The organism is Fibrella rubiginis, from assembly GCF_017353185.1.
Classification (GTDB): Bacteria; Bacteroidota; Bacteroidia; order Cytophagales; family Spirosomataceae; genus Fibrella; species Fibrella rubiginis.
The window spans coordinates 57,672-154,996 of record NZ_JAFMYV010000015.1 but is presented as its reverse complement, the minus strand read 5'-3'; the positions used below and the strand labels follow the sequence as shown (position 1 = coordinate 154,996).

The 97,325-nt window shown below is 54.4% G+C and carries 88 protein-coding genes (1 of these 88 only partly in view); 36 read left to right on the top strand and 52 right to left on the bottom strand.

What is annotated here, in order from left to right; genetic code table 11:
- Nucleotides 1-23 precede the first annotated feature (23 nt).
- Complete coding sequence (locus J2I47_RS23845; RefSeq protein ID WP_207367137.1) at nucleotides 24-380, top strand: YraN family protein; 357 nt, start codon at nucleotides 24-26, stop codon at nucleotides 378-380.
- A gap of 47 nt (nucleotides 381-427) precedes the next feature.
- Here J2I47_RS23845 and rdgB read toward each other — a convergent pair whose 3' ends face one another.
- The 4 genes from rdgB to J2I47_RS23825 form a co-directional block, all read right to left on the bottom strand.
- Nucleotides 428-1,054: an RdgB/HAM1 family non-canonical purine NTP pyrophosphatase gene (gene rdgB / locus J2I47_RS23840; protein ID WP_207367127.1), complete on the bottom strand. Its 627-nt coding sequence runs from the start codon at nucleotides 1,052-1,054 to the stop codon at nucleotides 428-430.
- A 55-nt stretch (nucleotides 1,055-1,109) separates the two neighbouring features.
- Complete coding sequence (locus J2I47_RS23835) at nucleotides 1,110-2,045, bottom strand: FKBP-type peptidyl-prolyl cis-trans isomerase (protein WP_207367126.1); 936 nt, start codon at nucleotides 2,043-2,045, stop codon at nucleotides 1,110-1,112.
- A gap of 80 nt (nucleotides 2,046-2,125) precedes the next feature.
- Complete coding sequence (locus tag J2I47_RS23830) at nucleotides 2,126-3,085, bottom strand: FKBP-type peptidyl-prolyl cis-trans isomerase (RefSeq protein ID WP_207367125.1); 960 nt, start codon at nucleotides 3,083-3,085, stop codon at nucleotides 2,126-2,128.
- 129 nt (nucleotides 3,086-3,214) lie between these two features.
- The gene (locus J2I47_RS23825) at nucleotides 3,215-4,243 is read right to left on the bottom strand and encodes a DHH family phosphoesterase (protein WP_207367124.1); all 1,029 of its coding nucleotides are present in this window, start codon (nucleotides 4,241-4,243) and stop codon (nucleotides 3,215-3,217) included.
- Nucleotides 4,244-4,466: 223 nt separating this feature from the next.
- Between J2I47_RS23825 and J2I47_RS23820 the strand changes: the two genes are divergently transcribed.
- Nucleotides 4,467-5,570 (top strand): vWA domain-containing protein, encoded by a 1,104-nt coding sequence (locus J2I47_RS23820; RefSeq protein WP_207367123.1) that lies wholly within the window; start codon nucleotides 4,467-4,469, stop codon nucleotides 5,568-5,570.
- A gap of 95 nt (nucleotides 5,571-5,665) precedes the next feature.
- On the opposite strand, the gene J2I47_RS23815 is transcribed toward J2I47_RS23820, so the two are convergent.
- Both J2I47_RS23815 and cysM read right to left on the bottom strand, forming a co-directional pair.
- Complete coding sequence (locus J2I47_RS23815) at nucleotides 5,666-6,709, bottom strand: quinone-dependent dihydroorotate dehydrogenase (RefSeq protein WP_207367122.1); 1,044 nt, start codon at nucleotides 6,707-6,709, stop codon at nucleotides 5,666-5,668.
- A 40-nt stretch (nucleotides 6,710-6,749) separates the two neighbouring features.
- Nucleotides 6,750-7,637, bottom strand: a complete 888-nt coding sequence (gene cysM, locus J2I47_RS23810; RefSeq protein ID WP_207367121.1) for a cysteine synthase CysM — start codon at nucleotides 7,635-7,637, stop codon at nucleotides 6,750-6,752.
- Between the two features lie 174 nt (nucleotides 7,638-7,811).
- Here cysM and J2I47_RS23805 point away from each other — a divergent pair, with 174 nt between their 5' ends.
- Genes J2I47_RS23805 through J2I47_RS23790 form a run of 4 tightly spaced genes read left to right on the top strand, consistent with a single transcriptional unit; the run spans nucleotide 7,812 to nucleotide 10,592 of the window.
- The gene (locus J2I47_RS23805) at nucleotides 7,812-8,330 is read left to right on the top strand and encodes a GFO_1088 family ECF-type sigma factor (protein ID WP_207367120.1); all 519 of its coding nucleotides are present in this window, start codon (nucleotides 7,812-7,814) and stop codon (nucleotides 8,328-8,330) included.
- Nucleotides 8,314-9,084, top strand: a complete 771-nt coding sequence (locus J2I47_RS23800; RefSeq protein ID WP_207367119.1) for a HEAT repeat domain-containing protein — start codon at nucleotides 8,314-8,316, stop codon at nucleotides 9,082-9,084. Before J2I47_RS23805 ends, J2I47_RS23800 begins: the two co-directional genes overlap by 17 nt.
- Nucleotides 9,085-9,098: 14 nt before the next feature.
- Complete coding sequence (locus J2I47_RS23795; RefSeq protein WP_207367118.1) at nucleotides 9,099-9,875, top strand: DUF4097 family beta strand repeat-containing protein; 777 nt, start codon at nucleotides 9,099-9,101, stop codon at nucleotides 9,873-9,875.
- 21 nt (nucleotides 9,876-9,896) lie between these two features.
- Nucleotides 9,897-10,592 carry a DUF4097 family beta strand repeat-containing protein gene (locus tag J2I47_RS23790; RefSeq protein WP_207367117.1) on the top strand — a complete coding sequence of 232 codons (696 nt, stop codon included), beginning with the start codon at nucleotides 9,897-9,899 and terminating at the stop codon, nucleotides 10,590-10,592.
- A gap of 261 nt (nucleotides 10,593-10,853) precedes the next feature.
- On the opposite strand, the gene J2I47_RS23785 is transcribed toward J2I47_RS23790, so the two are convergent.
- The 9 genes from J2I47_RS23785 to J2I47_RS23745 form a co-directional block, all read right to left on the bottom strand.
- On the bottom strand, nucleotides 10,854-11,666 hold the full coding sequence (locus J2I47_RS23785) for an inositol monophosphatase family protein (RefSeq protein ID WP_207367116.1): 813 nt from the start codon (nucleotides 11,664-11,666) through the stop codon (nucleotides 10,854-10,856).
- A 79-nt stretch (nucleotides 11,667-11,745) separates the two neighbouring features.
- Nucleotides 11,746-12,933 carry a lipoprotein N-acyltransferase Lnb domain-containing protein gene (locus tag J2I47_RS23780; RefSeq protein ID WP_229374908.1) on the bottom strand — a complete coding sequence of 396 codons (1,188 nt, stop codon included), beginning with the start codon at nucleotides 12,931-12,933 and terminating at the stop codon, nucleotides 11,746-11,748.
- A gap of 82 nt (nucleotides 12,934-13,015) precedes the next feature.
- Nucleotides 13,016-13,771, bottom strand: a complete 756-nt coding sequence (rsmI, locus tag J2I47_RS23775) for a 16S rRNA (cytidine(1402)-2'-O)-methyltransferase (RefSeq protein ID WP_207367115.1) — start codon at nucleotides 13,769-13,771, stop codon at nucleotides 13,016-13,018.
- Nucleotides 13,772-13,893: 122 nt separating this feature from the next.
- Nucleotides 13,894-14,130, bottom strand: coding sequence for a 4a-hydroxytetrahydrobiopterin dehydratase (locus tag J2I47_RS23770; protein WP_207367114.1), 237 nt, complete (start codon nucleotides 14,128-14,130; stop codon nucleotides 13,894-13,896).
- Between the two features lie 119 nt (nucleotides 14,131-14,249).
- A complete protein-coding gene (locus tag J2I47_RS23765; RefSeq protein WP_207367113.1) occupies nucleotides 14,250-15,575 on the bottom strand; it encodes an ABC transporter permease in 1,326 nt (441 codons plus the stop codon).
- 3 nt (nucleotides 15,576-15,578) lie between these two features.
- A complete protein-coding gene (locus J2I47_RS23760; RefSeq protein ID WP_207367112.1) occupies nucleotides 15,579-16,490 on the bottom strand; it encodes an ABC transporter ATP-binding protein in 912 nt (303 codons plus the stop codon).
- Nucleotides 16,491-16,648: 158 nt separating this feature from the next.
- Complete coding sequence (locus J2I47_RS23755) at nucleotides 16,649-17,077, bottom strand: hypothetical protein (RefSeq protein ID WP_207367111.1); 429 nt, start codon at nucleotides 17,075-17,077, stop codon at nucleotides 16,649-16,651.
- A gap of 107 nt (nucleotides 17,078-17,184) precedes the next feature.
- Nucleotides 17,185-17,598 (bottom strand): RDD family protein, encoded by a 414-nt coding sequence (locus J2I47_RS23750; RefSeq protein ID WP_207367110.1) that lies wholly within the window; start codon nucleotides 17,596-17,598, stop codon nucleotides 17,185-17,187.
- An 88-nt stretch (nucleotides 17,599-17,686) separates the two neighbouring features.
- The gene (locus J2I47_RS23745; RefSeq protein WP_207367109.1) at nucleotides 17,687-18,130 is read right to left on the bottom strand and encodes an SRPBCC family protein; all 444 of its coding nucleotides are present in this window, start codon (nucleotides 18,128-18,130) and stop codon (nucleotides 17,687-17,689) included.
- Between the two features lie 115 nt (nucleotides 18,131-18,245).
- Between J2I47_RS23745 and J2I47_RS23740 the strand changes: the two genes are divergently transcribed.
- Both J2I47_RS23740 and J2I47_RS23735 read left to right on the top strand, forming a co-directional pair.
- The gene (locus J2I47_RS23740) at nucleotides 18,246-18,707 is read left to right on the top strand and encodes a DUF2147 domain-containing protein (protein WP_207367108.1); all 462 of its coding nucleotides are present in this window, start codon (nucleotides 18,246-18,248) and stop codon (nucleotides 18,705-18,707) included.
- Between the two features lie 70 nt (nucleotides 18,708-18,777).
- Nucleotides 18,778-19,899 (top strand): flavin-containing monooxygenase, encoded by a 1,122-nt coding sequence (locus tag J2I47_RS23735; RefSeq protein WP_207367107.1) that lies wholly within the window; start codon nucleotides 18,778-18,780, stop codon nucleotides 19,897-19,899.
- A 98-nt stretch (nucleotides 19,900-19,997) separates the two neighbouring features.
- On the opposite strand, the gene J2I47_RS23730 is transcribed toward J2I47_RS23735, so the two are convergent.
- Entirely contained in the window at nucleotides 19,998-21,014 is a 1,017-nt protein-coding gene (locus tag J2I47_RS23730; protein ID WP_207367106.1) for a glycosyltransferase family 9 protein, read from the bottom strand.
- A gap of 62 nt (nucleotides 21,015-21,076) precedes the next feature.
- Here J2I47_RS23730 and J2I47_RS23725 point away from each other — a divergent pair, with 62 nt between their 5' ends.
- Both J2I47_RS23725 and J2I47_RS23720 read left to right on the top strand, forming a co-directional pair.
- On the top strand, nucleotides 21,077-22,312 hold the full coding sequence (locus tag J2I47_RS23725; protein WP_207367105.1) for a M16 family metallopeptidase: 1,236 nt from the start codon (nucleotides 21,077-21,079) through the stop codon (nucleotides 22,310-22,312).
- Nucleotides 22,313-22,456: 144 nt separating this feature from the next.
- Nucleotides 22,457-22,783 carry a nucleotide pyrophosphohydrolase gene (locus J2I47_RS23720; protein WP_207367104.1) on the top strand — a complete coding sequence of 109 codons (327 nt, stop codon included), beginning with the start codon at nucleotides 22,457-22,459 and terminating at the stop codon, nucleotides 22,781-22,783.
- 167 nt (nucleotides 22,784-22,950) lie between these two features.
- Here the strand turns inward: J2I47_RS23720 and J2I47_RS23715 are convergent, their stop codons facing one another.
- From J2I47_RS23715 to J2I47_RS23690, 6 genes are all read right to left on the bottom strand, one after another.
- Complete coding sequence (locus tag J2I47_RS23715; protein ID WP_207367103.1) at nucleotides 22,951-23,454, bottom strand: hypothetical protein; 504 nt, start codon at nucleotides 23,452-23,454, stop codon at nucleotides 22,951-22,953.
- Nucleotides 23,455-23,644: 190 nt separating this feature from the next.
- Nucleotides 23,645-24,064 carry a hypothetical protein gene (locus J2I47_RS23710; RefSeq protein ID WP_207367102.1) on the bottom strand — a complete coding sequence of 140 codons (420 nt, stop codon included), beginning with the start codon at nucleotides 24,062-24,064 and terminating at the stop codon, nucleotides 23,645-23,647.
- The gene (locus J2I47_RS23705; RefSeq protein WP_207367101.1) at nucleotides 24,061-24,390 is read right to left on the bottom strand and encodes a hypothetical protein; all 330 of its coding nucleotides are present in this window, start codon (nucleotides 24,388-24,390) and stop codon (nucleotides 24,061-24,063) included. The genes J2I47_RS23710 and J2I47_RS23705 overlap by 4 nt, the downstream gene beginning before the upstream one ends.
- Before the next feature lie 185 nt (nucleotides 24,391-24,575).
- A complete protein-coding gene (locus tag J2I47_RS23700) occupies nucleotides 24,576-25,997 on the bottom strand; it encodes an APC family permease (protein ID WP_207367100.1) in 1,422 nt (473 codons plus the stop codon).
- Between the two features lie 186 nt (nucleotides 25,998-26,183).
- Complete coding sequence (locus J2I47_RS23695; protein WP_207367099.1) at nucleotides 26,184-27,212, bottom strand: SDR family NAD(P)-dependent oxidoreductase; 1,029 nt, start codon at nucleotides 27,210-27,212, stop codon at nucleotides 26,184-26,186.
- Nucleotides 27,213-27,276: 64 nt separating this feature from the next.
- On the bottom strand, nucleotides 27,277-28,089 hold the full coding sequence (locus tag J2I47_RS23690) for a FecR domain-containing protein (RefSeq protein ID WP_207367098.1): 813 nt from the start codon (nucleotides 28,087-28,089) through the stop codon (nucleotides 27,277-27,279).
- Nucleotides 28,090-28,332: 243 nt separating this feature from the next.
- On the opposite strand from J2I47_RS23690, the gene J2I47_RS23685 reads away from it, so the two are divergent.
- Nucleotides 28,333-29,361: a S66 peptidase family protein gene (locus tag J2I47_RS23685; protein ID WP_207367097.1), complete on the top strand. Its 1,029-nt coding sequence runs from the start codon at nucleotides 28,333-28,335 to the stop codon at nucleotides 29,359-29,361.
- Nucleotides 29,362-29,466: 105 nt separating this feature from the next.
- Nucleotides 29,467-30,324 carry a KPN_02809 family neutral zinc metallopeptidase gene (gene ypfJ, locus J2I47_RS23680; protein WP_207367096.1) on the top strand — a complete coding sequence of 286 codons (858 nt, stop codon included), beginning with the start codon at nucleotides 29,467-29,469 and terminating at the stop codon, nucleotides 30,322-30,324.
- 177 nt (nucleotides 30,325-30,501) lie between these two features.
- Here the strand turns inward: ypfJ and J2I47_RS23675 are convergent, their stop codons facing one another.
- Entirely contained in the window at nucleotides 30,502-30,813 is a 312-nt protein-coding gene (locus J2I47_RS23675; protein ID WP_207367095.1) for a hypothetical protein, read from the bottom strand.
- A gap of 494 nt (nucleotides 30,814-31,307) precedes the next feature.
- On the opposite strand from J2I47_RS23675, the gene J2I47_RS23670 reads away from it, so the two are divergent.
- Complete coding sequence (locus tag J2I47_RS23670; RefSeq protein WP_207367094.1) at nucleotides 31,308-32,414, top strand: zinc-binding dehydrogenase; 1,107 nt, start codon at nucleotides 31,308-31,310, stop codon at nucleotides 32,412-32,414.
- Nucleotides 32,415-32,422: 8 nt separating this feature from the next.
- Complete coding sequence (locus tag J2I47_RS23665) at nucleotides 32,423-33,226, top strand: alpha/beta hydrolase (RefSeq protein WP_207367093.1); 804 nt, start codon at nucleotides 32,423-32,425, stop codon at nucleotides 33,224-33,226.
- A gap of 85 nt (nucleotides 33,227-33,311) precedes the next feature.
- Here J2I47_RS23665 and J2I47_RS23660 read toward each other — a convergent pair whose 3' ends face one another.
- The 8 genes from J2I47_RS23660 to J2I47_RS23625 form a co-directional block, all read right to left on the bottom strand.
- Entirely contained in the window at nucleotides 33,312-33,731 is a 420-nt protein-coding gene (locus J2I47_RS23660; protein ID WP_207367092.1) for a putative toxin-antitoxin system toxin component, PIN family, read from the bottom strand.
- Complete coding sequence (locus tag J2I47_RS23655; RefSeq protein WP_207367091.1) at nucleotides 33,728-33,952, bottom strand: DUF8507 family protein; 225 nt, start codon at nucleotides 33,950-33,952, stop codon at nucleotides 33,728-33,730. The genes J2I47_RS23660 and J2I47_RS23655 overlap by 4 nt, the downstream gene beginning before the upstream one ends.
- A 188-nt stretch (nucleotides 33,953-34,140) precedes the next feature.
- The gene (locus tag J2I47_RS23650; RefSeq protein ID WP_207367090.1) at nucleotides 34,141-34,398 is read right to left on the bottom strand and encodes a type II toxin-antitoxin system RelE family toxin; all 258 of its coding nucleotides are present in this window, start codon (nucleotides 34,396-34,398) and stop codon (nucleotides 34,141-34,143) included.
- Entirely contained in the window at nucleotides 34,399-34,608 is a 210-nt protein-coding gene (locus J2I47_RS23645) for a RelB antitoxin-like protein (RefSeq protein WP_207367089.1), read from the bottom strand. It abuts the gene before it with no gap.
- Nucleotides 34,609-34,697: 89 nt separating this feature from the next.
- A complete protein-coding gene (gene clpB, locus J2I47_RS23640; protein WP_207367088.1) occupies nucleotides 34,698-37,328 on the bottom strand; it encodes an ATP-dependent chaperone ClpB in 2,631 nt (876 codons plus the stop codon).
- A 149-nt stretch (nucleotides 37,329-37,477) separates the two neighbouring features.
- A complete protein-coding gene (locus J2I47_RS26710) occupies nucleotides 37,478-37,897 on the bottom strand; it encodes a peptidylprolyl isomerase (RefSeq protein WP_207367087.1) in 420 nt (139 codons plus the stop codon).
- A 94-nt stretch (nucleotides 37,898-37,991) separates the two neighbouring features.
- Nucleotides 37,992-39,029, bottom strand: coding sequence for a methionine synthase (locus tag J2I47_RS23630; RefSeq protein WP_207367086.1), 1,038 nt, complete (start codon nucleotides 39,027-39,029; stop codon nucleotides 37,992-37,994).
- 189 nt (nucleotides 39,030-39,218) lie between these two features.
- Nucleotides 39,219-39,686: a DinB family protein gene (locus J2I47_RS23625; protein ID WP_207367085.1), complete on the bottom strand. Its 468-nt coding sequence runs from the start codon at nucleotides 39,684-39,686 to the stop codon at nucleotides 39,219-39,221.
- Nucleotides 39,687-39,870: 184 nt separating this feature from the next.
- On the opposite strand from J2I47_RS23625, the gene J2I47_RS23620 reads away from it, so the two are divergent.
- On the top strand, nucleotides 39,871-40,422 hold the full coding sequence (locus tag J2I47_RS23620; protein WP_207367084.1) for an acyl-CoA thioesterase: 552 nt from the start codon (nucleotides 39,871-39,873) through the stop codon (nucleotides 40,420-40,422).
- A gap of 133 nt (nucleotides 40,423-40,555) precedes the next feature.
- Here J2I47_RS23620 and J2I47_RS23615 read toward each other — a convergent pair whose 3' ends face one another.
- On the bottom strand, nucleotides 40,556-42,133 hold the full coding sequence (locus J2I47_RS23615; protein WP_207367083.1) for a S53 family peptidase: 1,578 nt from the start codon (nucleotides 42,131-42,133) through the stop codon (nucleotides 40,556-40,558).
- A 116-nt stretch (nucleotides 42,134-42,249) separates the two neighbouring features.
- Here J2I47_RS23615 and J2I47_RS23610 point away from each other — a divergent pair, with 116 nt between their 5' ends.
- From J2I47_RS23610 to J2I47_RS23600, 3 genes are all read left to right on the top strand, one after another.
- Nucleotides 42,250-43,086 (top strand): ThuA domain-containing protein, encoded by an 837-nt coding sequence (locus J2I47_RS23610; RefSeq protein ID WP_207367082.1) that lies wholly within the window; start codon nucleotides 42,250-42,252, stop codon nucleotides 43,084-43,086.
- Between the two features lie 125 nt (nucleotides 43,087-43,211).
- Nucleotides 43,212-43,451, top strand: coding sequence for a hypothetical protein (locus J2I47_RS23605; protein ID WP_207367081.1), 240 nt, complete (start codon nucleotides 43,212-43,214; stop codon nucleotides 43,449-43,451).
- Nucleotides 43,452-43,469: 18 nt separating this feature from the next.
- Nucleotides 43,470-44,501, top strand: a complete 1,032-nt coding sequence (locus J2I47_RS23600; protein ID WP_207367080.1) for an NADP-dependent oxidoreductase — start codon at nucleotides 43,470-43,472, stop codon at nucleotides 44,499-44,501.
- A gap of 299 nt (nucleotides 44,502-44,800) precedes the next feature.
- On the opposite strand, the gene J2I47_RS23595 is transcribed toward J2I47_RS23600, so the two are convergent.
- The gene (locus J2I47_RS23595; protein WP_207367079.1) at nucleotides 44,801-46,153 is read right to left on the bottom strand and encodes an MATE family efflux transporter; all 1,353 of its coding nucleotides are present in this window, start codon (nucleotides 46,151-46,153) and stop codon (nucleotides 44,801-44,803) included.
- 167 nt (nucleotides 46,154-46,320) lie between these two features.
- Between J2I47_RS23595 and J2I47_RS23590 the strand changes: the two genes are divergently transcribed.
- Nucleotides 46,321-47,076 carry a DUF4290 domain-containing protein gene (locus J2I47_RS23590; protein ID WP_207367078.1) on the top strand — a complete coding sequence of 252 codons (756 nt, stop codon included), beginning with the start codon at nucleotides 46,321-46,323 and terminating at the stop codon, nucleotides 47,074-47,076.
- A 106-nt stretch (nucleotides 47,077-47,182) separates the two neighbouring features.
- On the top strand, nucleotides 47,183-48,481 hold the full coding sequence (murA, locus tag J2I47_RS23585) for a UDP-N-acetylglucosamine 1-carboxyvinyltransferase (protein ID WP_207367077.1): 1,299 nt from the start codon (nucleotides 47,183-47,185) through the stop codon (nucleotides 48,479-48,481).
- A 17-nt stretch (nucleotides 48,482-48,498) separates the two neighbouring features.
- Here murA and J2I47_RS23580 read toward each other — a convergent pair whose 3' ends face one another.
- The 5 genes from J2I47_RS23580 to J2I47_RS23560 all read right to left on the bottom strand — a co-directional run bounded on the left by J2I47_RS23580 (nucleotide 48,499) and on the right by J2I47_RS23560 (nucleotide 60,391).
- A complete protein-coding gene (locus J2I47_RS23580; protein ID WP_310587727.1) occupies nucleotides 48,499-50,301 on the bottom strand; it encodes a CRTAC1 family protein in 1,803 nt (600 codons plus the stop codon).
- A 165-nt stretch (nucleotides 50,302-50,466) separates the two neighbouring features.
- A complete protein-coding gene (locus J2I47_RS23575; protein ID WP_207367076.1) occupies nucleotides 50,467-51,798 on the bottom strand; it encodes a vanadium-dependent haloperoxidase in 1,332 nt (443 codons plus the stop codon).
- A gap of 6 nt (nucleotides 51,799-51,804) precedes the next feature.
- The gene (locus J2I47_RS23570) at nucleotides 51,805-55,200 is read right to left on the bottom strand and encodes a VCBS repeat-containing protein (protein WP_207367075.1); all 3,396 of its coding nucleotides are present in this window, start codon (nucleotides 55,198-55,200) and stop codon (nucleotides 51,805-51,807) included.
- A gap of 132 nt (nucleotides 55,201-55,332) precedes the next feature.
- Nucleotides 55,333-57,210 (bottom strand): RagB/SusD family nutrient uptake outer membrane protein, encoded by a 1,878-nt coding sequence (locus tag J2I47_RS23565; protein WP_207367074.1) that lies wholly within the window; start codon nucleotides 57,208-57,210, stop codon nucleotides 55,333-55,335.
- Nucleotides 57,211-57,223: 13 nt separating this feature from the next.
- Nucleotides 57,224-60,391 (bottom strand): SusC/RagA family TonB-linked outer membrane protein, encoded by a 3,168-nt coding sequence (locus J2I47_RS23560; protein WP_310587726.1) that lies wholly within the window; start codon nucleotides 60,389-60,391, stop codon nucleotides 57,224-57,226.
- 380 nt (nucleotides 60,392-60,771) lie between these two features.
- On the opposite strand from J2I47_RS23560, the gene J2I47_RS23555 reads away from it, so the two are divergent.
- Complete coding sequence (locus J2I47_RS23555; protein WP_207367072.1) at nucleotides 60,772-64,581, top strand: T9SS type A sorting domain-containing protein; 3,810 nt, start codon at nucleotides 60,772-60,774, stop codon at nucleotides 64,579-64,581.
- A gap of 100 nt (nucleotides 64,582-64,681) precedes the next feature.
- Here J2I47_RS23555 and J2I47_RS23550 read toward each other — a convergent pair whose 3' ends face one another.
- The 3 genes from J2I47_RS23550 to aat all read right to left on the bottom strand — a co-directional run bounded on the left by J2I47_RS23550 (nucleotide 64,682) and on the right by aat (nucleotide 67,770).
- Nucleotides 64,682-65,941, bottom strand: coding sequence for a glutamate-5-semialdehyde dehydrogenase (locus tag J2I47_RS23550; protein WP_207367071.1), 1,260 nt, complete (start codon nucleotides 65,939-65,941; stop codon nucleotides 64,682-64,684).
- A gap of 2 nt (nucleotides 65,942-65,943) precedes the next feature.
- Nucleotides 65,944-66,978 (bottom strand): glutamate 5-kinase, encoded by a 1,035-nt coding sequence (gene proB / locus J2I47_RS23545; RefSeq protein WP_207367070.1) that lies wholly within the window; start codon nucleotides 66,976-66,978, stop codon nucleotides 65,944-65,946.
- Between the two features lie 162 nt (nucleotides 66,979-67,140).
- Entirely contained in the window at nucleotides 67,141-67,770 is a 630-nt protein-coding gene (gene aat / locus J2I47_RS23540) for a leucyl/phenylalanyl-tRNA--protein transferase (protein ID WP_207367069.1), read from the bottom strand.
- A 465-nt stretch (nucleotides 67,771-68,235) separates the two neighbouring features.
- On the opposite strand from aat, the gene J2I47_RS23535 reads away from it, so the two are divergent.
- The 4 genes from J2I47_RS23535 (at nucleotide 68,236) to argC (ending at nucleotide 72,649) form a co-directional block, all read left to right on the top strand.
- Nucleotides 68,236-68,940 carry a GNAT family N-acetyltransferase gene (locus J2I47_RS23535; protein ID WP_207367068.1) on the top strand — a complete coding sequence of 235 codons (705 nt, stop codon included), beginning with the start codon at nucleotides 68,236-68,238 and terminating at the stop codon, nucleotides 68,938-68,940.
- Nucleotides 68,941-69,128: 188 nt separating this feature from the next.
- Entirely contained in the window at nucleotides 69,129-70,343 is a 1,215-nt protein-coding gene (locus tag J2I47_RS23530) for an argininosuccinate synthase (RefSeq protein ID WP_207367067.1), read from the top strand.
- 132 nt (nucleotides 70,344-70,475) lie between these two features.
- A complete protein-coding gene (locus J2I47_RS23525; protein WP_207367066.1) occupies nucleotides 70,476-71,678 on the top strand; it encodes a glycosyltransferase family 9 protein in 1,203 nt (400 codons plus the stop codon).
- Nucleotides 71,675-72,649, top strand: coding sequence for an N-acetyl-gamma-glutamyl-phosphate reductase (gene argC, locus J2I47_RS23520; RefSeq protein WP_207367065.1), 975 nt, complete (start codon nucleotides 71,675-71,677; stop codon nucleotides 72,647-72,649). Before J2I47_RS23525 ends, argC begins: the two co-directional genes overlap by 4 nt.
- 16 nt (nucleotides 72,650-72,665) lie before the next feature.
- Here the strand turns inward: argC and J2I47_RS23515 are convergent, their stop codons facing one another.
- The 6 genes from J2I47_RS23515 to galE form a co-directional block, all read right to left on the bottom strand.
- Nucleotides 72,666-73,436, bottom strand: a complete 771-nt coding sequence (locus J2I47_RS23515) for a hypothetical protein (RefSeq protein ID WP_207367064.1) — start codon at nucleotides 73,434-73,436, stop codon at nucleotides 72,666-72,668.
- Entirely contained in the window at nucleotides 73,357-73,755 is a 399-nt protein-coding gene (locus J2I47_RS23510; RefSeq protein WP_207367063.1) for a hypothetical protein, read from the bottom strand. The genes J2I47_RS23515 and J2I47_RS23510 overlap by 80 nt, the downstream gene beginning before the upstream one ends.
- A 369-nt stretch (nucleotides 73,756-74,124) precedes the next feature.
- On the bottom strand, nucleotides 74,125-74,982 hold the full coding sequence (rfbA, locus tag J2I47_RS23505; protein ID WP_207367062.1) for a glucose-1-phosphate thymidylyltransferase RfbA: 858 nt from the start codon (nucleotides 74,980-74,982) through the stop codon (nucleotides 74,125-74,127).
- An 11-nt stretch (nucleotides 74,983-74,993) separates the two neighbouring features.
- Nucleotides 74,994-75,437 carry a four helix bundle protein gene (locus J2I47_RS23500; protein WP_207367061.1) on the bottom strand — a complete coding sequence of 148 codons (444 nt, stop codon included), beginning with the start codon at nucleotides 75,435-75,437 and terminating at the stop codon, nucleotides 74,994-74,996.
- Between the two features lie 128 nt (nucleotides 75,438-75,565).
- Nucleotides 75,566-76,630, bottom strand: coding sequence for a dTDP-glucose 4,6-dehydratase (rfbB, locus tag J2I47_RS23495; RefSeq protein ID WP_207367060.1), 1,065 nt, complete (start codon nucleotides 76,628-76,630; stop codon nucleotides 75,566-75,568).
- 79 nt (nucleotides 76,631-76,709) lie between these two features.
- Nucleotides 76,710-77,759, bottom strand: a complete 1,050-nt coding sequence (gene galE / locus J2I47_RS23490) for a UDP-glucose 4-epimerase GalE (protein WP_229374907.1) — start codon at nucleotides 77,757-77,759, stop codon at nucleotides 76,710-76,712.
- Between the two features lie 130 nt (nucleotides 77,760-77,889).
- Between galE and J2I47_RS23485 the strand changes: the two genes are divergently transcribed.
- Both J2I47_RS23485 and J2I47_RS23480 read left to right on the top strand, forming a co-directional pair.
- Nucleotides 77,890-78,765, top strand: coding sequence for a transglutaminase-like domain-containing protein (locus J2I47_RS23485; protein ID WP_207367059.1), 876 nt, complete (start codon nucleotides 77,890-77,892; stop codon nucleotides 78,763-78,765).
- A 50-nt stretch (nucleotides 78,766-78,815) separates the two neighbouring features.
- The gene (locus tag J2I47_RS23480) at nucleotides 78,816-79,394 is read left to right on the top strand and encodes a Uma2 family endonuclease (protein ID WP_207367058.1); all 579 of its coding nucleotides are present in this window, start codon (nucleotides 78,816-78,818) and stop codon (nucleotides 79,392-79,394) included.
- Nucleotides 79,395-79,398: 4 nt separating this feature from the next.
- Here J2I47_RS23480 and dprA read toward each other — a convergent pair whose 3' ends face one another.
- Nucleotides 79,399-80,517 (bottom strand): DNA-processing protein DprA, encoded by a 1,119-nt coding sequence (gene dprA, locus J2I47_RS23475; protein WP_310587725.1) that lies wholly within the window; start codon nucleotides 80,515-80,517, stop codon nucleotides 79,399-79,401.
- 244 nt (nucleotides 80,518-80,761) lie between these two features.
- Here dprA and J2I47_RS23470 point away from each other — a divergent pair, with 244 nt between their 5' ends.
- The 5 genes from J2I47_RS23470 to J2I47_RS26705 all read left to right on the top strand — a co-directional run bounded on the left by J2I47_RS23470 (nucleotide 80,762) and on the right by J2I47_RS26705 (nucleotide 88,290).
- Nucleotides 80,762-81,316 carry a fasciclin domain-containing protein gene (locus tag J2I47_RS23470; protein WP_207367057.1) on the top strand — a complete coding sequence of 185 codons (555 nt, stop codon included), beginning with the start codon at nucleotides 80,762-80,764 and terminating at the stop codon, nucleotides 81,314-81,316.
- Nucleotides 81,317-81,483: 167 nt separating this feature from the next.
- Complete coding sequence (locus J2I47_RS23465; protein ID WP_207367056.1) at nucleotides 81,484-84,759, top strand: S41 family peptidase; 3,276 nt, start codon at nucleotides 81,484-81,486, stop codon at nucleotides 84,757-84,759.
- Between the two features lie 148 nt (nucleotides 84,760-84,907).
- Nucleotides 84,908-86,395 carry a hypothetical protein gene (locus tag J2I47_RS23460; RefSeq protein WP_229374906.1) on the top strand — a complete coding sequence of 496 codons (1,488 nt, stop codon included), beginning with the start codon at nucleotides 84,908-84,910 and terminating at the stop codon, nucleotides 86,393-86,395.
- Nucleotides 86,396-86,435: 40 nt separating this feature from the next.
- Nucleotides 86,436-88,010, top strand: a complete 1,575-nt coding sequence (locus tag J2I47_RS23455; protein WP_229374905.1) for a cytochrome-c peroxidase — start codon at nucleotides 86,436-86,438, stop codon at nucleotides 88,008-88,010.
- A gap of 10 nt (nucleotides 88,011-88,020) precedes the next feature.
- Nucleotides 88,021-88,290, top strand: a complete 270-nt coding sequence (locus J2I47_RS26705) for a hypothetical protein (protein ID WP_229374904.1) — start codon at nucleotides 88,021-88,023, stop codon at nucleotides 88,288-88,290.
- A 10-nt stretch (nucleotides 88,291-88,300) separates the two neighbouring features.
- Here J2I47_RS26705 and J2I47_RS23450 read toward each other — a convergent pair whose 3' ends face one another.
- Nucleotides 88,301-88,828 carry a hypothetical protein gene (locus tag J2I47_RS23450; protein ID WP_207367055.1) on the bottom strand — a complete coding sequence of 176 codons (528 nt, stop codon included), beginning with the start codon at nucleotides 88,826-88,828 and terminating at the stop codon, nucleotides 88,301-88,303.
- A 202-nt stretch (nucleotides 88,829-89,030) separates the two neighbouring features.
- Here J2I47_RS23450 and J2I47_RS23445 point away from each other — a divergent pair, with 202 nt between their 5' ends.
- Entirely contained in the window at nucleotides 89,031-89,636 is a 606-nt protein-coding gene (locus J2I47_RS23445; protein WP_207367054.1) for a fasciclin domain-containing protein, read from the top strand.
- Between the two features lie 5 nt (nucleotides 89,637-89,641).
- On the opposite strand, the gene J2I47_RS23440 is transcribed toward J2I47_RS23445, so the two are convergent.
- Nucleotides 89,642-90,694, bottom strand: coding sequence for an SO2930 family diheme c-type cytochrome (locus tag J2I47_RS23440; RefSeq protein ID WP_207367053.1), 1,053 nt, complete (start codon nucleotides 90,692-90,694; stop codon nucleotides 89,642-89,644).
- Between the two features lie 61 nt (nucleotides 90,695-90,755).
- Nucleotides 90,756-91,952 (bottom strand): parallel beta-helix domain-containing protein, encoded by a 1,197-nt coding sequence (locus J2I47_RS23435; RefSeq protein ID WP_229374903.1) that lies wholly within the window; start codon nucleotides 91,950-91,952, stop codon nucleotides 90,756-90,758.
- A gap of 187 nt (nucleotides 91,953-92,139) precedes the next feature.
- On the opposite strand from J2I47_RS23435, the gene J2I47_RS23430 reads away from it, so the two are divergent.
- Nucleotides 92,140-92,421 (top strand): GlsB/YeaQ/YmgE family stress response membrane protein, encoded by a 282-nt coding sequence (locus J2I47_RS23430; RefSeq protein WP_229374902.1) that lies wholly within the window; start codon nucleotides 92,140-92,142, stop codon nucleotides 92,419-92,421.
- Between the two features lie 82 nt (nucleotides 92,422-92,503).
- Here J2I47_RS23430 and J2I47_RS23425 read toward each other — a convergent pair whose 3' ends face one another.
- A complete protein-coding gene (locus tag J2I47_RS23425; protein ID WP_207367052.1) occupies nucleotides 92,504-92,875 on the bottom strand; it encodes a MerR family transcriptional regulator in 372 nt (123 codons plus the stop codon).
- A gap of 235 nt (nucleotides 92,876-93,110) precedes the next feature.
- Here J2I47_RS23425 and alaS point away from each other — a divergent pair, with 235 nt between their 5' ends.
- Both alaS and J2I47_RS23415 read left to right on the top strand, forming a co-directional pair.
- Complete coding sequence (gene alaS, locus J2I47_RS23420) at nucleotides 93,111-95,768, top strand: alanine--tRNA ligase (RefSeq protein WP_207367051.1); 2,658 nt, start codon at nucleotides 93,111-93,113, stop codon at nucleotides 95,766-95,768.
- Nucleotides 95,769-96,286: 518 nt separating this feature from the next.
- Nucleotides 96,287-97,325: the start of a SusC/RagA family TonB-linked outer membrane protein gene (locus J2I47_RS23415; RefSeq protein WP_207367050.1), read on the top strand. The gene runs 2,198 nt beyond the window's last position; the window shows 1,039 of its 3,237 coding nt (coding positions 1-1,039); the start codon lies at nucleotides 96,287-96,289; its stop codon lies beyond the right edge, outside the window.

Here is a 97,325-nt window from a genome sequence, read left to right as displayed (position 1 = left end):
CATCAAATCTTGAACTAACTTTTATGGCCCAACATAACGACACCGGCAAACAGGGCGAAGCGGCTGCAATGCAGTATTTACAGACGCAGGGCTACCAGATTCTGGAGGCCAATTACCGGCATCAACACGCCGAGATTGACCTGATTGTGCAGAAAGGCAAGATGATCATTTTCATCGAGGTGAAAACGCGTTCGAACGTCAGCTTCGGTGAGCCCGAAACATTTGTAACCTACACCAAAGCCAACCTGGTTATGCGCGCCGCCGACCACTACATCTATGCCCGCGACTGGCAGCATGACATTCGTTTCGACGTGGTAGCCGTGACTATCCGGCCTGATGGCGAGGTTAAGATCAGGCACATCGAAGATGCGTTTTGTTAAAAAAGAAAGGGTTGTATAAATCTGTGCGTCCTCTGTGCAGCTCTGGGTCACAACCCTTTCTTTTTTAACTTTCTTAAATACCCCACCAGCCCAGTCAGTGCCTTGGCTCGGTGGCTGATTTTGCTTTTCTCGGCAAGGGACATTTGGGCAAAAGTCTGGGTGTAGCCGTCGGGCATAAAAACCGGGTCGTAGCCGAATCCTCCGGTGCCGTGTGGTTCGGTCAGGATAGTGCCGGCAACAATGCCTTCAAACTGATGTTCAACAGGCGCGCCCGTGTCGTCAGCTTCTACCAGTGTAATTACAGTACGGAATCGAGCCCGACGGTTTAGGGTATCACCCATGTTTTTCAGCAACAGAGCTATATTGGCGGCGTGGCTGCGGATTTCGCCGGGCTTGTTGCCACCGGCATAAAAGGCCGAATCCACACCGGGTTCGCCATTGAGGGCATCTACTTCTAAACCAGAGTCATCGGCGAAGCACGCCACGCCGAAGTGATCGAATACGTAGCGTGCTTTCTGGGCCGAATTGCCAGGGATAGTACCGGTGGTTTCGGGCAGTTCATCCGTGCAGCCAATATCGGCAAGGGTCTGGATAGTGAATGAGTCGCCCAGCACATCGGCTACTTCTTCCAGCTTGTGGGCGTTGTTGGAGGCAAAACAGAGCGTCTTCTTCATAAAAAAAGCCGCTCAGGTACATACCCGAACGGCTTTACGAAGATACTACTTATCGTTATTTCACCCGGAGAACGGCCATTTCAAAAGCCAGGGGCTTAAACGGGGTAATGATCGTGCCGCTACCTGTTGTGCCGTATCCCAGTGCAGACGGGAAGATGAGAAAAAATCTTTCGCCACGCCGTACCTGCTGAATACCAAGATCCCAGCCCTGCACAACCTGCGAACGGCCCACCTCGAAACCAAACGTAGTGTCGGCCTTGGCTCTACTGTTATCAAATACAGTCCCATCGGTAAGACGTCCCGTGTAAGCCACCGTTACCGATTGGCCGGGGGTAATTAGCGCCGAATCAGGTTTAGCCAGTGTGGTAGCAATGCGAATACCGTTGTCCAGTTTCTTGGTCACGTTGATTTTATTGGCGGCAATGTAGTCCTCGATCTGCTGATCTTCCGTACGGATGGACTTAACGCGGAGATCGTAGCGGATGGGTGAGTACTGCGGCAAAGTCAGTGACCCTGAACGGCCATCATCGAGATAGGAAGGGACAAGCAGGGTCAGGTTTTCGCCCTTGCGCGCTACCGATAAGCCCAAAAACATACCGTTGGTGATGTTTTTGTACAAGAACGAGTTGTTAATCAGCGTATTAACACGCTGTGGCGACGTGCCGTAGGTATAAAAAATTGGGTTCTTACCATCGGTGCTGTCCAACACAGTACCATCGAGACGGCGCGAAACAGCGAAAAACTGTACTTCATCACCAACGTTGGCTGTCTGGTTGGCCGGAGCCGATACGTTTTTGATGTAGTACAGCCCCGTAGTGCCCAGTTGGGTGGCCTGTAGCTTGTTGGCAGTCAGGTACTGTTGAATCTCCTGCTCATTCTCCCGCCGTTTCCGGTCGGTGAGGGCTTCACCATCCTGTTGACAGCCCGTTAGCCAGAGACCAGCAAGCAGGGTTAGGAGGGGCAAGAAGGCCCGAATTAGTATGCTACGCATGACAAAGTGTTGTCGGTTCATCTGGTATACAACGAAGCCGGGCGACAAAAAATGCCGCCCGGCTTCGCGTTTAACTAATCTTAACGGCCAGCGCCGCCTGGTGCCGCACCGCCTGGAACGCTACCCGGAGCACCAGGCATCATGGGTGCCTGTTTGGGTGCTGGGCCAAAGCCAACCACGTCAACGTCGAACATCAATACAGCATTGGGCGGAATGGTAGGCGGACCACCCTGCTGCCCGTAGGCCAGGCTCGAGGGAATCAGGATGGTTGCTTTTGTGCCTTTGGGGAACAGAATGATCGACTCGTCCCAGCCCGGAATGATCGTACCCGTACCGATCTGGAATTTCAGCGGCTGGCCACCACCCTGTGGGTTGTTGAGTGAGCTGTCAAATACCTTTCCGTCGAGGAGCTTACCCGTATAATGCACCTGCACTTCATCGCCCTTCTTGGGTGTAGGGCCTACGCCTGCCTGCTTGATGATGTAATACACGCCGTTGGTGGTACGCTGTGCACCCGTCATGTTGTTTTTGGCCAGGTAAGCCGTGATAACTTTCTCGTCGATAGCCTTTTGCTTATCGCGGAATTCGATCTGAGCTTTCTGAAATTCCTGCTCGTTCTGTACGTTCAGCAGTTTTACGATAAACTCGATGTCGCCGCCTTTGGCAAAACCGGGAGGGGCCGACTGACCGGCCCGTGTGAAGAGCGAATCGGATTTCACGAAAAACGTGGCACTGTCGCCTTTGCCCATCATGGCCAGTCCCTCTTCAAATGATCCTTTGAAGGTGGGCACCTGCAACATAAACTGCGGAGCGGTTGGCTCCTTGTGGGTGTCGCGCAGGGTTGAGTCTTTTCCGTTGACTTTGGCTTTCAGGATCAGTTGAACGGTGACCATCTCGCCCACCTTGGGTTTGCGTGCGCCTTCGTTTTGTTGGTGCATCTGGTAGCGCAGGCCGCTTTCGGAAACCTGAACGCGATTTTGGTTGCAGGCAGCCAGTCCGGCTACGGTGAGAGCAACTACGCCGAGCGTTTTAATGTACATGTTGGAGAGTATTCGGTTATGAAAAAAAATACGTTTAAAGTCTACCGTTCAAGGTCAACGTTGCTGACGCGAAAGCAATGTTGAACCTTGAGCGTTAAGCTTTGAATAAGAGACGTTGGACGTTGAACATTAAACTTTAGACATGATACCTTGAACTAATTCTTCCTGGTAATGAGGCAATAAGGCCAGCAATTTGGCTTCAACTTCGGCCAGTGGCAACTTCGAGCGGCCACCCGCCGCATTTTTGTGCCCCCCTCCGTTGAAATGAGCACTCACCAGATCACGCACCGAAAATGACCCCACCGACCGGAATGACAGCCGGATTTCGTCGCCCCGGTCAATCAGGATGGCCGCCGCCCGGACGCCCTCTACCGATAACGCATAGTTGACAAGTCCTTCCGTATCACCCGTTTTCGAGCGGTACTGACGTAGCTCATCCGCACTGAGTGTGATGTAGGCAAACTGGTATTCGGGCAACACACGCAGCTTTTCGTTTAGCACATAGCCCAGCAGGCGCAGTTTGTCAATCGATACGCCATCAAAAATGGCACGGTGAATAGCGCTTACGTCGATACCCCGCTCCAGGAGTCCGGCGGCAATGCGGTGCACGTCGGGGGTGGTATTTGAATGCCGAAATGAGCCAGTGTCGGTCATCAAACCCGCATACAGGCATGAGGCCACATCGGCGTTGATAAGATCACCTTCGTGCAGGGCTACGATTAACTGGTAAATCAGTTGCGTGGTTGAAGCAGCTGTGTGGTCCCAATAGGCCAGATCAGCAAAGGCTTCGGGTTCCAGGTGGTGGTCAATCAGAACCTTTCGGCCCGGTGCCTGCCGTACCATGGGAGCCATGTCGCGAATGCGGTCGAGGGCCGAAAAATCGAGGCAAAAAATAGTGTCGGCTTCGTTAACAAACTGCTCTACCTGCACCCGATTTTTTTCGTCAAAGGCAATCACATCGTCGTTGCCGGGCATCCAGTAGAGGTTATGTGGGTAGGCGGTTGGGGTGATTACCTGCACCGAATGCCCTTTTTGCCGCAAGTACCCCGCCAGCCCCAGCGACGACCCCATGGCGTCGGCATCGGGGTTCTGATGCGTGGTAATAATGATTCGGTGGGGGTGCCGCAGCAATTCGCCGATGGCCTCAATATCTTGCATATACCTAACGGAGCAACGCGCCGTTAACGGAGAAAACAGAGTGCTACCCCTGTGGAACGGTCAAAAACGAACGGCGAAATTACGAAGAAAATAGCAAACATGCGGAGGCGAACAAATGGCATAGCGTTTAATGTTCAATGTCTAAAGTTTAAAGTTGCTCCGCACGATAGCGGGAGGCGGAGCAACTTTAAACTTTAGACATTGAACATTAAACGCTCACCCTATGAAAGGCTTCAACTTCGCCGAATTCGTGCCACCCGAACAAAACGGAGGCAGCAAATTCGATCAGTTGCTGAATATTTTCCAGCAACTGTTACTCATTACCTCCGGCGACGTTGAGCAGGCGATGGCCTGGATGAATCAGCTCGACCGGCAGCACGGCCTTACCGATGATAAATATGGCATGGGCAATTTCTTCGACGAGTTGAAGGAACGCGGCTACCTGACGGAAGAAAACCAGGAGGGTAAGATCTCGATTACACCCAAAACCGAGCAGACTATCCGCAAATCGGCACTGGAAGAAATTTTTGGTAAGTTAAAACGGTCAAAATCAGGCGGTAATCATAACACGCCCTACACCGGCTCTGGCGACGAGCTAAGCAGCGACCTGCGTACCTATCAGTTTGGTGACACGCTGGAGCAGATCTCGATGACCGAATCCATCAAGAACGCGCAGATCAACAGCGGTGTGGAGGAGTTTACGCTCATGGAGCGCGACTTGGAGGTGACCGAAAAAGAACAAAAAACACAGACGAGCACAGTGCTGATGATCGACATCAGTCACTCGATGATTCTGTATGGCGAAGACCGGATTACACCCGCTAAAAAAGTAGCCCTGGCGCTGGTGGAGCTGATCAAGCAGAAATACCCCAAAGACACACTCGACATTGTGGTATTTGGCAACGACGCCTGGCAAATTCAGGCCAAAGACCTTCCTTATCTGGAAGTGGGCCCCTACCACACTAACACGGTGGCCGGTCTGGAGTTGGCCATGGATTTGTTACGCCGCCGCAAAAACAAGAACAAGCAGATTTTCATGATCACCGACGGCAAGCCCACCTGTTTGAAAGAAGGCATTCGGTACTATAAAAACTCGTTTGGCCTTGACCGTAAGGTAGTTAGCAAGACACTGACCCTCGCCGCGCAAGCCCGCCGCCTCGATATTCCGATCACGACGTTCATGATTGCTACGGATTCGTACCTGAAGCAATTTGTACAGGAATTCACCAAAGTCAACAACGGACGGGCCTATTACAGCGGCCTGCAGGGCCTCGGTAACATGATGTTTGAAGACTTCCAGCGGAATAGACGGAAGAATATAAAGTAAGTGATGAGTGCTAAACGATGAGTGGTAAGTTTGCTTATGCCAGTATAACTACGTTGGCGTAAGCAAACTTACCACTCATCGTTTAGCACTCATCACTAGTCGACCAGCCCCCGGCAAATGTTACTCGCCAAAGCGGGGCCTTCGTAGATGAAGCCGGTGTAGATCTGGACGAGGCTGGCTCCGGCGTCGAGTTTTTCTTTCGCGTCAGCGGCGGTTTGGATACCACCCACGCCAATGATAGGAAATGCGCCGTTCGAGCGGGTGTGCAGGTAGCGGATTACTTCAGTTGAGCGGCCCTGCAGGGGTTTACCACTGACACCGCCCGCCCCCATCTGCGCTACTGTTTCGGGGGGTGTTTGCAGGCCGTCGCGGCTGATGGTGGTGTTGGTGGCAATAACTCCCGCAATGCCCGTTTCGGCTACAATGGCAATAATATCATCGAGTTGACTATCCGTAAGATCGGGGGCTATTTTCAGCAAAACAGGCTTAGGCTTGTTTTTGAGGCTATTTTCACCCTGTAATCGGCCCAGCAAGGCGGTGAGCGGCGCACGTTCCTGCAACTCTCGGAGGCCGGGCGTATTAGGCGACGACACATTGACCACGAAATAATCGACGCTCTCAAACAGGTCGCGGAAGCAGCGCAGGTAATCGTCGGTAGCCTGTTCGTTAGGGGTGTCTTTGTTCTTGCCGATATTACCACCGATGAGCACGTTCGGCCCGCGGTGGTTAGCCCTGAAAAATTGCAGCCGACCCGCCGCCGGGCCAGCCCCTTTGTTGTTAAATCCCAGCCGGTTGATGAGTCCGCGATCAGCTTTGAGGCGGAAGAGACGGGGCTTGTCGTTGCCGGGTTGCGGACGGGGCGTAACGGTACCGATCTCGATAAAGCCAAAGCCCAGGTTGCTCAGTTCTTCCACCCATTCGCCGTTCTTGTCGAATCCTGCCGCCAGCCCGACCGGGTTAGGAAAGCGCAGGCCGAAAACGGTGCGTTCGAGGCTGGGGTGCCGGTAGGTGAAAAGCCACCGTAATAAGGCCGCCATTCCCGGAATTTTGTGGGCAATCTGCAGAGCGCTGGTAGCGAAATAATGGACTTTTTCGGCGTCAAACCGGAAAAGTATGGGCAACAGAATACGCTTATACATGGCCACAAAGGTACAACCGCTTGCTGCTCACCTCTTCTCTCTAAGCAAACAACCCCGACGATAGATACCGGTCGCCGCGGTCGCAGATGATGCAGACGATGGTGGCTGACTCAACGCCCTGTTCGGCCAGTTCGTCGATGAGGCGGAGGGCGGCATGGACACCGCCGCCGCTACTCATGCCCGCAAAAACACCCTCGACACGGGCCAACTCACGGGTCATGTGGGTGGCCTGCTCCTGCGATACCTCCATGACGCGGTCTACCCGGCTGGGATCGAAGATTTGGGGCAGGTATTCCACCGGCCATTTGCGGATACCGGGTATAGACGACCCGTCAGTGGGCTGACAACCAATGATTTGCACGTCGGGGTTCTGCTCTTTCAAATACCGCGACGTACCCATAATGGTGCCGGTGGTACCCATCGACGACACAAAGTGCGTAACCTGCCCCGCGGTGTCGCGCCATATTTCGGGGCCGGTAGTGCGGTAGTGGGCCAGGTAATTGTCGGGGTTGGCAAACTGGTTCACCAGCAAAAATTCACCGGTGGCGGCCTTCGCTTCCACATAGTCGCGGCCCGCTTCGATGGTTTCGGTCAGGGTTACTTTCGCACCGAAGGCCTCCATGGTCTGTACCCGTTCTTTGGTGGAGTTAGCGGGCAGTGCCAGCTCAATTTCGATCCCAAATAAACTGGCGATCATAGCCAGGGCAATGCCTGTGTTACCGCTTGTGGCTTCGATCAGTTTCATACCGGGCTTCCACTCACCCCGGTCAATGTAGCCGCGAATCATGCTGTAGGCGGCACGGTCTTTCACGCTCCCGCCGGGGTTGTTACCCTCTAGCTTACCGTAGAGCTTATATTGACTGTGCGCGTTGAGACGGTTAAGTTCAACCAGCGGCGTGTTACCAACGAGTTCAAGGAGGGTTGCCATGTTTAGAGGATATTGGATACTAGATAGTGGACAGTAGGCAATGGGTCGTTTTTGTTGCTTTTGTGGTCCGTGTCCAATGTCCAACAGCCAAAGGCCAATATCCATTCTACATTTTACATTAATTCCACTATCACCTTGTAATGTTTCGCCGGCGTTGTCGTCTTTGCTACTGAAATGGATCTACAAGCCTTCAAGCAACGCATTCTTCCGGTTCAGGGACGGCTCTTTCGGCTGGCTCAGCTGTTTCTGCGCAATCGCGAAGAAGCCGAAGATGCTTTGCAGGACGTACTGATGAGGCTGTGGTCGAATCGGCAGCAACTGGATGCCTACCATAGTGTGGAAGCGCTTGCTGTGCAGATGACCAAAAATCTGTGTCTGGATCGGCTAAAGGCTCATCGCCGACAACCCGTAACAGCCACCGACGATTACCAGAACGTACTGGCCACCGACGATTCGCCCTACCGGCAAGTAGAGCTACTGGATAGTGCCAGCCAAATGCAACGCCTGATTGATGCCCTGCCTGATCAGCAAAAACTGCTTATCCATCTGCGTGAGGTGGAAGACTATTCTTTTGACGAAATAGAACAAATAACGGGTCTGACCACCAACAATATCCGGGTGATTTTATCCCGCACCCGTCAACGGCTGCGCGACGACTATTTAAAGGTAAACAACAATGAAACAGGCTATTGATGAACTGCTGGAACGCTATTACGAAGGTGAGACTACGCTGGCTGAAGAAAAGCGGCTACGGGAATTCTTCCAGCAGGAAACCATCCCACCCCATCTGCAATCGCACGCCGAACAGTTCCGCTATTTTGCGGCCACACGAGAGCAGCAGCCCTCCGCAGCCTTCACTCAACAGCTGGCAACGAAACTGACCAGGCCCGAACCAACCCGCCTACTTGGCCTGACGCCCTGGACCCTCCGGCTGGCTGCCAGCGTGGCGCTGTTACTGCTGGGCTTTGTGGGAGGAATCTTCTACAATCAGCATCAGAATCCTGTTGCCGACGCGCCCCTCCCCTCGGCGGTTTCTCCTGCCGCCGAGATGAAAAAAGTACTGGCGTTTTCGTCGCTGTCCGAAACGTCGGCCAGCGAACGGATTCAGGCTGTGAACCAGAGTTTCGAGATGACTCAGGCTGACCAGGCCACCACACAGTTGCTCATCAACACGCTCAATTTCGACGCCAACGTAAACGTGCGACAAGCTGCCTGTCAGGCACTTACACACTTTGAGCACGAGCCTGGTGTTCGTGAAGCCCTGATCCAGTCGCTTTCTATTCAGACGGACCCAAACGTGCAGATTACGCTGATTGAAATGCTGGTGGCCATTAAAGAGAAACGTGCCGTGCAGGAAATGCAGCGGCTGGCTAAACGTCCGCAGGTAATGGATGTGGTGCGCCAGAAAGCCCAGGAAGGCATCAACAGCTTAGCTCAATTATCTTAAAGTCAGTTCTTCCCATGAAAAATCACCTGATAGTATGCGCCTGTTTACTGGGCTGCCTGTCCAGCGCCTATGCGCAGGAATTCAAAGCCAGTCTGGCTAATTCCAGAGACCACAAAGTGACCATCGACATGGACGGTGGCAATGTTAGACTGGAAGGCCATAACGGCGATGGGGTGATCATATCAGCCACGTCGGGCTATGAGGCACCGCCCGAACGTGCCAGAGGGCTGAAGCCATTGTATAACTCGGCTGTCGACAATACAGGCATTGGGTTGAACGTGACGGCAGCCAACGGCGGGTTAACGATCGAAAAAGCAACGCGTAAATCAATTGCCTACGTTATTCGGCTACCTAAAAATGTCGCCGTTTTATACCAGCAGATGAACTGGCAGGGGGCCAAGGTTACTATCAGCAACATGGACGGCGATCTGGAAGTGCGCACCAACAACGCCAACATTGACCTTAACCGGGTGACGGGGCCGGTGGTGGCAAATACCATCAGTGGTGAGGTCAACGTGGTGTATTCGGGACTTAGCCAGGAAAAACCCACGGCCATTTCCACCATCAGTGGCGTGATTGATATTACGTTGCCCCCCACCGCCAAGTCGAACCTGAAACTGCGGACCATCAGTGGCGAGGTCTACACCGATTTTGATCTGGGCGTGAAACACAAAGACGGTATGGCTAAAGTGGGTGGTAGCAGTAATGTGGACGGCACAACTAATGGCGGTGGGGTCGAGATGCAGCTCAAAACCATCAGCAGCAATATCTACATCCGGAAACAGAAGTAATCATCATTCGTCAAGATCACTATGAAAACGCTTTTACTTCCCCTGCTGCTGCTTGTAGTGGCTCCGGCTTTTAGTCAGAAAATCATCCAGAAAACGCTCCCCTACACCTCGGGTCAACTGGTAGACCTAAACCTTCGGTACGGCGATAGTATCCAGGTGCGCTACTGGGATAAGCCCGACGTGTCGATCCGTGTTTCGGTACTGATCAACAACGGCAAACTCAACGATGCTCTGCTGGTGGAGACCAGCAGCACCGATCAGGCGCTGAAAGTCAGCACAGACTTCGATCAGAAACTTCTGAAACAAGCCAACGACGACGATTGCCCATATCAGTCTGGCGTTGCACAGAACCGATACAATGGCAACCATAACTCAGTGTGTCTGGACATTGATTATCAAGTGATTTTGCCAAGAAATGCCCGACTCAAGATCGAAACCATCAGTGGCAACATCGACATAAAGGGCGCGTCGGAAGCGGTATCGGCAAAGACAATCAGCGGTTATGTTGATATGAGCTGGCCAACAGCCAAGGGCGTAAATCTGGCCATGAAAACGATTACGGGTGAAGTGTATTCAGACCTTGACATTGATTTTAAGGGCAAAAAACAGAAGAACCCCATTGTGGGCTACCTACTGGAAGGTGCCGCCAACGGGGGCGGGCCAACCGTGCGCCTCGAATCGATCAGTAACAACATTTATTTGCGGAAAGCAAAATAAGAAAAGCGGGAATCAGGGCCTATTCCCGTCTATAGAATGGAAGCGTAATGCGCTATGGCCGCAACCTTGCTGACGCGTTGAAACATCTGCCCGCTAACACCACCAAAGCTGTAGATGTACTTATTAGTCCTATCCTGGATTCTTAAGCGCTTGGTGCTGTTTTACCTTAATAACTACACTGGTTATCAAGGCGTTCGTCAACGACGGCTCTCTTCCTCACCCATACCATTTGCGTTGAATCTGACTTTGCCGGTTGGTATACTATTCAGGCCAGTAATCGCCAATCAGAGACAGTAGTTCGGGTTGGAGGGCGCAACCGGCAATAATGTCGCCGCCGAAAAGCATGGTGTCTTGTCCCTGGAAATCGGTGACGATACCCCCGGCTTCGCGCACGAGGCAGATGCCCGCCGCCATATCCCACGACTTGAGGTTATATTCGTAAAACGCCTCGAACCGCCCTGCCGCTACGTATGCCAGGTCAATGGCCGCCGACCCCATCCGCCGCAGTCCGTGGCTCCGCTGCATGAGTTGCTCCAGGATGTGGAGATACGGCTGCATCTGCTCGAACCGATAATACGGGAAACCCGTAGCAATTAGCCCGTCGGCAAGGCGTTGGGCAGGGCTTACGTGCATGGGCTGCTCGGTGGCCCCGCCCACACTTAGCCAGGCACCCTGACCCTCAGCGGCCGAGAAACATTCGTCACGGTTGGGGTCATACACTACCCCCGCAATGGGCCTGTTGCCCTGTGCCAGCCCAATGCTAACCGCATAGACAGGCAGACCGTGGATGAAGTTAGTGGTTCCATCCAGCGGGTCAATAATCCAGTTAATTCCTTGTCGGTCAGCCTGTTCGGTAGTACCTTCTTCGGTGATGAATCCAGCTTCGGGCAGTAGCGCGTGGAGCTTGGGTACAATTAGTTTCTCGCACTCCTTATCCACGTAAGAAACAAGGTCGTTAAGACCCTTGTATTCAACGGCGTCGCGGCTGAATTTCTGCCGTTCGGCCAGTAAAAAGGCCCCGGCATCGCGGGCAATGGCGTTAAGATCGGCGCGGAAAGTTGGTGGGAAAATCATGGAGGCGATTGATAAAATACGGACGACTAGCCGGTGAAGCATCGTCGGGATGACAAAGCACCGCCGGGAGAACAAAAAATCACACTTCTTCCTGCCGCGCCACCAGTTGTGTGCTGGCGGTTCTTACCCACGACCGGTACAACGCCCGGACTAGCAGGGTGCCGATAAACAGTTCGTCGGCGAAGCCGGGGGCAGGAGAAAGAAAGAGCGAAACGAACAAGAGCACGGCAGTGATACGAAAATACATGCCTGCCTGGTAGGGGTGCCGGTTGGTTGAAGTGGCCCAGAAAACGCCGGGGATATGCAGGGGCATTAGCCAGAGCAGGGTAGAGTTCCAGGTGGTCACGCCGTGGTCGGTGGCGAACCAGAGCAGAAATAAAAACCAGCCCCAGATGCCCGCAAAACCAAACAACAGCCGGTCGAGCCAGCGGCCTTTGCTTACCAGCCCAAGCCGATTACTGTTCCACTGCTGCCATGTCAGAAACGCAACAAGCGCAAACAGCACCAGAAACACAAAGTCGGGATAGACCACAATGGGCAGGGTGTCTTTGAAAACAGATTGCCCCTCAAACAGGGTTTGCGTCTGCGTCACCACCGGTAAAAGTTTACCGTTGGCGGTGCGCACCTGTGCCCGCGTGAGTTCATTGAAGACGTTATTGGGCAGGTACATAGCCTCCCAACCCGTCGTGATTTTATCGGCCGGGCGACCGATGGCCAGGTTCATACCCAGCCGTTCCCAGGGTTTGGCACCCAGGTAGTCGTTCATCCAGGCCCGGTACGACTTAGTGGGCTGCTTTACGGTCGGTGCCCAAACCAGGCTGTCACCCATTGCGGCGGAGATCATGTCGCGGGGGCGGGTTGAGCAGTTATCGTAGTAGAATTTGTAGCGGTATTCGCGGTTTTGGGGCAGCAGGTTGGTTTCCAGCGCCTCATAAAGCCGCTGCTTCTGTGGCCCCGACAGGCTCAATGTCTGCTCCCTGATGCTGCGGTTGTTTTGCTGATAATACCACGCCACCTGCCCAATCTGATGCGACGAAATGCGGTACGGCAACGTGCCCCGCAGGAATTTCAGCACAAATGAATCCGCGTTGTAGTCGAATCCGCCGTAGCTATAATCACGGTCGAGGCCCATCATGGGATCAACAATGCGTATCTCAGTATGCCCAAATACCGACGAAATATCATCCTGTCCGGGGCCATAGGTAATCAGGCTTACACGGGCAGCGGGAGAGAGTACTTGCGCTTCGCTGGAATGAAAAATGAACAATGAAAGATGAAAAATGAGGAATAACACCCCACCCGGACGCCGAACCGCACATAGCTGGTCAGCATTTGCAAATGCTGACCAGCTACTCCTCATCATCCGCTTCATCATCTGCAACCCGCTGTTTATAATAGTCTTCACCTTTTTTATTTCGTTTCTCACGCTCTTCTGGTTCTGGTTTCCCTCCTACGCAGACCACAATTTCGCCCTTGATGGGCTTATCGGCAAAATACGCATGCACGTCGGCTAGGGTTCCGCGGGCGGTTTCTTCAAAGAGCTTGGTCAATTCGCGCGAAACACTCACAGGGCGTTCAGGGCCAAGCACCTCGATCAGTTGCTCCAGAAACTTCAGCAGCCGGTGTGGCGATTCGTAGAAAATCATCGTTCGCGTTTCGTCAGCAAGGGCCTGCAGGCGTGTTTGGCGTCCTTTTTTGTGGGGTAAAAATCCCTCGAACGTGAAGCGATCATTCGGCAAACCGGAATTTACCAGCGCCGGCACGAAGGCCGTGGCACCAGGCAGACATTCCACTGCAATGCCCGCTTCGATGCAGGCACGTACCAATAAAAAACCGGGATCGGAGATGGCGGGCGTACCGGCGTCAGACACCAGGGCCAGCGTTTTCCCCGTTTTCAACTGGGCTATTACCTTCTGAATGGTACCGTGTTCGTTGAAGATGTGGTAGCTGTGCAGGGGCTTACTAATGCCGAGGTGCTTGAGCAAAAACCCCGACGTACGGGTGTCTTCGGCCAGAATCCCATCTACGCTTTGCAGCACCTTCACCGCCCGCAACGTGATGTCATCCAGATTACCAATCGGTGTGGGGACGAGGAAGAGTTTCATGTTAAGAGAATGAGTGAATGAGCGAATGAGTGATTGAGTGAATGGTTGGAAGCCGGTTCGCGGAAGTATTTATAAATGCTCCGCGAAGCGGCTTCCAACCATTCACTCAATCACTCATTCGCTCATTCACTCATTAAAGAATCTATCGCCTTTGCCAGCTTCCGGTCTTTTTCCGTTACAATGTCGCCGGCGTCGTGGGTGTTGAGTTCGATGGTCACTTTGTTATAGACATTAGTCCAGAACGGGTGGTGATCCATTTTTTCGGCTAGCAGGGCCACGCGGGTCATGAAGGCAAATGCCTCCGAGAAATCGGCAAACGTAAACTGCCGGGTGAGCTTGTTATCTTTTTCTTGCCACATAAGAAAGGAGAAAAGGTAGGAACGGAGGAAAGGTAGGAACGGGAAGCTGACGCGTCAGCGTTGCGGGCGAAAACAATTTCTTTCCTCCCTTTCCTTCGTTCTTACCTTTCCTCCTTTTTTTACGCTTTATAAAAAATCCATTTTGACAACTCTCTGTACGTTGGCTTCTTGCCATACATCAGAATGCCCACGCGATAGATGCGGGCGGCAAGCCAGGTGGTGCCGATGAACCCCAGTACCAGCAGAGCCATAGAAAGGGCTATCTCCCAGGCTGGTACACCAAAAGGAATCCGCACCATCATAATGATGGGCGACGTAAACGGAATCATCGACATCCAGAATGCTAGCGGGCCGTCGGGGTCACGGATGATAAACTGAGCCAGCGTAGCACACGCAATGATGGGTAGGGTAACCGGCAGCATAAACTGTTGGGTATCCGTCTCGCTATCCACCGCCGCGCCAATGGCTCCGTAAAGCGAACTATAGAGCAGGTAACCGCCCAGGAAATAGAACAGAAAGCAGGTGATGATCAGTGTCAGGTTCAGAGTCTTCAGGGCCGCCGAGAACTCAGTCATCATACCGGGGTCTTCCGACGCTTTGGCAATTGCCTTGGCTTTCTCGGCACTCATGGTAGTCGACATACGGGCGGTGGCGGCATCGCGAGCCATCTTAGCCCCAAAAATGGCCGATCCACCCCAGATCAGGCTGGTAGTGAGCATGATCCAGAGCATAAATTGGGTCAGTCCCACCAGCCCCACACCTACAATTTTGCCCATCATAAGCTGAAACGGCTTTACCGACGAAATAATGACTTCAATGATGCGGCTCGTTTTCTCTTCCAGCACCCCGCGCATCACCTGCGTACCGTAGAGCAACACCGAGATGTAGATCAGAAATGCACACAATCCGCCAATGATGCTGGTCATAACGGTGCTGGTTTTCTTTTCGCCCTGGTCGCTAAGGCTGATTGTTTCGGCGTCAACATTCACCTTGGCGTCTTCAATAATCTGCTGCGTAATGCCCGACCGGCTCAGTTTGATCACTTCAATCTGCTTGGAAACTGCCCGCTCGATGTTGTTTTTAAGCGAACCACCCACGCTTTTTTCGGCGTATATCTGCACCGTCTTGGGTTGCTCGATGACCGCCTTCGGAATCACCACGAGGGCATCGTAGCCGTCTTCCACAAAGTGTGTTTTGGCCTGCGTGGGTGCCGTGGTCAGGTACGTGTATTTGGTTTCTTCATCGGGTTTGAATTTGCCCGTAAACTGCCCGTTCTGATCAATGACGGCCACGTTTTTTTGTGAAATAGAGCCTATAGCCGCCCAGCCAATGAGGCCATAAAACGCCGTCATCAACAACGGCCCCAGCAGCGTCATCACAACAAATGACTTCTTGCGTACGCGCACCAGGTACTCACGCTTGATAATGGTCAGAATAATGCTCATAACTCAATCGTTGGCCTTGCCAACGGCTTTAATAAAGATGTCGTTCATACTGGGAATGTTCTCGCCGAAAGACCGGATAGACACGCGGTCGAGCAGGAGGCGGATAAGGTCATTGACGGCGGCGTCGGGCGGAATGTTGATGTCCATGCGGTCGAAGCCATCGTCGGTAACGCCCACCGCCGTCGTGGCAAAAGCAGCGGGTAACTCACCCATATTACCCTGGTATTCGACCCGATACGTATGTGTTTTAAACTGCTCCTTAATGGCCCGCTTCGACCCGTCGAGTACTTTGTGCGACTGGTGGATGAGCGCAATATGGTCGCAGAGTTCTTCTACGGTTTCCATGCGGTGGGTCGAGAAGATAATGGTTGTGCCTTGCTGGCGTAGCTCCAGGATCTCGTCGCGGATGAGGTTGGCGTTGATGGGGTCGAAGCCCGAAAAAGGCTCATCCAGAATCAGCAGGGCGGGTTGGTGAAGCACCGTAGCCACAAACTGAATCTTCTGTTGCATGCCTTTGGAGAGGTCCTCCACGTTTTTAGACCACCAGGTCTTGATGTCGAATTTCTCAAACCAGATCTTCAGCTTGTCCATGGCCTGCCGTTCGTTCAGCCCTTTTAGCTGCGCCAGATACAGCAGTTGTTCACCCACTTTCATTTTCTTGTACAGCCCCCGCTCTTCGGGCAGGTAGCCGATGTGGCGGATGTGTTCGGGGCCCAGCGGCTTACCATCGAACAGCACCTCGCCTGAATCAGGACCCGTAATCTGGTTGATGATGCGGATGAGCGAGGTTTTGCCTGCGCCATTTGGACCCAGCAACCCAAAAATCTGACCTGTTGGCACCGACAGGCTCACGTCATCTAAGGCCCGGTGCTGGGCATACTGTTTTATAATGTGTCGGGTTTCAAGAATAGCCATGCGAACAGAAAAGAGTGATGCCCTAAAAGTAGCAACGGGCGGGCAACCAGGGCCAAAATTAGGACTAACAGCCCCCCAGCCCGACAAACGGCAAAAAAAAGAGCCACCCTCGGCACCGGGGTGACTCACGACCGGCCCTCGGAAACAGCCAGCCGTATTTAGTTGACGTATTTGGGCCGAATCTGGAACAGCAGAAACAGCCCGACAGCCAGCGAAAAAAGACCCGATATAAACCCGCTGATGGTGAGCGTGACGAGGCTGGCCAGCACAAACAGCAACTGCGCCTGATACATTTTTACCCAGCTCTCGCGCGTGCGTTTAAATGACCCCGGCAGGGCCAGCATGCCAATGATGGCTCCCGCCAAACTAATAAGGGCTGAGATACTGTAGAGCAGATTGGCCGAAAACGCCGCCAGAATAACCGAGCCGCCACCCAGCATACTTAGCACAAAAAACACGATCTGAACGATGATCAGGTACGGGATAATTTTAACGATGATCTCCCGGATGTCGTCGGGGAGCTGGAAAGGAGCTTTTTCGGTGAACACCGGGGCAAGTTCCTGTTCAAGAAAGGTGGGTTTTTCCATTGGAGAGCGGTTTTGACGTGAGCTATTGCCGGTGTAAGCTAGACAAAAAATGCCTGTCGGCTAGCCGACAGGCATTTTCGTATGCATGAACGAACGGCGCTTAGCTGTTAGGCTTTCACCACAATAGTTTTGGCCCATTCATCACCGAAGCGCTTCGAGTTATCCCGGAAGATAACCAGGGCATCCACCAGGTTTAGGAGCGGAATCACCTGCGGTATAGCCCGTACTACGCCCGTTCCATAGTCGCCCATAATACCCGCACCGGTATCTTCCTTAATCACTTTAATCCCCATGAGCTTTTTGCCAATGCTTTGTCCGTTCAGAAAAGGCAAGCTGTCGCGGGTGAGCATATAGCCCAGGCTGATCAGGTACCCTAGTGTGGCTAGTTTGTACGAAATGATGCCCAGCAGAAGCATAGGCACATAGCCCGCAATCCCGTCGATAAACAGGGCAACAAAGCGGATAATCGGACTGGCTTTTTCGCGGGTAACAGGACTGGGCGTGTACTGCGTCGGTTCCATAAAGAGAAGGTGCTGTTTAGAGTAAAGGACTGGCTTTCAGGAAACAAGGTAATCGTAGCAGCGTATGAAGGCAATTGTGGGCAACTATTTATTTTAAACGGCCAAATACTGCTCTATAGATAGGTTTCCTATAGACAAACTGCGCCCACATCAACGGATAGAACAGGTAATCGAGCAGTCGGTTAGGCGTTTGAAACGTGATCTCGTCGGCGATGATGGTGCCGGATCCTTCCCGGATAAGCCGGTGTTTGTGGTGCCACGCTCGCAGGAAAAAAGGCAGTTTTGTGCCCTGATCAATGAAATAGATTTCATTGCTGGTGGTTTGCTGATCAATGATATCGCTGTTCCAGACTTGCTTGAACAGGATAAAATTCAACTCGAGCGAAACCACGTCGCCTTTCAGGCAGCCATCAAAGCGGAGTACGTTTACCGGGGGGAATGGCGGGCTGAGTCGGTCGAATAGTTGCCGGTCGAAACCAGCCCAAACGGCCTCAAGCGGCGACTGCACGAGGGTGCGGATCGTGATTTTCATTCGGGTAAGTTAAACGTTGACAACCAGAATGGCTCTAATAGATTAAAAAGGTAGGGTGATCGCTTATCTTTGCCATCTGTCTTAATTCATAATTTAACTCCCTTTAACACAACCTATGGCTGTTTCACGCTTTATGCTGCCCCTGTTGCTGCTGGCTTTCCTGTCTTCATCATTCACTACACTCACTAAATCAGCCGAAAACCCCGACGCGGTAGTAGGCACCTGGCTCAACGGCACCAAAAAAGGCCACATCCAGATTTATAAGCAGGGATCCAAATACTTCGGTAAACTGGTTTTCCTGACCGAACCCAACGATCCGGCCACCGGCAAACCAAAAGTCGACAGCAAAAACCCGGATGCTAAGCTCCGCAGCCGCGCCCTGCTGAACCTGAACCTGATGAACGACTTCGTTTTCGACGGCGATAGTCAGTGGGAAGATGGCAAAATATACAACCCCGAAGACGGCAAAACGTATAGCTGCTACATGAAGCTAAACAACCCCAACACGCTCACTGTCAGAGGATACGTAGGCATTAAGATGCTGGGTAAATCACAAACCTGGACGCGGATAAAGTAGAGATTGAAAAGTGGGTAATAGATAATGCACAATGTACATTATCTATTACCCATTGTTCATTTTTCATCTCATGCGAACAATCATCATCGGAGCGGGGCCGGCAGGGTTGGCGATGGCGGGGCGGCTGACAAAGCTGGGGCAACCCTTTACGCTGCTCGAGGCGGCCCCCAACGTAGGCGCGGCCTGGCGCAATCACTACGACCGGCTGCACCTGCACACCATTAAGTCGGAGTCATACCTGCCCCACCTGCCCTACCCCGCCCATTACCCTACCTACGTCTCACGCGATGAATTTGTAGCCTATCTGGAGCAGTATGTGGCTCACTTCGGCATAAAACCAGTATTCAACGAACTGGTGACGGGGGTTCGTCGGGCCGACAAAGGGCACTGGCTGGTGCGCACCAACACCGATACGTTCATTGCCGAAAACGTGGTGATCTGTACTGGTTATAATCGTGTTCCCCACCAGCCCAACCTGCCAGGGCTGGACTCCTTCACGGGCACGGTGCTCCACAGCCGGGCCTACCGTAGCGGCGCGGCTTTTGCCGGGCAGCGGGTACTGGTAATCGGCATGGGCAACACAGGGGCCGAAATTGCGCTCGATTTGCAGGAGCACGGAGCCAAACCCACCATTTCGGTGCGTGGACCGGTCAGCATTGTGAAGCGGGAGGTATTTGGCCGTCCGGCGCAGCCGCTGGCCATTTTTCTGAATAAATTCCCGAACTGGTTCTACGATTATATGGCCGGGCTGTCGCAGAAAATGAACACGGACAACCTCTCGGCCTACGGGATCGAAACGCCGAAACATCCCCCTTCCTACCAGATTCGGGTGCTGGGCAAGATCCCGGTTATTGACCAGGGCACGGTGGCACAGATAAAAGCGGGTACCATTGCCGTGCGCCCCGGCATCGACCAGATTCATGAGTTGGGTGTCACCTTCACCGACGGTCGACACGACGTGTTCGACGCCATCGTATTGGCCACTGGCTACCGCAGCGGGCTGTCTGACATTCTTGGTGATACCCTCAGCCGCAAAATTCTGAATGAGAAAGGACATCCCCGTGGCCTCTGGGATACCAATCCTGCCCTGAAAGGTCTTTACTTCCTCGGCTTCGCCACCCCCCTCACCGGCATCCTCCGCGGTATCCGGCTTGATTCAGAGCGAGTGGTGAGAGAAATTAATGGACAATGAACAAGGCATAATGTACAATGAACAATGGCTTCGCATGAGAAGGTTTGAGCGCGAAGCCATTGTTCATTGTACATTATGCATTGTACATTATACCTTGTTCATTGTCCATTAATCACCTCTTCAATTTCTATTCCATACGCGCAGCGGAAGTGGCCTAGCGGGCAGGCGGGGCGACCGTGGAGGTTGCACGGTTTGCAGGTGAGTAGCTCGCGGGCTTCCACAACCCGTGAATTGTCGGCGAGAGGGCCGAAACCAAAGGCGGGCGTCGTAGAGCAGAAAATAGCCGTGGTGGGTGCGTTCATGGCCGAACACAGATGCAGTGGGGCCGAGTCGTTGACATAGTTCATCAGCGCCCCCTGCATCAGCGCCGCCGACTGTAACAGGCTCAGTTTGCCCGCCAGATTTATTACCCGTTCACCGTCCGACTGCTGCCGGATCGCTTCGCAGGCATCGGAATCAGCTGGTGCTCCGAGCAGATAAACTGGGCCGGCATGGTTCAACTGGGCAATAACCTTTACCCAGCCTTTGGCCGGAAACTGCTTTGTATACCACACCGACGTAGGGGCTATGCACACGTAAGGAGCCCCTTGAAAGGGCTTCACGGCGGCATAATCGGCGGGACCTGGATAGAGCTTTGGGCGGGGCTGGCGGGTACCGAAGTTACCAAGCGGTCTTAGCAAAGCAGCATTTCGGTCTACCTCGTGGCGGTTTATACCATTATTATCGTCAGGATTGCCGCCAATCTGATGCGGTACGCGGTGGGTAAACCAGGCCGAAAATGGATTTTTGTCGAAGCCTATCGTAGTGCCTGCCCCAGACAAAGCAGTGAGCAAACCGGTGGCTCCAAAGCGTTGCAGGTTAATGACCACGTCGTAACGGGCAGCCCTGATTTGTTCGCTCAACTTCCATAAACTTCGGTACTTTTGCTTCTTTTTTTGCCAGATAAGCACCTGATTCAGAAAGGGATGGCCTGTGAACAGCGATTCGTTACCCTGCCGCACCAGCAGGTCAAGCGTGGCGCTGGGATAGTGGTCGTGCAATTGTTCGAGCAGGGCACTAGCCAGGATAACGTCGCCGATAAAAGCGGTTTGAATGATGAGGAACCGGCCCGGCATGGATAAGGTTATTTTAACAAGTTACACGCGCAAAGTTAGTTGCGTACTCATACCATTTGCCTTTGGACGATTATCAATTGCATACGCTGCCCAATGGCATCCGTATTGCTCATAAGCAGGTTCCTCATACTCAGATAGCTCACGTCGGTCTGATGCTCGACATGGGTAGCCGCGACGAACTGCCCCACCAGCAGGGTCTTGCCCATTTTTGGGAACACATGGCGTTTAAAGGAACCGAGCACCGGCAGGCTCACCACATCATCAACCGCCTCGAAAATGTGGGCGGTGAACTGAACGCCTATACCACCAAAGAAAAGATCTGTTTCCACGCCTCGCTCCTGGGCGTTCATGTCGAAAAAGCAATTGAACTGCTGGCCGACATCACCTTTCATTCCACGTTTCCCGAACGGCAGATCGAGCGGGAACGAGGCGTGATTCTGGAGGAAATGGCGATGTATTACGATTCGCCCGAAGACGCCATCCAGGACGATTTCGACCGACTTGTGTTCCCCAACCACCCTTTGGGCTATAACATCCTCGGCACCGCCGACACCGTCAACTCCTTTACCAAAGACAGCCTCCGTCAATTCATCAACGAAAACATAGATACCGAGCGGATTGTGTTTGCGTCGGTGAGCAATATGCCATTTCAGAAAGTAGTGAAGCTGACGGAGAAGTACCTCCGCGACATCCCCGCCAAACGGTCGGGACGGGTGCGGCAGGTTCCTACGGGCTACGTCCCGCTGACCGAACAGATGAAGCGGCCTATTACCCAGGCCCAGTGCGCCTTTGGCCGTACAGCCTACGCCCTCACCGATCCAAAACGGCTACCGTTTTTCATGCTCGTAAACCTGTTGGGTGGTCCCGGTATGAACTCGCGGCTGAACATGAACCTGCGCGAACGTTACGGCCTTGTTTACTCTATCGATGCCAGTTACACACCTTTTCTGGATACCGGCTATCTCGGCATCTACTTTGGTACCGACTCTAAACAGATTGACCGGAGCCTGACGCTTATTCAGCGGGAGTTCAAGTTGCTGCGCGAAAAACCATTGACAACCAGCCAGTTGCATAACACCAAAGAACAATTGATGGGTCAACTGGCTATGGCCGAAGAAGGCAACAATAGCTTTATGCTGATGATGGCCAAGAGCCTGCTCGACATCAACCGCGTGGAACCTCTTACCGACATTTTCAACGAAATCAAGGCCGTCACGGCCACCGAGTTGCAGGACCTTGCCGTGGAAATGCTCAACGAGCAGGACTTCAGCACCCTGCTGTTTATGCCTGAAAACTAAGTTTAAGGTTTAACGTCTAAGGTCTAAAGTTGCGGTTCCGGTCCGCCATCCGCCGAATTAGTGCGGCAAAAACAGACTCGCGTAAGCCTAAACCGGAACCGCAACTTTAGACCTTAGACATTGGACCTGCAACTCCCCTAAAAAATGACGCTTCGCAACGCACAAGACACGGTCGATGAATGGATTAAGACCGTTGGCGTTCGCTACTTCGGCGAGCTGACCAACATGGCGATCCTGACCGAAGAAGTAGGCGAACTGGCCCGGATTATAGCGCGCCGCTACGGCGAACAATCTGAAAAGGAATCGGACAAAAACCGCGATCTCGGCGACGAAATGGCCGATGTGCTGTGGGTGCTGATCTGCCTGGCTAACCAAACGGGCATCGACCTCACCGAAGCTTTCGCCAAGAACCTGGACAAGAAAAACACCCGCGACGCCACCCGGCATCTGGATAATGAGAAGCTGCGGTGAGAAGCAAGACATGAGAGACAAGAGGTGAGAGATGAGAAGCAAGAAGCAGGAGACAAGAAATAAGAGACAAGAAGTGAGATCGTAACACCCGGCTTCTCGTTTCTCATTTCTTGTCTCCTGCTTCTTGCCTCTCATTTCTTGTTTCTCATTTCTTACCTCTCACCTCACTATTGCGAAACCGTAAACTTGGTACCTGATTTGGTGAGGGTCACGTTGTTGCCCCGCGTAGAACCAAAGAAGTTGGCACCCGTGGCAGTAGCAAGACTGGCAGCGAAGGAGCCAGTTATGGTATATACCTTTTTATCACTAATTCCTTTAAACGTCAGCGTATACGGCTTGGCGATTGTACCCGTTTTGTATGCCACCACCACGGTATAATCTTCGTCGGGTGCCGAAGCCATGATGTCTGTTGCCACTGTACCATTGTCATTAGGCCCAATGGTGGCCCCTTGTGGATTGGAGGCAGCGCTGTAGGTGTTCTTCCGATAGATATACAGGTCGAGGTCGGTGGTGGTGGGGGTTTTATCGTACGTCACCGTCAGGTTGATTCCCCCTGCGTCGGTGATCACATTGTCGGGAACGGCGGGGTCTGTTGTCTTTTTACAACCCAGAAAAAGCATAGCCGGTAAAGCAACCACGAGCAAGGTGTGCGATGTATTGTTGCGCAGCATAATAAGCAATGATTTTGTGTGAAACATCTGACTATCCAATTCCCACATATGTCGGGGCATTGAAGTCAGGTGCAACCTATTCATTGCTCCATCAAACCAGCCAAGTCACTTACCTATCGGTTACTGCCTACGACATAAACTACTGAGCGGTAGGTAACATAGACGAGGCAAGGCCATTATGGCGAAACCATTACGCTGCCTGTTCATAATTAAAGTAGGTTACCTGTGGGCAGGCGTGACAGGCCATAGGCCCTTCCTGCATAAACCACCGGCAAGACGGGCGAATACCGCAAGTGGGTAGAATAGCTTCCTGTGCAGCCGTTTCTATCCGGGCTATTGCTCCCGCTACCACGCTACACCCCCCCGCGCCCCATTTGGCACACCCTTTTTCTACACACTTGTTTACAAACCGGAATCGTTCTTCGGCTGGTCCGTGAGCGGTGGCGGTTTCCACAAATTCGGGCGTGACAGGAATCGGTTGGGCCAACAGACTAATACCTCCCCCTTGCTTAACTATCCCCAAGAGCTGCGACCCCTCATAGAGCGGGGCCGACGGGCATAACGGCCGTGCATCAGCCGTCAGAGGCCCGTTTTGCGGCCGCGTGCTCATCCGACCAGTCGTTGCTGATGACTGAGCGTTTCGATGCCTGCGCTTAACACGTTCACGTTTTCCAGGTTTTTCTGAAACACGTTGCCAAAATCGCGGCGGTTAAGTAATCGCATGATTTCACCACCGTCGATACGGATGATCCGACCAAAAATGTTGCCGCCGGGGGCTTCATGAACGGCTGCTCCGGCAGCATGGCCCGCTAAATCAACTTCACCCAGCTTGCGCATGAGCGTGGCATTGAGGGCTAAACTGATGTCTTCCCGAACGCTATCGGGCAACGTAAGGCCTTTCACTTCAAGGGTGAAGGTGGCTGGTTTCATATCCATGATGGTTGTGGTTGAGGATATGGGTCCTACTCGCTTATAGGATTTTCGGAACGTCCTTGTCAGTCGACTACAAAGGCCACCGACGCCACAAACGTACCGGCTTCATCAGCCCCGTTTTAGCGTAAAACAACGCGCTCGTGTAAGCGGTATTCCCGCGTAGTTTATGAAGCAGGAGGGACGCGTATTTATCCCCGGCCCTCTATCTTCCGCTTGCTCCAGTAAAAATAGAATGGCACACCCGTGGCCATAAGCAACAGGCCGATGCCTGCTTCGTAGGGGCGGTTGATGAGCGTGTTGACGATCAGGTAGGCGCAGAAAAGGAGGAACAGGCCGGGCACCACGGGGTAACCGATGACCTTGTAGGGGCGGGGGGCGTCGGGCATACGGCGGCGGAGCAGAAAGACACCTACGGTGGTAGCGCCGTAGAAAATGAACGACGCAAAAATGAGCATGTCGGTGAGCGCATCGAAGGAGCCGGATACGACCAGGAGCGTGGTCCAGGCACCCTGTAGCCGGAGCGACCGCGACGGTGTGTTAAACGTGGGGTGCAGGTGGTTGACGCGGTTGAAAAACATGCCGTCTTTCGCCATCGCATAAAACAGCCGCGACGACATCAGCAAACTGCTGCTGCAACAGTTGAACGTAGAGACCAGCAACAAGCCCGAAATTACCAGCGCCCCTACCCTGCCGGCCATCGTGCCCGCCACCTCAATAGCGGCAATGCTGTTGGGCTTCTGGGTCAGCGCGGCCAGATCGCCCACGGGCATCACGTAGAGGTAAGCCACGTTCATAAGCAGATACAGCGCCATGATAATCAGCGTGCCAACGGCTAGTGCCAGGGGCAGGTTGCGCGAGGGCTTTTCTATCTCGCCGCCAATGTAGCCCAGGTTGCTCCACCCTTCATACGACCAGAATGCACTTAGGCAAGCCAACGCCAGTGCACTCGCCAGCGCATTACCCGACAGCCCCGTTTCCACTGGTTTTAGGTGGTCAACACTGCCCGCCGACGAGAAAAAGGCGGTGAACATAAACAGCAACATGACCACAACCAGCACTACTACCAGAAACCGGCTGATCGCCTCACCCGTTCGTAAACCTCTGATATTGAACAGGGTAAGTGACCAGACCAGCACAATAGCCAGCAATTTCACGCTCAGATTGTCGAGTGGATGCAGCCCCAGCAATGAGATGTTGGCCAGGGAAGCGGGTGTGGCAGGCAGCGGTATCAGGCTATTGACCGACTGCGCAAAGACGTAGGCAATGGACGCAATAGACGACGTGCGCACTACGGCGAAGTTGGTCCAGCCGAAGAGGAACGCGAAAAAACGGTTGTAGATGGTGCGGAAGTAAGCGTACTCTCCACCGTCGCTGGCAAGCATACTGGCTACTTCGGCGTTGCTGAGCGTACCGGCCAGACTCACCAGCCCCGCCAGCAACCAGGCCGCCAGCACCAGCGTGGGCGATCCCAGCTCAGCCGACATGGGCACCACTTTCTTAAAAACACCCGTACCAATAACGGCACTAATAACAAAAATGATGGCCGAAACCAGACCAATCTTAGGCCGGTCTGCCACGGCATTGGCATTCGTTGAGGTAGCTGGGGTCATACGTGGGGGCGACCCATCGTGGCCGCCCGTCTGGCGTCAGCAATACGCTAACGAACAAATATAGCCAGCCTATTACTGACGTTAGACGGGGCTTATTAATTCAGGCACTATTGCTACTGCCAAACAGGCGACCATGATGGTGCCCGAAAGCGGGCGGCCACGACCGCTTCGGGCCGCCCCTATCCGTTAATTCACCGCGTTTAACACCGACTCTTTCAATTCTTCGATGCCGTCTATGGCGCGCGATTTCAGGCGGTTGGCTTTGTACCGGAGTTTACCTTCTTCGTAAGTGCTTTCTACTGGGTTACGCTTACTCCAGGCAGAGAGCACAACCAAACCCGCCACGGCCAATGCCGCAATACCAAGGCTCAGGGCTATACTGTGCGACTCTTCTTCGGCGTCAACTTCGTTTCTGTCGCGCATGTCTTTGTGGGCATTACTGGCCACGGTGCTGTCGGGCAGGAAATGGGCCATGGCTACAGCGGCTTTGTTGCCTGCTCCGTGAATCACTTTGTCTTTGCCACTCATCAGAGCATCATAACCGGTCTTGGCCACGTCGGCGGCGGGTGTCTCGCGGGCTTTCTCCTGGGCTTTGGTGTTCATGGCCCCAGCTTTGTTGAAGAAATCGGTGTCAGTAGCCCCCGGCATCAGCACAGTCAGGGTAACGTTGGTATCCTTGATCTCGTCGCGGAGGGCTTCTGAGAAAGAGTAGATAAACGACTTTGTAGCCCCGTAAACGGCCATCAGCGGGTTTGGGATCACCGAGGCTACTGATCCCAGCATCAGTATTTTGCCTTCGTTACGGGCCACCATGTCTTTTAAAAATAACTTGGTCAGGCTCACCAAAGACACCACATTGATCTGGATAATGTCCTGCTCTTTTTGCAAGTCGGTCTCAGTAGCAAACTTGCCGTATTCGCCCCGACCCGCGTTGTTCACCAGCACGTCGATCTGCAGACCGCGGCTTTTCACTTCATCATAAATCTCCTGAGCCGCGCTGGCCTGCGCCAGGTCTTTATTGATGGGCGTCACGCTAACGCCAAACTGATGTTCGTAGGCATCGGCCACACGGATAAGGTCCTCGTCGCTCCGGGCAATAAGCACGAGATTGTAGCCGTCTTTAGCGAAAAGGTTAGCGAGTTCACGGCCAATGCCGCTGGTAGCACCCGTTACGAGGGCAGTTTTCCCCAAATTGGGACTGGTCTTAGTTTCCATAGTTGAGCTTGTTTTGTTACTCAACTAAAACAACAGACTAAACAGGCAATGGTTTACCCGGCTGTCAATCCGGCCCAATGTCGCCACCAGCCACCAGTACCGTTTCGCCGGGATTCAAATGGCGAAGCTGGCGATGGCCCAACAGCAGATTCAGCGTACCGTCGAGCAAGGTCACGCGCGTTTGTCCATTCTGGCTGTCTACCGAAAATTGGGTGCCCGTGGCTTCAGCAGTAAGGTTGTCGGTATGCACCCGAAAGGCGTTGGCGGCCCCGTGACCAGTGGGGTTCACAATGCGGAACTCAGCCGCACCATCAAGCCAGACAGCGCGGGTCAGTTCGGTATGTGTGTCACCGTCGGCGGCGCTTTCGCGGGCAAAACCACGCGGCGTGTAGCGCAGACTGCTGTGGGGCAGCAGCTTCACCGACGACCCATCGGGCAGTTCAATTTGGCGGGCGGCCGTTGTGGTCGTGATCAGTCGCGACGTTTCGGAGGTGTACTGTTTAAAAACAGTCCAGCCCACCAGCAGGATCATGCCCAGGCTGGCGGCAATGGCCCGTCCAAAATACCACCACCCCACCACCGACCGTACGGCGGGTTGCAGGGGGCGCACATCGTCGAGATCCTGCAATGACCCTCTGATACGGCCCCACACGCTGTGCACTTCGTCGGTGTGCAGAGCAGGCAGAGTAGCGGGCGGCAGGCTAATCTGTTGCACCAGTTGCCGGGCTTCGTCAACCAGGGTCTCGCATTGGGGCTGGTGCTCCAGAAAACCTTCCCAGTGGGCAGACAATTCGTCGTCGTCGGGCGTTTGTACCCACCGCACGAACATATCGTCCATGGCTAGCTCAATCGCCGAATAATGTGCGTAGGGCTTCATGCGGGGGATACTGGCTAATAGACGCTGGTTATCAGATGCTGGACATTAAATCTTGGCTACTGGAAAACCCGGTTTCTTTAGCCTTCAGGATCCGACGTCCAGCGTTCAACGTCTTATCCTGCAAAGGCCTTGCCAACTGGCTTCTACTGGAACGATTAATAAAGTGAAAACACCTTTTCCGGTCAACTAAAAAACGCGTACTTAGGCCATTACCCCGTCTATTTTTTTATTCATCAGGTACTTATGCTCTCTCGTCGCAGTCTGCTTAAAACGGCCCTGCTGGCCCCTATTGTTCCCCAAACTGGCTTTACCGAAGTTCCGGCATTAGTGAAACCACCCCGCCTGAAAACTGGCGATACGGTGGGTCTGTTTTGCCCCGCCGCCCCCGCCTACAGCCGGGAGGCAGTACAAATAACCATCGAATCGCTACAGGCACTGGGCCTGAAAACAAAGCTGTCGACGCACTTCTACGACCGCTACGGCTACTTGGGGGGCCGCGACGAAGACCGCGCTGCCGACCTCAACGCCCTTTTCGCCGACAGGTCGGTGCAGGCAGTAATGGCTATGCACGGCGGTTGGGGCTGCGCTCGTATCCTGCCTCTGCTGGATTATGAACAGATGCGGCGCACACCCAAAATCATCATCGGCTACAGCGACATCACAGCCCTGCTGCTGGGTATCAACGCCAAAACGGGCTTGGTCACCATGCACGGGCCTGAAGGTGCCGCTACCTGGAATTCGTTTACCGTCAACTGGTTAAAGCGCGTACTGATGGATGGCGAAGCCGTTACGCTGCAAAACCCGACTACCAAAGGTGACACCCTGGCCCAAACCACCGACCGTATCACCACATTGCAACCCGGTACTGCCCGCGGCCGGTTGGTAGGCGGCAACCTCACTGTGCTGAGCCATTTGGTAGGCACCCCCTATCTGCCTGATTTCAGAGGAGCTATCCTGTTTCTGGAAGATGTGCACGAAGACGTATACCGCATGGACCGGATGTTGGCCCAGCTCAAGCTGGCGGGCCTGTTAAGCCAGATTTCAGGATTTGTTTTCGGCAAATGCACCCGTTGCGAACCCGATAGCGGCGGTTACGGGTCGCTGACACTGGAAGAAATTCTGGATACCTATATCAAGCCTCTGAACGTACCTGCCTATTCGGGGGCGATGATTGGCCACATTGTCGACAAGTTCACGGTGCCGGTAGGCCTCCCCGCCGAAATCGACGCCAGCCGGGGCACGCTCCGGCTGCTGGAGCCGGCCGTGCGCTAACCGCAATGCCCTGGACGGGCACCTGGCCCGATGGGTAGGGTGTCGTTGCATCTTTGGGGGCATATGGCGTTCTTTCGGACCTAAAAAGTTAAATCAGACAAGACCATGCGTTGGTTAGGAGGACGAGAAAGTGATAATGTAGACGACCGTCGCGGAAGTGGCGGGGGTATGATCGTGGGCGGGGGTATTGGCACCCTTGTGATTGCCCTGGTCGTGTACTTACTGGGCGGCGACCCCTCGCAGGTGCTGCAAAACACCCCCGATCAGCAACAAACCACGGCTTCGGCACCCGACGGACCACAACCCGACGATGCGGCGGCCAGTTTTACCCGGAAAGTGCTGGCGAGTACAGAAGATGTCTGGACCAAGATTTTCGCTGAACAGAACGCACAGTACCCTACTCCCACGCTGGTTATGTTTCGGCAGCAAACGTCGTCGGGATGCGGGGGTGCGTCGGCGGCGTCAGGCCCGTTCTATTGCCCCGCCGACCAGAAAGTGTACATCGATTTATCTTTTTACGATGAAATGGCCCAACGCTTTAAAGCACCCGGCGACTTTGCGATGGCCTACGTGATTGCCCACGAAATTGGGCATCATATCCAAAAGCAAATGGGCACCATGGACAAGATAGACGCCGCCCGGCAACGCCTCGGCGAGGTGCAAAACAACCGCCTGTCGGTCCGGCTCGAACTCCAGGCCGATTTTCTGGCCGGCGTGTGGGCTCACCACGCACAGGGGCAAAGCATTGCGCTGGATGAAAGCGACGTAGAAGCTGCACTCCGGGCTGCCAACGCTATTGGTGATGACCGAATTCAGCAGGAAACCCAGGGGCAGGTGGTACCAGACGCCTTCACGCACGGTACCTCAGCCCAACGGGTATACTGGTTTAAAAAAGGGCTGAAAACCGGCGATATCAGCCAGGGTGATACCTTCAACAGCCGCGAAGACGCCAACCTGCAGTAAGGTTTTTGAGCGCAGCACCACACAAAAAATGCTCTTACTGGATCAGTAAGAGCATTTTTTGTGTGGTGCTGTGTGCGGGGCCAATGCCAATACCTTGACTAGTACTCCACAAAAAAAGCAGGCTTGCGGCCTGCTTTCACTTGATGTATGACGGTGGGAACGGACTACTGTATACGGTTAATGTTGTGCTGAAATGGGCCGATGCATCACTGGAGCAGGAGCCATACCTCCGTAGATCAACGCCTTAAGACGGTCGAACACGTGACTCATACGGCGGGGTTGTTCAAAGAGGCTGTCTGGCGTAAGATTGCCCGCTTTGAAGAAGATGATCTGCTCATCGGACACCTGAATGATAGACAATGAATCGCTGGCCAGTATGTTATTGTTTGTCAGTAGATCAGCGGCATAGGCACGAGCTTCAGCAACGGTGTCTGCGTAAGCAAAATGCGTTTGCTGGCCATAATTGTAGGTGATCAAGTACGGTTTCATCTGCGTTTCTCTTTAGGTAAGGCAATAGTACGGGACCGCCTCGAGAAAACAAATTACATCATAAGAAAAAAGGAATTAAATCTATGAATTAACTGTGAAAATAAGTATATATACTTGGAATTTCTTTCCCCAAACGTGGAAATAGTACCCACTGCACAAGCCTGATGCCAAAAGTTAAGCCAGCCGTTTCTATTTGATATACCATAACGCCTATTTACTAAACGTAGCTGTTTATTCCTCGCCAAACCCGCCCTGAATCTCCTGTGCAGAACACCGCCACTGGGCTGAGTACGGTGCCGCCTTCTGCCTATGCTGACCCTGGATGGCGACGTAGACCAATGAGTAAGCCGAACCAGCGTAACCCTGACATTTGATCTTTTTGATGGCTCCAGCGGCGTAAAAAATGGCGCTGATCTACTTCTGTTAACATATCCCACCACGCCTTCTTACCAGCTCCATTTATTTTGCAACACTTTCGCCCATCAACGGCAATTATGCAAGTACAAGCCGCCATTGCCACCGGAGACGGAACATTCGTTATCGACACGCTCAACGTGAGCGAACCACAGGGCGATGAGGTTCTGGTTGACATGAAGGCGGCCGGCATCTGCCATACCGATTTCGACTCGTTGTCGTGGGGAAAATCCATTGTTATGGGCCACGAAGGCGCAGGCGTGGTGCGGGCCGTGGGGCCATTGGTCGGCAGCGTACAGCCCGGCGACGCGGTTATTCTGAACTGGGCCATCCCCTGCGGGTACTGTTTTCAGTGTCTGGAAGGCAATCAGCACATTTGCGAAATTAATTCGCCGGTGACGGCGGGCAACCGGGTTAGCGGTGGGCACGCCGCGCTGGAACGCACTACCTACCAGGGTAATCCCATCGAACGCTCATTTAGCCTGGGGACTCTTTCAGAAGCTACCGTGGTGCGTGAAGCCGCCGTAGTGAAGACTACCGTGCCCATTTCATTTCCGGCAGCGGCCATTGTGGGGTGCGGCGTCATGACGGGCGTGGGGTCGGTGATCAACGCGGCGCAGGTGAAAGCAGGGCGGTCGGTGGTCGTGGTGGGCACGGGGGGTGTGGGGCTGAACGTGATTCAGGGCGCGCGCATTGCCGGAGCCGGAATGGTTATTGCCGTCGATGTGAACCCCAACCGGCTGGCGATGGCTACCCATTACGGAGCTACCCACACAATCCTGGCCGACCGCGCCGACCATCTGCTGCAACAGGCCGTGACGCAGGTAAAGGGCCTTACTGGTGGTCGTGGAGCCGATTATGCCTTCGAGTGCACCGCCATTCCCGAACTGGGGGCCGTGCCGCTGGCAATGGTCCGTAACGCGGGCGTGGCCTGCCAGGTGAGCGGCATCGAACAGGAAATCACCATCGATATGCGGCTATTTGAGTGGGACAAAGTTTACATCAACCCCCTCTACGGCAAATGCCGCCCCAACGTCGACATCCCCATCTTGCTGAACCTGTACCAAAAAGGCGACCTTCTTCTCGACGACCTTATCACCCGCACCTATGCCCTTTCGCAACTCGGCGAAGCCTTCGACGACATGCTCAACGGCCGCAATGCAAAGGGAGTCGTGCTGATGAACTGACCAACAACATGCCCTTTCGAACCATCGAACTGTCTGACCCTCGTTTTGAGCACGACGGGTTACGCCACATCACCGTCAAAACGCCAAATCTGGCAGGACGAGGCGATATAACCGTTTGGTTACCAGGTAATTTTGATCAGAAAAAGCCGCTGCCGATGGTATTGCTTCTGCATGGCGTGTATGGCAGCCATTGGGCGTGGGCACACAAAGGCGGTGCTCACCTAACGGCGGCGCGACTGATTCAGGAGGGACGAATACGGCCCCTGGCGCTGGTTATGCCGTCGGATGGATTGTGGGGCGATGGCAGCGGCTACCTGCCCCATCACCAACGCCGGTTCGACCGCTGGATCACCGACGATGTGCCTCAGGCCGTGTCCGAAGCCCTGGGCAGCGACGTCCGGTTTTCGCCCGATCTGTTCATTGCCGGGCTGTCGATGGGCGGCTTTGGGGCGTTGCGGCTGGCGGCGCGTTATTCGCAGCGGTTTCGGGCAGCGTATGGCCTGTCGTCGATTACACACCTGGATCAACTGCCACTCTTTGTGGAAGAACCCCGTAGCGACTATGCTCAGGTCGACCCCACAGACGAGTCGGTATTGGCGCTGATGATGAAAAACCGCGATCACCTCCCACCCTTCTGCTTCGATTGCGGGACCGACGATTTACTGATTGAGCACAACCGGTTGTTACATCAGGAACTCGTCAAGGCTCAGATTCCACATGGCTACGCCGAACACCCGGGTGGTCACGAATGGCCGTATTGGGAAGAACACCTCACCGATGTACTACTTTTTTTCGACCAACACCGAAGCTGACAGCAACAACAAAAAGCCCTGACCGCTTTGCTGCGGTCAGGGCTTGGTCTATAATCTCGAAACTGATCAAGTGTTAACTGGTGAGCTAGCTATTTTCTTCCAGCAAGACCAGAAATTCATCGGCGTTAACAACGCCAATACGAGGGAAGGCGTTTTCTTTAACTACATTAAAGTCGGTGTCGTACGTAATAATGTAATCGGCTCCAGCAATCAATCCTGCATCAACAAATTTGTTGTCATCAAAATCTTCAGTAATAAGACCCCAAGTGAATGGCGTTCCTACACGAATCACGTGAGGCATCTTGGTTAGGAATTCCAGAAAATTAGTAGCGACATGGCTGTTCGTTTTCTGAGTTAAGATTTCCTGATATTCCAACAGAATGGCCGTACTAACCACCAATTCAATGCGTCCAGTAGCTATAGCGTTAACAATTGGCCTATAACGCGATAGTTTAGGCAAAGCTGCCAGCAATACGTTTGTATCAACCAAAACCCGCATGGTCATGGTTTGTACACTGTGCGTTCATGGCCTTTCGCCCAGGCATCGAATGTAGACTGATCCCAACCGTTTTCGTTAACGAGACGGTCCATTTCTGCATCTGTCTTATCCAGAAAGTATTGCGCCAACAGTGTACGAATCTCAACTAACTGCTCATCGGGCAATGAATAAGCAAACGTTTGTAACAACTCCAGTTGCAGGTTAGTCAGTTTAGTTGGGGCGACCATAACATCGGGTGTTAGCAAGAAATGATGTACTAAACAAAGATAACAAAAAGCCCCGACCGCTTTGCTGCGGTCGGGGCTTGGTTTATAAGCTCGAAACTGATCAAATCTCGATCTCGCCATCCACGTTTTCAAACGTCACTCCACCATCGGCGTCAACGTCCATTAATACGATGCCGTCTTCGGTGAGATCAACGTTTTTTATAAACTTCTTTTCGGTCAGCGACTTCCACTACCGAAATAGTCAGCACACTATCGTTAATCTCATAGATCACCCTATAATTACCAACTCGAATACGATAGGCTTCAACGTTGGTTAATTTGATGTGATTGTGCGGGCGGGGTTCGTACATTAGATCGGCAATAGCTTCCTTAATTTTCGTAACCACTTGAGGACTAAGCTTTTTTAACTGACGAATGGCGTATTCTGTGATGACAACCGTATACATTCAGAACATCTGTTTATCATGATGCGCTTCTACCTCGGCAAAAGCTTCAGCAAACGGAACGGCCTTACCGGGGTTCTTTTTCGCCCTTTTGTAAGCGGCAATGTCGGCAAGCTCTTCGGCATCGGCCAACAATTTCTCGTATTCCTTAATGGGTACTTGCACATACAGCGGCTTGCCATTGGTGTCGGTAACGTATTGTACGTGTGGCATAAATTGGCTTAGTTAATGCACGCAAATTTAACAAAAAGCCCCAACCGCTCTAGCAGCAGCCGGGGCTTGATTGATGAAGTTGGTGTCAATCAAATCTCGATCTCGCCACCCACGTTTTCGAAGGTTACTTCACCATCAGAGTCAACGTCCATCAGCACAATGCTGTCTTTCTTAACATGACCCGATAAAATCTCTTTCGAGAGCGCATTCAGAACGCGGCGTTGCAAGACGCGCTTCAGCGGACGGGCACCAAACGTGGGGTCGAAACCTTCCTCGCCCAATTTGTCCAAGGCCTCATCGGTGGCGTCGAGTTGAATACCGCTCTCAGCCAGGCGTTGCTGGATCTGCTTAAACTGGATGCTCACAATCTGCCGGATGTTGGCTTTCGTCAGCGGTTCGAACAGCACGATCTCGTCAATCCGGTTCAGGAATTCGGGGCGGATGGTTTGCTTCAGCAGGTCCATCACCTCGTTTTTGGCTTCCTCTACCACCAGCGTGTGATTCCAGCCTTCATCTTCGGCAAACTTAGCCTGAATAATGTGGCTCCCCAGGTTCGAGGTCATGATGATGATCGTGTTCTTGAAGTTTGCTGTGCGGCCTTTGTTATCCGTCAACCGACCTTCGTCAAGCACCTGCAACAGAATGTTCCAGACGTCGGGGTGGGCCTTTTCGATCTCGTCGAGCAGGATCACGCTGTAGGGTTTGCGGCGTACGGCCTCGGTTAGCTGACCACCTTCATCGTAGCCCACATAGCCCGGAGGCGCACCAATCAATCGGCTCACAGCGTGGCGTTCCTGATACTCACTCATGTCGATCCGCACCATGGCGGTTTCGTCGTTAAACAGGTATTCGGCAAGGGTGCGCGCCACTTCGGTCTTACCTACACCGGTGGTACCCAAGAAAATAAACGAGCCGATGGGCCGCTTGGGGTCCTGCATACCGGCCCGGCTGCGGCGTACGGCGTCGGCTACCACTTCGATGGCTTCGGCCTGACCAGCCACGCGCTTACCGAGTTCTTTTTCTAGGTTCAGCAGCTTATCGCGGTCACTCTGCAGCATTTTCTGCATCGGAATACCCGTCCACTTGGCCACCACCTCAGCAATGTCTTCGGCGGTAACTTCTTCCTGCAGCATACGGTCGGTAGTGGGTTCGTCGGTTTCGGCGGTGGCGAGGTTGTTGAGTTTGCCTTCCAGTTCGGGAATGCGTCCGTAACGAATTTCGGCTACTTTACCGTAGTCGCCGGCGCGTTCGGCCTGTTCGGCTTCAAACCGCAGTTGGTCGAGTTGCTCTTTCAGCGTCCGGCCTTCGTTCACCGATTCTTTTTCGGTTTCCCATTTGGCTTTCAGCTCGTTACGTTGTTCGCTCAGGTCGGCAATGATCCGGTTTAGCGACGATTCTTTCTCTTTGTCGTTTTCCCGACGAATGGCTTCGCGCTCAATTTCGAGCTGCATGATGCGCCGGTTCAGTTCGTCGAGTTCTTCGGGTACCGAGTCCATTTCGAGGCGTAGTTTGGCGGCGGCTTCGTCCATCAGGTCGATGGCTTTGTCGGGCAAAAAACGGTCGGAAATGTAGCGGTTCGACAGCTCCACGGCGGCAATGACGGCATCGTCTTTGATGCGCACCCCGTGGTGAAGTTCATATTTTTCCTTGATGCCCCGCAGGATCGAAATAGCATCGGGAACGCTGGGTTCATCGACCATAACGGCCTGGAAACGACGTTCCAGTGCCTTGTCTTTCTCGATGTACTTCTGGTATTCTTTCAGCGTGGTAGCCCCGATGGTGTGGAGTTCACCCCGCGAAAGGGCCGGCTTCAGCAGGTTGGCAGCATCCATGGCCCCTTCACCATTGCCTCCCGCGCCAATCAGCGTGTGGATTTCGTCGATGAACAACACGATCTGGCCTTCCGAATCAGTCACTTCTTTGATGACCGCTTTGAGGCGTTCTTCAAACTCACCTTTATACTTGGCCCCGGCAATGAGCAGACCCATATCGAGCGACACGATGGTCTTCGATTTCAGGTTCTCAGGCACGTCGCCCGACACAATGCGCTGGGCTAGACCTTCCACAATGGCGGTTTTACCCACGCCCGGTTCGCCGAGCAAAATGGGGTTGTTTTTGGTGCGGCGGCTCAAAATTTGCAGCACGCGCCGAATTTCTTCATCGCGACCAATGACCGGGTCAATTTTACCGGTCCGGGCCCGTTCGTTCAGGTTAATAGAGTAGCGTTCCAGCGACTGATACGTCGCTTCGGCGTTCGGGTTTTTCACGGCGTTGTTTTTGCCCCGAAGGGTCTTGATAGCGTCTTTGAGGTTCTTTTCGGTAAAGCCCACGTCTTTCAACAGGGTGGCTACGGCGTCCTTTCCACCCAGCAAACCCAGCAACAATAGCTCCACACTTACGTATTCGTCGCCAAAGTCTTTGAGCGCGTTGGTAGCTCGCTGCATAGCCGCGTTAAGGTCGTTGCTGAGGTAGATACCTTGCTGATCTCCACTGACGACCACTTTGGGATAGCCCTTCACGATGGCGTCCAGCGCCAGGTTGATGCGGCTGGCATCGGTACCTATGGCTTTGGCCAGAAAGCCGGTGGCATTGGGGTCTTCTTCTAAAATGGCTTTCAACACATGGCCGGTTTCAACGGTTTGCTGCTGGTTGCCCTGCGCCAGTTGGGCGGCATACTGTACCACCTCCTGCGCCTTTACGGTATATTGGTTGAGATTCATGGTTCAGGTTGTGTGTCCGGTGTTTGGTACACAACCCTATCTAAACAAATCTCGATCCGTAGCTGTTTTCAGGCCAAAATGGCAGTTTTTTGGCGTTTTGAGTTATTTTTTGAGCCAAAATGGCAAGATCATTACTAAGTATAAGTTCGCTAATCTACCCGTAATAAAATATGTCGTGCAGTATATAAGCCCTCCTTTACGCCAACTAACTGGACAATATGGTAACCAAAATCTGTCTTGAACGGCCTCGATATGCCGTCTTTCGTTAAAGCTAAAACGGCACTCCTGAATTCAGGAACATAGTCATCCGTTGTAGATGGTTTTAATGTACCACCACTTTTATAAGAACCGGGGTCTTGTGAATACTTTACGGCAAGATCATGAAAATTATAGCCGTTTTTTAACATCCTGTAAAGCGATTGAATTTCTAGTATAGCGGTCGAATCGGTGTAGACTACATTATTATTTGTTACCCGGCTGTACATGAGCACAAGCGTAGCATTTCCGCCAACATCAATGATGGTTTCGCTTGAGTCGATTTCATGAATCGTCCCGTCAGGGAGGTACACGACCGATCCCTGATGGGACGATACATGGACCTCAACTCTTTATCTATTGATGGAAGATTCCTACCAGAGCTTGCATGGATTTTAGCTCATTATCTCACACCAATCCCAATTCCTGCCGGATGATTTTGGCACCTGCCACCATATTCGTGAGCTTTTGTTTGGTGGCCCAGCGGGCAGTCTGGCTCATGCCGCAGTCGGGGGCCACAGCGAGTTTATTAGCAGGTACGTAGGGCAGGCATTTACGAATTCGCTCGGCTACATCGTCGGGGGTTTCGATGTAATAACTTTTCACGTCGATGACGCCCACCGCCACATCGAATTTTTCGGCGAAGCGTTCCAATAAATGCACTTCCGAAAAATTAAGAATCGTCATTTCCGAATGCAGTTCATCGACGGTCATATCCAGAAAATCGGGCAGCATGGGCGCGATACTTTTTCTTCCCACCGACCGGCCTTTGTAATTCCCAAAACAGAGGTGCATGGATAGCCGCGTTTTGCCCACGCCGGGCGCCACCGTGCGGTTGAAAATATCGACAAACCGTTTGGTGTCTTCGCGGTAGGCGTAACAACTCATGGATGGCTCATCGACGCAGATTTCTTCCACACCCAAGGCGACCAGGTCTTCTATCTCTTTGCGCACCATCGGCAACAGTGCCTCGGTTACCTCCCAGCGGTCTTTGTAGAACTCACCTGGCAATAATCGTCCACTAAGGGTGTAGGGACCGGGGATCGACATTTTCAGGTGTTGATCGGCCGGGGCCAGCCGTTTTAGACGTTGATATTCCTCTACTACGCCCAGCCCGCGCGGAGCCGTGAGGGGCTGTGTGATGGTATGCTTGCCGCGCTGATCGTGAGCAGGCGGACCAAATTTGCGCAGTTCGGTGTCGTTGTTTTCGATGCCCTTGATGTAGCCATAGAACGACAGATTGAAATCGAACCGGGTTTGTTCACCGTCGGTGATCACGTCGAGACCCGCCGTGGTTTGGTCATGGATGGCCGTTATGACAGCGTCTTCGATCATCTCGTTGACGTCGGCGGGGCCAAACTGATCGAGGTGTTGGGTGGCGTGTTCGAGCCAGCCGGGAAAAGGCATCGAGCCAACAACGGTGGTTTTAATAGGTACGGGCTGCACAGGGATTAGGTTTTGGCTTAATGTTTAGATAAGATTTTTTGGACAGGATTAGCAGGATTTCAAGACGAACAGGATTTTTCTTTGCTCTACTGATTGTATCCAGCGTAAAAAGGAAATCCTGTTCATCTTGAAATCCTGCTAATCCTGTCCAAAAAACCATTAATCTATCAAACGACGTTATAGCCAAATTTACCCGTGCCGCGCCGAAGCTGCCAGTCGCATGATACTCAGAAAATGATGGGCTTCGTGGAGGAGAAAGAACTCGGTCCATCCCTCAATGTCCATCGCGCCAAACGTAGGGTGAGTGCCCGTCCGGCGCAACTGCCCACCGGTCAGGGCAGCCAGTTTGTTGTTGATCTCGGCCCGATCCTGTTGCAGTTGGGTTAGTAGCTCGTCGGGCAAACGGGTCAGCCAGGGGGCAAAGTCGGGATCATCATCAGCCATGTACCGGTCGAAATGGGGTTGGTCGGTTTGGCAGATGAGGTCGATGCGCTGCCGAAACACAACCTGATAACGGGCCAGGTGCGCTAGCTGCTCAGCAATCGACCATTTGCCCGGCTGAACTCGCCGTTGCCACTGTGCCACCGATAAGCCGGCCAGCAGATCAGACAGGGCATCGGGTTGGCTCTGAAGTCGGACAAGGCGGGACTGGTTCATGACGGATTGGTAGTGAAAAAATTAGCTCAACGATGAACCCGCCAAGACAGGCTACATCAAAGTTGCGTTGCTGAATTACGCAAAAAGTTTAGGATCCAGTGGTTAATTAGTGTGGTTAATGAGGTTGTGGGCTGGCGTAGCTGCGCCAACCCACAACTTCATCAACCACTATCGCCCCTTTCTTATGCCTACCTCTCCCCGCTCCGTCCGCCATTCGCAGACTACATTGACTGAACTGATGATTCCGGCTTATGCCAACTTTGGCGGCAAGATTCACGGCGGCACGCTGCTATCACTCATGGACAAGGTAGCTTATGCCTGTGCCGCCAAACACGCGGGCGAATACTGCGTGACGGTATCGGTAGACGGAGTCAATTTCCGGCAACCGGTTGAGGTTGGCGAACTGGTGTCGCTGATGGGGTCGGTCAACTACGTGGGGCGAACGTCGCTGGTGGTGGGTATCAAGGTTATTGCCGAAAACGTGAAGACGGGCGTGGTGAAGCACACCAATACGTCTTACTTCACGATGGTGGCCAAAAACGAAGCCGGCGAACCAACCGAAGTGCCGCCCCTCCTGCTGGAAACCCCCGACGATGCCCGTCGTTTTCTGGAAGCCATGAAACGCAAAGAACTCCGCGCTGCCTACAGCGAACATTTCGACAACGCCCGCACAGCCATGCTCTTACAGGAAAACATGGCCGCACTGGCCGGTGAGCGGTGTGTGGTGGGGTTTTAGATTTACGATGTACGATTTACGAATTACGATTTGTTGCTGACGCATGCCTTGCGGAGTATTGCCGGGCGGCGTTCCGCTCTGCTGGACAGGGGCGTCAGCAACAAATCGTAATTCGTAAATCGTACATCGTAAATCAGATCGCTTTCGCCAGTTTCTGCCCGTCGACCACGCCGAGGCCGGTGGCGGCGTCCCAGCCGGGTTGGGCTTTATAGCCTTTGTTGCCCGCCACGGTGATGTTGTCGCCCTGCGTGATGTCGCGGCAAACGGCGGGGTTGGCATAAAGCACAGGGTTCAGGAAGCCCACTGGCTTGGCGCGCTGCTGATTGAGCAACGCCACCAACCCCGCCATCAACGGCGATACTGCGCTCGTACCGCCGATAACCAGGTTCTGCCCATCCACCCGGACGTTATACCCCGTTGATGGGTCAGCCACGGCCGATACGTCGGGCAGGCCCCGGCCAATGCGTTTGCCGTCGTTGACGGAGGGCGGTACCCCGGCTTTTTGCTGATAATCGGGTAGGTCGAATACGTCGCTAATGCCGCCGCCGGTGGCGCTGTCGTTGCTCACGTGCCATACCGTCTCAGAAGTGATCATGTTGCCGTTGGTTTTCAAATTCGTGCCCCCGCAGGCCAGCACAAAGGGACTCGACGCCGGGAAATCGACATGGGCTTTACCGTCGCCTACGCCGTCACCGGAGCCGGTATCGCCCGCGGCAGCGCAAACGGTAATGCCCAGCGCAGCCGCTCCCTGAAACGCTTGGTTGAACGTGGTCAGTGACTGCGGTGTCCAGTTCTTCTCGGCGGCACCCCAGCTAATGGAAATTACCGATGGCTTGTTGACCGTGTCGTGCAGGGCGGTAGTGATGGCATCCAGAAACCCTTTATCAGTGTTGGGCGCGAAATAGACAATCAGCTGAGCACCAGGCGCTACGGCCCCGGCTACTTCAATATCAAGCATCACCTCCCCATCGGCGCTATTAGCATTACTGGGGCTGTTGACCCCACCATCAACCGATACCGCTTTGACCACGGGAGCTTTCAGACCAAGGCTTTTGAAATAGGCTGTAATGTCGGCCTGCCGGAACCCGCCACCCAGTTCAATAATGGCAATGCGCTGCCCTTTGCCCGTTACGCCGGTGGGGTAGTTGTAGATTTTGGCCAGCTGATTCGGATTGAACGACGTAGTCACGGCGCGGGGATCAGCAATGCCGCCCGACCCTTTCCGCAACACCTGAAAATGAGCCGTCGCGATTGGCCGGTCATCAAGACCAAAAACACCTTCGATCAAATCGACCAGTTCGGCGGGCACCTGAATTGGGCCGCTACGCCCCCGAAAAACCGTGCCATCGGGCGCTTTGTAGTTGGCTAAGGATACGCCAAAGGCCGTGCTAAACTGGTCAACCGTTCCCCGCACAATTACACTGCGCCGGGGGGCACTGATGAGCACCGTGCTCAACCCCTGCGAATGCAGGTAGTCTTCAACCGTTCGCAACGTGGCTGGATCGCCACCAAACTGGGTGGTGTATTGGTTCTGCGTGAGCGGCTGCGCCACTGGCGCCTCCGTAGTAACGAGTGATTCAATGGGTTGGCGGCGGTTTACGCGCACCGTCACCTCAAATACGTCGGTGGATTTTAAGGTCTTGAGTTGGGTGCCTTCCGGAGCAGACTTTTCGCTGCCGGGCAGGGGCACCAGGGTGTCGTAACGGGCCATGTGTACAGTTGTTTTACTACTAATGTTGGCCCATCAAGATGCAACGATTTGGGCAAAAATGGGCGTATGTTTGGTAGAATTAATGAAGTTTAATAATCAACCCACCCTCCTCTTTTATGGTCCGTAAACTACTCCGCTTCGTTCTTTTTACTGCCCTGGCACTGGCCTTGCTCATGGGTGGCTTTGTCCTCTTTGCCATGTACTCAATCCGGAAATTGCCGTGGCAGCACCCCGTTTTCGACACCACGCGCCCCGCTGACCCCGGCCCCGTTGGCGACAAGGGTGTGCTGGTTTTTTCCAAGACAAACGGCTTCCGGCACGAGAGCATCGAGCCCGGTGTGGTGGCCTTGAAAACGCTGGGTGCCCAACGCGGCTGGACGGTGGTCGGCACCGAAAACGGCGCATTTTTCAACGACGATTATCTCCAGAAATTCAAGGTAGTAGTCTGGCTGTCAACCACCGGCGATGTGCTTACCCCCGACCAGCAGGCCGCGTTTGAGCGGTTTATTGAGCGCGGCGGTGGCTACGTAGGTATTCATGCCGCCTGCGACACCGAATACGACTGGCTTTGGTACGACCAATTGCTGGGTACGCACTTCCGCGACCATAGCCTTTTCCCGCACACGCCCGAAGCCACGCTGACCATAGAAGACAAAACTCACCCCAGCACCACCGGCCTGCCCGCCACGTGGCGCCATGCCGACGAATGGTACAATTTCAGGAAGAACCCCCGCACTGTGCCGAACATCCATGTGCTGCTAAACGTCGATGAAAAAACGTATGACGTGGGCGAAACCAAAGGCATGGGTGGCGATCACCCCATTTCGTGGACGCACAACGTTGGTCAGGGTCGTATGTTCTACACCGCCCTGGGCCATACGGCAGAGACGTTTACGGAGAAAAATGCCCTGCAACACATCGAAGGCGGCATTGTTTGGGCGGGAGGATTTTGACATCTGTCAGTTATTAATGTACAATGCATAATGTACAATGAACAATGGCTTCGCGCATCGAATGTAGAGCGCGAAGCCATTGTTCATTGTACATTATGCATTGTACATTAATAACTGCTTCTAACATGTGGTATTTTATCCTGAAACAAGACGACCTGCGGCCTGAGCCGTACCGGGCGTTGCAAAAACAGGCCAGTCTTACTGAGGTTGAGCCGTTTAACGAACCCTTCGACAACCTCGTTGTCTTTACCGTCGAAAATTACGCCACCTTCGTGGACACACTGGACCTTGAAGGCCTGCGCTACGACGTAGTCAATGACCGCCCCACCCGCGACGATCTTCTTGACCAACTACGGTCGGCTTAATTGACCAAAATCAAACCTATGACTTATTCAAACACCCGCGTAAAACTGGCATCGCGGCCAGTAGGCATGCCCCAGCCAGCCAATCTAACCATCGAAACCGCTGAGATACCAGCACTGGAAGACGGGCAGATTTTGGTAAAAAACCTGTTCATTTCTCTTGACCCCGCTATGCGCGGCTGGATGAACGAAGGTAAATCCTACATCCCCCCCATCGGCATCGGCGACGTGTTTCGGGCGGGAGCAGCCGGGCAGATTGTGGAGTCGAAGCACCCCGCCTTTGCCGTGGGCGACTATGTAACGGGTGGGCTAAACGTGCAGCAATACGCCCTTCGCGATGGTGCTGCCGCCAGTGACCCCGCCAACCCGGCGTACCTGCTGAAAGTAGACACGAAGCTAGCTCCACTGGAAACGTACCTGGCTACACTGGGCATGCCCGGCATGACGGCCTATTTCGGATTAATCAACTCTGGCCAGCCCAAAGCGGGCGAAACCGTGGTGGTATCGGGGGCAGCCGGGGCGGTAGGTAGCGTGGTGGGACAAATTGCCAAAATCAAAGGATGCCGCGTGGTCGGTATCGCTGGTGATGAGGAAAAGTGCAACTACTGCGTCAATGAGCTCGGCTTCGACGCCTGCATCAATTACAAAACGCAAAACGTACGCGCCGCCCTCCGTGAAGCTTGTCCCAAAGGTATCGACGTGTATTTCGACAATGTAGGCGGCGATATTCTGGACGATGTGCTGACCCAAATCCGGCTCCGGGCGCGAATCGTTATCTGCGGTGCCATTTCCCAATACAATAACACGGCACCCATAAAAGGCCCGTCGAACTACCTGGCGCTGCTGGTAAACCGAGCCCGCATGGAGGGCATCGTGGTATTCGACAATGCGCCCCACTATGGCATTGCCGCGCAGGAAATGGCCGGCTGGCTACAGGAAGGCAAGCTGAAAACGCCAAAGGTGCATGTAGAGCACGGCATCGAAAACTTCCTTCCCACGCTGCTAAAGCTGTTTTCAGGCGAAAATTTCGGCAAGCTGGTATTAGTGCCGTAGCTAATGATAAGTGGTAAACGAGCGAAAGGGTGGCTGGGTGCTCTCGGCTTGCCGTTATCGTCGTTATTGTCGTTATCTCGTTATCGCTTGGCTCCAGCCGAGTGATGGTTATTTGAGGGCCTCCGGCCCGTAGTGCGACCTTGAATCATGTTGGCCTAACAGTTCTAAAGTCAACCTACGGGCCAGAGGCCCTCAGATACCCGTCACTCGGCTGGAGCCAAGCGACAACGATGACAACGACAATAACGACGATAACGGCAAGCCGAGAGCACTCAGCCACTCTTTCGCGCTTTCACCACTCACTCTTTCACCCTTTCTGCCAACTGGAAAAACCGCACTGTTAGTAATACTGCCGCCACGCTGAGGCCCACCAGGAGACCGAGCCATACCCCCACGGCGTCGTAGCCAAAGGTAAAACCAAGCAGATAGCTGGTAGGCAGGGCCACGAGCCAATAAGAAAACAGGGTAATTAGCGTGGGTACGTTCACGTCGGAAAGGCCGCGCAGGGTGCCAATGCCTACTGCCTGAATGCCGTCGGAGAGTTGGAAAAAGCCCGCCAGAAAGACCAGCGTAGCCGCAATACGGATCACGTCGGCGGTCCCGCGTCCGGGTGCATCGCTGATATAAAGATTAACCAGCGTAGTGTTGAACAAGATAAACACCAGTCCGGCTGTACCCATCAGCATAGCCGACAATAGAAACGCTGCCAGCCCAGCCCGCCGAACCCCATCGCGGTCGCCGCGGCCCAACGCCGCCCCCACCCGGATAGCTGCCGCCGACGAAATGCCCGTAGCCATCATATAGGTGCTCGAGGCCATGTTAATGGCAATTTGGTGCGCCGCCAGCCGGTCGGCACCGAGCCAGCCGATGATGACCATGGCGGCGGTGAAGAGGGCTATTTCGAAGAAAAACGTCAGCCCGCTGGGTAATCCCAGACGCAGAATATCGCGCACGAACTCCCTGACGGGTAACGCCGAAAAGGCTGGCTGCACATACTCCCGAAACAGACCCGACCGGTGAATATAGGTCAGCATCGCCACCGCCATAAACACGCGAGACAGCAGCGTAGCCACCGCCGACCCCTGCACGCCGAGCTTCGGAAATGGACCGATCCCCAAAATAAAGAGGTAGTTGAACAGGGCATTGAGTGCCAGCGCGGCAATGGTGATGGTCATGGACACCCGCGGAAAACGCAGGCCGTCGCCCAGTTGGCGGGCGGCAATAAACACAAACAACGGCACGTTGGAGGCGCTGAGAATCAGCATAAACGGCCGGGCAATGGCGTTGACCTCAGCGGTTTGACCTAGCCAGTCGAAGTTCAGCGCTACCACAGCGACCACCAGCCCCAGGGCCAGACTCAGCAGCAGTGCCACCCGTAACCCCGCCCGGTACAACTGGTTGATTTTGGCGGCATTGTTTCGCCCGCCCGCCTGCGCCACCAGCGCCGCCACCACCGGCAGCCCGCCAATGCCAATGCTCGACAGCAGGAACGACATGGAGTTGGCCAGCCCCGCCGCGCCCAGTGGCACCGCCCCCAGCAGCCGCCCCACGAAGAGATTATCCGTCAACCCCATCAGCGTGGTGCTGAGTTGGGCAATCACGATGGGTATACTCAATCGAAGGGTATCAGTCAGGTTGGCGCGGAGGGTCATGAAGAAAGCAGGAAAGGAAGAATGGAGAAAAGGAGGAGGGGGAAGGGTACCGGGCTGCAAAGGTAGACAGTCCCTTTCCTCCCCTTCTTCCCCCTCCTCCTTTTCTCCATTCTTCCTTTCCTCCCTTTTTCCCTACCTTTGTTTTTTACAGTTAAGCCACTCATCGCTTGAAAGAATACGGCAGTAGTATCCAGAAGATGGTTAATTACCTGTTGACCATCGAAGACCGGACCACGCGCACCCGTCAGGCGCACATCCTGGTCGAACTGATGCGGCAACTTCATCCAGCCATGAAAGACGGGCAGGACTACTATAATAAACTCTGGGATGACCTCTACATCATGTCCGGGTTTAAGCTCGACGTAGACAGCCCTTATCCGCCACCTTCACCCGATGTGCTGGGGAAGAAACCTCAAAAGGTTGGCTATCAATACCATAACCTGAAATATAAGCACTTCGGGCAGAACATTAATCTGCTTATCGACCGGGCGTTCAACACCGAAGATGCCGACGAACGGCGTGGGTTTGTGTCGTACCTGGTTCGGCTAATGCGCACCTTCTACACGGCCTGGAATAAGGAAAATGTAGAAGACGAAACCATCTACCAAAGCATACTCGACATATCGAAAGGCAAGCTGGCCCCGGATATTGCCCTTATCCGTAGTGAGGGACTGGTAGAGAGTTCGCCTATTGAACGCGCCGATGAACAGCCGCAACGCATCACGGCGCAGAAAAACAACCGGTTTAGCAACAACTACGGCCAACAGCGCAACCGGCAGGACCGCAACAACGGCGGCGGCAATAACAACCGTTCCCAGTTCCGGGGTGGCAACAATGCCAATAACAACAACCGCAACCCATTCCGGGGCGGCGGAAACAACCCCGGCAACGGCGGCGGTAACAACCGGCGGCGGGGACGTTGAAAAGTAATGTACAATGTATAATGAACAATGTACAATGCCTTCGCCGGGCTAATTCATTGTCGCTGAGCATTGTACATTGTTCATTATACATTGTACATTCAAAAAAATGGCTTCTTTTAAAATAACGGGTGGTCGGCGGCTGTCGGGCGAATTAGTGCCGCAGGGGGCCAAAAACGAGGCATTGCAGATTCTGTGTGCCGTTTTGCTGACCAAAGAACCCGTCACCATTCACAACATCCCGAATATCCGCGACGTCAACCAACTCATCGACCTGCTGGGCGACATGGGCGTTTGGGTCACCAAAATCGGTGAAGGGTCATACCGGTTTGTAGCGTCGGATGTGAACCTGGACTACCTCGACACGCCCGCCTACAAGAGTAAAGCGGCGGCCCTGCGGGGTTCGGTGATGCTGCTGGGACCGATGCTGGCGCGGTATAAAAAAGGCCGCATTCCACGCCCCGGTGGCGACAAAATCGGCCGTCGCCGACTGGATACGCACTTTCTGGGTTTCGAAAAGCTCGGTGCTACATTCCATTACGACGGTGATTTTTACCGCGTTGAAGGCGACCAGCTTAAGGGTGCCTATATGCTGCTGGACGAAGCATCGGTGACGGGTACGGCCAACGTGCTTATGGCTGCGGTTATGGCCGAAGGCACCACCACGATCTACAACGCCGCCTGCGAACCGTACCTTCAGCAACTGAGCAAGATGCTCAACCGCATGGGGGCCAAAATTTCGGGCGTCGGCTCGAACATGCTCATTATTGAGGGCGTATCGGAACTGCACGGAACGGACCACACCATGCTGCCCGACATGATCGAGATCGGCTCGTTTATTGGCCTGGCAGCCATGACACAGTCGGAAGTGACGATCAAAAACTGCCGCATTCCGGAGCTGGGCATCATTCCCGACGTGTTCAAACGGCTGGGTATCCAGATGGAATTCCGGGGCGATGATATTCACATCCCCTCGCAGGAATTGTACCAGATCGAAACGTTTCTGGATGGCGGCATGATGACCGTAGCTGATTCTCCCTGGCCCGGTTTCACCCCCGATTTGCTCAGCATCGTGCTCGTCACGGCCATTCAGGCCAGCGGTACGGTACTCATTCACCAGAAAATGTTTGAAAGCCGCCTGTTCTTTGTGGATAAACTTATCGAAATGGGCGCGCAGATCATCCTGTGCGATCCCCACCGCGCCACAGTGGTTGGGTTGGGTCGGCACATGCAACTACGCGGCATCCGCATGTCATCACCCGACATCCGGGCGGGGGTATCATTGCTCATCGCGGCACTGTCGGCCAACGGCACCAGCATCATCGACAACATTGAACAGATCGACCGCGGTTACCAACACATCGACACCCGCCTGAATGCCATCGGCGCCGAGATTGTGCGGTTGTAGGGTTTACGGATAAAATTTTACGGGCGCGGCTGAGCAATCGGTCGCGCCCGTTTTTGTAGTAGCAAGACGATGAGGCCGGTTGTTGCCAGGCCTAACAGAAACCAGATCCAGGGTGATGTATGGGCTTTGGGCACTTCGGTAATCGTGAGCAATGCATTGATTTTCTGGTTGGTCAGCACCTGCCGGTTGCCGCCCGTCCAGGTCACAATGATCGAATCGACAACGGTGGCCGCGCCCAGACCGAAATGGGCAATGGTAGAGCTTTGCGAGATGTGGCTCGACGCGCCGCCGTCTATTTCGCGGATCATATGCCGACCACCCGCCACCACCTCAATGCGTGAGCCAATGCCGTGCATTTCGGCCTCCAGGCCGTGTAGGGTCACTTTCAGCCAGTTACCATGGGCGGCATCGTTGCGATACAGGTGCGTGACAGAAGCCGTTGGGTACGACAGCACGGGTTTCTGATTCACCACCAGCAAATCCAGATCACCGTCATTGTCGTAATCAAACACCACCGACCCTCGGCCAATGCCGTAGTCGTTCAGGCCCATCGCGCGGGCATTGTCGGTGAAGTGGCCGCTGTTGTTGTCGAAATAGAAGTCGGCCATGGGTACGCAGTTAGGGTTCAGATCGCCGTTGGCAACAAACAGGTCCAGGTCGCCGTCATGGTCAAAATCGGCAAAGTTGGCACCCCAGCTAATGGCAAAATTCATCAGCCCTGCCTGCTGTGTCTGGTTGGCAAACGGCTTACCTGCCCCCCCGTTGACCATGAACTGGTTGAACCGGATGTTGGTGAAATAGTAGTCCATCCAGCCATCGTTGTTGTAGTCACCCACGGCGGTACCCATCGAGTTAATGCCCAGGTCCATCTTCCGGGCTTCGGCCACGTCCACGAATTTTTTCGACGAATACTGATTCTCCAGCAGCAGGTTTGGCGTGCGTTTATACCCAAAATCGTGGTTGATGATCAGGTCCTGATCACCGTCGTTGTCCATATCGGTAAAGACGCCGCCGAAACCAAACCCCTTGTATGTCAGGCCATAATCGTCGTAAGCGTCTACAAACGACTTGCCTTTTTGATTAATCAGCAAATATCCCTTGGCAATCTGGTTGGCCCCCACTACGGTGGCGTCGTTGATTACGCTCAGTTCGCCCCGAAACTCCTGGAAGTAATTGCCCACGTACAGGTCGGGATAACCATCGGCGTTGACGTCGCCGAAACTGGCGCCGGTACTGAAAGATTGTAGTTGGTCCAACCCGTACTCCCTGGTGGCGTCGCGAAAGATCGGTCCGCCGTTGCGGCTGTTGCCGTTGTTCAGGTACAGCAGGTTCATGGCGCGGGGAATGGACGGTCCGCCGCGCGGCTGCCGTTTGTTTTTGGTGGTAATGGTGGTGATAAACAAATCCACCCAGCCATCGCGGTTCACGTCGGCGGCGGTGACTCCCTGCGTGACGAAATTGCGGGTACCGGTCAGGCCCGATTTGGCGTAGACGTTGGTAAACGTTGTTTTCCTGCCAGTACCGTTACGGTTGTTGTGGTAGAGTATGTCATCATTCATGCCGCCGGTTAGGAAGACGTCCTCGTAACCGTCATTATCGAAGTCGAGCACGCAGGCACCACCACCAAACATCCCCTCAAACACCCGAAACTGATGGTTGATGCCCGCCGCCTGCGTCACGTCGATAAATGGGGTTTGCGCTTTGGTAAGGGTCGTGAAAAGGCACAGGATTGTGAGTAATCGTTTCAGGTGCATATACGGTGGGGGGTGCAGGAAGTGAGGTGGCTGGTGCGCTGGTGTGTTGAAAACTAGAGTAGCCACGCGTTGGTCGGCTACGCGAGTCGTGCCCTTCGACAGGCTCAGGGTGACACAGAACTTGAATCAAGCTCACTGAGCTGCTTTAGATAGGCTGTCACCCTGAGCCTGTCGAAGGGCATGACTCGCGTAGCCGACCAACGCGTAGCCAAACTCATCAACAACACGCTATTACTTTTTCCAATTCAACGCATTGACAGCCAATCCAATAGCATCACCTTTTGCCAAGCCCGCCTGGTTATCCTGCGGGGTGTGGATGCCCCCGTAAAACCGCGAATCGGCGATTTCCTGGGCGGCCTCGCGGAACGAATGAAACTGTCGGGGTTTGAAGTCGGTATGGCGCAGGCGGTCGGGTTTGCGGCCTGCGTGGGCACTATCGGTAAAGGCAAACGCGGGGCCGTACAGGTCGGTGAGCACGGTGGCGGCGGCACCGGCCTGTATGGCGTGGCCCGACGGAAAAGCGGGGAAAGGTGGGTCGGGCCAAAACGATTCCCACTGCTGGTCAATGTGTTGCGGCACAAAGGTGTTGGGGCGTTCGGTGAAAAACTGAAACTTCCATTTCCAGCAATTGATAAACGCATCGGCCACGGCCATGCCTACGCGGGCGTAGGTTTCGGCACAACGAATTAGGCTTGGTTTCGCTTGTCTGACCGCCAGCGTAGCCAGGTAGTATGAGTGGCCGGGCGGCGTGAAGGTCTCGTCGGGGTCGTCGCTCCACCAGATGGCAATTTCCTTTTCGGTCTGGGTAAGCGTTTGCTGTTTGTGGTAAACCTGCAAAAACTGCTTGAAATAGGGTGATCCTTTGTCAGTGCTGTAGGGAATGAGCGTCGGCGGGGCCAACTGGGCATCCTGCGCTAAAAAAGGTCGGTTTTGGCCCCAGTGCGGATGCAGCGGATAATGGCTGAATGATTGCGCGTAGAGTGGTGGTTTCCAGCAGCCAAGGTGCGCCGGGTACGTCATTGTCTTGTCGAAATTCCGCAGGTAACCCCGGTGCCCACCATCCGTTTTCGACCAGTCGAAGATGCGTTCGGCCACCGCCCGACCATAGGCAACAGACCGATTAACCACCTCACTATCAACAGTATCTGCCATTTGATGCGCAACCAGTTGCTCCAGTGAATCAACGCGCTGTTTGTTGGCGTCGGACGTTTGGTTATAGAGTCGTTTCAGGATGCGGGCCTGCCCGGCATTCAGTGCCAGTAGCCAGTGATAGGTTTTCCCCGGTTCAGGCTGAGGCAGGCTCTTGAGGCCATTCAGTTGCCCCGCCAGCGACCGATAATCGGGATATCCTGGCACAACAGACTCATACATGGTGAGGCCGATGTAGCCCAGACACCGCGAGGCGTAAGTAGGCGTGTTGGCGGGGGTAGTTTTCGTAAGCCAGAGGGTCATGTCGGCCCAGGCCGTTGCCACCCCAACGTCGGACAGGGGTGGCCTATCAGACTGACAGCCAACAGCCAGCAACAGTCCCAGCAAGAGCAACAAACCCGATAATGGCTTCATGGTCAGCTACTTTTTGAGTTTATAAGCTACCATTTTTCGCTCATTAATGCCAAACAGCAGCAGGTCATTCAGTTGTGTCACACTGCGCACATCGCCGGTCAGGCCAAAGCCCGACTGCGGCTGCTCCACATAGCTAAACCCACCCCGACCGTCGCCGCGAAGCAGCACACCGTAGTTGGCATCCATCTTACCCAGCCTGATTTTAACGTGGCTATCGTTGCCGCAAAGAAGCACGTCCTGCCGCCCGTCGTGGTCAGCGTCAAGGAGCGTGATCGTATGAACGGGGGCATACTGCGCCTGCACCGGCAACGTACCCAACGTGTACCGGCCCGACGGGTTGCTTAAAAAACAAGTAGTTTGCAGGTGGTTTGCTTTCAGATGACCCGCCGCCGACAGGGTTTCGCTGTCAAATACCTGCTTCACCGTCGCGTCGGCGTAGCTCGCGTAGGTGGGGTAGCGGGTGCGGTAGCCGCCAATCTGGTTCAGCAGTTCGTCGCGGGTGAGGAACAAATGACTTTTGCCCTGTATATAGCAGCACAGAATGGGTTCGACAGTGCCGTTTTTGTCGAAATCAGCAAAATAAAGGTCAGTCGGCTGACTGGGGCTGGCCCGCACCTGCGAGTTCTCGCCCCAGTTACCCACCAGCAGGTCGGGTTTCTTGTCGCCGTTGACATCACCAACGGTAATCTTATTCCACCAGCCCACGTAGGCTTTACCCAAAAGGGCGTTGGTTTTGTTGACGAACCGCCCGCCCGCCTGACCAAAAATTGATACTGGCATCCATTCACCCGCCACCACCAGTTCGGCTTTTCCATTGCCGTCCATATCTACCCATGCGGCATCGGTAACCATGCCTACTCGCTGTAAATCAGGCGCTAACTGAGCTGTTTGATCGGTGAATTTTCCCTTTCCATCGTTAACAAGCAGGTAGCTCGCGGGCGTTTCTGGATAACTACCCGGCACCACGCGGCCACCCACAAACAAATCGGGATGACCGTCGGCATTTGCATCACCCACCGCCACGCAGCCCTTGCTGGTGGGCATGGGGGGCAGCGCGTCGGGGCTTTTGGAGAAATGGCCTTTGCCGTCGTTGAGGTACAACCGGTCCTGTAGCCGGGGATCGGTAGCGGCCAGGTTGTGGTAGCCGCCACTGGCCACGTAGAGGTCCGTAGAGCCGTCGCCGTTGGCATCGAAAAAGGCCGCAGCGGCATCGTGCGCGGCCTTATCGGCGTCAAACGCGGGTACAGATTGGCGGGCAAACCGGCCACCTTTCTGTTGCAGGTACAGCCCCGCCGACTGGCCCATGGCGCCCCCCACAAACAGGTCGGGCAGGCCGTCGGCGTTTACATCACCCACGGCCTGACAGGGACCGTTGTGCGACAGTTCACGGGTGAGCAGGGGCTGCCGGTCGAAGTCATTAATCGCCTGAACCGGGTCAGCATAGTCGACGGGCGAGGGTACCTGCGTGAAAAAAGCGGCTGGCGTTGCTGGTCGGGTTCGCCCATCGGTAGCCTGCTTTTCGTTCACGTCAATCACCTGGTTAGCCTTCACCTGGCGCAGGGTTTGCCGCTTGCCCGCCGCCCAGGTCACCACCACCGAGTCGACAGTGGCCGCGCTGCCCAAACCGAACTGCATCACCGGCGATACCGACGATAGATACCCTCGCGTCAGGGTCTGCATCTGGCTCTGTTGCAGCCCGTTGGCAAACACGTTTACCCTGGTGCCGATGCCCTGCGTATTGCCCGCTGCCCCTGTCAACCGGACCTGTAGAAAGTGCCGTTGCGAACTTTTTTCGGCGTCGTTGCGGTACACAAACGCGGGCTGATTAATGTTGTTGACCAGCAGATCCAGGTCACCGTCGTTGTCCAGGTCGGCATAGGCAGCCCCGTTACTGTTCGAAGGTGTGTTTATGCCCCACGACTGCGTCCGGTTCGCGAACGAGGCCCCTTTCTGGTTCTGAAACACATAGTTGACCACGTTCGAGGCGGGCATGTGGCCAATGATCTCCAATACGTCTTCGCGCTGCAGCCGACCTTTGCGCTGGGCATAGTCGTCCATGTATTTGATAAAATCCAGGTTGGTGTAATCGCGGAAATAGCCATTCGTCACGAAAAGGTCTTTCCAGCCGTCGTTGTCAAAATCGGCTAGTAGTGCCGCCCAACTCCAGTCGGTATTGGACACGCCCGCCAACTGGCCCACTTCGGAAAACAGAGGGATTGACGTGCCCTCCCCTGTCTTTCCTGCGTTCAGTTGCAGCATGTTCCGCATGTACTGGTAATAGAACCCACTCCGCACGTTGAGGTCGAACTTGGCGAAATTGTCGGGGGCTAACAGCAATTTCTGCCGGTGGTTGTCTTCGGGCAGCATGTCGAGCGTGAAGATATCGGCCCGCCCGTCGTTGTTCACGTCGGCCACGTCGTTGCCCATCGAAAACTGGCTGGTGTGCCCCAGGCTGCGTTGTACCTCATTGCGAAACGTGCCGTTCTGCTGGTTGATGTAGAGGTAGTCGGGCACGGCATAGTCGTTGGAGACGTAGAAATCGAGCCAGCCATCGTCGTTCACATCGGCAATCCCCAACCCCAGGCCGTAGCTCAGCGCCGACCCGTTTACGCCTGCCTGCTGGGTCACGTCGGCAAAGTGCCCGGCAGTTTGTTTCAGCACGCGTAACCCCCGTTCAGGATCATCAAGCCGTAGCATCTCTGCCGTGCTGGCTTCGTTCAGGATGGGCAGGTTTTTGGGGTTATGGTTCAGCAGCAGCATGTCCAGGTCACCGTCACGGTCATAATCCAGGAAATAAGCCTGATTACTAAAACCGGGGTGGTCCAGACCGTAGGTGGCCGCCTGATCCACAAAATGAGGTACGCCGCCAGTGTCATTACCCTGGTTGACAAAGAGTTGGTTGGTGCGTTTTTCGGGAGGCAACGCGCCCGAATAACACACGTAGAGGTCCAGCTTACCATCGGCATTGATGTCGACAGTGGTTACGCCAGTTTTCCAGGGTCCGGATCGTCCGCCTGCGCCCGACGCCTCGGTCACGTCCTGAAACTGGATGGATTCGCCTGACTTGTGGCCCTTGTTGAGATACAGTTTATTGTCGCTCAGGTTGGCGGTGAAGTAGGCATCGATCCAGCCATCGCCGTTGAAATCGCCGGTAGCTACCCCGCCGCCATTGTAGAAATATTCGTACAGCAGAATGTTGGTGTTCAACCCTTCGGTAAGGGTGTTCTGAAAACCAATACCCGTTTGTTCGGCAGATAATGCGGTGAAGAGAGGCGGTCCATCGGGCAATGAACTGCCGGGTAAGGTATCATCGCCGGTTTCGGGTTTGTCCTGGCAGGCTAGCAAGCTTGCCAACACGCAAAGCGTCGAAACCAGACGCATTAATTTAAACGGGAAGGGCATAGTACAAGAAAAAAAGACGCTACCCCCCAATATCGGGAAATAGCGTCTTCTAAAGAAAAAGAGTTTTCTGTTTTCCGTTGCTTCGCGACGGATCACTAAACGAGCGAAACAACAGAAAACAGTAAACTTCCTTTAATATCCCGGATTTTGAATCAGCTTGGTATTGCGCTTCATCTCATCACGGCTGATGGGGCGGTAGTACATCTTGTCTTTCCACACACGGGTTTCGTTTTCAGTATTGTTCACGACCGTGTAGGTGTACGTGTACTTCGACTTGTCATACTTATAAGGCTTGTTTGCCGTAGCCCCCGCCTTCAGCTTCGCATCAACGTTGATGGCTTTAATACCCCGGCCCACCGTTTTTTCGGGAATGAGCCAGCGCCGGGCGTCGTGGTAACGGTGCTCTTCGTAGGCAAGCTCAATCCGCCGTTCGTTTTGGTAACGGGCTTTCAATGCGGCACCGGCGTCAGCAACGGCGGGCATCCCCGCCCGGAACCGAATTTTGTTCAGCCACTGCTTGGCCGACGCTTCGTCGCCGGTTTCGATAGCTGCCTCAACGTAGTTCAGCACAACCTCGGTGTAGCGAATAAACGGCCACGGCACCACCTGCGCGCTCGACTGGTTGTCGGCCACACCAGGGTCAGCGTCAATAAACTTACGGGTGTAGTAGTGCGTACGGCTACCGTTCCAGTTTTCTACTGCCGACTCGCGGGTGTCAATACCATTGATCTTACCACCGCTGCCATCGTCGTAATAACCCGTTTGTACCTGGTTGACCGGATCGAGCGTTGCCACGTCCGACGGGCGGGGCTTCCAGGTGGCTCCGTCATACAAAACCGTTGAGTAGAAGCGCGGGTCACGGTTGGCATAGGGGTCGGCTTTGTGTTCGGCTTTTGTCCAGTCAAACTTCGACCCGTCCATCATCTCGTAATCATCCACCAGGTTCTGGATCGGCGTATTACCCGCCCAGTTGTGGTAGCCGTTCGGGCCGTTGTTAATGCCGTAGTGGATACCACCGAGCGGCCAGTTGTCCTCCTGCGTATACAAGGCGGTGTGCGTCCGTTGCAGAATCAGTTCAACTGCCGCGCTGGGGTCGGCCGCCGCACTCTTACCGCCCATGGCAATAGCGTTGTAATTTGCTCTACCTTCAGCCGCCGACACAGGTGCGGCCAGGTTCAGCTTGTAGCCCGCACCAGCGTCCAGTACGGCCTTTGCCGCTGTTTTGGCCGCCTGCCAGCGGGCAGCCCGGTCGCCAGATGGGTAGGCAATCAGGTCCAGGTTGGCATAACTGCCCAGATCGCCCCCTTTGGCCTTGACCGTTGGGCCGTCGTGCGAATCGCTGGCGGCGTAGAGTAACACACGTGATTTCAGGGCCAGGGCAGCCAGTTTCGATACGCGTCCATCGGCTATTTTTTTGCCATCGAGCAACGTAGCGGCTTTATCCAGATCGGCCACAATAAACTTAATGCAGTCGTCGAACGTGCTCCGGGCCACACTATAATCTTCGTTCAGGCCGTAGGGCTTGCTGATGAGCGGCACCCCGCCATAGAACCGTACTAGCTGATGGTAATAATAAGCCCTCAGAAAATACGATTCGCCCAGTAGCTGATCTTTCAGCACTTTGTCTGTAAAGGTGGCTGTGGGCAGTTTCTCCAGGGCTACGTTCGCTTCACGAATGGCCAGATACATGCGGCCCCACTCATAGGTAGGGCTGATCCAGGCCATGGTGCCGGGCGTTTCGGCTCCTTCGGTAAAGGAGTTGATGTTGCGGCCCGCGTGGGTAAACATGGCCTCGTCGGTGTAGGCCGCCAGCGCCTGCTCTTCAAAACCGCCATACCCCAAAAAGGAATACACGTTAAACACAAACGCTTCAGACAGCGGTCCATCGGACCAGACGGCATCGCTCGAAATTTTGTCCAGTGGTTTGGTGTTCAGGAACTCATCCTTGCAGGACAGCCCCAGTGCCATGCTCAGCGACAGCACACCAATTGACAGAAGAATACGTTTCATATCTGTATGTTGTTTAAAATGAGAGACTTACACCTGTGTTAATCACGCGTGACTGTGGGTAGAAAACCCCACCCTGTGCGGTGGCTTCCGGATCGTAAACCTTCATTTTGTCGATGGTGAACAGGTTCAGGCCATTCACGTATACCCGCACGTTGCTCAGGCCCGTGCGCTGAACCAGACGCGCAGGAATGGTGTAGCCCAGTTCCAGATTTTTCAGGCGGATATAGTCTTTGCTGAACAGGTAATACGTGTTGTTGCCGAAGTTGCCACCCGTGAAATATGTGTCGCCGCGACTGGCCAGGCGGGGGTCTACGCTGCTGGGGTTGTCGATAGACCAGCGGTGGTCGTAGCTGTATTTCAGGAAGTTGCCAATATCACCCGATTCGGTCTGAATGCGCAGGGCGGCACCGGTAGCCCCCTGAAAGAGGATGTTCAGGTCAAAACCCCGGAAACGCAAATCCAGCGTTGCGCCGAAGTTGAGGGTTGGCGTAAGGCTCTTGTCCAGCCGAACAGCATCGTCAGCGGTAATCTTTCCATCACCGTTTACGTCCTCAAACTTCATGTCGCCAGGAATCAACTTCGACGTTACGCCGCTGTAGTCTACCTTGTTGGCATCGATCTCGGCGGCATCACGGAACACCCCGGCGGATTTGTAGGCGAGGTAGGCACCAATGGGTTTACCCTCCTGCAACTGATAGTCGGGGGCACCGGGCACTTCGTCCATAAACACAACCTTGTTCTGCGCATAGCCACCGTTGATGCCCGCCCGGAATTGCAGCGGACCAGCCGCCTTGCCGTTGTACATCAGCGTGAACTCGAAGCCCCGGTTATCAACCCGCCCGGCGTTGACGGGTGGTAACAGCGAGTTAATTCCTGATGAAGCCGGCGTTGACCCCGTCTTCTGAATCAGGATCTGATCGCGCTTATTGTAGAAATATTCCAGCGTCAGGTCCAGCCGGTTGTTGAACAAACCAGCGTCGACACCGAAGTTGAAGTTGTTGGCCCGCTCCCAGGTGAAGTTGGGATTTGCCAGCACCGTCTCGTTCAGCGTAGTCACCACGGCACTGTTGATGGGGTACTGCCCAAACCCGAACGTTTGCAGGTAAGCGTACTCCTGCAACTGGTTGTTGTAGAACACCTGGTCGTTGCCCATCTGCCCGTACGAGGCCCGGAGCTTCATGTAGTTGACCGCCGGGAGCTTGAAGAAACTCTCGTTCGAGATGTTCCAGCCCAGCAGCAGACCGGGGAAGAACCCGAACCGTTTGGCCTGCGGGAAGATGTAGGAGCCATCGTAGCGGAACAGCACTTCGGCCAGGTACTTCTCTTTGAAGTTGTATTGCACCCGGCCATAATAGCCCAAGCGCGCCCGCTCATAGGCACTACCACCCGTATTTTGCTGTAGCGAACCACCCGCAAACAACTGGTCGACCGCCGACGAGATATAGTTGCGGCGGAAAGCGAGGAAGTTGTCGCCCTGGAAGTTTTCTTTCGTCACGCCTCCCATCAGGTTCAGGGAGTGACCGCCCGGCAGTTGTTTGTCGTAGTTCAGAATGGCCGTCAGGTTCGTGTTCAGAATTGACCCATACGTCTGCGTCAGACGCGGGTCTTTGAAGTTCGACCGGATGGCCCCTTCCAGCTTGGGCGTCACGCCGTCGGCTTCAAAGGTTTTCTTGTCCCAGTAATACAGCGACCAGGGCGTTTGCCAGGTTTTGGTGGTGGTGCTGGTTCTGTCAACGGCACCCGACAGCGTCAACCTCAGCCCTTTCACCCACGGGTTCGTGATGTCGATGCTGGCGTTCGTTTGTAGGTAATCCGTTGGGTTGTCCGTGTAGCCCGTGGCGTTGGTGGTGATCACGTACGGGTTCTGTCCGTTTTCAATATCGGGGCCGGGCAGGCCATTGGGCCATACTTCCGGCTCGGTAGGCCGCCCGCGCATCAGCATCCGGAAAATAGCACCGGCACTTTCGGTGGGGTAACGCCGCGTTTCACGCCGGGCCATAATACCCAGATTGGCACTGATGTAGGGCGTGATTTTGGCGTCCAGATTCATCCGAAAATTGTACTGCTGGTAACTGGTTGCCGAGTTCTTGTAATAGCCATCCTGGTTCACGTAGCCCAGCGAGGCCATGTACTTGACGTTGTCGGTTCCGCCCAGCAGTTGCAGATTATGGCGCGACTGGGGCGACCACGTTTTAAACGCATCGCCAAACCAGTCGGTGTTTGGGTAGCGCCAGGGGTCTGAACCGTCGGCAAACTTTTTAACGGCTTCCGGGCTGTAGTTGGCACTCAGCGGACTAACACCCGGCGTGGGCGACGTGTAGGCACCAGTGGTTTGAATGCTCTTCCAGGCCGCTGCCCACTCGCCCGACGGAATGGTTTTATAGATCGGCAGTTCATTCATGATGTTGGCATACTCAAACGCATTGGCCATTTGGGGCACCCGCGTTGGCTGCGCAAAACCCTGATTGAAGTCGTAGGAAATGGTGGGCTTGCCGGTCTTGCCCCGTTTGGTCGTAATCAGGATGGCCCCGTTGGCTGCCCGCGCCCCATAAATGGCCGCCGAGGCGTCTTTCAGCACCGAAATGCTCTCGATGTCGCGCGGCGACAAACGCCCTAACCCGCCATCGCGATCCGGAATACCGTCGATCACCACCAGCGGGCTGCTGTTGCCCAGCGTATTGGTACCCCGAATGCGGAGCAAGGCACCGTCATTGCCCGGTTCGCCGCTCTGCTGAATCACCACCAAACCCGGCAGGCGGCCCGCCAGCGAATTGGTCATGTCTACGGCGGGCGATTTAATCAGCTTGTCGCCTTGCACCGCCGCTACGGCTCCCGTCAACGTCGCTTTTTTCTGCGTGCCATACGCCACCACAATCACTTCGTCGAGCGTGGCGGTGCCGGGTTGCAGCGACACATTGAGGGTTGTTTCGGTGCCCACAGTCACCTCCTGTGCTTTGTAGCCAACGAACGAAAATACCAGTATTGATCTGGTACTCCGCACGTTGATCGTAAACTGCCCGTCGCCATTGGTGTTGGCACCGTTGGTTGTGCCCTTTTCCACCACGCTGACACCAGGCAGTGTAGCCCCCGATTCATCCGTTACTCTGCCTTTGATGGTGATATCAACCGGCCTTGCCGATAGCGGCAGTGTACATACGACAGCAAAAACCAGAAGTGCCAACCAATGAAGCAGAGGTCGTCCTCTCCCATTGATTGACAATCCACAGCAAGTAGTAACTTGAGGTAGATTTTTCATAGGTGCATTAGAGTTTTATAGTTAAGTATTAACCGAGCATAAGCCCGACTATTTACATAAAATAACTAAGAAAAGTACTGTAAATTTTATTTTTCACTAAAAACCGGGCGATACATCTGCTGTCTTGTCTGCATAATTTATGTTTACTTTATGAACTATTTCGTATATATGGGCGTGTACTCCGGCAGTTGCGCATACAGTGGATGATTGCTGTCAGCGCCCATTACGGTTAATCAATTTGATTTAGTTGCCAACTAAAATGGGTTACATTGCCTGCCCACACCCTGACCTCTCCCATCAACCCTATGAAGAATCGTATACTGTTTTGGCTGCTGATCAGCATGGCCTGTGCGGCGAATGCACAGGCCCAGAAAAGGCCCTATCAACTCTTGATGACCGACCCCAACGTGCGGTACGTCGACGTTAAAAAAGCGTTCGAGAAAGAGCATGCGGCAGAAGAAAAAGCCCAGGAAAAAGCTATTCGTAGAGCATTACGCAAAGGACTGCCCGAACCAGAATTTGAGGAGAATGAAGACGAGGCCAAGTTCTATCGCTGGGAGCAGTGGATGCTCCGACATCTGGGTCCCGACGGTCGTTTCGACCCCGCCCGCGAACCGCAGGAACTGGCTCGTTTTGCTAAAAGTCAGCCGGTAGCACAGGCCGTACAACCGGCTAATGCCCGGCGTGCCAACCCCCGCTGGAAAGAGCTAGGGCCATTTTTGACCCAAACCACGGCCACCGGCAACAACAGCAACTACCTCTACGGCTATAACGTGGGGCGGCTGGGGGCCGTGGCCTTCCACCCCACCGACGCCAACACGATCTACACCATTGCCACAGGCCGGGGCGGCAGCAATGCCGGGGGAATCTGGCGCACCACTGACGCGGGGCAGACCTGGACGCCCCTCTTCGACGAGGGCAAAAACATGGTGTTGACCGACATAGCCGTTTCGTCCAAAAACCCACAGACGATCTACGCGACGGGCAACTACTTCGGCACTTCGACCAACGATGTTGGGGCCAGTGGCTACGGCGTGTTTAAATCGACCAATGGTGGGGCGAACTGGGCATTTACGTCGTTCAAACTACAATACGAAACCAACGCCACGGGCAGCAAAGCGGGCGTACCCCGTGCCACCAACATCATCATTGATCCCGTCGATGACCAGCACCTGATTGCCCTCTGCTCACGCGCCATCATGTACTCGACCGATGGCGGGCAGGTGTGGCAAAAATCCGTTAGCTCCACCGTTGACAGGCTGGCCGACTACTGGGACGTGGAGTTCAAACCCAACGACCCTTCGGTAGTCTACGTAGGCGGTTCGGGGAAAGATCAGGTTTTGCGCTCGACCGATGGCGGCAGGACATTTACGCAACTCGTTCTGCCCGATGCCGTTGAGGTGGGCACGGTGGGTCGCGTAGAACTGGCCGTGTCGGCGGCGGCACCCGATTTTCTGTACCTGCTCACCACCATGGGTACCGAGCGCCACGGGGGGCTGTACCGCCTCAACACCGCCACCAACGACCTGCGCGTGATGGTAGCCAGGGGTAAAAACTTCGCCACCAGCCAGCAAACCCGCGACGACACTCAGTTATACTATTGCCTCACGATGAATGTGTCGCCCGCCGACACCAACGAAATTCACGTCGGTATGGTCCCGCTTATGTCAAGCCACGACGGGGGCAAAAGCTGGGAATACCGCCATGGCTGGGCCACCAACCGGACGGGCGACGTGCACTCCGACGTGAGCAGTATTGAGTTTCAGCCTGGCACCAACCGCCTGTTTGTCACCTCCGACGGGGGGCTGAGTGGAGCCACGGGCAAGAAAGGGGCGGCCTTTCGATTCTACAACAACATCGCTGTATCGCAGATTTATTTCGTAGCGCAATCGGCGAGCATGTCAGACCGGATGGTGATTGGCTTGCAGGATAACGGCACCAAACTGTTTAACGGCACTGAATGGCAGCAGGTGGGCGGCGGTGATGGCATCAGCTGCCTTATCGACGATACCAACCCAAACGTGTTCTACGTAACGTCGCAAAATGGTTACCTGCTCCGTACCGCCAATGGCTTGCAGAACTACATTACCCCCAGCGGCGTCACAGCGGACAACACCAGTTTCTTCAGCCCGCTTGACTACCATCAGGCCACAAAAACGCTGTTTCTAGGCTCGAATAGCCTTTGGCGGAAAGATGAAAGCAGCTACTCGTCTACTTGGGAAAAGGTTTACACTTTCGACGATAAGGAAATTATTCAGGATGTTTGGGTGGCACCGTCCGACGTAAAAACGATGTACGTGCGGACCTATCAGTTCAAAAATTCGGTCAATAACTACCGGGTGTATGCCTCAACAGATGGCGGTGCTAACTGGGAGAAACTGCTCGGCGACGGCTTCGACGGTTATGTAACGGCCCTGGTCATCCACCCCGCCGACGCCAAAACGCTGTGGGCCTGCCGCTACGACGTGACTGATTTTTATTACTACATCATGAAGTCGGCCGATGGTGGGCATACCTGGACCAAAGTAAATGCCAACCTCCCCCGCCTTGCCAGCAACGCAATGGCCTATCAGGAAGGCACCGACGACGGGCTGTATGTAGCACTGGATCAAGGAGTTTACTACAAAGACAACGGTATGTCGCAGTGGATTCGGCACGGCACGGCTTTGCCCAACGCCCCCGTTTATGACCTGCGCCTCGACTATACCGGGGGCAAAGTGAAAGCCGCCACGCAGGGCCGGGGCGTGTGGGAGGCCGACCTCGCCGTGCCTGTGGGTCAGGTGTCAGCGCTGGCTACCAACCGGACTGAGGTATGCGCCGGGGCAACAGTAGGCATTAGTTTTCAGATCTCGAAAGGCACCAGTGGCGCTAATAATTACAGCGTTCAACTCTCCGATGCCGTCGGGTCATTCGCGGCTCCGCAGACCCTCACCACCGTCACGGCAACGGCGGCATCAGTAACCATTCCGGCTAGTCAGTCGGCGGGGAAGGGCTATCTGATTCGGGTGTTGCGCAACAACAACATCGCCACCGCCGACACCTCCGCCGCGTTTTCGGTGCTGACCTTACCCGTCGCTCAGCTTAATGGCCCTGCCGAGGTTGTTTTTGGTCAGCCCGCCAGCCTGACTATTGCGTTTGGTGGTTCCGGTCCGTGGGCGTATAGCCTCAATGGCGACAGCCTGCGCACCGCGACAACCAGCCCCGTTGTGCGGTCGGTGGCACTTACTAAGGGGACTTCCTATTCGCTTACCAGCCTCAGCAACGTGTGTGGCAACGGCACCGCCACAGGTAGTGTGCGGGTAGTGGTCATTCCTACCCTGGCTATTTCGGGTTTTACCACATCGGCTGTTTGTGCCGGGCAAACGGGGTCGCTGTCTGCTGTGCAGGGTGGTTCGTTCAACGGGTCAACGGGCTATGTGGTGCAGCTCTCCGATGCCACGGGCAACTTTTCGGCCCCGCTGACGGTAGGAACGGGTAGCCAGAGTCCCCTCTCGTTTTCCATTGCCGAAACCCAGAGCGCGGGCAGTGGCTACCGGCTGCGGCTGGTGGGCAACACCGCCGAACGGGTAGAGACCACGCCCGGATCAGCCTTCGCCATCAACGTAAAACCCACGGCTACCCTGGCGGCGGTGGGCGATTCGAGCATTCTGCAAACCAGCACAGCCCGCCTTCGGCTCACCTTCACGGGCACAGCTCCGTTTCAATACACACTTACCAACGGCACGTCGGGCACGGCCAGCGCCACTACCGACGAGTTGACCGTGAAACCGGACCAAACTACCACCTACGCCATAGCGACAGTAGCCAACGGATGTGGCATTGGCACGGTGTCGGGAAAGCAAACCATCACGGTCATTCCCCTGCTGGCCGTTGACCCCAGCAAAGGCCCGGTTGTAACGCTGTTGCCCAATCCGGCGAGCGAAACCGTGCGGGTAGAAACCAGCCTGACCGGCCCCCACGACGTGATTTTGTATGATGTACTTGGCCGCGAACGCCTCCGCCGCCCCTTCCAGCAACAGGCCGACGTAAGCCTGCAATCGCTAACCAAAGGCCTCTACGTCTACCGCATCATCACCCCCAAAGGCGCGGTGGAAGGGCGGTTGTTAGTGGAGTGATTTACGAATTACGAGGTACGAATTACGATTGTTGCTTTCGCCAGAGCGATCCTACTTTGGCGTCAGCAACAATCGTAATTCGTACCTCGTAATTCGTAAATCACCTCACTTGCCCATTCCCTTCCACTACCCATTTTTCCGTGACCAGTTTTTCGAGCGCAAACGGGCCGCGGGCGTGGAGTTTTTGGGTGGAAATACCGATTTCAGCACCCAACCCAAAACAGCCGCCGTCGGTGAAGCGAGTCGAGGCATTGGCATAGACGGCAGCGGCATCAACCTCGTTCAAAAACTGCCCGATCAACGCAGGGTTGGCCGAAACGATGGCTTCGGAATGTTTCGACGAATAGGCCTGAATATGCGACAGGGCTTCGTCAAGGCCATTTACGACCTTAACGGCACATTTGTAATCCAGAAATTCGCGCCCAAAATCGGCGGGTTCAGCGGGAAACAGACGGGCGTATCCGGCTCGCTGCAAAACACCGAACGCCGTTTCGTCGGCATACACCTCAACGTTCCACTGAGTGAAGTCGGGGATTAATTTGGGCAGGAAATCGTCCGCTACAGCCGCATCCACCAGTACACAATCGAGTGAATTACAAACCGCTGGGCGCGACACTTTGGCGTTGACCACAATCCGAGCGGCCATGTCCAGGTCTGCCGAGCTTTCCACGTACGTATGGCAAACACCCGCGCCGGTTTCGATGGTTGGAATCAGCGAATGAGTGCGCACGTACTGAATTAAGGACTCCGACCCGCGCGGAATCAGTATATCAACGTAGCGGGTGGCCGTCAGGAGTTCATTCACTACAGCGCGGTCGGGTGGCAGCAACATCACCGCCTGCTTGGGCACGTCAAATTCGGCCAGCACCTGCTGAATCAGGCCTACTAATGCCCTGTTCGAGTGGTCAGCTTCTTTACCGCCTTTAAGCACACACGCATTTCCCGACCGCAAACAGAGCGCGGCCACATCGACCGTAACGTTGGGTCTCGATTCGTAGATTACCCCTACCACGCCCAGTGGCACAGCCAGTTTTTTCAGCGTCAGGCCCGGCTCGATCTCACGTTGTAACAGCAACACCCCCGCCGGGTCGGGCAGCACCGCCACTTGCCGCAGGCTGTTGGCCAGGTCAGCCACGCGGGCAGGCGTCAGGCGCAACCGGTCCTTTTTCGGGTCGACATGGCCCGAATCGGCAGGTATCTGATCCAGGTCCATTTGGTTCGCCGCCAGCACCGCGTCGCTTCCTGCCGAAAGTAAATCAGCGAGGCGATTCAGCAGGGCCGTTTTCTGGTCGTTATTCAGTCGGCGAACGGCGGCGGCAGCTTGTTTGGTAGCTTGCAGGAGGGGCGTAATGGGCGTCATACTCACAAAAGTACAATATCGTTGGCGTTGGCGACCTCCACGTTTTGTCGACTGCTCAGTGCGCTCAGATCAAACGACGACAGTTTAGCCCGCGCCACCGCCACCGCTATGTCGGTTTCGTCGACAATCTCGAAGACCTCGCCCGCCGAAAATTCGCCTAAGATTTCGGCCACCCCTACGGCCAGCAGGCTACTCCGTCGCAACAGGGCCGCTGCTGCGCCCGCATCCACCCGCACACGCCCCACCACCAGACTACCACTGCCCAGCCACCGGCTTCGCGCCGACATCGTGATGGGCTGCGGTTCAATCTGCGTACCCACCTCACCATCAAGGGCTTTGCGAATACTATCTGGTTCGGCAAGGCCGAAAATGACTACCCGGATACCCATACGGGTAGCCAGTTTGGCGAAGGTCAGTTTAGACGCCATCCCCCCTAACCCCATCGACGATTTGTCGGTGCGGACTACGGCAAAAACGGCCTCGGTCAGGCGGGGTACGTAGCGGATCAGGTTGCCGTCGGGGTCGAGCAGGCCACCAACAGACGTGCAGAGCATGAGCACCTCGGCCCCAAAACCCACCGCCAGCAGCGTGGCCAGCTCGTCATTGTCCGAAAACTTCAGTTCGCGGTTACTCACCACGTCGTTTTCATTCACAATAGGGATGATGCCGTTGGCCCAAAGCTCTTCGTAGGTGTCTTTCAGTTGCAGAAACTGGTCGCGGTTGGCAAAGTGATGGCGTTCGCACAGGCTCTGCGCGATGGTGACGCCATACACGCCAAAAAAACGGCTATACACATTGAGTAACAGCAGATTACCCACCGCCGCCGCCGCTTTTCGCTGACTGATTTCGCCCCGATAATCGCGGATGGTGCCCCGCCCCGCCCCCACCGCTCCCGATGAGACAAGCACCACGTTATACCGGTCACGCAGGGCCGCCACCTGCCGGGCAATGTCAACCAGCACTGGTTCGTGAAGTTCACCAGTAGGCTTGGTAATAGAGGCAGTACCAAATTTGAGCACAAGAACAGGGCGGGCCATGAATGGGGAAGGTTAATTCAGGTCCAAAAATAGGTTCAATGTTTAAAGTCTAAGGTGTAAAGTTGCTTCGCCGGTCCACCGGTGCGGTCCGACACAGATAGTACAACACCGGCGGACTGGCGAAGCAACTTTACACCTTAGACTTTAAACATTGAACCTATTTCAGTCGCCCGCGTGACTACGGAACAGGTGCTCTACGGCGGCTTCGGTGAAGCGAGCCTTCTGTTTGAGTGCCCGTTTAAGCTGGTCGGCGTATTCACGTTTGCTAATTTCAATAGCCCCGAATCGCTTCACATTGTCATTAATAAACTGGGTATCAAGCAGAGAAAATTGCTGCTCACGGAGAATCATGATGAGGTGATGAAAGGCCACTTTCGACGCGTTAGACACGTGGTGAAACATTGATTCACCAAAAAATGCCCCGCCAATGGCTACACCGTATAGCCCGCCAACCAACCGGTTATCTATATACGTCTCCACGCTGTGGGCCAGGCCCATTTGGTGCAAATCGGTGTAGGCATCAATAATTTCGGCGGATATCCAGGTACTGTCATCAATAGACCGGGGGGTGGCACAACAGCGCATCACCTGCTCAAAATCGGCGTTTATACGAATATCAAATTGTTGTTTATTTAACGTTGGCCGCAGTGATCTCGATGGTTTGTAGCCGGCAATTGGAATTACGGCGCGGGGATCTGGCGAGTACCAGTATAGCGTACCGTCTGCGTCAGCCATCGGGAAGATGCCATTGATATATCCGTAGATTAAATCGTCGGCGGTCAACTTATTCATGGTTATCCGAAAGGGATGCGTTGAAACACAAATATATAGAAAACAACTACCGGACAGGCAAGCGTCTGTTAACGAATTGATAAGGTTAAAAGCTACCTATCAGCCTGGGAGCGCAACAACGGTGGCTACCATTTGTTCTATCTGCCAAACAGGCTTTCTGCCCGTTAACACCTTCAGTTTGCTGAACGATTCCGATTTTATTCTGTTAATTGATTGCACAGACGGGGCAATTTGTCGAATATTGCCCGCGTTAATTTCAGCATATGAACCAGTTCGTCTACATACAGGCAATGTGCCACACGACGCCCTTCCGGTTCAGGTCCGTGAGGACCCTATAACGCTGTCCTGCCCTCGTAGCAGGCCCCTCTCGACACCCCTCTCATAGCTCATCTTTTTTTTCACCGGATAAAAAACGTCTCCGTTTGAGGCCGCTACCGACCGTTGTCGGGCGTTCAATAAATGACGATGATCACGCACGAAGTAGTCAACGACGAATACATTGTTCAGGTAGCCAATAAAGACCACATTGGCCTGGCCGACACCATCTGCAAGCAAATGGCCGAAAGTGCCAAAGCCCGCGGTACGGGTATTGCCAAACGATCGCCACTGTACCTGATCGAAAAAATGCTGGAAGGAAAAGCCATCATTGCCCAAACCCTGGCCGGTGAGTGGGTTGGTTTTTGCTACATCGAAACCTGGAGCCACGGCAAATTTGTAGCCAACTCCGGGCTGATCGTTCATCCCGATTACCGCCAGAGTGGCATTGCCACACGCATCAAGGCTAAGGCTTTCGAACTGTCGCGCACGAAATACCCCGACGCCAAAATCATTGGCCTGACCACCAGCCTCGCCGTGATGAAGATCAACAGTGACCTGGGCTACCAACCCGTGACCCTCAACCAGTTACCTGGCGACGAGGCTTTCTGGAAAGGGTGTCAAACCTGCGTTAACTACGACATACTGACCCGCACTGAGCGCAAACATTGCCTGTGTACGGGCATGCTCTACGACCCCGACGAGCAGAAAAAGCCGGAGAAAAAGCCGCACTGGAATTTCCTGAAAGAATCGAAGCTGTACGAACGCTGGCAGCGACTGAAAGAGCGTGTTCTGCTCCGCTTTTCAGACCGACCAGCCCCAAAAAAGAGCAATCGCGAACTGGAAGCGGCGTAACCAAACCGACTGTTGTACAGGAAACCCCGCCTCCGTTTAATGCCGGATGCGGGGTTTTTCATACTGTCGGTTCCATGATTCGCTGGCCCATTACGCACGAATGCCTACCCTGTAAACCCAATTTACCCCAATAAACCCGATATTTGCAGCCGATTTGGGCTTGCTGACTTGGCCCCCTATGTTGACAAATGGCGGATAAACAAAAAGTTGTACTGGCGTTTAGTGGAGGTCTTGATACCTCGTTTTGTGTTAAATACCTCACCGAAGACCGGGGCATGGATGTTTATTCTGTGCTGGTTGATACAGGCGGCTTCTCAGCCGAAGACCTGGCTGCCATCGAAGCACGGGCCTATTCGCTGGGGGTTGTATCGCACGCAGTGGTGACCAAAACGGATGATTATTACCAGGAGTGCCTCAAATTTCTGGTCTTTGGCAACGTCCTGAAAAACAATACATACCCACTCTGCGTCTCGGCTGAGCGGATATTCCAGGCCATTGCCGCCGCTGAGTATGCCCGGCAGATTGGCGCGTCGGCCATTGCGCACGGCAGCACCGGCGCGGGCAATGATCAGGTGCGGTTCGACATGGCGTTTCGGATTATCATGCCCGAAGCCGAGATCATTACCCCCATCCGCGACATGCGCCTTTCGCGCGAGGCTGAAATCGAATACCTGAAAAATAAAGGTGTGGATCAGGAATGGCATAAAGCGGCCTATTCCATCAACAAAGGCCTGTGGGGTACGTCGGTGGGTGGCAAAGAAACGCTCACGTCCAGCCAGTACCTGCCTGAATCGGCCTGGCCAACACCCGTGACCAAGTCAGGTGAGGAAACAATTACGCTGACCTTTACGCATGGCGAACTGAAAGGGATTAAAAGTGCTGCCTACGGTGACGAAGCATTCAAGAATCCAGTAGCCGCTATCCAACGCCTGACCGAGCTGGCGGGTCCATACGGTATCGGGCGCGACATCCACGTGGGCGATACCATCATTGGTATTAAGGGCCGCGTGGGCTTCGAAGCACCGGCACCGTTGATCATTATAAAGGCTCACCACACGTTGGAAAAGCACGTTTTGACCAAAAACCAGCTGGCCTGGAAAGACCAACTGGCCAACTTCTACGGCACCACCCTGCACGAAGGTCAGTTTATGGACCCCGTCATGCGCAACATCGAAACGTTTCTGGCCGATACGCAGGCCCACGTAACGGGCGAGGTGCACGTGCAACTGGCTCCCTACCGGTTCACGGTGCTGGGTATCGAGTCACCCTACGACCTGATGTCGGCGAAATTCGGTTCGTATGGCGAAATGAATAACGCCTGGACCGGCGACGACGTGCGGGGCTTTTCGAAGGTGGCGTCGAATCAGGTAATGATCTACGAACGGGTAAAAGCCGGTCAGTAGGAATAAATTGGGCTGATTGACTATCAACCCAATTTTCCCTGCTTGTTCTTATCTTGTCAGGACAGGCAATAAATACAGTTGGTTGCCCCCTTATCATCCACCCGATCCTGCGTCTGACGTAACGAGTAGTCAATGTCAAGAAAGTATTGTGCGCCCCGGCGAGTAGCTTATCCACTTCGTCTGCTCGACTGGTTTGTCGATGCACTCGCTCAACCGACACGTCGGGTGAACGAAGCACCGTCTGCACAGCAGCCGCGTATCCTGATGATGTCGTCGGGGCATCTGGGCGACACACTCATTCTGACGTTTCTGTTTCCGCTTATTATTAAGCGCTACCCCCAGGCCAAAATTGATGTGCTGGCGGGCGACTGGTGTGACCCTGTGCTGGTCCATAATCCGTTTGTACGTCGGATCATTCACTGGAATCACATTGGCACTAATCGCCGCAAGGTGAGTGGCTTACAGAAGGTGGCCGAACACGTTGGAGGCCTGCGACGGGCTATTGCGGCACTGTCTGGTGAGGTCTATGATTATTCCGTCGACGTTCGGTTTTCCGACTCGCCCATGCATCAGATTCTGCCGTTTATCCGGGTAAAGCATAGTATTGGCTTTGGCACGCGGGGTCTGGGGGGGTTATTGGACGATGAACTGTTTTTACCCGATGGTGAATTTCATCACCTCGAACTGATACTCAACCTGCTGAGCCGGATGGATGTACACGCGACCCTGCGCGACATTCGCCCGTATTTTCCGCATGGCAGCACGGCCAAGAGCACGCTGGCTCAGAAACTGCCGCAGCTTCAGGCATCTCGCCAGCCCATCATCGCCATTTTCCCCGAAAGTGGAGCCGATAGCCGTTTCCTGCCCGATGCCTTTTGGCAACAGTTGCTGGGCGAACTACTGAACCAGACCGAGGCCATTATGGTGGGTTGTGGTCAACGCCCCGGCACCACCCAGCTGATGCACAAAGTAATTGCCGACAACCCTTCCCAGGGCCATCGCGTGCTGGATGCCACCGGTCAACTAACCATTGACGAACTGGCCGAACTGTCGGCACAGGCCTCGCTGGCGTTTACGCTCGAATCATTTCCAGCGCATTTGTGCGGCATCTTCTGTCCGCTTATCGCCTATTATGTCAACGGCACAGGGCTCCAATTTTTTCCCATCGCCAACTTCGATACGCTGCTGTTTCATAACCACCAAAACAGCCGTGATTTAACGCTGGACCGCCCCCATTACCAAAGCCTGTTTGTCGATACCTTCGATTCGGCCGTGGTGCAGCAGTCGGTGCAGAAAGCAACGGAGTTAGTCAATCGCGTAACGCTACGACCATGACCATTCACGCAGGTATTATTGGTGGAGCGGGCTACACCGGGGGCGAACTGCTCCGTATTCTGCTCAACCACCCCTTTGTTTCTATTGCCTTTATTCATAGCCAAAGCCAGGCCGGTAAACCCGTCTGGACTACCCACACCGACCTGCTGGGCGACACCGATCTGACGTTTGCGGGGGGGGGCGTACAACCGCTTCTGAACGGCGAACTCGACGTGCTGTTTCTCTGCGCTGGCCACGGACAGTCGGCGGCGTTTCTGGCCGAAAACGAGGTACCTGATGGGGTTGCGATCATTGACCTCAGTGCCGATTTCCGCGATGAGCAAAATGATTTCATCTACGGCCTGCCCGAACTCCAGCGTGAGCGTATCCAACAGGCCGAACGTATAGCTAATCCCGGCTGCTTTGCCACCGCTATTCAATTGGCCCTGTTACCCCTGGCCAATGCCGGGCGGCTGATTGATGCAGTGCATGTGAGCGCCGTAACGGGCAGCACGGGTGCCGGGCAGGCGCTGGTGCCCACTACGGGCTTCACCTGGCGCAACAATAATTTGTCTATTTACAAGGCGTTTACCCATCAGCACCTCGCCGAAATCCGACAGAGCCTGAGCAGTTTACAGCCCTTCGGCGAAGCCATCAACTTCGTGCCTTACCGGGGCGATTTTACGCGGGGCATCATGGCCAATGTGTATACCCCTTTTTCCGGTGCGCTGGAGGAGGCCAAACAACTCTACCGCGATTACTACGCCACCCACCCGTTCACGCACGTTAGCGATACGCCGGTGGACCTGAAGCAGGTTGTGAACACCAACAAATGCCTGCTGAGCCTGGAACACCATGATGGCCAGCTGCTCATCAGCAGCGTTATCGACAACCTCACCAAAGGAGCGTCGGGGCAGGCGGTGCAGAATATGAACCTTGTTTTCGGCCTGCCCGAAGAGTCCGGCCTTCGCCTAAAAGCAGCAGCATTTTGATAAAATAACGGGCTGACTATCGCTGATTTATATAATTTTTCTGATCGAATTTACTGACCCACATACCTGTGGCAACGAGCACACACTGAATAATGCCAAGTAGCTCAGCCATTGTTAAAAATAGACCATATGTTTGATCAGACGTTTTGGTCGCATCCAATAAATAATCGGTAAATAACGATGTCATGAATGTACCCATACCATAAATTAAAAAGCCTGAGCTAATCCAAAACATAGGGTGATAGATCGTTCTGAGAACGCGGTTTTCAGATAATATTTTATTGAAATAAGTAAGAGAAAAGACAATTAGCAGCAACCTGAACAACGTTGCTCCGATAAAAGCAAAGGAATTATATTGAAAATCGATCAGTAAGACTATGCCTATCAATAAGCACGTTATCAAGCCAATGCGACGCAGTTTAACACTATTTCTGTATGATATATAAAACAACCGGGCAATAATGATTGTATAGAATATTAAAAATCCTTTTTGTACACCAATGGTTTTTTTATCATAAATGACATAATAAAGCAGCAGACACTGTTCAATAAAATGTATCGCAAAATAAATAACAACGAAAACGAGCACGCTATTGAGGTACTCCCGCCTGAGTATACCAAATACAACAGGCAGGAGTAGCATAATATGACCCAGGGTTACCACTGGATATTTAGCTAAAAGCGAAATTAATTGGTCAAACATAGTATCATGGCTGACACATTCTTGGGCAACTCCAGCCATCGCCGAGCGCATCGCCGTCGCCGCTGTCTTTGAGGCCCGTGGCATCGTCGAAAATATCGGAGCCATCAGCCCGGACGCCCACGATCACCATACGCGATTTGAGTTCGCCCTCGCCCTCGCCAACGGGGTTTTCGTCGGCGTCTTCGTGGCGTTTGCCGTAGTAAATTCGAATACCTACGCAGTCTTTACGGCCCAGCAAGTGATTGATGCGATTGCTGCCAAAAAACTCGGCTTGGGTGAAGCTACCGGGTTTGTAGCCTTGTTCCTCTTTTCTCTTCTTGAAGCGGGTAGTGCGGGCACGGGCATCATGGCTTGTAATAAAGCTGCCCACATCGCCGTGGAACCTGTCTTTTCTGTCTGTCATTGGTAGGCAATTGAATGATTTAGGCGGCAAGCTACCTAAACACACTCAATCCCAATAATGACCATTCGATGGATTGACTATTCGGTCAGATTATTGCCCGTTAACTAACCGGTTACGTAGAACTACGTGTTCGACTACGGGTAAACCCGCATTATTTACAATTGTAGAAAAATGGGTAATAATGCGCTGCCGCTGCCCGCCTGGGCTACTTACCTTTGCTTCACAATCAGCGGATACTTAATCCGGCTGCATCTACACCAACAATAGTTTCCTCTACGCGTACAAGTTTTCTCATCTCATAGGTTAGGTAGCTTATCCCCTGCTAACGTTCTGATTGGCAGGGGATAGTTGTTTCCAGACGGTTCCGTTTCAGGCAATACCGAGCAGATATTGCCCATAACCGCTTTTCACCAGCGGTTGAGCAATGTCATGAAGTTGTTCTCTGGTAATGAACTTCATCCGGTACGCAATCTCTTCAATGCACCCAATCTTCAGCCCCTGCCGTTCTTCGATAACCTGCACAAACTGCCCCGCCTGCATTAGCGACGCAAACGTACCCGTATCGAGCCAGGCTGTGCCCCGGTCCAGTACGCCTACTTTCAGCTTGCCGCGCTCCAGATAAACCCGGTTTACATCGGTGATTTCGTATTCGCCGCGTGGTGATGGGGCAATGTTCCGAGCAATCTCAACTACGTCGTTATCATAGAAATACAGCCCCGGCACGGCATAGTGCGACTTGGGTTTCTCTGGTTTCTCTTCCACCGACAACACGTTGAAATCGGCGTCGAACTCAACTACACCGTACCGCTCGGGGTCCTGTACCTGATAAGCGTAGACCACGCCACCGTCGGGGTCATTATTAGCCTGCAACAATTTCGACAGGCCCGACCCGTAGAAAATATTGTCGCCCAGCACCAGCGCTACTTTGTCAGTGCCAATAAAATCGGCCCCGATCACGAACGCCTGCGCCAGTCCGTTGGGCTCGGGCTGCACGGCGTAGGTGAACGTACACCCAATTCGCGACCCATCGCCGAGGAGCTTCTCGAAATGCGGCAGGTCGTGGGGGGTCGAGATAATGAGGATGTCTTTAATGCCCGCCAGCATCAGAATCGAGAGCGGGTAGTAGATCATCGGTTTATCGTAAACCGGCATCAGCTGCTTCGATACAGCCAATGTAAGCGGATGGAGACGGGTTCCGGATCCCCCGGCGAGTATGATTCCTTTCATGAGAAGGCTGTTTAATTGTATGTCTGTTCGTCTGTTTGTTTGTTAGGACCGGACGAATTGGACAACTTCTGATACTTTACACCCTTTATGTCCGAGGATTTTAGATGATTCATGAGTTTAGTAAGCTGGTTTCTGATCTGAACCGCATCTTGGTATACTTCCTGAAAATCCTGTTCTGAGCTATACCCCCGGTCCAAGGCACGATAACCCTGCGAGCGCACTTCACCAGCCGAGCCTTTGGCTATGCTTAGGAATTGGATAAATTCTTTATTTCCTTCCCGGTCAAACCCTTCCGCGATGTTATCCATTACAGAACCACTCGCGCCTAGCCACTGACCAATCAGCCGGAAATCGCGCTTCATTACCTCCTGTTGAGTCAATCGGAATATTTTCTGATCGAGTAGGCGAGCATTCTGCCAAACACGTAGGTCTTCAAATCGCTGAATGGTGGGCATGAATTGTTTGGTTGTATACTTGTTTGTCGGTTAGTTTCGGTCCGGCGTCCCGGTTGCTGACTGTGACTAGCAGAGCAACCGGGACGCCGGACCGAAACTAACCGACAAACAAGTATACAACCAAACACCTACCTGTTTGCGTACATGCCTTCGTAATACCCCTGATACGCCCCTGAGGTGACGTTGTTGAGCCACTCCTGGTTGGCCAGAAACCAGTCGACGGTTTTGGCGAGTCCCTCTTCAAACTGGAGCGAAGGCTGCCAGCCGAGTTCGTTCATAATCTTGTGCGCGTCGATGGCGTAACGCAGGTCGTGGCCGGCGCGGTCGGTGACATAGGTGATCAGTTGAGCCGAGGTGCCTTCGGGCCGACCAAGCTTCTGGTCCATAATGCGGCACAACAGGTGCACAAGGTCGATGTTTTTCCACTCGTTGAAGCCACCAATATTATACGTCTCACCCAGCCGGCCGTTATGGAAAATGACGTCGATGGCGCGGGCGTGATCCACTACATACAGCCAGTCGCGGACGTTCTCGCCTTTGCCGTAAACGGGCAGGGGCTTGTTGGTCTGGATGTTGTGAATCATAAGCGGAATCAGCTTTTCGGGAAAGTGATTCGGGCCGTAGTTGTTCGAGCAGTTGCTCAGCACCACCGGCAGTTTGTAGGTGTTGCCATAAGCCCGCACGAAGTGATCTGACGCTGCTTTCGACGCCGAGTACGGCGACTGTGGGTCGTAGGCAGTCTCTTCCGTGAAGAACTCGTTGTCGTTATGCAGCGAACCATACACCTCATCCGTTGAGACATGGTAGAACCGCTTTCCCTCGAAACCGCCAGCGTTGGCCTGCCAGCAGGCTTTAGCGGCATTGAGCAGGTTGACGGTACCCACCACGTTGGTCATCACAAACGACATGGGGTCGGTGATAGACCGGTCTACGTGGCTCTCGGCAGCCAGGTGAATAACCCCGTCAGGCTGGTATTGAGCAAACAAATCGGTCAAAAAAGCCGCATCGGTGATGTCGCCGCGCACAAACATATAGTTGGGCGCATTCTCGATGTCGCTCAGGTTGGCCAGGTTACCCGCGTAGGTGAGCGCGTCAAGGTTGACGATACGGTAGTCGGGGTACTTATTCACAAACAGCCGCACCACATGCGACCCAATAAACCCGGCCCCGCCGGTTATGATGATTGTTTTCATAGCTTGCTGTTCAACGTCTGAAGTCTAAGGTTAAAGGTTGCTTCGCGCCCTACTGTAACGCACGAAGCAACCTTTAACCTTAGACTTTAGACGTTGAACTGATTTTTTGCTGCCAGCGCCAGGCGTCGGTGAGGGCTTCGGCGAGGGTACGTTTGGTGGTGAAACCTAGTCCGGTAGCTGCTTTGGCAACATCAGCATAGATCTGCTCAATGTCGCCCGCCCGGCGTGGACCGAGGGTATACGGCAGGTTTATGCCCGTCACGGATTCAAAGGTGTTGATCAGTTCCAGCACCGACGCACCCCGGCCCGTGCCAATGTTGAAAATGTCATAAACCGACGATTCGGTACGGCGACCCAGCAGTTGCAGGGCACTGACGTGGGCTTCGGCCAGGTCCATCACGTGGATATAGTCGCGGATGGCCGTACCGTCGGGCGTGTTGTAGTCGTTGCCGTGGATGGTAAGGCTAGCGCGTTGCCCGGCGGCTACCTGAAGCAGGTAAGGCACCAAATTGGCGGGCACACCCCGCGGCAGTTCACCAATAAGCGCCGACGGGTGTGCGCCAATGGGGTTGAAATACCGTAGGGCAATGGCCTTAACGGGCATTTTCGCCGTAACCGCATCCCGGATTATATCTTCGCCAATAGCTTTTGTATTGCCGTAGGGCGACATAGCAGGCAGGCGGGGCGTTTGTTCCGTCACGGGCAGTTTTTCGGGTTGACCGTACACCGTGCATGACGACGAAAACACCAGGCTGGGTACGTTGTACTGCGGCATCAACTCCAGCAGTAACATCAATGTATCGAGGTTATTGCGGTAATACATCAGCGGCTTTTCAACCGATTCACCCACGGCTTTGGAGGCCGCAAAGTGGATAACGCCCGCTACCTGCTGCTGCTCGAACACCTGCGTCATAGCCGCACGGTCGTTGCAATCAATTTGGTAGGTAGTCAGTTCGCGACCCACAATGGTTTTCAGTCCGTTGAGTACCGATTGCTCGGAGTTGGAAAAATTATCGACGATAATCGGCTCAAAACCGGCTTCGACAAGGGCCACCGCAGTGTGTGACCCGATGAATCCGGCTCCGCCGGTTACGATAATTTTAGGGATGGTAGTGGCTTGGGAATCCAAATCGTTTTTGTAATTTTCTGTTGTTACTTGCAACGGGCAGGCCTCGAAAAGTGGGGCAAAACTAACCAAAACGCAACGATTGGAAAACCTTAATTTCGTGTAAGGCCTTCTCACCTTGTGCGCAATACGAATGAACGACAACGAAATAAAAGCCCTCGTCTCACTGCTCGACGATGACGATCAGGAAGTGACCCAACATGTGGAAGGCCGTATTCGCCAGCTTGGCAACTCGGCTATTCCGTTTCTGGAAACCGAGTGGGAAACTAATTTTAATCCCTTTTTGCAAAAGCGTATTGAAGAACTGATTCACGACCTGCAATACACCACCGTACTGGAACGGCTGCTGACCTGGAAAGAAACCGGCGGTATGGATCTGCTGGAAGGTCTTTGGATCGTGGCCACTTACCAATACCCTGATTTGTCGCTCGATAAACTTCGGCAAAGCCTGGAGCAGCTTTATTATGATGCCTGGCTCGTGGTACGCACCGATGTGCATCCGGCCGATCAGGTGAAGGGGCTGAACAACGTGTTTTATAACGAAATGAAGTTTTCGCCCAACACCAAAAACTTCCATTCGCCGGCCAACTCGATGATCAATCAGGTGCTGGAAACGCGGAAAGGCAACACCATTTCGCTCTGCCTGATCTACATGATGATTGCTCAGAAACTGGGTCTGCCCATCTATGGGGTCAACCTGCCCAACCTGTTTGTGCTGACCTACAAGGCCCCCACGGGTGTACAGTTTTATATCAATGTGTTTAACAGGGGCCTGGTGTTTTCAACCAAAGACATCGACCATTACATTGCCCAGCTGAACCTGAAACCGGCTCCTATCTTCTACCAGCCCTGTTCCAACGTCGACATCATCCGCCGTACCCTGCGCAACCTGATGCTCTCATTTGACCGCAACGGCGACAAAGTGCGCATGCAGGAAGTAGAACGCATGCTCGACGCCCTCAACGAAGACGCCGATTCTATGCCTTTGTCGGATTATACGCAGCGGTAAGGTAGTCTGGAAAGTCCTCTGCATGCTGCTGACGCAAACGAAAAAATAAGATGATAGCCATTCCGAAAAAGAAATACACGTTTGATGAATATCTCGCACTGGAACGCGCAGAAGGTATTCGCTATGAATTTTGGAATGGTGACGTTGTCGCCATGGCCGGGGCCACCAAACGCCATAATGTATTAGTGCAAAATACCACGTTTAGTCTTCGTGCATTCACCCGCAAAAATGGCTGTCAAGTCTTTTCCGAGAACGTACGAATGAGGCTACCTGCCAGCGAGAAGTATGTTTACCCCGACGTGGTTTACACCTGCGAACCGGACGATTTGAAAGATGATCAGGGCATTTACGTGACAAGCCCCTGCCTCCTAATCGAAGTATTATCAGATTCGACGGGGGCCGACGATGATCATAAAAAGCGGTTGCACTACTTTAAAATTCCTTCCCTTCAATACTACCTGCTGGTTCATCAGGATGCATACAAAGTGGAAGTCTACGAACGCTCAGCCGACTTCTGGGCGTACCGGCTTTACGAAGGGATAAACACGCAGATCCCGTTGAACAACATTAACGTAACGCTTTCGATGATAGCCATTTACGAGGGGATCGAGGTAGAGGAAGAGTTGTAAACCCCTACACATACACCACCTCATACCGCTTGCCCGGCAGGGTGCGGACATAACCGCGGAATTCGAGGCTGAGAAGTAGCGAGGCCAGTTGCCCCATCGGAATCTGCGATTGCCAGCTTAGCTCGTCGACGTGGATAGCGGGGTTTTGGCGAAGCAACGACACCACCTGTGTTTCCTGGGTTGTGAAATCAAGCGGTAGGGGCGCAGAGGCCGACGATTTAGCAGCAACCTGCTTGGCGGGGTCCACATCCCAGTTTAGGGTTTCGATCAGGTCGGCTGGGCTGGTATAGATCTGGGCTTTGTTTTCGCGGAGGAGCTTGTTGCAGCCCGCCGAAAACTGCTGCGTCACCTGCCCCGGTACGGCAAACACCTCCCGATTATAATTGTTGGCGTATTCGGCGGTGATTAGTGCGCCCCCTTTGGCGGCGGCTTCAACAATCACCACGGCGTCACTGAGGCCCGCGATGATGCGGTTGCGGGCGGGGAAAAAGCGCGGGTCGGGTTTCACACCGGGCAGGTGTTCGGTGAGCAGCGCGCCCAGTTCCTGCATGTCGTGGGCGGTGCGGGCGTGAGCAGACGGGTAGATGATGTCGATGCCACTGGCCATGACTCCTACCGTAGGCAAGCCCGCTGCGAGGCTCGCGCGGTGAGCAGCAATGTCGATGCCATAGGCCAGGCCGCTGATGATGGAGACGCCGTAGGGCTGCATCGTCTGCACAATCTCTTCCGTAATCCGTCGGCCATAGTCGGTGGCCTGCCGGGTACCCACCAGGGCCAGGGTGCGCGTGGCGTTCAGGTCGGCGTTACCCAATTTATAGAGCAGGGCCGGGGCGTCGTAAAGCGTTTTGAGGCGGGTAGGGTAGTTTGCGTCGGTATAGAACAGGACCGACGTACCCGTTTTTTCGAGCAGCCGAACGGCCTTCTCTGCGTCGGGGAGCAGGTTTGGCTGACGGATGGCGCGGGCCGTGACTTCGCCGATGCCGGGAATTTTCATCAGCCGGGCCGGAGGCATGGCCAATATGGCTTCGGCTGAGCCGCCGTAACTAATGAGTTGCCGGATGAGTACGCCGCCCACGCCGGGTACCAGCGAGAGCGCAATCTGATGAACGTTATAGGTAGGCACGAGTGATGTTACGGTGGAAAATCCTGAGCCACAATCATATGCATTTCCACCCTGAATTGCTAAAAGAATTGGACGCTGGATACTGGACACTGGATGTTGGACACTGGACCAGATCACCAATGTCCAGCATCCAATATCCGGCATCCAGCGTCCAGCCTCCACTTATTTAGCGGTATACTTTAAAAGCGGGAAGGCTGTTTTTAGGATAAGACGATATTGTTGATAGGATTAAACTACTTCTCCGATGAAAAAGAAACTAAAGCCTATTCTCCTGCTGGCTTTTCTGGCGGTGGCAGGTGGCGCCCATGCCCAAACAGACACCATCAGGCAATCAGCAGGTGCTGCTAGTAAGTCGTTGAGCGCCAAGGCGACGAACAAAGACCTGGCGGGTAGCCTGGCCGGTGCCACTGATTTTTCAACGCTGCAATCGGCGCTAACAGCCTCTGGATTAGCCGACAAGGCCAAGGAACAGGGCCCTTACACGGTATTTGCCCCGTCGAACGACGCGTTTGCCAAACTACCCACCGGTACGCTGGAAACACTGACGGCACCAGCCAGCAAAGACAAACTCGCCGCTATTCTGGCAAACCATGTGGTGTCGGGCAGTTTTTCGGCGGCCGATTTAAAGGATGGTCAAACGCTGAAAACCGTGGGCGGTGGTACGCTGACGGTACGCAAACAGGGTAACTCCGTCATGCTGACCGACGCCAAAGGCGGTTCGGCGATGGTTACTACCGCCGATATCCAGGCTACCAACGGTATGGTTCATGCCGTAGACAGTGTGTTAATGCCCAAGTGAGTCCCGATTCTGTACCCCGACCCGTAACGCCACCGCCTGCTTTTCTGCCCAGTCAGAAAGCGGCGGTGGTTTTTTTGTGGGCAAAAGTAACCTGATACAAACCGATCCTTTGTCTGCCAACAACGTCAAGCAATAAACCGACGTCAACCGGCATCGATTCTATACGTATGAAAACACTATACACACGATTTTTCCTTGCGCTGATTGCCTGTTCTGTAAGCAACTACAAACCAGCATCAGCTCAGGCAACAACCCCCACGCCCCGGTACGCGTTTGCCGAACCGGCCCTGTCGCCCGACGGGGGTGAGATAGCGTTTGTGGCCGGGGGCGATATCTGGACCGTGTCCGCCGCCGGGGGTGAAGCCCGGTTGCTGGTGGCCCATGCCGACAACGAATCGCGTCCGCTGTACTCGCCCGACGGCAAATACCTGGCGTTTGGCTCAACCCGTTCCGGCAACGGCGACATCTACCTGCTCACCCTCGCCACGGGCGACCTGCGTCGCCTGACGTTCGATGATGGATCAGAGAGCCTGACGGGCTGGTCGCACGATGGGAAGATGGTGTATTTTCAACTGACCAGCCGCGACATCTCCGGCATGAATGATATTTATCGCGTAGCCATGGGTGGCGGCACACCCATGCCCGTCACCGCCGACCGGTATGCCAGCGAGTTCTTCGGTACGCCCTCCCCCGACGGCAGCACGCTGGCATTTTCGGCACGGGGTATTGCGGCCGCGCAATGGTGGCGCAAAGGCAGCAGCCACCTCGACCAAACCGAAATCTGGACCTGCGCCATTGGCACTAAAAAGAGCGACAAGCCTGCTTATGAGCGACTTACCGAAGGTGGCGCCAAAGAACTCTGGCCGCTTTGGAGTGCCGATGGCAAGACGCTCTACTACATGTCGGACCGGAACGGCAACCAGAACCTCTGGTCGAAACCGCTTAAGGGTCAACCCGTTATGCTGACCAACTTCACCAACGGCCGGGTGCTGTGGCCGTCGATGAGTGCGAACGGGAAAGCCATTGTGTTCGAGCGGGATTTTGGAATCTGGATGTATGACATGGCAGGCAAACAGGCCGCGCCGGTAGCCATCCGGTTGCGAGGCGCGGCGGCGGGCCTGGCCGTTGACCACCAGAAACTGACAACCCAGTTTCGAGATCTGGTGGTATCACCCGATGGCAAAAAAGTGGCGTTTACGGCTCATGGAGAGGTATTTGCGGCCTCGGCCAAAGATGGCGGCGATGCCATTCGGGTGAGCAACAGCCCGGCGGTGGAGTCGCAGGTGGCGTGGACCCCCAACAGTCGCAGCCTGATTTATTCCAGTACCCGCCACGGCATGGCCAACCTGTTTCAGTACGACTTTTCGACCCACGCCGAAACCCGCCTCACCGACTCGCCCCTCGATGACAGCTCACCGGTGGTATCGCCCGACGGGCTTTCGGTGGCGTACATGCGCAACGGGCAGGAACTGCGGGTGATGGAACTGAGCACGAAAAAAGACCGGCTGCTCTACAAAGGCTATCTGGGTCGGCCACCGTTTGTGGGTTCGGGCACGGTAACGTGGTCGCCCGATGGCAAGTGGCTGGCGTTTCTGGCTTATGGAACCAAAACGTTCCGTAACGTATGGGTGGTGCCTGCTGCCGGGGGTGACAGCAAACCGGTAAGCTTTTTGGCCAATACCTTTGGCGGCAACGTAAACTGGAGCCCGGACGGCAAGTACATCCTGTTTGGCACCAACCAGCGAACCGAAACAGCGCAGATTGCCCGCGTAGACCTGGTGCTCAAGGCGCCGAAATTCCGGGAAGACCAGTTTCGGGACTTGTTCAACGAAGAGGTGCCCAAGAATTTAAAGCCCACCACAACCCCTGCAACACCCGAAAAACAGGCCCCACGCGACACAGCAGCGGTTTCTTCGCCTAAATCAAAATCAGCCACAACCATTGCCTTCGACGGTATCCGGCAGCGGTTGAGTATGTTGCCGGTGGGTGTTGATGTTGATCAGCAGTCGATCAGCAAAGACGGAAAAACGCTGTTACTGGTGGCTACCGTGGCGGGTCGGCAGAATTTGTACACGTATTCGCTCGACGAAACCAGCGCCGAACGCCCTGTGGCCCGGCAACTGACTACCACGCCCGGACAAAAAAGCAACGCCCAGTTTACGGCCGACGGCAAGGATGTTTTCTACCTGGAGCAGGGCAAGATTCAGTCTGTTTCTCTCGAAAAACGGGAGCCAAAACTCCTGGCCGTCACGGCTGAACTTGACGTTGATTTCGCCGCTGAAAAACTCCAGATGTTCGCTCAGGCGTGGGATGTGCAGAACAAAGGCTTCTACGACCCCGCCTTCCACGGTGCCGACTGGAACGCCATACGCACGCAGTATGAGCCACTGGCGGCCGGTGCCCGCACGCCCGACGAGCTTCGTCGACTGCTGAACCTGATGGTGGGCGAACTAAACGCGTCGCACTCCGGTGTGGCGGCACCGGCCGGTACCGCCGACGTAACAACCGGGCGGCTGGGCCTGCGTTTCGACCGGATCACGTATGAAAACACCGGCAAATTGCTCATTACCGAAGTAGTTACACTGGGTCCGGCGGCGCTGCCCGGCACGATCAAACCCGGCGATTATCTGCTGGGCGTAGACGGCACCACCATCGACGGTACGATCAATCTGGAGCAGTTGCTGAACAACAAAATCAACCGCCAAACGACCCTGATGGTGGCAGCGGGCCCTTCGGCACCCCCGCGCGAGGTAAGCGTGATGCCCGTAAATCTGGTTACCGAAAAAGGCTTGCTCTACAAACAGTGGGTAGAACAGCAGCGGGCGTACGTCGAAAAAGCCAGCGGCGGCCGACTCGGCTACGTGCACATGTTCGACATGTCGGCGGAGTCGCTGAATCAGCTTTACATTGATCTGGATGCCGACAACCATGCCCGCGATGGCGTCGTGGTCGACGTGCGCAACAACAACGGCGGTTTTGTGAACCCCTACGCCATCGACGTGTTTGCCCGGAAAGGTTACCTCACCATGACCTCGCGGGGGTTGCCCTCGGCCCCGGCCCGGTCGCAGCTGGGTCAGCGCGCGCTGGAAACACCCACGATTCTGGTAACGAATCAGCACTCACTGTCCGACGCCGAAGATTTCACGGAAGGCTACCGGACCCTGAAGCTGGGCAAGGTAGTGGGCGAACCCACGGCGGGCTGGATCATCTTCACCTCGGCGGCACAACTCATCGACGGCTCGTCGATCCGGCTGCCGTTCTCCAAAATCACCGACAACACCGGTAAGGACATGGAACTGGCCCCGCGCCCCGTAGACATACCCGTATCGCGCCCTATCGGTGAAAGCTACACCGACCAGAATACGCAATTGGGCGTGGCCGTAAAGGAACTCATCAAACAGTTGGACGATGCCAAACCGGGCAAACTAAGTAGTGGTAAATGACAGATAATTTGTTGGTTAACGGCGTTTTACAGCAACATAAACTGTACATTATCCTGGCGTCATTAACTTGACAATCTGGTAACCTGGCATTAAAATCCGGTTAACACGTAGGGGCGTACTTTGGGCGCAAAACTCATACGCCCCCTACATGAACAACCGCCACATCTCCCTTTACGGAGTCACTGCCACTGCGCTCCTGCTCTCGCTGCAAGGCTGCGATCACCTCGATAAACCCCAGACACCTAACCTGGATATCAAGCTGGTCAATCAGTCGGTGAACCCAGTGCTAGCCCAGACAATGCCCGGTTTTGAATCGGCGAACGTGTACTCGCTCATCAGCAGCGACGATAAGCTACCCCAGTCGCCAAACTTCGTCTTCGGTGGATCAGCCGACGGATCGGGCTTACTGAAAAATGCCGACGGCACGTTTACGATGTTGGTGAACCACGAAGACAATTTCTCCGTGTCGCGCCTCACGTTCGACAAAACGCTGAAGCCCGTCAAAGGTGACTATATCCTGAATTCGGATGGAGGTCAATGGCGGCTTTGCTCAGCCACGATGGCCACCCCCGCCGAACACGGTTTTGGTCCGCTTTACCTCACCTGCGGTGAAAGTGGGCAGGAATCACGTACCCACGCGGTGAACCCCTACGGCGACGCCAGCCAGAACGCCATCAGCCGGGAACTGGAAGGGCTGGGCCGATGGAGTGCCGAAAACGCCGTTCCGCTGAACAAAAATGCCTTCCCTGGCAAAACAGCTATCCTGATCGGCGACGATGACAGCGGCACAAACGGCGGCCAATTGGCCTTGTACCTAACCAACACGGTAGGTGATTTGCAAAATGGATCGCTCTATATGCTACGGCGCAGAGACGGCAACGCCCGCGAGATGGACATGAAAACGGGGGCCAAGTTCGACGTTGAGTTTGTGCAGATAGCCAACCACAAAACACTCACGGGTGCCCAGATCAACGCGGCCGTCAACGACCTTAAAGGCCTTAAGTTTGGCCGGGTGGAAGATATCGATTACCGGAAAGGGAGCGCCGCCAACAATCGGCAGGTATTTTTCAACGTAACGGGGCAGGCCAACACGGGTGTAAACGCTGATTATTCACGCTCAAAATATGGCCGTACCTATCGCCTCACGATGGATGCCAACGACCCACTGAAGGGTTCGCTGGAGGTAATTCTGGATGGCGACGACCGCAATGGTATTGCCAAAACGTTTCAGAACGTCGATAATATCTACGTTGGCACCAACTACCTCTACGTGCAGGAAGACCCCAACAGCTATGGCGATGAAACCCACGATTCATACATCTACCAGTATAATCTGGCTACAGGTGCGTTGAAACCCGCCCTAATTCTGGATCACCGCCGCACCGCCACCGATGCCGCCAAATACAACGTAGGAGGGTTGTCGAAGTTTGGTACTTGGGAATACGGGGCCATGATCGACGTGTCGGAGACAATCGGCATACCCGACGCCTTTATTATTTCGCTTCAGCCCCACACCTGGATCGGCGATCAATACCTGGGTCCAGACGGCGGTAAGTTGCGCTCGGTCAAAAGCACCAGCGATGTATCGAATCAGCAAGCCAGCCAATTGATTCTGGTACGCGGTCTGCCCCGCTAAACAGGCCAGTCAGCTCACTAACAAGCTTTTCCAGCAAGTTATGGCACAAACGTTTCCGCTGATGGAGGCGAGACGGATTCAGCGCACCCAGTCATGGTGGTTTCGGGTTAGTTTACTCGTGGCCGCTGTGGCTGGGTTATACCGCTACACGAATCCAACCCTCACCCCACTTCAGCAAGTACGGCAGCAGTATATAGCCGACATTGTTGCCCTCGATTCGGCCACGACGCGGCTGCACCACCTGCTGGCTACCAACCAATCAGCCCCTGCGTTACAACGGTCTTTCAGGCAAACCCGGCTGGCCTGGAAACGGGTCGAATGGCTGGCCGAGTTGTATAACCCCGAAACATCAAAGGCCATCAACGGACCAGCCCTGGCTGAAGTGGAGGAAGACGACGCCCTGCAAAACGAGATACAAGGCAATGGCTTACAGGCACTTGAAGAAGTCCTTTTTCCCTACGATCCGGCAAATCGGGCCGGGTTGGTGCAGCAGGCGGGCGTACTGCAATCGGCGGTGCGGCGGCTGCACAAGGTGTCGGTGAGCAACCCCATGACGGATAGTCACGTGTTCGATGCACTGCGGCTGGAGGTTTTCCGGCTTATTACGCTGGGTATCACGGGCTTCGACGCACCCATTGCCAACACGTCGCTGCCCGAAACCGCCGAAGCACTGGCCAGTATGCAGCGACACCTGTCGTTCTACCCCCTACCCGACCATGCCAGTGTGCTGGCTCGCCAACTCGATGAGGCCTTTGCCGGGGCCATCCATTACCTGAACCAATCAGGCTCATTTGCCAATTTTGACCGGCTGACGTTTATCCAGCAACACGCCAACATACTGAGCAGCAACCTATTGGATGCTCAGAAAGCCCTGTCTATCCCCGTATTTCAGGAAAGCAGGCTCTTATCTCCGGCAGCCCGCACCCTCAACGAACCCGACGCGTTTGACCCCAGCTATTTTGTTGATGCCACGGCCCACCGCGCCACCCCCAGCCGGATTTACCTGGGCAGGCAGTTATTCTACGATCCGATTTTGTCGGGTGCCCCGAACCGTAGTTGTGCCACCTGCCACCAGCCCGATAACGCGTTTACCGATGGGGAAACCAAAAACAGGGCCGTAGGTGGTTCGGCGGTTGGTCGAAGGGTACGGCGCAACACGCCAACGGTGCTCAACGCGGCGTTTCAGGCCGCTCAGTTTGCCGACTCGCGGGTGGCATTTCTGGAAGATCAGGCCAGCGATGTGATCCAGAATAAAGATGAAATGCACGGTTCGTTGCCCAACGCCGTGACCGCGCTGAGTAGCAACGCCGCCTACCGGGCTGCCTTTATGCGGGCCTACCCCGATGGCGTAACGGAGCGAAACCTGAAAAATGCCGTTGCCAGCTATATCCGGTCGCTTGTCAGCCTCGACACCCGCCTTGACCGGGCCATGCGCACCACCGACAAAGACGAACAGGAAACGTTGCTGTCGGCAGAGGAACGGCTTGGTTTTAACCTGTTTATGGGTAAAGCCAAATGTGCCACCTGCCACTTCTACCCGCTGTTTAACGGCACGGCCCCCCCCCACGTTTCAGAAAACGGAAAGCGAAGTGCTGGGCACACCCGCCACGGCTAACAAGAAGGCCTTGGATACTGATTTGGGGAAATTCAACACCACCCGCATCAACCTGCACCGGCATTCGTTCAAAACACCAACCGTGCGATTCAGTGCCAAAACAGCCCCCTACATGCACAATGGTGTGTTTGCAACGCTGGCCGAAGTAGTCGATTTTTATGACCGGGGTGGAGGGTCAGGGCTTGGTTTCGACCTACCCAACCAGACGTTACCCGCCGATGCCCTGCACCTGACCGTGGCCGAAAAAAAGGCGCTCATTGCCTTTCTCAAGGCATTATAAATAGAATCACCTACCGCCGCTTCATCGTGACGGTGTAGGTGGTTTTCACGGCCTGTCCGCTTAGATCCTGGTCGTTCACAAATTGAAGCGATATTAATTGATCCGTACCTGATTTAGTGACGGGTATCGACGTGGTTTTATTCTGGCTGTACAGAACAGCCGTGGTGTTGGTTTCGGTGAATGTTCGTCCGTCACCGAAGAGATAATCCAGAATAACCTTCGATTCAGGGACATTGCCGCAGGCGGGCAGGCTTGCCGAATTGGTGGTGTATGCCCCCGTTGCCGTAAAGGAAATTGTCAGGTCGGTCAGGCAGGTTTGGCCTTTCGCAGCCAGATAAGGAATGTAATCAGGGATGGGGGTAGCGCCGGTATACTGCACCCAGCCTGGGCTAAACGTAATCGCCGTGATACCCCAGTTGCCTACCAACGTAGGCGTAATGGTGGTGGTTATTACCGGATCGTCTTTCTTCTTACAGCCTGCCAACATAATGGCGTAGAATATTCCCAAAAACAGCCATGATCTAACGTGTGAGCGCATACAAAATTCTTGTTTGTATATAGAATTAGTTGTAGCCAAAGGTAAACGAAACAGGATACACATCCGGGACTATTGATTCAACGACGTGTTTAGCTAGGCCACAACAAACCTGCCGCCTGAAAAAAGATGGCAAACATTCTTCTAAATGAGCGAGTTGTATTTGTAGTATTTAAAATCAATAGAATTAATAGATAACCATCTCATGAAAAAGCACCTGAAGATTGTAGCCCTCTCGGCTATCACGTTTGTGGCAGGATCGGCCTACGCCCAGACCAACACCAACACCATGAACCGCCCAACGCCGGTGGGCTCTGCTCCATCGACAACCATGTCTGATTCGGCGAACAGGCCAACGCAGTCGGGTGTGGGATCGAAAGCAACGGGCACTGACCTGGCGGGTAGCCTGGCCAGCGCAACCGATTTTTCAACGCTGCAGACCGCCCTGGTAGCTGCTGGTTTGGCCGATAAGGCTAAAGAAGCCGGCCCCTTTACCGTTTTTGCTCCATCGAACGCCGCTTTTGATAAGTTGCCCGCCGGCACGCTTCAGAGCCTGACGCAGCCCGCCAGCAAAACGAAATTGCAGGGTATCTTGGCCTACCACGTGGTGCCGGGTAACGTAATGGCCGCCGATTTGAAAGACGGTCAGAAGATCAAGACGGTATCGGGTGGCACATTGACCGTGCGCAAAAAAGGCTCGGCTGTTATGCTGGTCGACGCCAAAGGTGGTTCGGCGATGGTTACCACCGCCGACATTCAGGCTACCAACGGCACCGTACACGCTATTGACAGTGTGCTGATGCCCAAGTAGTTGGTTCAGTTCAACGATTGAATCCACGCCCGGATCAGGGCAACACCTTCGCGGTGGGTCACCTTGCGCGACACCTCAGGCATCATGATGCCGGGATCGGTCGATTCGAGGCGGTAGAGCAAAATAGATTGGTCGGGTTGGCCGGGCACAATGTCGTAACGACGATTGCCCGACCCACGCCCCGCCGCCACGGGTGTCTTCAGGAGACCCAGGGCGGCGGGGCTTTTTTCATGTATAGACAGGTTCAATCCGCTGGTGCCGGCCGGGCCTTCGGGGCGGTGACAGTGTGCACAATTGATGTCGAGCCAGATGCGGGCGCGGTCATTGAGCGACCCCGTAGCGGGATCATTCCAGACGGGGGCTTTGGGCACGGTGTTTATATCGGGCACATCGGTTAACATGCCTTGTTTCTGCCAGGCTACTAACTGATTTGCAGCCCCCTGACCATAATCCAGTAGCCCATTTAGTTGCCGTGCCGAGGGGCCAATGGGCGTCATTACCTCGTTGCGGTTGTGGCAGCTTTTGCACTGATTCAGGTTGGGCATTACGTATTCCTGCTCGTGTTTCCGGCCCTCAGCGTCTACATACGCTACCATCTTGCGGTCGCCCGCCACTTCCAGAATGGCATCTGTCTGGTCCTCATTCCAGACGTATTCCAACGCTTTCCAACCCGACGTTTCCCGCAGCAGTAACCGCGTTTCCATGAGCTTTCGACCTTTGGCAGCATCACGGAAATCGACGGGAAAATAAAACGTCTTGATCAGCGTGGTGCCCACCGGAAAATCCATGACCTCGGCGGCATTATACTGCGCGGCCTGCCCGGCGGGAAGTTTGACGAAGCGCAGCTTTTCGGCATAGTCTGAAAACAACGGCGTGTTGAGTCGGTAGGGCATTACCCCTTCGGCGGGCTTCTGTTCGGCGATGTTACCCGCAAAAAAACCGTAAGCCGACAGCCGTTCGGGTACCGCTGTTGGCACCGATTTGTAAGTGGCGGAGAGCAGGCCAACAAGTGCGAAAAGGCCTAGAGAAACTAGAAATAGGTTTTTTTTGGTTGGCATTAGTTCATGTGTAGTTGGTGGCTTCGCGCTCTGTGGCTACGCGAAGCCTGCACACCCCCTGTCATTTCCCCACCGCTGCCACGGGGGGCAGATCACAGGTGTAGGGCGTGGCATCGCGCGAGATGGCTTTGAAATTATTGCCCGCGTCGATGTTGGCGAAGGTGGCGTTTTTGTTGTTTTTCAAACAGATTGTGCGCTGACTGGCCGGGGCCTTATCATTGGTGACGCCATCCCAGATAATGTCGGGCACATTTTTACCAAAACGCAATTTGAACCGGAACATCAGCCCCATGCGCCCCTTGCGGGTGGGGTAGCCCGGCAATCGGCTGTAGGTATTGTCGTGAATGGCAATGTTCGTGGGGTACGGATTGTAGAGGCTGTCGCGGATGGGTTCTTCGGTCATGAAATAACTGATGACACCCGTCCCCAGCGATTTATTGTCGATGATCCGGTTGTTGAAAATCTCAACGTCGTTGGTAGCCAGAATCATCATGCCTGTTCCGGCCGGGACCCTGGCTACAATGTTACCTTTCGGCGCAAAATTGTCGAGGTTGTTGTGCTCAATCAGGTTGTTGAATACCCGCACCTGCCCGCCTTTCTTCTGCACCAGATCGGGCAGGTCGAATACCAGAATGCCTCCTGTGTTGGCATAGGCGTGGTTTTCGGACACGTCGGCCCCAACGGAATTTTCAATTTCAATGCCCGCCACGTTATGGTAGGCCGTGCAGTTGCGCACCACAATCTGCCGCGACTGCCCCACGTAGATACCCGCGTCGGAAGCCCCTACGGCGGTGCAGCTGAGAATCTGTACGTTCTGGCACTGTACCGGATACAGGCCGTAGGAGCCGTTGGTCGCTTTAGGGTCGCCGGTCCATTCCACCAGCAGGTTGCGGAAGGTGATGCCATCTACGTTCATGGTCTTGATGCAGTCGCCTTTAGAGTCCTGCAACGTCATGTTTTCGATGGTAATGTTGGTGCCGTTAGTCACGCGCAAGCCCTCGGCGCCTTCGGTTTGCCCCCGAAACGACAATACGGTTTTGCCCACGCCCGCGCCCCTAATCGTTACGTTCTTTTTGTCCTGCAAGGATAAGCTGCCAGCCAGCGAAAACGTCCCGGCGGGCAATTGAACGGTAGTACCATCTTCGGCCAGAATCAGGTCGGTCTGAATTTTCTTTTGCACGTCGGGTTGAGCAACAGCCGTTGTGGTGACCAGCAAGCTCATCAGCCACCAGAGATATAGATGCAGATATGATTTCATAACAAGGTAAAGAATTGGTTATCAGGCCAAAAAGAGTGAAGGGCGTGTACTATTGCTGTTTTGCAAGTTAGTGAAATTCAAGGCAAGAGCGCCTCGCTTCCTGCGGTTTCAGACCTGGCTTAACTGGTCTGCCCACCCCGGCCACTCACTCATTTTTCAGGATACTGCCCAACATTTCACGTTATTCATGCACCAAAACGTTTTGGTATCCTTCACTAAACCTTATTATATCATGGGCTTCTTGTATTCGATTATCATTGGCGGCATCGCCGGTTACTTGGCCAGCCGCTTCATGGGCAGCCACAATTCAGCGCTGGTTAACATCATTCTTGGCATTGTGGGCGGCCTGGTAGGTGGCTTTATTGCCAGACGCCTGGGCAACGACCCAGACAACGATGGGCTGTTGATGAATCTGCTCATTGCCTTTGGTGGTGCGGTCGTGCTCATTTTTATTGGAAGACTATTCTAACCTCCGGCTATCCTATCAGATAGCTCCATTTAACACAAAAATGCCCCAGACATGTGTCTGGGGCATTTTTATTGGCTATACCCTACTGTTTACTGTTTGCTTTTACCTCCTGCCCGTTGCCACCCTCACTACCCAGACCATCGCGCAGGGTAGTCATAAACTGTTTGATTTCCCTGAGCTTATCGAGCACGGCGGCTGTCTCGTTGAGGGTGCCTTGTTTCTTGTTCAGGTACTCGCGGGCGCCCTGGAGTTTGAAGCCCCGGTTTTCGACCAGATCGAGGATTTCGCGCAGGTGGTCTATGTCTGTTTTGGTGTAAACGCGGTCGCCGGAGCGGTTTTTTTTGGGGCTGAGTGTCGGAAATTCTTTTTCATAATACCGCAACCGCGAAATGTTCACGTCGAACATGTCGGCCACTTCCCGGATGCTGTAATACCGCTTATCGCCCGATTCCATACCTGCGTTACGTTGTGATTTGACCGCCCCACGGCCTGTAGATGCCAATCTGAAGACGAAAATAGCGTAATTTTGTGGTACCCCACCCCCAGCCCTTCCCCTTAAACAGAGGGGAGGGGAGCCGCTCTACAAGAGCTTCGCGCTGTCGACTCTTTGCTCAGAATACTAGGGTAGTACGGCTCCCCTCCCCTTGTTTTAAGGGGAAGGGCTGGGGGTGGGGTCACTTTCTTCGCACATGACTTCTTCTGAAATACGCCGTCAGTTTCTCGATTTCTTTCGCTCGAAACAACACCTCATTGTCCCTTCGGCCCCGCTTGTAGCTAAAAACGACCCCACTCTGATGTTCAATAACTCAGGGATGGCGCAGTTTAAAGACTTCTTTCTAGGCAACGGTACCCCCCCGGCCAAACGCGTGGCCGACACCCAGAAATGCCTTCGCGTGAGTGGCAAACACAATGACCTGGAAGACGTTGGCTTTGACACCTATCACCACACCATGTTCGAGATGCTGGGCAACTGGTCGTTTGGTGATTACTTCAAAAAAGAAGCCCTGGAGTGGTCGTGGGAGCTGCTGACGGAAGTATTCAAACTCCCGAAAGACCGCATCTACGTATCTGTGTTCAAAGGTGATGAGGCCGACGGTGTGCCTTTTGATCAGGAGTCCTGGAACATTTGGAAAGGCATCGTTGGAGATGAGAGCCGGATCATTCTGGGCAACAAAAAAGATAACTTCTGGGAGATGGGCGCCACCGGTCCCTGCGGTCCCTGCTCGGAAATACACATCGACCTGCGTTCTGCGGAGGAAGTCGCCAAACAGTCGGGCCGTGACCTGGTGAATGCCGATCATCCGCAGGTGGTGGAGATCTGGAACAACGTGTTTATGCAGTTCAACCGCAAGGCCGATGGCTCGCTGGAAGAGCTGCCCGCCCGCCACGTCGATACGGGCATGGGCTTCGAGCGGCTGTGCATGGCCATTCAGGGCAAGCAGAGCAACTACGATACCGACGTGTTTTCGGGCACGATAGGCCTGATTGAAGAACTGTCGGGCCGTACGTATACGGGCCAAATGGAAAAATCCGACGTGGCCATGCGCGTCATTGCCGACCACATCCGGGCGGTGAGCTTTGCCATCGGCGACGGGCTGGTGCCGAGCAACGCCAAAGCCGGCTACGTGATTCGCCGGATTCTGCGCCGCGCCATCCGCTACGGCTATTCGTACCTGGGTTTTACCGAGCCGTTTATGTGTAAGCTGGTGCCTCACCTGGCTAACCAATTTGCTGACGTATTCCCCGAATTGACAGCGCAGCAGGAGTTTGTGGCTACGGTCATCCGTGAAGAAGAAATCGCGTTCCTGCGCACGCTGGGTACGGGTCTGACGCGATTGGACCAGATCATAGAACAGCTTGGCACCGACAAAACGATACCTGGCGAAACGGTTTTCGAACTGAACGACACCTTCGGTTTTCCTGCCGACCTGACCGCGCTGATTGCCCGCGAGAAAGGCCTTCAAATTGACGAAGCGAGCTTCGAAACAGCCTTGCAGGCTCAAAAACAGCGTTCCCGCAAAGATGCCTCTTATTCAGCAGGTGACTGGATTGAGCTTCAGGATGTGGATAAAGTGGAATTTGTAGGCTACGATAACACGGAGACATACGCCCAGGTGGTGAAGTATCGGCGTGTGCAGAACAAACAGGGAACGCAGGTGCAGATTGTGCTGGACCGTACGCCCTTCTACGCCGAATCGGGTGGTCAGATTGGCGACACCGGTACGCTGGAATTGATGCACCATAACGTACCGAAGGCCACGCTGACCGTACTCGATACCCGCAAGGAAAATGACCTCACAATCCACCTCGTAGCCGACCGTCCCGACATGGACGAACTGCTTGAATCGGCTGATCTCGTTTTTGCCAAAATCGACACGCACCGTCGCGAACTGACGGAAGACAACCACTCGGCTACGCACCTGATGCACTCGGCCCTGCGCGAGGTACTCGGTACGCACGTGGCGCAAAAAGGCTCCTATGTGGGTCCCGATGCCCTCCGGTTCGACTTTAGCCACTTCGGCAAAATGACCGACGACGAAATTGGGCGCGTGGAAACGATTGTCAACGAACGCATCCGGCAGAATATCCCGCTGGACGAAAAGCGCAACGTGCCCATCGAGCAAGCCCGCGCCATGGGTGCTACGGCCCTGTTCGGCGAAAAATACGGCGACTTTGTGCGCGTCATTACCTTCGACCCTACCTACTCCGTTGAGCTTTGCGGGGGTACACACGTGCCGGCTACGGGTCAGATTGGCCTGTTCAAAATCACGTCGGAGGGATCCGTGTCAACCGGCGTTCGGCGGATCGAGGCCAAAACATCGGAAAGTGCCCTGGCGCTGCTGAACGAGCAGGAAGCGACATTGACTGCGTTGAAAGACCTGTTGAAAGCCCCAAAAGATGTAGTGAAGGCCGTTCAAACCCTCCTCGACGAGCGCAACACCCTGCAAAGGCAGGTGGAAGCGCTGGAAAATGAAAAGGTGCAACAGCTTAAAAACGAGCTACTTGGTAAAATAACCAACGCCGCTGAGTACAGCCTGCTGGTCGAACGTGTAGCCGTTCCCAACGCCGACGCGCTGAAGCAATTAGCCTACGACCTGAAAGCCAAAGTAGATAACCTTGCCCTGGTGCTGGGCGCCGACATCAACGGTAAACCCCAACTTGCCGTCATGCTGCCCGACAGCCTCATCAAGGGGCGCGGTCTCAACGCCGGGCAGGTCGTAAAAGACCTTGCCAAACACATCAAAGGTGGGGGTGGCGGTCAGCCCTTTTTTGCCACGGCGGGTGGTTCCGATGCCGCTGGTTTGGATGCCGCGCTAGCACAGGGACGGGCGTTGCTGAACCTATAAAGCTTCCTTCGGCGGGAACGCCTTGTCCTTATACTACATCGTCAGGCAGCACCAGTCATCCAGGCGCCTGGGCTTGTGAAGACACAGATTAGGCTTCCATAAACTACGGTAAACTAAAATAAGCGTATAGGTGTGGGCGTACCCGGCCTCATAAGTCGTTGTCATTACCCGCTCTTTTGTCAATTGCCGTTAAGGCGATCCTGATCCTTCCGGACTGGTCGCTTTAACGGCAATTTCGTTTACCAGCCTATCGCAATAGTCCATTGCAGATTGCCCATGCCTGAGTACTACGGATACAGATGTCAGCCAGTGGATCCGGCGCCACAAGTCAACCGCTTATAAGACAAATGTGGCGTATTGAATTCGGGTACAAAAACACCTTCGCTTTGCATTAAATGAAGAGTAGACGACTATTATTAATTCCTTTTTAAACTATATACTTAACAGGCTTCTAAGTATTTTTTGCACTAATTTTTCAAATTTCTACTCAATCGAATGTACCATTAACACTTAGCTTCATGAAGAACGTCAACTTAACGCTAAAGTCAACGGGTATTGCCCTGGCTTTGCTTATTGGTAGCCATCCCCCCGGCCACGCGCAGACGCTGGCTCGCTCTGCCAGCCTGCCCAATGGCAGTGGGCTACCACAGCTTAAGAACACACCGGCTTTCGTCCCCATCAAAGGGCGCGTGGTTAGCCAAACCGGCGAAGGCCTGCCAGGGGTAAGTATCGTGGTAAAAGGCACCTCTACCGGAACAGTCACCAGCAGCAGCGGCGATTTTACCCTTAACGTGCAGGACGCCAACGCCACGCTGGTGTTTTCCTTCATCGGCTATGTACCGCAGGAGGTAGCCCTGAAAGGGCAAAGCACCATTAGCATAACCATGCTCGAAGATGAAAAATCGCTGAACGAGGTGGTGGTAGTAGGTTACGGTACGCAACGGAAAGAAACTGTAACGGGATCAGTAGTAGCTGTTAAGGGCGACGAACTGGTTAAATCACCAACCACCAACCTGTCGAACTCCATTGCCGGGCGGCTGGCAGGCGTTACGGCCGTGAACCGCAGCGGTGAACCAGGCTACGATGGCTCGGCCATCCGGATTCGGGGTACCAATACCCTGGGCAACAACAACGCCCTGATCGTAGTGGACGGTATCCCCGACCGGGCGGGTGGTCTGGACCGTATCAACCCTGCTGATATCGAAACCATTTCGGTGTTGAAAGACGCCTCGGCGGCCATCTACGGGTCGCGGGCGGCCAACGGGGTTATCCTGATTACCACCAAACGGGGTAAGTCGGGTAAGCCACAGTTGTCATACTCGTTCAATCAGGGCTTTGCGCAGCCTACGGTGGTACCCAAACTGGCCAACGCGGCCCAGTACGCCACCATGCTCAACGACCTGAATATTTACGAGTTACCGACGGCTGAATGGGCTGCTGCCACCAAAGCCTATCAGACCACGGGCACCTACACCCGTCCCGACGGCAGTGTGCGCACGGCTCCTTATTCGCCCGCCGACATTGCCAAGTACAACGACGGGTCGGATCCCTGGGGCC

Excerpts from the sequence above, each read along its gene's own strand:
- J2I47_RS23845 (WP_207367137.1), top strand. The coding sequence starts at position 24 with ATGGCCCAACATAACGACACCGGCAAACAGGGCGAAGCGGCTGCAATG.
- rdgB (WP_207367127.1), bottom strand. The coding sequence starts at position 1,054 with ATGAAGAAGACGCTCTGTTTTGCCTCCAACAACGCCCACAAGCTGGAA.
- J2I47_RS23835 (WP_207367126.1), bottom strand. The coding sequence starts at position 2,045 with ATGCGTAGCATACTAATTCGGGCCTTCTTGCCCCTCCTAACCCTGCTT.
- J2I47_RS23830 (WP_207367125.1), bottom strand. The coding sequence starts at position 3,085 with ATGTACATTAAAACGCTCGGCGTAGTTGCTCTCACCGTAGCCGGACTG.
- J2I47_RS23825 (WP_207367124.1), bottom strand. The coding sequence starts at position 4,243 with ATGCAAGATATTGAGGCCATCGGCGAATTGCTGCGGCACCCCCACCGA.
- J2I47_RS23820 (WP_207367123.1), top strand. The coding sequence starts at position 4,467 with ATGAAAGGCTTCAACTTCGCCGAATTCGTGCCACCCGAACAAAACGGA.
- J2I47_RS23815 (WP_207367122.1), bottom strand. The coding sequence starts at position 6,709 with ATGTATAAGCGTATTCTGTTGCCCATACTTTTCCGGTTTGACGCCGAA.
- cysM (WP_207367121.1), bottom strand. The coding sequence starts at position 7,637 with ATGGCAACCCTCCTTGAACTCGTTGGTAACACGCCGCTGGTTGAACTT.
- J2I47_RS23805 (WP_207367120.1), top strand. The coding sequence starts at position 7,812 with ATGGATCTACAAGCCTTCAAGCAACGCATTCTTCCGGTTCAGGGACGG.
- J2I47_RS23800 (WP_207367119.1), top strand. The coding sequence starts at position 8,314 with ATGAAACAGGCTATTGATGAACTGCTGGAACGCTATTACGAAGGTGAG.
- J2I47_RS23795 (WP_207367118.1), top strand. The coding sequence starts at position 9,099 with ATGAAAAATCACCTGATAGTATGCGCCTGTTTACTGGGCTGCCTGTCC.
- J2I47_RS23790 (WP_207367117.1), top strand. The coding sequence starts at position 9,897 with ATGAAAACGCTTTTACTTCCCCTGCTGCTGCTTGTAGTGGCTCCGGCT.
- J2I47_RS23785 (WP_207367116.1), bottom strand. The coding sequence starts at position 11,666 with ATGATTTTCCCACCAACTTTCCGCGCCGATCTTAACGCCATTGCCCGC.
- rsmI (WP_207367115.1), bottom strand. The coding sequence starts at position 13,771 with ATGAAACTCTTCCTCGTCCCCACACCGATTGGTAATCTGGATGACATC.
- J2I47_RS23770 (WP_207367114.1), bottom strand. The coding sequence starts at position 14,130 with ATGTGGCAAGAAAAAGATAACAAGCTCACCCGGCAGTTTACGTTTGCC.
- J2I47_RS23765 (WP_207367113.1), bottom strand. The coding sequence starts at position 15,575 with ATGAGCATTATTCTGACCATTATCAAGCGTGAGTACCTGGTGCGCGTA.
- J2I47_RS23760 (WP_207367112.1), bottom strand. The coding sequence starts at position 16,490 with ATGGCTATTCTTGAAACCCGACACATTATAAAACAGTATGCCCAGCAC.
- J2I47_RS23755 (WP_207367111.1), bottom strand. The coding sequence starts at position 17,077 with ATGGAAAAACCCACCTTTCTTGAACAGGAACTTGCCCCGGTGTTCACC.
- J2I47_RS23750 (WP_207367110.1), bottom strand. The coding sequence starts at position 17,598 with ATGGAACCGACGCAGTACACGCCCAGTCCTGTTACCCGCGAAAAAGCC.
- J2I47_RS23745 (WP_207367109.1), bottom strand. The coding sequence starts at position 18,130 with ATGAAAATCACGATCCGCACCCTCGTGCAGTCGCCGCTTGAGGCCGTT.
- J2I47_RS23740 (WP_207367108.1), top strand. The coding sequence starts at position 18,246 with ATGGCTGTTTCACGCTTTATGCTGCCCCTGTTGCTGCTGGCTTTCCTG.
- J2I47_RS23735 (WP_207367107.1), top strand. The coding sequence starts at position 18,778 with ATGCGAACAATCATCATCGGAGCGGGGCCGGCAGGGTTGGCGATGGCG.
- J2I47_RS23730 (WP_207367106.1), bottom strand. The coding sequence starts at position 21,014 with ATGCCGGGCCGGTTCCTCATCATTCAAACCGCTTTTATCGGCGACGTT.
- J2I47_RS23720 (WP_207367104.1), top strand. The coding sequence starts at position 22,457 with ATGACGCTTCGCAACGCACAAGACACGGTCGATGAATGGATTAAGACC.
- J2I47_RS23715 (WP_207367103.1), bottom strand. The coding sequence starts at position 23,454 with ATGCTGCGCAACAATACATCGCACACCTTGCTCGTGGTTGCTTTACCG.
- J2I47_RS23710 (WP_207367102.1), bottom strand. The coding sequence starts at position 24,064 with ATGAGCACGCGGCCGCAAAACGGGCCTCTGACGGCTGATGCACGGCCG.
- J2I47_RS23705 (WP_207367101.1), bottom strand. The coding sequence starts at position 24,390 with ATGGATATGAAACCAGCCACCTTCACCCTTGAAGTGAAAGGCCTTACG.
- J2I47_RS23700 (WP_207367100.1), bottom strand. The coding sequence starts at position 25,997 with ATGACCCCAGCTACCTCAACGAATGCCAATGCCGTGGCAGACCGGCCT.
- J2I47_RS23695 (WP_207367099.1), bottom strand. The coding sequence starts at position 27,212 with ATGGAAACTAAGACCAGTCCCAATTTGGGGAAAACTGCCCTCGTAACG.
- J2I47_RS23690 (WP_207367098.1), bottom strand. The coding sequence starts at position 28,089 with ATGAAGCCCTACGCACATTATTCGGCGATTGAGCTAGCCATGGACGAT.
- J2I47_RS23685 (WP_207367097.1), top strand. The coding sequence starts at position 28,333 with ATGCTCTCTCGTCGCAGTCTGCTTAAAACGGCCCTGCTGGCCCCTATT.
- ypfJ (WP_207367096.1), top strand. The coding sequence starts at position 29,467 with ATGCGTTGGTTAGGAGGACGAGAAAGTGATAATGTAGACGACCGTCGC.
- J2I47_RS23675 (WP_207367095.1), bottom strand. The coding sequence starts at position 30,813 with ATGAAACCGTACTTGATCACCTACAATTATGGCCAGCAAACGCATTTT.
- J2I47_RS23670 (WP_207367094.1), top strand. The coding sequence starts at position 31,308 with ATGCAAGTACAAGCCGCCATTGCCACCGGAGACGGAACATTCGTTATC.
- J2I47_RS23665 (WP_207367093.1), top strand. The coding sequence starts at position 32,423 with ATGCCCTTTCGAACCATCGAACTGTCTGACCCTCGTTTTGAGCACGAC.
- J2I47_RS23660 (WP_207367092.1), bottom strand. The coding sequence starts at position 33,731 with ATGACCATGCGGGTTTTGGTTGATACAAACGTATTGCTGGCAGCTTTG.
- J2I47_RS23655 (WP_207367091.1), bottom strand. The coding sequence starts at position 33,952 with ATGGTCGCCCCAACTAAACTGACTAACCTGCAACTGGAGTTGTTACAA.
- J2I47_RS23650 (WP_207367090.1), bottom strand. The coding sequence starts at position 34,398 with ATGTATACGGTTGTCATCACAGAATACGCCATTCGTCAGTTAAAAAAG.
- J2I47_RS23645 (WP_207367089.1), bottom strand. The coding sequence starts at position 34,608 with ATGCCACACGTACAATACGTTACCGACACCAATGGCAAGCCGCTGTAT.
- clpB (WP_207367088.1), bottom strand. The coding sequence starts at position 37,328 with ATGAATCTCAACCAATATACCGTAAAGGCGCAGGAGGTGGTACAGTAT.
- J2I47_RS23625 (WP_207367085.1), bottom strand. The coding sequence starts at position 39,686 with ATGAACCAGTCCCGCCTTGTCCGACTTCAGAGCCAACCCGATGCCCTG.
- J2I47_RS23620 (WP_207367084.1), top strand. The coding sequence starts at position 39,871 with ATGCCTACCTCTCCCCGCTCCGTCCGCCATTCGCAGACTACATTGACT.
- J2I47_RS23615 (WP_207367083.1), bottom strand. The coding sequence starts at position 42,133 with ATGGCCCGTTACGACACCCTGGTGCCCCTGCCCGGCAGCGAAAAGTCT.
- J2I47_RS23610 (WP_207367082.1), top strand. The coding sequence starts at position 42,250 with ATGGTCCGTAAACTACTCCGCTTCGTTCTTTTTACTGCCCTGGCACTG.
- J2I47_RS23605 (WP_207367081.1), top strand. The coding sequence starts at position 43,212 with ATGTGGTATTTTATCCTGAAACAAGACGACCTGCGGCCTGAGCCGTAC.
- J2I47_RS23600 (WP_207367080.1), top strand. The coding sequence starts at position 43,470 with ATGACTTATTCAAACACCCGCGTAAAACTGGCATCGCGGCCAGTAGGC.
- J2I47_RS23595 (WP_207367079.1), bottom strand. The coding sequence starts at position 46,153 with ATGACCCTCCGCGCCAACCTGACTGATACCCTTCGATTGAGTATACCC.
- murA (WP_207367077.1), top strand. The coding sequence starts at position 47,183 with ATGGCTTCTTTTAAAATAACGGGTGGTCGGCGGCTGTCGGGCGAATTA.
- J2I47_RS23575 (WP_207367076.1), bottom strand. The coding sequence starts at position 51,798 with ATGAAGCCATTATCGGGTTTGTTGCTCTTGCTGGGACTGTTGCTGGCT.
- J2I47_RS23570 (WP_207367075.1), bottom strand. The coding sequence starts at position 55,200 with ATGCCCTTCCCGTTTAAATTAATGCGTCTGGTTTCGACGCTTTGCGTG.
- J2I47_RS23565 (WP_207367074.1), bottom strand. The coding sequence starts at position 57,210 with ATGAAACGTATTCTTCTGTCAATTGGTGTGCTGTCGCTGAGCATGGCA.
- J2I47_RS23555 (WP_207367072.1), top strand. The coding sequence starts at position 60,772 with ATGAAGAATCGTATACTGTTTTGGCTGCTGATCAGCATGGCCTGTGCG.
- J2I47_RS23550 (WP_207367071.1), bottom strand. The coding sequence starts at position 65,941 with ATGACGCCCATTACGCCCCTCCTGCAAGCTACCAAACAAGCTGCCGCC.
- proB (WP_207367070.1), bottom strand. The coding sequence starts at position 66,978 with ATGGCCCGCCCTGTTCTTGTGCTCAAATTTGGTACTGCCTCTATTACC.
- aat (WP_207367069.1), bottom strand. The coding sequence starts at position 67,770 with ATGAATAAGTTGACCGCCGACGATTTAATCTACGGATATATCAATGGC.
- J2I47_RS23535 (WP_207367068.1), top strand. The coding sequence starts at position 68,236 with ATGATCACGCACGAAGTAGTCAACGACGAATACATTGTTCAGGTAGCC.
- J2I47_RS23530 (WP_207367067.1), top strand. The coding sequence starts at position 69,129 with ATGGCGGATAAACAAAAAGTTGTACTGGCGTTTAGTGGAGGTCTTGAT.
- J2I47_RS23525 (WP_207367066.1), top strand. The coding sequence starts at position 70,476 with ATGTCAAGAAAGTATTGTGCGCCCCGGCGAGTAGCTTATCCACTTCGT.
- argC (WP_207367065.1), top strand. The coding sequence starts at position 71,675 with ATGACCATTCACGCAGGTATTATTGGTGGAGCGGGCTACACCGGGGGC.
- J2I47_RS23515 (WP_207367064.1), bottom strand. The coding sequence starts at position 73,436 with ATGCCACGGGCCTCAAAGACAGCGGCGACGGCGATGCGCTCGGCGATG.
- J2I47_RS23510 (WP_207367063.1), bottom strand. The coding sequence starts at position 73,755 with ATGACAGACAGAAAAGACAGGTTCCACGGCGATGTGGGCAGCTTTATT.
- rfbA (WP_207367062.1), bottom strand. The coding sequence starts at position 74,982 with ATGAAAGGAATCATACTCGCCGGGGGATCCGGAACCCGTCTCCATCCG.
- J2I47_RS23500 (WP_207367061.1), bottom strand. The coding sequence starts at position 75,437 with ATGCCCACCATTCAGCGATTTGAAGACCTACGTGTTTGGCAGAATGCT.
- rfbB (WP_207367060.1), bottom strand. The coding sequence starts at position 76,630 with ATGAAAACAATCATCATAACCGGCGGGGCCGGGTTTATTGGGTCGCAT.
- J2I47_RS23485 (WP_207367059.1), top strand. The coding sequence starts at position 77,890 with ATGAACGACAACGAAATAAAAGCCCTCGTCTCACTGCTCGACGATGAC.
- J2I47_RS23480 (WP_207367058.1), top strand. The coding sequence starts at position 78,816 with ATGATAGCCATTCCGAAAAAGAAATACACGTTTGATGAATATCTCGCA.
- J2I47_RS23470 (WP_207367057.1), top strand. The coding sequence starts at position 80,762 with ATGAAAAAGAAACTAAAGCCTATTCTCCTGCTGGCTTTTCTGGCGGTG.
- J2I47_RS23465 (WP_207367056.1), top strand. The coding sequence starts at position 81,484 with ATGAAAACACTATACACACGATTTTTCCTTGCGCTGATTGCCTGTTCT.
- J2I47_RS23460 (WP_229374906.1), top strand. The coding sequence starts at position 84,908 with ATGAACAACCGCCACATCTCCCTTTACGGAGTCACTGCCACTGCGCTC.
- J2I47_RS23455 (WP_229374905.1), top strand. The coding sequence starts at position 86,436 with ATGGCACAAACGTTTCCGCTGATGGAGGCGAGACGGATTCAGCGCACC.
- J2I47_RS23450 (WP_207367055.1), bottom strand. The coding sequence starts at position 88,828 with ATGCGCTCACACGTTAGATCATGGCTGTTTTTGGGAATATTCTACGCC.
- J2I47_RS23445 (WP_207367054.1), top strand. The coding sequence starts at position 89,031 with ATGAAAAAGCACCTGAAGATTGTAGCCCTCTCGGCTATCACGTTTGTG.
- J2I47_RS23440 (WP_207367053.1), bottom strand. The coding sequence starts at position 90,694 with ATGCCAACCAAAAAAAACCTATTTCTAGTTTCTCTAGGCCTTTTCGCA.
- J2I47_RS23435 (WP_229374903.1), bottom strand. The coding sequence starts at position 91,952 with ATGAAATCATATCTGCATCTATATCTCTGGTGGCTGATGAGCTTGCTG.
- J2I47_RS23430 (WP_229374902.1), top strand. The coding sequence starts at position 92,140 with ATGCACCAAAACGTTTTGGTATCCTTCACTAAACCTTATTATATCATG.
- J2I47_RS23425 (WP_207367052.1), bottom strand. The coding sequence starts at position 92,875 with ATGGAATCGGGCGATAAGCGGTATTACAGCATCCGGGAAGTGGCCGAC.
- alaS (WP_207367051.1), top strand. The coding sequence starts at position 93,111 with ATGACTTCTTCTGAAATACGCCGTCAGTTTCTCGATTTCTTTCGCTCG.